General features: G+C 66.9%; 75 protein-coding genes and 1 riboswitch (2 of these 76 running past the window's edge). Of the genes, 42 read left to right on the top strand and 33 right to left on the bottom strand.

Translation table 11 applies throughout. The features are described 5' to 3' along the window. The 9 genes from ACVWY1_RS01745 to ACVWY1_RS01705 form a co-directional block, all read left to right on the top strand. Positions 1-70, top strand: partial view of a ShlB/FhaC/HecB family hemolysin secretion/activation protein gene (locus ACVWY1_RS01745; protein WP_457377717.1) — the 3' portion only. 1481 nt of this gene lie to the left of the window's left edge; 70 of the gene's 1551 nt are visible here — the last part of the coding sequence; the start codon falls outside the window, past its left edge; the stop codon is at positions 68-70. Positions 71-110: 40 nt separating this feature from the next. Further along, the gene (locus ACVWY1_RS01740) at positions 111-1913 is read left to right on the top strand and encodes a DUF2341 domain-containing protein (RefSeq protein ID WP_457377705.1); all 1803 of its coding nucleotides are present in this window, start codon (positions 111-113) and stop codon (positions 1911-1913) included. Positions 1914-1923: 10 nt separating this feature from the next. After that, positions 1924-2349, top strand: coding sequence for an ExbD/TolR family protein (locus tag ACVWY1_RS01735; RefSeq protein WP_046855393.1), 426 nt, complete (start codon positions 1924-1926; stop codon positions 2347-2349). Positions 2350-2357: 8 nt separating this feature from the next. Continuing rightward, positions 2358-3032, top strand: a complete 675-nt coding sequence (locus tag ACVWY1_RS01730) for an energy transducer TonB family protein (protein ID WP_046855394.1) — start codon at positions 2358-2360, stop codon at positions 3030-3032. Positions 3033-3070: 38 nt separating this feature from the next. Continuing rightward, positions 3071-4768: a putative porin gene (locus ACVWY1_RS01725; protein ID WP_214501748.1), complete on the top strand. Its 1698-nt coding sequence runs from the start codon at positions 3071-3073 to the stop codon at positions 4766-4768. Positions 4769-4783: 15 nt separating this feature from the next. Further along, positions 4784-5431, top strand: coding sequence for a DNA repair protein (locus ACVWY1_RS01720; protein WP_457377704.1), 648 nt, complete (start codon positions 4784-4786; stop codon positions 5429-5431). A gap of 28 nt (positions 5432-5459) precedes the next feature. After that, positions 5460-5936 carry a YbjN domain-containing protein gene (locus ACVWY1_RS01715; RefSeq protein ID WP_038706233.1) on the top strand — a complete coding sequence of 159 codons (477 nt, stop codon included), beginning with the start codon at positions 5460-5462 and terminating at the stop codon, positions 5934-5936. After that, entirely contained in the window at positions 5933-6889 is a 957-nt protein-coding gene (locus ACVWY1_RS01710) for a peptidylprolyl isomerase (protein ID WP_214501747.1), read from the top strand. The genes ACVWY1_RS01715 and ACVWY1_RS01710 overlap by 4 nt, the downstream gene beginning before the upstream one ends. 99 nt (positions 6890-6988) lie before the next feature. Beyond that, positions 6989-7909, top strand: a complete 921-nt coding sequence (locus ACVWY1_RS01705) for a LysR substrate-binding domain-containing protein (protein ID WP_457377703.1) — start codon at positions 6989-6991, stop codon at positions 7907-7909. A gap of 174 nt (positions 7910-8083) precedes the next feature. On the opposite strand, the gene alkB is transcribed toward ACVWY1_RS01705, so the two are convergent. Together alkB and ACVWY1_RS01695 are read right to left on the bottom strand one after the other, a co-directional pair. Next, positions 8084-8728, bottom strand: a complete 645-nt coding sequence (alkB, locus tag ACVWY1_RS01700; RefSeq protein WP_198755586.1) for a DNA oxidative demethylase AlkB — start codon at positions 8726-8728, stop codon at positions 8084-8086. An 81-nt stretch (positions 8729-8809) separates the two neighbouring features. Continuing rightward, positions 8810-10900, bottom strand: coding sequence for a TonB-dependent siderophore receptor (locus ACVWY1_RS01695; RefSeq protein ID WP_277504446.1), 2091 nt, complete (start codon positions 10898-10900; stop codon positions 8810-8812). A 133-nt stretch (positions 10901-11033) separates the two neighbouring features. Here ACVWY1_RS01695 and ykgO point away from each other — a divergent pair, with 133 nt between their 5' ends. After that, positions 11034-11180: a type B 50S ribosomal protein L36 gene (gene ykgO, locus ACVWY1_RS01690; RefSeq protein WP_023632134.1), complete on the top strand. Its 147-nt coding sequence runs from the start codon at positions 11034-11036 to the stop codon at positions 11178-11180. Between the two features lie 50 nt (positions 11181-11230). Here the strand turns inward: ykgO and ACVWY1_RS01685 are convergent, their stop codons facing one another. The 3 genes from ACVWY1_RS01685 to ACVWY1_RS01675 all read right to left on the bottom strand — a co-directional run bounded on the left by ACVWY1_RS01685 (position 11231) and on the right by ACVWY1_RS01675 (position 15284). Then, positions 11231-12685 carry a PepSY domain-containing protein gene (locus tag ACVWY1_RS01685; protein ID WP_457377716.1) on the bottom strand — a complete coding sequence of 485 codons (1455 nt, stop codon included), beginning with the start codon at positions 12683-12685 and terminating at the stop codon, positions 11231-11233. Positions 12686-12690: 5 nt separating this feature from the next. Next, complete coding sequence (locus tag ACVWY1_RS01680; protein ID WP_457377702.1) at positions 12691-14823, bottom strand: TonB-dependent receptor; 2133 nt, start codon at positions 14821-14823, stop codon at positions 12691-12693. A 71-nt stretch (positions 14824-14894) separates the two neighbouring features. Beyond that, complete coding sequence (locus tag ACVWY1_RS01675; protein WP_457377701.1) at positions 14895-15284, bottom strand: DUF2946 family protein; 390 nt, start codon at positions 15282-15284, stop codon at positions 14895-14897. A 142-nt stretch (positions 15285-15426) separates the two neighbouring features. Further along, positions 15427-15804, top strand: a riboswitch (cobalamin riboswitch). A gap of 90 nt (positions 15805-15894) precedes the next feature. Here ACVWY1_RS01675 and ACVWY1_RS01670 point away from each other — a divergent pair. The 3 genes from ACVWY1_RS01670 to ACVWY1_RS01660 are packed head-to-tail and all read left to right on the top strand — an operon-like array spanning position 15895 to position 19506. Continuing rightward, the gene (locus ACVWY1_RS01670) at positions 15895-17850 is read left to right on the top strand and encodes a TonB-dependent receptor plug domain-containing protein (RefSeq protein WP_457377700.1); all 1956 of its coding nucleotides are present in this window, start codon (positions 15895-15897) and stop codon (positions 17848-17850) included. 11 nt (positions 17851-17861) lie between these two features. Beyond that, the gene (locus ACVWY1_RS01665) at positions 17862-18590 is read left to right on the top strand and encodes a (2Fe-2S) ferredoxin domain-containing protein (protein ID WP_457377699.1); all 729 of its coding nucleotides are present in this window, start codon (positions 17862-17864) and stop codon (positions 18588-18590) included. Then, positions 18583-19506, top strand: coding sequence for an ABC transporter substrate-binding protein (locus ACVWY1_RS01660; RefSeq protein ID WP_457377698.1), 924 nt, complete (start codon positions 18583-18585; stop codon positions 19504-19506). The genes ACVWY1_RS01665 and ACVWY1_RS01660 overlap by 8 nt, the downstream gene beginning before the upstream one ends. Positions 19507-19588: 82 nt before the next feature. Here ACVWY1_RS01660 and ACVWY1_RS01655 read toward each other — a convergent pair whose 3' ends face one another. Next, positions 19589-20947 carry an 8-oxoguanine deaminase gene (locus ACVWY1_RS01655; protein WP_457377697.1) on the bottom strand — a complete coding sequence of 453 codons (1359 nt, stop codon included), beginning with the start codon at positions 20945-20947 and terminating at the stop codon, positions 19589-19591. A 569-nt stretch (positions 20948-21516) separates the two neighbouring features. Between ACVWY1_RS01655 and ACVWY1_RS01650 the strand changes: the two genes are divergently transcribed. Next, entirely contained in the window at positions 21517-24393 is a 2877-nt protein-coding gene (locus ACVWY1_RS01650) for an HD domain-containing phosphohydrolase (protein ID WP_457377696.1), read from the top strand. A 32-nt stretch (positions 24394-24425) separates the two neighbouring features. Beyond that, entirely contained in the window at positions 24426-24956 is a 531-nt protein-coding gene (locus ACVWY1_RS01645) for an MgtC/SapB family protein (RefSeq protein WP_102684996.1), read from the top strand. A gap of 538 nt (positions 24957-25494) precedes the next feature. Here the strand turns inward: ACVWY1_RS01645 and ACVWY1_RS01640 are convergent. From ACVWY1_RS01640 to ACVWY1_RS01630, 3 genes are all read right to left on the bottom strand, one after another. Next, positions 25495-26394, bottom strand: coding sequence for a hydroxymethylglutaryl-CoA lyase (locus tag ACVWY1_RS01640; RefSeq protein WP_457377695.1), 900 nt, complete (start codon positions 26392-26394; stop codon positions 25495-25497). 20 nt (positions 26395-26414) lie between these two features. Then, positions 26415-26816 carry a MerR family transcriptional regulator gene (locus tag ACVWY1_RS01635; RefSeq protein ID WP_023631568.1) on the bottom strand — a complete coding sequence of 134 codons (402 nt, stop codon included), beginning with the start codon at positions 26814-26816 and terminating at the stop codon, positions 26415-26417. A gap of 83 nt (positions 26817-26899) precedes the next feature. After that, a complete protein-coding gene (locus ACVWY1_RS01630; RefSeq protein WP_198755594.1) occupies positions 26900-27772 on the bottom strand; it encodes a helix-turn-helix domain-containing protein in 873 nt (290 codons plus the stop codon). A 171-nt stretch (positions 27773-27943) separates the two neighbouring features. Between ACVWY1_RS01630 and pobA the strand changes: the two genes are divergently transcribed. Further along, positions 27944-29131, top strand: coding sequence for a 4-hydroxybenzoate 3-monooxygenase (gene pobA / locus ACVWY1_RS01625; protein ID WP_457377694.1), 1188 nt, complete (start codon positions 27944-27946; stop codon positions 29129-29131). An 8-nt stretch (positions 29132-29139) separates the two neighbouring features. Here the strand turns inward: pobA and ACVWY1_RS01620 are convergent, their stop codons facing one another. Next, positions 29140-29802, bottom strand: a complete 663-nt coding sequence (locus tag ACVWY1_RS01620; protein WP_457377693.1) for an ankyrin repeat domain-containing protein — start codon at positions 29800-29802, stop codon at positions 29140-29142. Between the two features lie 157 nt (positions 29803-29959). Here ACVWY1_RS01620 and ACVWY1_RS01615 point away from each other — a divergent pair, with 157 nt between their 5' ends. Continuing rightward, complete coding sequence (locus ACVWY1_RS01615) at positions 29960-30841, top strand: LysR substrate-binding domain-containing protein (protein WP_023631572.1); 882 nt, start codon at positions 29960-29962, stop codon at positions 30839-30841. A 12-nt stretch (positions 30842-30853) separates the two neighbouring features. Here ACVWY1_RS01615 and ACVWY1_RS01610 read toward each other — a convergent pair whose 3' ends face one another. From ACVWY1_RS01610 to ACVWY1_RS01580, 7 genes are all read right to left on the bottom strand, one after another. Beyond that, on the bottom strand, positions 30854-31582 hold the full coding sequence (locus ACVWY1_RS01610; protein ID WP_457377692.1) for a DUF899 domain-containing protein: 729 nt from the start codon (positions 31580-31582) through the stop codon (positions 30854-30856). 1035 nt (positions 31583-32617) lie between these two features. Next, on the bottom strand, positions 32618-33400 hold the full coding sequence (locus ACVWY1_RS01605) for an amino acid ABC transporter ATP-binding protein (protein ID WP_457377691.1): 783 nt from the start codon (positions 33398-33400) through the stop codon (positions 32618-32620). A gap of 23 nt (positions 33401-33423) precedes the next feature. Further along, positions 33424-34668 (bottom strand): NAD(P)/FAD-dependent oxidoreductase, encoded by a 1245-nt coding sequence (locus ACVWY1_RS01600; RefSeq protein ID WP_258600738.1) that lies wholly within the window; start codon positions 34666-34668, stop codon positions 33424-33426. A gap of 16 nt (positions 34669-34684) precedes the next feature. Continuing rightward, on the bottom strand, positions 34685-35395 hold the full coding sequence (locus ACVWY1_RS01595) for an ABC transporter permease (RefSeq protein WP_102685465.1): 711 nt from the start codon (positions 35393-35395) through the stop codon (positions 34685-34687). Next, positions 35392-36111 (bottom strand): ABC transporter permease, encoded by a 720-nt coding sequence (locus ACVWY1_RS01590; RefSeq protein WP_046855416.1) that lies wholly within the window; start codon positions 36109-36111, stop codon positions 35392-35394. The genes ACVWY1_RS01595 and ACVWY1_RS01590 overlap by 4 nt, the downstream gene beginning before the upstream one ends. Before the next feature lie 104 nt (positions 36112-36215). Then, positions 36216-36968 (bottom strand): transporter substrate-binding domain-containing protein, encoded by a 753-nt coding sequence (locus ACVWY1_RS01585; protein ID WP_457377690.1) that lies wholly within the window; start codon positions 36966-36968, stop codon positions 36216-36218. A 26-nt stretch (positions 36969-36994) separates the two neighbouring features. Continuing rightward, positions 36995-37867, bottom strand: coding sequence for a MurR/RpiR family transcriptional regulator (locus ACVWY1_RS01580; protein ID WP_102685467.1), 873 nt, complete (start codon positions 37865-37867; stop codon positions 36995-36997). Between the two features lie 143 nt (positions 37868-38010). On the opposite strand from ACVWY1_RS01580, the gene ACVWY1_RS01575 reads away from it, so the two are divergent. The 5 genes from ACVWY1_RS01575 to ACVWY1_RS01555 all read left to right on the top strand — a co-directional run bounded on the left by ACVWY1_RS01575 (position 38011) and on the right by ACVWY1_RS01555 (position 82615). Then, positions 38011-39036 (top strand): Ldh family oxidoreductase, encoded by a 1026-nt coding sequence (locus ACVWY1_RS01575; protein ID WP_457377689.1) that lies wholly within the window; start codon positions 38011-38013, stop codon positions 39034-39036. Positions 39037-39362: 326 nt separating this feature from the next. Beyond that, on the top strand, positions 39363-64814 hold the full coding sequence (locus tag ACVWY1_RS01570; RefSeq protein WP_457377688.1) for a non-ribosomal peptide synthase/polyketide synthase: 25452 nt from the start codon (positions 39363-39365) through the stop codon (positions 64812-64814). Beyond that, positions 64811-79345, top strand: coding sequence for an amino acid adenylation domain-containing protein (locus ACVWY1_RS01565; RefSeq protein ID WP_457377687.1), 14535 nt, complete (start codon positions 64811-64813; stop codon positions 79343-79345). The genes ACVWY1_RS01570 and ACVWY1_RS01565 overlap by 4 nt, the downstream gene beginning before the upstream one ends. A gap of 109 nt (positions 79346-79454) precedes the next feature. Continuing rightward, complete coding sequence (gene macA / locus ACVWY1_RS01560) at positions 79455-80609, top strand: macrolide transporter subunit MacA (RefSeq protein WP_046855421.1); 1155 nt, start codon at positions 79455-79457, stop codon at positions 80607-80609. A gap of 2 nt (positions 80610-80611) precedes the next feature. Then, on the top strand, positions 80612-82615 hold the full coding sequence (locus ACVWY1_RS01555; protein ID WP_457377686.1) for a MacB family efflux pump subunit: 2004 nt from the start codon (positions 80612-80614) through the stop codon (positions 82613-82615). Between the two features lie 232 nt (positions 82616-82847). On the opposite strand, the gene ACVWY1_RS01550 is transcribed toward ACVWY1_RS01555, so the two are convergent. Then, positions 82848-83495 (bottom strand): helix-turn-helix transcriptional regulator, encoded by a 648-nt coding sequence (locus ACVWY1_RS01550; protein WP_457377685.1) that lies wholly within the window; start codon positions 83493-83495, stop codon positions 82848-82850. Between the two features lie 224 nt (positions 83496-83719). On the opposite strand from ACVWY1_RS01550, the gene hisN reads away from it, so the two are divergent. Both hisN and ACVWY1_RS01540 read left to right on the top strand, forming a co-directional pair. Continuing rightward, positions 83720-84511 carry a histidinol-phosphatase gene (gene hisN / locus ACVWY1_RS01545; RefSeq protein ID WP_457377684.1) on the top strand — a complete coding sequence of 264 codons (792 nt, stop codon included), beginning with the start codon at positions 83720-83722 and terminating at the stop codon, positions 84509-84511. A 24-nt stretch (positions 84512-84535) separates the two neighbouring features. Continuing rightward, the gene (locus tag ACVWY1_RS01540; protein ID WP_457377683.1) at positions 84536-85582 is read left to right on the top strand and encodes a metal-dependent hydrolase; all 1047 of its coding nucleotides are present in this window, start codon (positions 84536-84538) and stop codon (positions 85580-85582) included. Positions 85583-85662: 80 nt separating this feature from the next. On the opposite strand, the gene ACVWY1_RS01535 is transcribed toward ACVWY1_RS01540, so the two are convergent. Together ACVWY1_RS01535 and ACVWY1_RS01530 are read right to left on the bottom strand one after the other, a co-directional pair. Beyond that, on the bottom strand, positions 85663-85845 hold the full coding sequence (locus tag ACVWY1_RS01535) for a hypothetical protein (RefSeq protein WP_023632068.1): 183 nt from the start codon (positions 85843-85845) through the stop codon (positions 85663-85665). A 101-nt stretch (positions 85846-85946) separates the two neighbouring features. Beyond that, the gene (locus ACVWY1_RS01530) at positions 85947-86288 is read right to left on the bottom strand and encodes a hypothetical protein (protein WP_038706052.1); all 342 of its coding nucleotides are present in this window, start codon (positions 86286-86288) and stop codon (positions 85947-85949) included. Between the two features lie 161 nt (positions 86289-86449). Here ACVWY1_RS01530 and ACVWY1_RS01525 point away from each other — a divergent pair, with 161 nt between their 5' ends. Further along, positions 86450-87271, top strand: coding sequence for a shikimate 5-dehydrogenase (locus ACVWY1_RS01525; protein WP_111532764.1), 822 nt, complete (start codon positions 86450-86452; stop codon positions 87269-87271). A gap of 108 nt (positions 87272-87379) precedes the next feature. Here the strand turns inward: ACVWY1_RS01525 and ACVWY1_RS01520 are convergent, their stop codons facing one another. The 3 genes from ACVWY1_RS01520 to ACVWY1_RS01510 all read right to left on the bottom strand — a co-directional run bounded on the left by ACVWY1_RS01520 (position 87380) and on the right by ACVWY1_RS01510 (position 88812). Further along, positions 87380-87625, bottom strand: coding sequence for a hypothetical protein (locus tag ACVWY1_RS01520; protein ID WP_046855428.1), 246 nt, complete (start codon positions 87623-87625; stop codon positions 87380-87382). A 96-nt stretch (positions 87626-87721) separates the two neighbouring features. Next, positions 87722-88249 (bottom strand): lactoylglutathione lyase, encoded by a 528-nt coding sequence (gene gloA, locus ACVWY1_RS01515; RefSeq protein ID WP_023630254.1) that lies wholly within the window; start codon positions 88247-88249, stop codon positions 87722-87724. Positions 88250-88455: 206 nt separating this feature from the next. Continuing rightward, positions 88456-88812, bottom strand: coding sequence for a histone-like nucleoid-structuring protein, MvaT/MvaU family (locus ACVWY1_RS01510; protein WP_046855429.1), 357 nt, complete (start codon positions 88810-88812; stop codon positions 88456-88458). 346 nt (positions 88813-89158) lie between these two features. Between ACVWY1_RS01510 and ACVWY1_RS01505 the strand changes: the two genes are divergently transcribed. Together ACVWY1_RS01505 and cobF are read left to right on the top strand one after the other, a co-directional pair. Continuing rightward, a complete protein-coding gene (locus ACVWY1_RS01505; RefSeq protein ID WP_139671330.1) occupies positions 89159-90448 on the top strand; it encodes an OprD family porin in 1290 nt (429 codons plus the stop codon). Between the two features lie 64 nt (positions 90449-90512). Next, entirely contained in the window at positions 90513-91262 is a 750-nt protein-coding gene (gene cobF, locus ACVWY1_RS01500) for a precorrin-6A synthase (deacetylating) (protein ID WP_457377682.1), read from the top strand. A gap of 69 nt (positions 91263-91331) precedes the next feature. On the opposite strand, the gene ACVWY1_RS01495 is transcribed toward cobF, so the two are convergent. Next, positions 91332-91637 (bottom strand): hypothetical protein, encoded by a 306-nt coding sequence (locus ACVWY1_RS01495; RefSeq protein ID WP_139671325.1) that lies wholly within the window; start codon positions 91635-91637, stop codon positions 91332-91334. A gap of 317 nt (positions 91638-91954) precedes the next feature. On the opposite strand from ACVWY1_RS01495, the gene ACVWY1_RS01490 reads away from it, so the two are divergent. The 3 genes from ACVWY1_RS01490 to ACVWY1_RS01480 are packed head-to-tail and all read left to right on the top strand — an operon-like array spanning position 91955 to position 94076. Continuing rightward, positions 91955-92599: a secretin and TonB N-terminal domain-containing protein gene (locus ACVWY1_RS01490; RefSeq protein ID WP_457377681.1), complete on the top strand. Its 645-nt coding sequence runs from the start codon at positions 91955-91957 to the stop codon at positions 92597-92599. Beyond that, positions 92596-93138 (top strand): RNA polymerase sigma factor, encoded by a 543-nt coding sequence (locus ACVWY1_RS01485; protein ID WP_102683893.1) that lies wholly within the window; start codon positions 92596-92598, stop codon positions 93136-93138. The genes ACVWY1_RS01490 and ACVWY1_RS01485 overlap by 4 nt, the downstream gene beginning before the upstream one ends. Positions 93139-93167: 29 nt before the next feature. Beyond that, positions 93168-94076: a FecR family protein gene (locus ACVWY1_RS01480; protein WP_214501729.1), complete on the top strand. Its 909-nt coding sequence runs from the start codon at positions 93168-93170 to the stop codon at positions 94074-94076. Here the strand turns inward: ACVWY1_RS01480 and ACVWY1_RS01475 are convergent. Then, on the bottom strand, positions 94069-94662 hold the full coding sequence (locus ACVWY1_RS01475; protein WP_457377680.1) for a type II secretion system protein GspJ: 594 nt from the start codon (positions 94660-94662) through the stop codon (positions 94069-94071). The two genes, ACVWY1_RS01480 and ACVWY1_RS01475, sit on opposite strands and share 8 nt — an antisense overlap. After that, a complete protein-coding gene (locus ACVWY1_RS01470) occupies positions 94659-95093 on the bottom strand; it encodes a GspH/FimT family pseudopilin (protein WP_457377679.1) in 435 nt (144 codons plus the stop codon). Before ACVWY1_RS01470 ends, ACVWY1_RS01475 begins: the two co-directional genes overlap by 4 nt. Positions 95094-95209: 116 nt before the next feature. On the opposite strand from ACVWY1_RS01470, the gene ACVWY1_RS01465 reads away from it, so the two are divergent. Next, positions 95210-95650: a type II secretion system protein N gene (locus ACVWY1_RS01465; protein ID WP_457377678.1), complete on the top strand. Its 441-nt coding sequence runs from the start codon at positions 95210-95212 to the stop codon at positions 95648-95650. On the opposite strand, the gene ACVWY1_RS01460 is transcribed toward ACVWY1_RS01465, so the two are convergent. Beyond that, the gene (locus tag ACVWY1_RS01460) at positions 95632-96111 is read right to left on the bottom strand and encodes a GNAT family N-acetyltransferase (RefSeq protein ID WP_139671307.1); all 480 of its coding nucleotides are present in this window, start codon (positions 96109-96111) and stop codon (positions 95632-95634) included. The genes ACVWY1_RS01465 and ACVWY1_RS01460 overlap by 19 nt on opposite strands. Before the next feature lie 244 nt (positions 96112-96355). Between ACVWY1_RS01460 and ACVWY1_RS01455 the strand changes: the two genes are divergently transcribed. The 4 genes from ACVWY1_RS01455 (at position 96356) to ACVWY1_RS01440 (ending at position 100623) form a co-directional block, all read left to right on the top strand. After that, positions 96356-96976: a LysE family translocator gene (locus ACVWY1_RS01455; protein ID WP_277504381.1), complete on the top strand. Its 621-nt coding sequence runs from the start codon at positions 96356-96358 to the stop codon at positions 96974-96976. Between the two features lie 18 nt (positions 96977-96994). Continuing rightward, the gene (locus ACVWY1_RS01450; protein ID WP_277504379.1) at positions 96995-97867 is read left to right on the top strand and encodes an alpha/beta fold hydrolase; all 873 of its coding nucleotides are present in this window, start codon (positions 96995-96997) and stop codon (positions 97865-97867) included. A gap of 121 nt (positions 97868-97988) precedes the next feature. Beyond that, positions 97989-99125, top strand: coding sequence for an HlyD family secretion protein (locus ACVWY1_RS01445; RefSeq protein ID WP_258600774.1), 1137 nt, complete (start codon positions 97989-97991; stop codon positions 99123-99125). Further along, entirely contained in the window at positions 99115-100623 is a 1509-nt protein-coding gene (locus ACVWY1_RS01440; protein WP_139671295.1) for an MDR family MFS transporter, read from the top strand. The genes ACVWY1_RS01445 and ACVWY1_RS01440 overlap by 11 nt, the downstream gene beginning before the upstream one ends. Positions 100624-100626: 3 nt before the next feature. Here the strand turns inward: ACVWY1_RS01440 and ACVWY1_RS01435 are convergent, their stop codons facing one another. Together ACVWY1_RS01435 and ACVWY1_RS01430 are read right to left on the bottom strand one after the other, a co-directional pair. Next, positions 100627-101232, bottom strand: coding sequence for an START domain-containing protein (locus tag ACVWY1_RS01435; protein ID WP_102683900.1), 606 nt, complete (start codon positions 101230-101232; stop codon positions 100627-100629). Between the two features lie 80 nt (positions 101233-101312). After that, a complete protein-coding gene (locus ACVWY1_RS01430) occupies positions 101313-102149 on the bottom strand; it encodes a bifunctional allantoicase/(S)-ureidoglycine aminohydrolase (protein WP_457377677.1) in 837 nt (278 codons plus the stop codon). Between the two features lie 235 nt (positions 102150-102384). Here ACVWY1_RS01430 and ACVWY1_RS01425 point away from each other — a divergent pair, with 235 nt between their 5' ends. Together ACVWY1_RS01425 and ACVWY1_RS01420 are read left to right on the top strand one after the other, a co-directional pair. After that, the gene (locus tag ACVWY1_RS01425) at positions 102385-103293 is read left to right on the top strand and encodes a hypothetical protein (protein ID WP_457377676.1); all 909 of its coding nucleotides are present in this window, start codon (positions 102385-102387) and stop codon (positions 103291-103293) included. Positions 103294-103477: 184 nt separating this feature from the next. After that, positions 103478-105049 (top strand): TerC family protein, encoded by a 1572-nt coding sequence (locus ACVWY1_RS01420; RefSeq protein ID WP_139671285.1) that lies wholly within the window; start codon positions 103478-103480, stop codon positions 105047-105049. On the opposite strand, the gene rarD is transcribed toward ACVWY1_RS01420, so the two are convergent. Both rarD and ACVWY1_RS01410 read right to left on the bottom strand, forming a co-directional pair. Beyond that, the gene (rarD, locus tag ACVWY1_RS01415) at positions 105012-105899 is read right to left on the bottom strand and encodes an EamA family transporter RarD (protein WP_139671282.1); all 888 of its coding nucleotides are present in this window, start codon (positions 105897-105899) and stop codon (positions 105012-105014) included. The two genes, ACVWY1_RS01420 and rarD, sit on opposite strands and share 38 nt — an antisense overlap. A gap of 34 nt (positions 105900-105933) precedes the next feature. Then, complete coding sequence (locus ACVWY1_RS01410) at positions 105934-107520, bottom strand: EAL domain-containing protein (RefSeq protein WP_277504370.1); 1587 nt, start codon at positions 107518-107520, stop codon at positions 105934-105936. Positions 107521-107832: 312 nt separating this feature from the next. On the opposite strand from ACVWY1_RS01410, the gene hppD reads away from it, so the two are divergent. Further along, entirely contained in the window at positions 107833-108909 is a 1077-nt protein-coding gene (gene hppD, locus ACVWY1_RS01405) for a 4-hydroxyphenylpyruvate dioxygenase (protein ID WP_457377675.1), read from the top strand. A 90-nt stretch (positions 108910-108999) separates the two neighbouring features. Here hppD and ACVWY1_RS01400 read toward each other — a convergent pair whose 3' ends face one another. Continuing rightward, positions 109000-109689, bottom strand: coding sequence for a type 1 glutamine amidotransferase domain-containing protein (locus ACVWY1_RS01400; RefSeq protein WP_457377674.1), 690 nt, complete (start codon positions 109687-109689; stop codon positions 109000-109002). Positions 109690-109834: 145 nt separating this feature from the next. Here ACVWY1_RS01400 and ACVWY1_RS01395 point away from each other — a divergent pair, with 145 nt between their 5' ends. Next, on the top strand, positions 109835-110284 hold the full coding sequence (locus ACVWY1_RS01395; RefSeq protein WP_457377673.1) for a nucleoside deaminase: 450 nt from the start codon (positions 109835-109837) through the stop codon (positions 110282-110284). 73 nt (positions 110285-110357) lie between these two features. Continuing rightward, on the top strand, positions 110358-112337 hold the full coding sequence (locus tag ACVWY1_RS01390) for an ATP-binding protein (RefSeq protein WP_457377715.1): 1980 nt from the start codon (positions 110358-110360) through the stop codon (positions 112335-112337). A gap of 9 nt (positions 112338-112346) precedes the next feature. Here ACVWY1_RS01390 and ACVWY1_RS01385 read toward each other — a convergent pair whose 3' ends face one another. Beyond that, positions 112347-113402 carry a tetratricopeptide repeat protein gene (locus ACVWY1_RS01385; protein ID WP_457377672.1) on the bottom strand — a complete coding sequence of 352 codons (1056 nt, stop codon included), beginning with the start codon at positions 113400-113402 and terminating at the stop codon, positions 112347-112349. A gap of 231 nt (positions 113403-113633) precedes the next feature. On the opposite strand from ACVWY1_RS01385, the gene ACVWY1_RS01380 reads away from it, so the two are divergent. Both ACVWY1_RS01380 and ACVWY1_RS01375 read left to right on the top strand, forming a co-directional pair. Further along, positions 113634-114830 carry an amino acid aminotransferase gene (locus ACVWY1_RS01380; RefSeq protein WP_457377671.1) on the top strand — a complete coding sequence of 399 codons (1197 nt, stop codon included), beginning with the start codon at positions 113634-113636 and terminating at the stop codon, positions 114828-114830. Positions 114831-115134: 304 nt separating this feature from the next. After that, positions 115135-115343, top strand: the 5' end (the start) of a protein-coding gene (locus ACVWY1_RS01375; RefSeq protein WP_023631759.1) for a serine/threonine transporter. It continues 1072 nt past the right edge of the window; the window shows 209 of its 1281 coding nt (coding positions 1-209); the start codon lies at positions 115135-115137; the stop codon falls past the right edge of the window.

The following is a 115343-nucleotide window of genomic DNA, read 5'->3' as shown; positions in this document are numbered from 1 at the left end:
GCTCAAGGACGGCCCCAACACCGACAAGAACGCTTCCCGCGTGCACTTCAGCGTGCAGGCGACTTTCTGAACGATTGACCTACTGACCGGCATCGGCCTGGAGACCTCTCATGCAACGCCTGATATTGACCTTGCTGCTGTGCCTGGGCTTCGCCCTGCCGGGCAGCGCCAGTGCCTGGTGGCAGGACGACTGGATGTACCGCAAGCAGATCGCCGTGGACACCACGCCCCAGGGCGCCGGCCTGACCCAGGCGCTGGGCCGCACCGCGCTGCTGGTGCGCCTGCACACCGGCAACTTCAGCTTCGACGGCGTCAGCGAAACCGGCGCGGACATCCGCTTCGTCGCTGCCGACGACAAGACCGTGCTCAACCACCATGTCGAGCAGTTCGATCCACTGATGGGCATGGCGCTGATCTGGGTCGACGTGCCGCGTATCGAGCCTGGCCAGCGCCAGGACCTGTGGATGTACTACGGCAACCCCAAGGCCCAGGCACCCGCCGGCCAGCCGAGCTTCGACGCCGACTACACCGCGCTCTACCACTTCGACGGTGCCACCGCCCGTGACGCCAGTCCTTACGGTAACCAGCTGCAAGGACCAACGGTCAGTGTCGATGGTGTGATTGGCCGGGCCATCCAGCTCGGGGGACAAGCCTTGCAACTGCCCGCCAGCGCCTCGCTGCAACTGCCGGCGGGCGCGGCGTTCAGCTTCAGCACCTGGATGCGCCAGGACCAGGCGGTGGGTGAGCAACTGCTGCTGGCACGCCGCGAGGCCGGCCACAGCCTGCTGCTCGGCCTGGCCGAAGGCGTGCCCTTCATCGAGGTGGACGGCCAGCGTGCCGCCGCCAATCAGGCGCTCGGCGCCGGCCAATGGCAGCATCTGGCGCTGGTGGGCGAGGGCAACCTCACGCTGCTGCTCGAAGGCCAGCCGGTCGCGCGACTGGCCGCGAGCCTGGCGGCCTTCAGCGGCGCCATCGGCATCGGTGGCGACCTGCCAGCGGCCGAGGGCGAGGCCGCCGGCCACTACGCGACCTTTGTCGGCGCCCTGGACGAGCTGCGTGTTTCCCGCGTCGCCCGCAGCCAGGCCAGCCTGCAGGCCGACGTGCTGGCCCAGGGTGCCGAGTCGCGCCTGGTGGTCTATGGCGTCGACGAGGAACAATCCGGCTTCGGCTTCGGCGGCCTGGGCTTCCTGCTCAAGGCGGTGCCGGTGGACGCCTGGGTAATCATCGCTGTCCTGGTGCTGATGATGGTGCAGTCGTGGGTGATCATGCTGCGCAAGCAGCGCACGCTCAACCGCGTCACCGCCGCCAATACGCGCTTTCGCGAGCGCTTCGCCACGGTCGGCACGCGCCTCGAGCAGTTCGCCGACGATCAGGACCTGCATAAGCAACTGACTGACTCCTCGCTGTGGCGCCTGTACCTGGTGGCGGTGCAGGAAATCCGCACCCGCCGCGCCCAGGGCGCCGACACCCGTGAAGTGTCCGCGGCCACCATCGAGGCCATCCGCTGCTCCATGGACGGCGTGCGCACCCGCGAGAACCAGGCGCTGTCGGCGAAACTGTCGACCCTGTCCAACGCCATCGCCGGCGGCCCCTATATCGGCCTGCTGGGCACGGTGCTGGGGATCATGGTGGTGTTCCTCGGCACTGCCATGGCCGGCGACGTCAACATCAACGCCATCGCCCCGGGCATGGCCGCGGCGCTGCTGGCCACCGCCATGGGCCTGTTCGTCGCCATCCCCGCGCTGTTCGGCTACAACCGCCTGACCACGCGCAACCGCGAAGTCAGCGCTGACATGCGGGTGTTCGTCGACGAGTTCATCACCCGTCTGGCCGAGCTGCACGGCGAGGGCCAGGCCGGTGAAGCGGCGCTGCGTCCGGCCGGGCGCAGCGTCAACCCGTCGATCCCGGCGTGAGGAGGCAGCCATGGCATCCGTGAACAACGCCCAAGACGACGACGCCGACGCCGCGGTCGATAGCATCAACATCACCCCGCTGGTGGATGTGCTGATGGTGGTGCTGGTGATGTTCATCCTCACCGCCACCGCGCAGGTCTCCGGGATCCAGGTGCAACTGCCCAAGGCCAGCGCCACGGTGTCGCTGGCCCAGCCCAAGACCAAGGCGATCTCGATCAACGATGCCGGCCAGGTATTCCTCGACGCCTACCCGGTGACGCTGCAGGAGCTGGAGGACCGCCTGCGCAGCGAAAAGGCGCGCAGCCCGGATTTTCCGTTGATCGTGCGCGGTGACGCGGGTGTGCAGTACCAGAAAGTGGTCGAGGTGCTCGACCTGCTGCGCCGTCTCGAACTGGCCCAGGTCGGGCTGGTCACCGGCAAGCCGAACCAGGGGTGAGGGCAGGCATGGAACCTAAAGCCAACTTCCGCCGCCTGCTGACCTGGGCCGTGCTCGCCGTCGCTGGCGCGGGCCTGGCCTGGCTGCTGTGGCAGTGGGCCAACGACATGGCCGGGGTGCGCCGCGAGGCGCCCAAGGTGCCGGCGATCATCCCGCTGCCGCCGCCTCCACCGCCGCCCCCGCCCGAGCCGCCCAAGGAGCCTGAACCACCGGTCGAGGAAAAGATCGTCGAGCCGCAGCCGGTGCCTGAGGCCGAGGAGGTCAAGCCCGCCGAGGACGCGCCGGACCCGGCCCAGGACCTGGCCGACCCCATGCAGATGGACGGCGACGCCCAAGCGGGCGGCGACAGCTTCAACGTCGGTGCTGGCAAGGGCGGCGGCATGGCCGGTGGCGGCGGTGGCGGCCTGGGCAGCGGCACCTACAGCCAGTACCTGGCCTATGCCTTCCAGCGCCTGCTGCGCGACAACCCCGAGCTGCGCAACCTGGTGTTCAACCTGCAGGCCGAGATCTGGCTCAGCGCCGCCGGCGAGATCACCCGGGTCGAGCTGCTGCGCGGCAGCGGCGAGCCGGAGGTGGACGCCCAGGTGCTCGCCGCCCTGCGCGGCGCCCGCGCCCTCGACCAGCGCCCGCCGGCCAACCTGACTTTGCCGGTGAAGATCGCCCTGCAGGGGCGCCGGCCATGAACAACGAAGCACGACTGACCCACAGGAGCTGCAAACCCATGAAGTGCCCAGTCAACCGATTGACCCTGGCGCTCGGCCTGCTGGCCGCCGCCACCGCGGTCGGTCCGGCCGTCGCCCACGCCGCGCCGTCGGAGAACGCGACCGTCAACCTGATCCGCCTGCTGGTGGAGCAGGGCGTGCTCAAGCAGGACAAGGCCGATGCGCTGATCGCCCAGGCCGAGCGCGAGGCCCAGCAGGCGCGGGCTGTCAGCGCCGCGCCGATCGTCGCCCAGGCCCCCGCGGCCAACGGCGAAGTGCGCGTGCAGTATGTGCCGGCCATCGTCCGTCAGCAGATCCGCGACGAGATCAAGGCCGAGGTGATGAACACCGCCAAGCAGGAAAACTGGGCCGCGCCCAACACTTTCCCCGACTGGGCCTCGCGCATCAGCTTCGACGGCGACCTGCGCCTGCGCTACGAATCGCGCGGCTACGCCGATGGCAACAGCAACGAGATCGTCGACTTCGCCAAGCTCAACGACAAGGGCCCGTACGATGTCAACGCCAACAGCGGCTCGACCCTGCCGCCGCTGCTTAACACCCGCGAGGACCGCGACAGCCTCCTGCGCCTGCGCGCGCGCTTCGGCCTCAAGGCCCAGCTGGCGGACAACTGGGTGGCCGGCATCCGTGTCGCCACCGGCTCCAACAACAACCCGGTGTCGACCACCCAGAACCTCGGTGGCGGCTTCGGCAAGAAGGACATCTGGCTCGACCAGGGCTATGTCACCTGGACGCCCAGCGAGCGACTGACGTTGACCGGCGGGCGCATCGCCAATCCGTTCATGTCCACCGACATCCTCTATTCCCACGACCTCAACTTCGATGGCGTGGCGGCGATCTTCGACCAGCCGCTGAACCGCGACCTCAGCCTGTTCGGCACCGTCGGCGCGTTCCCTGTGCAGTACAGCGACGACAGCGCCAGCAGCAACGGCCTGGACAAGGAGGACAGCGACAACAAGTGGCTGTACGGCGCGCAGCTGGGCGCGAAATGGGCGCTCAACGACCATCACCGCCTCAAGGGCGCGATGGCCTACTACCGCTTCGACGACATCGCCGGCGAGCGCTCCAGCCCCTGTGCGCCCTGGGATGGCCAGCCGGCCTGCGACAGCGACGAGACCCGCCCGACCTTCATGCAGAAGGGCAACACGGTGTTCCTGCTGCGCGACATCACGCCCAATCCGGCCAACCCGGCGGCCACGCCGCAGCCGCAGTTCGTCGGCATCGCCTCGGAGTTCGAACTGCTCGACCTGAACCTGGTGTGGGATGCCGACCTGCCCCATGACTTCAAGCTGCGCAGCCAGGCCGACTACATCCACAACCTGGCCTACGACGAGGGCGACATGCGCAAGCGTTCGGCCGGCCAGCTGGCCAACAACATCGACGAGAACGGCAACATCAAGAGCGGCGGCGACGCCTGGATGTTGCAGTTCACCCTGGGCAACGCCCTGGACATGCGCAAGGCCGGCGACTGGAACCTGTTCGCCGGCTACAAGCGCATCGAGCCTGACGCACTGCCGGACGGGTTCAACGACTCGAGCTTCCACCTCGGCGGCACCAACGCCAAGGGCTATTTCCTCGGTGGCAACTACGGCCTGGCCGACAACGTCTACGCTACAGCCCGTTGGTTGAGCAGCGAGGCAGTCTACGGCGCGCCGTTTGACATCGATGTGCTACAACTTGAAGTCAACACGCGGTTCTAGGGAAGGAGCACGGGCATGAACAAGGGAGTCTATCGCCATCGTTGCGCCTGGTTGATGCTGGCGCTGGGCGCAAGCCTGGCCGCCTCGGCGTCGGCCGAAACCCTCGAAGAGCGCCTGCGCACCCAGCTGCGCAGCACCACGCAACAGCTGCAGGCCCTGCAGAGCGAGCAGGCCCAGGCCAGCGCCGCCCGCCAGGCGGCGGAACAGCAACGCGACGCGGCCCTGGGCCAGGTGCGCGAGCTGACCGCGCAACTGGCCAAGGCGCGCGGCCAGAGCGAACAGCTCGCCGGCCAGCAGCAGGCCGTGCACAGCCAGGCCCAGGCGCTGGTGGCCAGCAGCAACGAACAACTGCACAAGTACAAGCAGGCCTATGACGAACTGCTGGGCATGGCGCGCGCCAAGGAAAGCGAGCGTGCCGGCCTGCAGGCACAACTGGCCGAACGCGATGGCCAGGTGCAGAAGTGCCAGGCGCGCAACCAGCAGATGTACGGGGTGGCCAAGGAGATGCTGGCCGCCTTTGAGAAGGTCGATATCGCCGATGTGATGAAGATGCGCCAGCCCTTTGCCGGCTCGGCCCGGGTCCGCTTCGAGGAGCTGGCCCAGGCCTATGGCGACAGACTCTACGAAAGCCAGTTCGACGCCCCCACGGGCGTGACCCAGTGACGTTTTCTCAACGCAAGGAAGTAAGCACATGACCGAAGTCACCCTGATCGAAACCGTTAGCGCCGACTCCCTGACCAAGCTGCTGCAGGATGCCGGCTGCCGGGTCAATCGCACCGAGCAGAATGCCGTGGTGCAGTTGCTCAGCGCCAGCCAGGGCGTGGGTTACGCCGTACGTTTCGGCAACCGGGCGCTGAACCAGGAAGGCGAGTTCCTCGATTTCACCTTCAGTTGCGCGCTGCGTATCCAGGGCGAGCTGCCCGCGGGCCTGGCCGAGCGCTGGAACGCCACCCGGCGTTTCGCCCGCCTGTCGGTACAGGGCGAGTTCCTGGTAATGGAGAAGGACGTGGTGGTTGCCGACGGCGTCAGCGAGAAGCACCTGCTTGGCAGCCTGTTGCTGTGGGATCGCCTGCTGCAGGAGTTCATCGTCTACCTGCGTGACTACAGCCGCAATGTCGCCGAAACGGCGCCCGAGCAGGTGGCCAGCGATGCGGTGAGCGCTTCGTGACGGCGCGAACCCTGTGGGCCGGCGCTGGCGCGCTGGCCGTTGTCGCGGTGGCAGTCGCCCTGGCATTGCGCCCGGGCGACGAGCCGGTGGCAGCGGCGCGCCCGGCTTCGCCCGCTACCCTGGTGGCCACCGACAACGGCCCGGTGCTGGCGCGCCTTGGCGAGCAACAGGTGGGCAGCGGCGAGCTCAAGGCGCTGTTCGCCCAGTTGCCCGAAGAGGCCCGCGTCAGCCTGCGCGGCGACCGACCGGCACTGGAGGCCTGGATCCGCGCCCGCTTGGCGGAAAAGGCCCTGTACCAGCAGGCCGAAGCCCAAGGCTGGTTGCAGCGTCCGGAGATCCAGGTGCAGACCCGCGCGGCCACCGAGCAAATTGTCCTGCGCGACTACCTCGACTCGGTGAGCAAGGTGTCCGATGACTACCCCACCGAGGCCGAGCTCAAGCAGGCCTACGAGGCAGGCAAGGCTGGTTTGCAACTGCCGGCACGCTATCGCCTGAGCCAGATCTTCCTGCGGGTGGAAAACCCCAAGGATGACGAGGCCGTGCGCAAGCAGGCCCAGGCCCTTGCCAAGCAGGCCCAGGCCGCGGATGCGGACTTTGGCGCATTGGCCCGCGAGCATTCGCAGGATGCCGGCACCGCCGCCAACGGCGGGGATACCGGCCTGCAGGCCTTGGCGCAACTGTTGCCGGAGGTGCGCGGGGTGGTGCCGAAACTCAAGGTGGGCAGCGTCAGCGAACCGGTGCAGAGCGCGGCGGGCTATCACATCATCAAGCTGGTGGAACAGCAGCCGGCCCGGGCGGCGACCTTCGACGAGGTGGCCCCGCGCCTGCGCCAGGTGCTGCGTGCCCAGCGCCAGGAGCAGGTGGCCAAGGCCTATGTGGAGGGCATGTTCGACACTGCCACCCTCAGCATCGACGGCGCGGCGCTCAACCAGGTGCTGGAAAGCAGCCGCTAGTCGCCTACAACCATGGAAGAAGCGGGCCTGCCAAGGCGGGCCTGCGGGAGGCGAGGGATGCCTATCGATCTGTCCCGGGGGCGAGCCCCGGATACCAGCGTGCCCGTCGTTCGCCCCCAGGTGCCGCTGGCCCTGGACGAGCAGACGTTGAACTGTTTTCTGGTCACCGCGCGCTGCGGTTGTTTCATGCAGGCGGCACGGCGGCTCAACCTCAAACCGGTGGCCCTGCGCAAGCGCCTGGCGGCGCTGGAGGCACTCCTGGGCTACAGCCTGTTCGTCAACCGCAACAACAACCCGGTGCTCAGCCAGCAGGGCGAGCGCCTGCAGCAGGTGCTCCAGGCCCGCGAACCGGTGGTGCCAGCGCCGCGGGAAGCCAGCGCCAGTGTGCGCCTGGCCGTGGCCGAACCACTGCTGCAGGACCTGCTGGGCCGCAACCTGATCAACTTCGTGCGCCAGCATGCCGGCATGCGCCTGGAGGTGGCCACGCTCGATGGCCGCCAGGTACCCGAGCAGGCCGCGGATGTGGCGTTATGGCTGGGCGACCTTGACCAGAGCGCCCGCAGCGGCTGTTTTGCCGACACCACCGCCGAAGCCCTGGCCACCCTCGAATACCTGCCGCATATCGCCAAGCGTTATGCCCGCGAGGCCAACCGCCCGACCAGCCTGGCGCACCTGCAGGACTACATGCTGGTGCAATGGCAAGGCGAGGTCGGCGTGCAGGCGTTGACGCCCTGGCAGACGCTGTTGAGCACCCGCTCGGCCGGCGTGACGCAGATCCAGGACTACGAGATGTACTGCCAGCTGATCAAGTGCAGCGCCAGTGTCGGTTTGCTGCCGCACTACGCGGCGCATCTGGATCGTGGCCTGTTGGCCTTGCCGGGGTTGTTCCGCGAGCCGATGCGCCGGCGCGTGTGGCTGGCGGTCGATGAGCGCACCGAAGCCGATCCGTTGGTGCAGGTGATGGTCGGGGCGATCCGGGCCGCGTTCGAGGAACGCCGGGAATGGTTTGCCGGTCGTTAGGGGCAGCCTAGTGTGGTGTTTCACAAATAACGACCATAACTCGCGGCGCTTTTTGCGCTCATGCGGCGTTGTCGCTCCTCGCCGTAGCTGGGCTACGACTCGTCGCGACGCCTTGCCTGAGCGCAAAAATCGCTCGCGATTTATTGGTCGTATTTGCAAAACACCACACTAGGATCAGCCGGCCTTGCGCAGCGTCAGATTGATCCGCCGTTCGCCCATGCGCGGATGCACGCCAGGCTTGATCGGCAGCACGCCATGAAAGCGCAGGCGGTCCTCGCCGCCCCACACCAGCACGTCGCCGTGGTTCAGCGGTATGCGCCGGGTACGGTCCGAGCGTTGCAGCCCGCCGAACAGGAACACTGCGGGCAGGCCCAGCGAGATCGAGACGATCGGATGGGCGTAGTCCTGCTCGTCGCGGTCCTGATGCAGGCTCAGGCGGGTACCCGGCAGGTAGTGGTTGATCAGGCAGGCATCCGCCACGAAACCCTCGAACCCGGCCTGGGCGGCAGCGCGCGAGGCCAGCTCGACCAGCACCCGGGGCAGGGCAGGCCAGGGCTTGCCACTGACCGGGTCGGTGGCGGAGTAACGATAGCCGCTTGCGTCGCTGACCCAACCCAGCGCGCCGCAATTGCTCAGCGCCACGGCCATGCGCAGGCCGCCGGGGGTCTGCATGTGGCGAAACGGCGCCGCGCGCAGCACCGGGCGCAAGGCATCGAGCAGGGGCTCGAGCTCCGCCAAGGCGAAACCTGGCAGCAGCGTGGTGTGCGCGGCCAGCTGCTGGGGGTGTGCGTCGAACAGATCGAGATCGGACTGGATCATGCCAGGGGCTGCTTGGGTGGTGTCCGCACAGTGTATCGCGATGCCCCGGTGCGTGGGGCATCGCGAGCCACTGCGCCGGCCTCAGAGGCTGAGCGTCAGGCTGACACTGACATTGCGCGGCTCGCCCGGCAGCACCCATGAACTGTTGTACGAGCGCTCGTAGTACTTGCGATCGAACAGGTTGTTGAGGTTCAGACCCACAGTGACCTGCTCGCTGGCCTTGTAGTGCGCCAGCAGGTCGACCGTGCTGTACGAGGGCAGGGTGAAGGCGCTGCCGGCCTGACCGGAGCGCTCGCCGACATAGTTGAACGCCGCGCCCAGGTCCGAACCGCGCAGGGCGCCATTCTGGAACTCATACACGCCCATCACGCTGCCGCTGTTACGGGCAATGCCCAGCAGGTCGCTGCCCTTGGGCAGGCTGGCATCGCCCTTGGTGACCTCGGCATCGATGTAGGCATAGGCGCCGATCACCCGCACCGCCTCGCTGAGCTGGCCGCTGAACTGCAGGTCCAGGCCCTGGCTGCGCGCCTTGCCGGCCGCGATGCTCTCGCCCAGGGCATCGGTGGTGATGACGTTCTCCTTGTCGATATGGAACAGCGCCACCGTGGCGCCCAGGCGGCTGTCGAACAGGTCGAGCTTCAGGCCGGTCTCGTAGCCGAGGCCTTTCTCGGGCTTGTACACCTGCCCTTGGGTGCCGATGGTGTTGGGCTTGAACGACGTCGATGCGTTGGCAAACACGCCGACCTGCGGCGTCAGCTGGTACAGCAGGCCGACGCGGGGCGTGGCGACATCCTTGGCCTGGCTGTTGCTGATACCGCTGCTGCGGTTCTGCGAGGTCTGCTCGATGCGCTCCAGGCGTACCCCGACCAGCCCGCGCAGGCGCTCGCTGAAGGCGATCTGGTCCTGCAGGTTGAGGGCATGGCTTTCGGTGCGTTCGAAGAAGTCATTGGCGCGGGTGAGGGCCGGCTTGGGCTTGCCGTACACCGGGTTGCGGATGTCCAGGCCATAGCTGGCCAGGGTCGCGCTCTGCGGGTACTTCTGGCTGTTGCGGTAGTTCTCGTATTCCAGGCCGATCAGGCTCTGGTGCTGCCAGCCGAGCAGCTCGAACTGGCCGTGCAGCTCGGCTTGGGTGATGTTGTCGTTCCACTCGAAGTCGCGCTCGCGGTAGAAGCGCGTGAGCGTGTTGCCGACCAGGGCCTGGGGCTCGGAGCTGTTGCCCTTCAGTGTGCCCTGGGTGTAGTGGTTGGCCAGGCGCAGTTTCCAGTTGTCGTCGAGGAAGTGCTCCAGGGCCAGGTCGACGGTCTGGTTGTCGTTGCGGATCTTGCCGTCGTTGGGCTCGCCCATGAACGCCGAGCGCTGCACCGAGCCCATCTGGCCATTGACCGCCGGGATGCCGCGGTCGAACACCGATTCGGTGCGGGAAAACTCGGTGTCCAGCAGCAGGCGGGTGTCGGGCGACAGTTGCCAGCTCAGCGACGGGCTGACGATCCGTCGCTCGCTGTTGACGTGATCGCGGAAGCTGCCGTTGTCCTCCACCGCCAGGTTGACCCGGCCCAGCAGGTTGCCTTGGCTGTCCAGCGGCGCGTTGGCGTCCAGCGTGCCGCGGTAACGGTCCCAGCTGCCGGCGCTCAGGTTCACGGTGCTGAACGTCTCGGCCTGGGGCCGCTTGCTGACGATGTTGACCAGCCCGCCGGGGTCGCCGCGGCCATAGAGGCTCGCGGCCGGGCCCTTGAGCACCTCGATGCGCTCGATGCCGGAGGTGTCGGGCGCGCTGTAGCTGCCGCGGTTGACGGCGAAGCCGTTCTTGTACAGCTCCCCTGTGGTGAAGCCGCGCACGCTGTAGTTGAGAAAGGTCAGGCCACCGAAGTTGTTCTGCCGCGACACGCCGCCGGCAAAGTCCAGGGCGCGGTCGATGCGGGTGGTGTTGAGGTCCTTGAGTACCTGGGCCGGCACCACTTCGATGCTCTGCGGGGTGTCGCGGATATCGGTGTCGGTGCGCGTGGCGGTGGCCGAGCGGGTGGCCCGATAACCCTGGACCGGGCCGTCGGCGCGTTCTTCGAGGTAGGCGTCGGTGATCGAGGTTTCGTCCAGCACCAGGGGTTGGGCCGCAGCGAGCGGTTGACCGAACAGGCCCAGGGTCAGGCCGGCCAGAAGGGGAGCGCGAGGGTTCAAGGGGGATCTCCGTTAAATATGTAATAACATTACATTATCGTTCCAGTCATCGCCAGAAGAAGGTGTGACAGGGCGGTTGCGCGATGAGAATGATTTGCGTTAATGTTATGTTATTACGTATCCGGAGGTTCTCATGCAAGTACTGTCCTCACTCAAGCAGGCCAAGCGCCGTCATCGTGACTGCCAGGTGGTCAAGCGCCGTGGTCGGATCTATGTGATCTGCAAGTCCAATCCGCGGTTCAAGGCCAGGCAGGGCGGGGTAAAGAAAAAGCGCGGGTAGTCGGTCAATGGCAGTCAGGCGAAAGGGGCTGCTCAGCAGCTCCAATGACGCTACCGAAGCGTCCTGCGCAGGCGTCGCCAGGCCAGTACCACACCACTGAGGGCTATCACCAGGCCGCCGCTACTCAGGCCGATGATCAACCCTTCGCGTAACAGCGGCCGCGCCAGCAGCGGTTGCCAATCCCAGCTGTGCAACAGGTTGAACAACCAGCGCCCGGCACGTTGCGCCCGGTCGTGGCTGGCCACCAGCGTGCCGCTGGCAGGGTCCAGGTAGGCCCAGGTGTCCGCCGCGTCGGCGAAGCGCAGGCGCAGCACGGGCAGTGGGCGCGCCTGGGAACCGTACATGCTCTGTGGCTCGCGGGCGAAGTAGTGGAAGTCGTAGGCGCTCTGCCAGTCATCCGCCACCGTCACCCCCGGAGCCATCGCTTGCGCGGCCGCCCGCAGCCTTTCCCGGCTGAAGGTACGCGCCGGCGGGGCGTGTGCTTCAAGGATGCGGCTGTCGCCGTCGGCGCTGCGGGCCACTGCATAGGTGACGTCGGCCAGGCGTTGCCATTGCAACTCCACTGCGGTGAACCCGGTTTCGTCGCGCAAGCGGGCCAGTGCCGTGGCAATCGGCAGTTGCAGGTCGGTGGCACGCAGCGGCGCTTGTTGCAAGGCGATCTGCGAGCGGCTGTCGGTCACGCCCCAGGGGCGCATCGACATCAACCCGCTGAACACCCACAGCACCAGCACCCCACCGAACAGCAGCCCGCCGATGTGGTGCCAGCGCAACCAGCCGCCGGGGTAGGGGCTGCACGATCCGCTGCGGTAGCGTTTGCGCAGCCGCAGGCGCAGGATGCCCACCGCGATGCCCATGAGCGCCATCAGCGTGCCGAGCAGTGAAAGGCCGATCACCAGGGTGCGCCAGCCATTGTCGAAGCCCAGGCCGCCACGCAACGGATAGAGCCAGTGCAACCAGGCACCGATCCAATTCCAGGCGCGCTCGCGGCCGCTCGCATCGCGCACCACCTCGCCGGTGCGTCCGGACAGGTACAGCCAGGTGCCGGCCGCATCGTCCACTTGCACCCGGTGCAAGGGGCGATCGCTGTCCAGGGCCCGGGAGTGGGTCCACATGTCCTCGTCCAGCGTGCCCTGGTAAGCCAATGCCGCGCTGCCGGCGTACTGCCGGGCATTGGCCAGGGCCCAGGCCGCGTCGGCGTTGGCCAGGGGCTCGCCGTTGGCTGCATCGAGGGTGACGCGGCGACCGTCCGCCAGCTCCAGCAAATAGTACGGTTGCCAGCCCAGGCTGGTCAGGCGCAACGCCTTCAACGGCTGCTCAGCCCATTGCGCCGGCAACTCGGCGCAGCATCCCGCCGGCAAGGCCGGCAGGTGGGCCAGGCGCTCGGCCGTGGTCAGCTTGGGGTAGCCGATATACAGCATGACCACCCCGGAGACGAACCACAGCGCCATGAACAGGCAGGCGACGATGCCCAGCCAGCGATGCCACAGGTACAGCTGGCGCTTCAGGCCCATCAGTAGCGCCACTGCACAGCGACTTCCAGGCTGCGCGGCTCACCCAGGTAGTACTGGGTGTTGGTCTGGTGAATGAAGCGGGCGTAGACCTCGTCGGTGAGGTTGCGCAGGCGGGCGCTGAGTTGCACGTGCTGGTCCAGGTCGTGGGTCATCGACAGCCCGTAGACGGTGTACGAAGGCACCCACTGGGTGTTGGCGGTGTTGGCGTAGACCGCCGAGACGTAGCGGGCGTCGGCGCCGACCTGCCAGCCCGGCGCCAGGTCGTAGGTCAGCCAGAGGTTGGCCACCCGGTCGGGGATGTTCACCGGATTCTTGCCCTTGCGCGAGTAAACCACGCCGCCGATGGTCTCGTTGAACTCGTCGTATTCGGCGTTGACCCAGCTGAAGTTGCCCGCTGCCAGCAGCTTGGGCGTGACCTTGAACGACGCCGCCAGCTCGATGCCGGTGGAGGTCTGCTGGCCGGCCTGCTCGGTGGTGTTGGGCACGGTCGAGGAGGGCACCGAGATGTTCTTGCGCACGATGCGGTAGGCCGCCGCCGTGGCCGAGCCGCGCCCGTCGAGGAAGTCGACCTTGCTGCCCACTTCCACCTGCCTGCCGGTGCTCAGGTCGAAGTCGCCGACCTGGCTGATCGACGCGCCGGTAAGCGAGCCCCCTGGCGGCTCGGCCGAGGTACTGTACTGGGTGTAAAGGCTGACATTGGAGGTCAGGTCATAGACCAGCCCCAGGCGCCCGGTGAAGGCATCCCAGCGCCGATTCAGCTTGGCCCGGGTCACGTGGTCGACCACGTCGAAGTCGATATGGTCGTAGCGCAGCGCGGTGACCAGCGACAGCTGGTCGGTCAGGCGGGTACGGTTTTCGACAAAGCCCGCAGTGGTGTCGGTGGTGGTGCTGCGCCCCTTGGCGCGTGGAGCGTCCATGCCAGAGATGTCGAGGAAGTGGTCAGATTTGAAATTGCTTGGGTTAATGGACAACGGGTAGGCGGTCTGCTGGTTGCGGTTGTAGTCCATACCGAACGCCCAGTCGCTGGCCAGGCCGAACAGCTGGCCCTGGTGGGTCAGCTCGACGCGGTTGCCGTTGACCTCCTGGTCGTGGCGCTGGCGGTAGCCGCCGGAGCGGGCGATGGCGGTGTTGCCGGGGGTGTAGCGGTACACCTCGAGGTTGCGGTAATCGCGCTGGCCGTTGTAGTGGTAGAAGGTGTTGCGCAACTGGTTGCTGTCGTCGATGCGGTAGTCGGTGATCGAGCGCAGCCAGCGGGTGCGCTGCTCGTAGCGGCCGTCCTCGACGTTGTAGTTGTCGAAACGGTGATGCTTGTCGATGTGCAGGGTGCCGCTGGCCGGTTGCAGCACCGGCGCGCCCCAGTAGGGGCTGTCTTCCTTCTCTTCGAGGTACTCGATGGCCAGGGTGTGCGACAGCTGGTCGTTGATGTCGCTGAGCAGCGAGAAGGCCAGGTTGCCGGCACCGTTCTCCTGGCGGTCGATGTAGCCATTGGTACTGGTGCGGCTGTAGTCGAGCCGCGCGTAGTGGCGCGGGCCGTCGCCGCTGTTGAGCGCCTTGTTGAAGCCGACCGAGGTTTCCATGGTGTCGTAGCGGCCGTAGCTGACGCGGCCTTCGAAGGTGTCCTCGTCGCGGTTGGCCAGCTTGGTGATCATGTTCAGGCTGCCGCCCACGGCGCCGCTGCCGTTGAGGAACGACGACGGCCCGCCGAGCAGTTCGACACGGTCGTAGATCCATGCCCCGACCGGGCGCCCGGCGGCGCCGTACTGCAGGTTGATGCCGTTGAACAACTGGCTGACCTGGGCACCGTTGAAACCACGGTACGACACGTAGCCGCCCCAGCCGGGCGGTGCCGAGGCGTTGACCCCGGGCAGGGCGTTGGCGGCGTCCTGGAAGTTGCGCGCGCCGATGCGTTCCATGGTCTTGCGGTCGGCGACGCTGACCGAGGCCGGGTTTTCGCGGGCGCTGAGGTTGAGCCGCGAGCCGCTTTCGATAGGCCGGTCGAGGTCCAGGGTGGTGGCTTCTTTGGTGGCGGCGGTGGCCGTGACGTTGCTGGCGGGCAGGGTCAGGGTGTCATCCTGCGCCCAGGCGCAGGTTGCGCTGCCAACGAGCAGCGCCAAAGTGGTCATGCGGAACATGCAAGGCTTCCTGGCTGAAATCGGTGGGCGCACGCCCGCTGCCGATCAGGCGGCACTCGGGCGTGGCGATGTCAGAACGCGAGAAGCGAAGCGGGGGAGGCGCGGGGATTGACCAGGGGCCAGCGCTGCTTGGGCAGGGTCGGCGCGGGTTGTCTGGGTAAGGGTTTGCTCGACTCCCCGGCGAGCAGGGCCAGCAGGCCGAAGAACACCGCCAGCAGGGTGGCGCTGAACAGGCTGGCGATCACGCAGTCGCCGCCGGCGGGCAGCACCGGGTCGGTGATGTCCTGGTCGCCCTTGAACACGCCGCTGCTGTCGGCCGCGCACCAGGCGGCGTCATCCAGGCCGGCCAGGCGAAAGCCTGCCATCTGTCCATGGCCCATGGCGCACAGCAACGAGCCGAACAGGATGCTGAAATACAGCACCCAGGCGACTTGCGATCGTGTGTGGCGGGCCAGCTTCATCGGCAAAGCTCGAAGGGAATGGGAATGGGTTAGGCGTGCGGATTCTACAACTTTTGACACATCTGACTAGAGTGTTCCGGCGATAAAAAACATTCGAAACGATTCGCTCGCCTCGCTTGACGCCCATTGGCCCCAGGTGTTCAGATGCCGACCGATTTCAGGTGCCCCATGCCGTCGCGCACGGGGTGAAACGGGAAACCGGTACGCGCTTCGCGCCAGTCCGGTGCTGCCCCCGCAACGGTATGCAAGTGATGCCTTCGACAGACCACTGTGGCCCGCGCGTCATGGGAAGGTGAAGACATCTAGGCTTTGCACGGAAAGTGCCTGCGCGACGATCATGCTGCGTTGAAAACAGGCTGGTGCGCCAGCCCGGTCGGAATGCTCATTGACAACCAGTCAAGTCGGGCGCGACCCCGGCCGTTCCTCGCCTGTTTTCGCCTTGCCTGATCGCCGCTCGGCGACTTTCCGTACGAACCCTTGTCTTGCGAGCCCGGAGACCGGCCTGGAATGTTGTAGGCAAACTCCTGCGGTGGGCGGGCATGGGCCGGTATTGGCGTGTGCGCGATCCGTGCTCCTGCGTGCTTCTGCGAAAGTCACTTTCGAGAAGAGCATGATTGCTGTGATTCACTCCCGACGTCGTTTCCCCAAGGCCCGGACCTTGTTCCTGGGCTGCCTGGCCAGCCCCCTGGCACTGGCCGAAAACACCCCCCTGATCCTCGACCAGCAGATCGTCGCCGCGCCGTCGGTGGAGTCGACCACGGTCGCCGCCATGGCCCAGTACGGCAGCAAGGTTGAGATCGTCAGCCGCGAGCAGATCGAGCGCGCCGGCCCCGGCGCCGACATCACCCGGGTGATGCAGATGTTCATCCCCGGCTTCTACGTCGCGCCGAAGAACGGCCCGTTCGACTACGGCACCTACTCGCTGCTCGGCGGGCGCAACGACGACACCCTGATCCTGCTCGACGGTGTACGCCTGAACAACCGCCTGTACGGCGGCCTGTACCTGGACACCCTGCCGGCCAACGCGGTGGAGCGCATCGAGGTGCTCAAGGGCGGCCAGAGCCTGTTGTTCGGCACCCAGGCCGTGGCGGGGGTGATCAATATCGTCACCCGCAGCCCGCAACGCCGTCAGGCTTCAGGTGAGGTCAACCTGGGCCTGGACAGCTTCGCCGGCAGCAGCAAGGACGCCCGCGTCGAGCGGATCTTCAGCAATGGCTTCGGCGACCTGGGCCTGCTGGCCTATGTCAGTCACAACGTCTCCGACGGTTACCAGCCGTTTCGCAACCGCGACTACAGCGGCAACGTCAGCGACAAGAAGCGCGGCTACGAGGTGACCACCTTCGGCGGCAAGGCGATCCAGGCCTTCGGCGACGATGCGCGGCTGGAGCTGTTCTACCAGTACACCGACGCCAACCTCGATTTCGCCCGACCGGTGAACAATTACAAGACCACCAATGACCGCGTGCAGCAGATCGCCACGGCCACCTTCGAACAGCGCATCAGCGAACGCCTGAGCTACTTCGTCAAGGGCCACGTCAACGACTGGGACACTCGCTACACGCGCATCAACAACCGCGCCGACGGCTCCCGCGACGTGGTCAACCACAACGACTACTGGGGCTTCACCGATTGGGGCGTGCAGGCCGAGGGCAAGGCCGAGCTCGACGGCGGCCACGTGCTGGTGTTCGGTTCCGACAACCAGTGGTTCAAGGGCCAGGACGACGTGCTGGTGATCGACGACAACGAGGCCCAGGCCAATGCGTTGTACGCCCAACTGCGGCCCAGGATCGAGGCCTTGCCCAACTGGCACCCGAGCCTCGGCCTGCGCCACGAGGCCATGAGCGGCGGCGACAGCGCCACCGTCGGCATGCTCACCTCGCTGTACGACCTGAACGACAACTGGCAACTGCGCGGCCAGTATGGCAGCGCCTACAAGTTGCCGAACGCCGAGCAGCTGTTCGTCAACGAGCCAGGCGACGAGATCGGCAACCGCGACCTCAAGCCCGAGAAGAGCCGCAATGCCGAGCTTGGCCTGGACTACCACGGCCTGCTGCTGGAGCGTGAATTCAGCGCCAGCGTCACCGTGTTCCGCCGCAAGATCACCGACTTGATCACCCTGGACGGCAGCCAGTGGGTCAACGGCCAGGGGCAGGTACAGATGCGTGGCTTCGAGGCCGATGCGCGTATCCAGCTCGACGACCAATGGAGCCTGCAGGCCGACATGACCCGCAACTTCACCGAGACGCGCACCGGGGCAACGATCAACGACGTGCCGAGTTTCTTCGCCCGTTCGCGGCTCGGTTACGAATCGGCGGACCGCAGGTGGGGGGCCGGGGGCGCCATTCGCTATATCCGCGACGTGGTCAGCTCCAAAGGCGTCGACTACGGCCATTACTCGGTGGTCGACGCCGATGCTTATCGCTACCTGGACGGCGCCCGCCAGCACCGGCTGAGCCTGCTGGTGGAGAACCTGTTCGACCGCGACTATGTCACCAGTCGGGCGAGTAACGTTGACAATCTCGGGCGGCCGTTCACCAGCGAACTGCGCTACACCTACACCTTCTGAGGGGCGTGAGCATGGACTACCAGCGCGTGTTGTTCGTCGGCCCCGGCCTGGGTGGCGGCTCGGCGGCGGAAGCTTTTGGCGCCGAGATTCGTGACCTGCGTGGCCACGAGGCGGGCCGGGATATCGTCGACACCCTGGAGGGGTTCGACGGGCTCTGGGCGGTGGTCCGCGAGGCCCTCGACCAGGGCGTGGAACGCCTGCTGGTGGTGGACCTGGAACCCACCTCGGACAGCGCCTACCTTGACTGGCTGCGCGATGAGCTGGGGCGCCTGGCGCAAGGTCGGGCCGGCGTCTGGGTCACGGCCCAGGCCCTGGGGCGGCGCGGCCTGGATGCGCGAGTGGCCTGTGCCAGCATCGGCGAACCTGTGCGCCACCTGGCGTGCGACCAGGTCAACGCGGTGGCCAGCGACCCGGACTGGTCGCGGGTACCCGAGCATGCCCGCCAGGTGTTCCTCTGCACCGGCCCACGCTGTGTACGGCGCGGCGCCTTGCCGCTGTGGAAACGCCTGCGCCGGCGGTTGCTGGAACGTGACCTGATCGAGACCCCGGGCGGCGTGCTGCTGACCCGCACCGGTTGCCAGTTTCCCTGCAACCTGGGGCCCGTGTTGACGGTGCACCCGGACGGCTGCTGGTATCGGGTACGTGATGATCGGGAGGTGGAGGAATTGGTGGAAACGCATCTGCAGGGCGCAAGGATCGCCGAAGGACTGTTGATCAAGGGAGGGGCGTGCGATGCGTAAAGCCTGGCTGCTGTCGCTGGCCTTGTGCTGTGGCACACCTGCCCTGGCCGGCAGCTATCGCAACTGCGGGCAGGACTGGCAACGGCCCGCTGCGGCGCCTGCGCGTATCGTCGCCCTCAACCAGCACGCGGCCGACGTGCTGCTCGCCCTCGGCGCGGGTCCGTCGATGGTCGGGGTGGCCTACCTGGACGACAACGGCGCCGCCTACAAGCAGGGCCGCTACCAGGGTGTGCCAGTGATTGCCCGGGAGTATCCGGCCAGCGAAGTGTTGTACGCGCAAAGGCCGGATCTGGTGGTCGGCGGATTCGCCACGGCATTTGGCGATGGGATCACCTCGCGCAGCAGATTGGCCGGCAACGGGATTGCCACCTACCTGCTCGAGTCGGCCTGTAACGGCCACTCGCTGGACTACTACGGCCATGTCCGGCGTGACCTGACTGTGTTCGGCGAGCTGTTGGGCAGACAGGCGAGGGCCCAGGCATTGATCGAGGCGATGGAGGCGGATTTGGCGCTGGCCAGGTCGATCGCACCGACCGGCAAGCAGCTGTCAGTGTTCTACTTCGACAGCGAGGTGCGGGGGCTGGACAGCGAGGGCGGACGCGGGCTCGTCACGCCGTTGCTGGCCGCCGCCGGGGCGCGCAATGTGCTTGCCGGGATCGACCAGTACCGCGTGACGATCAACCGTGAGGCATTGCTGAGCAGCGACCCCGACGTGATCCTGCTGGCCGACGCCCTGTGGTCGCCGGCCAGCCGCAAGCGTCAGTTGCTGACCCGCGACCCGGTGCTTTCGAGCCTGCGGGCGGTGCGCGAGAACCGCATGATCGATATCCCGTTCACCCAGCTGATGCCTACGCCGGCTAGCGGGCGGGTGGCCCTGGAACTGGCACGGCGGCTCAAGGAAATGGCTGTTCCATAGCAGGTCAGCCCTGATCACGGGGGCAAGTCGCATCGGCGCACCGCCGCTCCCACGCCAAACGGTGTGATTGGAAAGGGCTGTGCTACTCGCCGAGGACCAACTGCCGCGCCAGCTGGTTGTGACGCTCCAGTACCCGCGGCAAGTCAACGGTGGCGATGCGCCCGTCCTGAACCACCACGCGCCCGTTGATCACGCTGGTGTCAACATGGGTCGGGGTGCAGAACACCAGCGCCGCCAGCGGGTCGTGGAGGGCGCCGGCATAGGCCACATGGCCAAGGTCGAAGGCGACGAAGTCGGCGACCATGCCCGGTGCCAGGGCACCGATATCGTCACGGTTGAGTACCTTGGCGCCGCCCAGGGTGGCAATTTCCAGCGCTTCGCGGGCGGTCATCGCATCCGGGCCAAAGCCGACCCGTTGCAGCAGCAAGGCCTGGCGTACCTCGCCGATCATGCTGGCGCCGTCGTTGGATGCCGAACCATCGACCCCCAGCCCCACCGGCACGCCGTGGTCGCGCATCTTGCGGATCGGCGCTATCCCTGAGGCCAGGCGCATGTTCGAGCACGGGCAGTGGGCGACCCCGGTGCCGGTGCGGGCGAACAGCTCGATGCCGTGCTGGTCGAGCTGCACGCAGTGGGCGTGCCAGACATCGTGGCCGACCCAACCCAGGTCCTCGGCGTACTCGGCCGGGGTCATGCCGAACTTCTCGCGGCTGTAGGCGATGTCGTTGACGTTCTCGGCCAGGTGGGTATGCAGCGACACGCCGTACTCCCGGGCCAGGACCGCTGCTTCGCGCATCAGGTCGCGGCTGACAGAGAACGGCGAGCAGGGCGCCACCACCACGCGCCGCATCGAGCCATGGCTGGCGTCGTGGTAATCCTCGATCAGACGCTGGGATTCCTTGAGGATGTCGCTTTCCTTTTCCACCACCGAGTCCGGCGGCAGGCCGCCCTGGCTGCGGCCGACGCTCATGCTGCCGCGAGCGGCGTGGAAGCGCATGCCGATTTCCTCGGCGGCGTGGATGCTGTCGTCGAGCTTGCAGCCGTTGGGGTAGATGTACAGGTGGTCGCTGGAGGTGGTGCAGCCCGAGAGGATCAGTTCGGCCATGGCCGTCTGGGTCGAGACCGCGATCATCTCCGGGGTCAGTCGCGCCCAGATCGGATAGAGGTTGGTCAGCCAGTTGAACAGCTCGCCGTCCTGGGCCGCCGGCACCACGCGGGTAAGGCTCTGGTACATGTGGTGGTGGGTGTTGACCAGGCCCGGGATGACCACCTTGCCGGTCATGTCGAGGATCACGTCGGCGTTTTGCGGCAGCGTTTCGCTGGGGCCGACCTGGCGGATCACGTTGTCTTCGATGTACAGGCCACCGCGTTTGATTTCACGGCGTTCGCCGTCCATGGTCACCAGCAGTTCGGCGTTCTTGACCAGTAGGGTCTTGGGCATGTGTGTCCCCTCCCGTTTGGGATGTGTTTTCTGATTGTAGAGAGGCGCCTGGTGCATGGGCCGGGCGCACCAGGGCCGTCAGGCGCCGCGGCGTGGCCGGGCGTCGATGACAGGGGCGAACGGTTCACCGCGCACGTGCGAAGGCTGCGCCATGGCGGGCGCATCGGGCAGGTGGGCAGACGGTGACAAGGCGAATGCGGCAAGCGGCATTCGGGAAGGATGCCCGGTGAAGGCGGGCGGTAGTGGATGTCGCATGGCTTGAGCCTGTCGCAATACGCAACGGCGATGACCGTTGTCGTAGGCGCGAGGCAGTGTAAACAGAATTCGCTTGTTTTGTATACGATGGATTGTTTCATCTAACCGCGCCCTGCAATCGCTCCGGAAAAGTTCATGCAGTCTTGCATGGCATCATGCCACTATCTGGCTGTCTCGCGGCCAGCGGATATCTCGGGCCAGCACGTTCGCATGGGCTGATTACACTGTGGAAATCGCCACACGGGAGTAACTGGGATGGGCTGCGCGATGATGAGGCAGATGGCTGGACGGGTGTCCGCTCGAAGTAGACGGCCATGAACAACCGTGGCCGGAGCATTTCCCTGCAGTGGCTGGTGGCATTGGCGATCATGCTGGGCATGCTGGCACTGGGCGCGGCCCTGGCCTGGCAAGGCTACCTGGGCGTGCGCCAGGCCCTGGTGGCCGCCGCCGGCGATGCCGCCCAGCAGGTCGGCCGAACTATCGACGAGCGCGCCCGGCGCCTGGTCGACCCGGTGCAGAGCAGCATTCGCCTGCTGGCCTTCAGCCCGGCGTCGGGTACGTTGGCCGAGCGCCTCGAGCAATTGCCGCAACTGGTCGAGAGCCTGCGTGCCAACCGCATGCTCAGCGCCGCCTACGTCGGTTACCCCAATGGTGAATTCCTGCTGGTCCGCCGCTTGCGCGACCCGCAGCTGTTGCAGCGTTTCGCGGCACCGGCGGACACGGCGTTCCTGGTGCAGACCGTCACCCAGGGCGCCGATGGCGCGATGCAGGGCGAGTGGCGCTTCTATGACTCGCTACTGACCCTGTTGCAGCGCCAGAGCAAGCCCGACTACCAATACGATCCACGCCAACGGCCTTGGTTCATCGAAGCCAGCGCGCAGCCCGAGACCGTACTCACTCGTCCCTACGTATTCTTTACCACCCGCGAGATCGGCCTGACCATGGCCCAGCGCAGCGCCGAGGGCACGGCGGTGATCGGCATGGATGTCTCGGTCAATGACCTGGCCAGCGAGAGCCGCGACCTGCGCATCACCGCCGGCACCGAGATCGCCGTGGTCGACGATCAGGGCAACGTAGTGGCCTACCCGGACCTGCAACGGGTTGTCGTGCGCGAGGGTGAGAGCGTGCGCCTGTCGCGCATCGGCGAGCTGGGCATCGGCAGCCTTGCGCATATCTACGCCGACATGCCCCAGGGCGCGAGCCCGCAGCCGTACCAGGTCGAGGGGCAGACCTGGTACGGCATGCGCCTGCCGCTTACCTCCATGGCCGGGCAGGACCTGCAGGTGCTGATCGCCGTGCCGGCCCACGAACTGCTGGCCGGGGCGCGCAAGGTGCTGTTCGAGCAATTGCTCTGGGCCGTAGCCGTGGCAGCTGTGTTGTTGTTGCTTGGCGGGCTACTGGGCCGACGCATCGGCCGTCCGTTGCGCCGGCTGACCGAGCAGGTGCAGGGCCTGGCCAGTTTCGATTTCAGCCGTGAGGTGGGCGTTGTCTCGCGGGTCTGCGAAGTGCGTGAGCTGAGCCGGGTGCTGAGCCGTATGTCCGGCACCATCCGCAACTTTCAGGCGATCACCCTTACGTTGAGCCGCGAGACCCAACTCGAAAGCATGCTCGACGGCGTGCTCAATCACCTGGTGGCGGCAGCAGGCGTCAGTGCCGGTGCGGTGTATCTGTACGACGACAACAGCCGGTTGCGCCTGGCCGCCGCCAGTCGCGGCCATGACTACCCCGAGGAACTGACGCTACCTGAAGGCGAGCGGCAGGACCTGGCCAGCGCGGTGACCCAAGCCCTCGCATGGCAAGGGCGCAGCCTGGCGGTGGTGCTCAATGACCGCGGCCAGGCGCTGCTCGGCATCCTGGTGCTGCAACTCGCCGATGCGAACGCGGCCGTGGGCCAACCGTTCCAGCGCTTTGTCGAGGAACTGTCCGGTGCAGCCGCCGTGGCCATCGAGACCCGTCAGCTGGTCGAGGCCCAGCAACGCCTGCTGGACGCCATGATCAAGTTGTTGGCCGACGCCATCGACGCCAAGAGCCCCTATACCGGCGGCCATTGCGAACGGGTGCCGCAACTGGCGCAGATGCTCTTGGACCAGGCCGTGCAGGCTGACAGCGGCCCCTATGCCGACTTCAGCATGAGCGAGGCCGAGCGCTACGAATTCCGCGTGGCCGCCTGGCTGCACGACTGCGGCAAGATCACCAGCCCCGAATACGTGGTGGACAAGGCGACCAAGCTCGAGACCTTGTACAACCGCATCCACGAGGTGCGCATGCGCTTCGAGGTGCTCTGGCGCGATGCCGAAATCGCCTACTGGCAAGGCGTGGCCAACGGCGATGATGAGCCGGCGCTGCGGCGCACGCTGGAGGCATGCCGGGCAACCTTGCAGGAGGACTTCGCCTTCGTCGCCAACGCCAACATCGGTGGCGAGTTCATGCAGGAGGCCGACATCGAGCGCCTGCGCACTATTGGCCAGCGCCGCTGGCGGCGGCACTTCGACAACCGCCTGGGCATCTCCCGCGACGAGGCAGCGCGGTTCACCGACACCTCGGCGGCAACCTTGCCAGTGGACGAGCCACTGCTTGCCGACCGCGATGAGCACCGGGTGCCCTGGGGCGCTCGTACGCCGCCGGTGGCCAAGGACGACCCGCGCAACCACTGGGGTTTCGACATGCGCCTGCCGGCCCATGCCAGCAACCACGGCGAGCTGTACAACCTGTCGATCCGCCGCGGCACGCTCAACGACGAAGAGCGCTTCAAGATCAACGAGCACATCGTGCAGACCATCATCATGCTCAGCGCGCTGCCGTTCCCGCGCCAGCTCAGGCGCGTGCCGTCAATCGCCGGCAACCATCACGAGAAGCTGGACGGCAGCGGCTACCCGCGCAGGCTTGGCAAGGAGGCGCTGAGCATCCCCGAGCGGGTGATGGCGATTGCCGACATCTTTGAGGCACTGACCGCGGCGGACCGGCCCTACAAGGCGCCGAAGACCCTGTCCGAGTCGGTGAAGATCCTGGTGTTCATGGCGCGGGACAAGCATGTCGACGGGCAGTTGCTGCGCTTGTTCCTGAGTAGAGGGGTGTACCGGCAATATGCCGAGCGCTTCCTGCGCCCCGAGCAGATCGACGAACTGGACGTGGCGTACTGGCTGGAGCAGTTGCAGGGTTTCACGCCTGAGCAATCCACCTACACTCCTTGAGACCTGTTCGGCGGGATCTCTGGAGACATCCGATGGAAGCATTCTGGCAAGCCTTTTTGGCGACGTTGCACACCGAATTCGCCGATGTTGCCGACGAGCGCGAGGTCTCGCGGATCCTCATCCGCCTGCTGATGGCGGCCTTGCTGGGGGCGGTGCTGGGCTTCGAGCGCGAGAGCAAGGGCAAGTCGGCCGGCGTGCGCACGCACATGCTGGTGTCCATGGGCGCGGCCTTGTTCGTCCTGGCGCCGAGCATGGCCGGGGCGGACGAGCAGGCGTTGAGCCGGGTGATCCAGGGCATCGTCGCCGGTATCGGCTTTCTCGGCGCGGGCACGATTCTCAAGGGCAACGGCCGCGACACCAGTCACGTCAAGGGCCTGACCACCGCCGCCGGGCTATGGATGACCGCCGCCATCGGCACGGCTGCAGGGATGGGGCGCGAGGCCACGGCACTGATCAGCACGGTGCTGGCGCTGTTGGTGCTGGCAAGCATGCCGTTGCTGGTGGACAAGGTCGAAGGCGAGCATGAGGACAAGCGCGAGGAGGAGGAGGGCAGGAAGCACTGAGGGGAGCCGAAGCTCCCCTCATAAGCGTTGTTGCCTGCTCTTTTCTTATTATTGGAGACTGGCCTGTTGTTGTTTTTGTCGGCTGTCGTCTCTGCACTGCGGGGCCCCCAACCGGGGCCAAGAGCAAACGTATTTTTTTGAGCGCTGACCTGCGTTCATCCAACGTGATCCAACCTTGACTGCCGCTACCTCGGAGGTAGTTTTATTGTTCTTGCCAGGTTGCGGGGCCGGAACCCCTGGAATGCACGTCGACTCCAAAAAAATCTGCTTGCTACGCCTCTGCCGTGTTGTTCTTGTTATGTCAGAGCCGTTTACTGTTGTTTTTATTGGGTATCGCGTTTTTTGTTCTTGTTATGCCAAAAGATATAGCAGGTGGCGTGCCAACTTTTACAAACCCTTTAAAATCAATGGTTTGGTGATTTTGCAGAGTGGATTGGCACGTGAAAATTTGTCGAATTGTTTCCCTGTTACCCGATTTTCTTCTGCACAGCGTGTAGGCGGTAACACTCCACCCACACCTGTGTGACAACCGTGTGACTCAGCGAACGCCGCGGGCCTTCGCCACCCGCGAACCGGTGGCGCGCCCGAGCACTTCGCTGATACGCAGGCCCGCGGCGATGAGCTGGTCCAGGTCTATACCCGTGTCGATGCCCAGCCCTTGCAGCAGGTACACCACATCCTCGCTGGCGACGTTACCGGTGGCGCCCTTGGCGTAGGGGCAGCCGCCCAGGCCGGCCACCGAGCTGTCGAACACGCTGATGCCCTCGAGCAGGCTGGCATAGACGTTGGCCAGCGCCTGGCCATAGGTGTCGTGGAAGTGCCCGGCCAGTTGCGCGCGGGGCACCTGAGCCGAGACCACCTCGAACAGGCGGCGGGTGTCACCGGCGGTGCCGGTGCCGATGGTGTCGCCCAGCGATACTTCATAGCAGCCCATGTCGTGCAGGGCCTTGGCCACTGGTGCCACCTGCTCGGCGCTGATGCGTCCCTCGTAGGGGCAGCCGAGCACGCAGGAGACATAACCGCGCACCCGCACACCCTGGCTGCGGGCGGCCTCCATGATCGGCTCGAAACGCTTGAGGCTGTCACTGATCGAGCAATTGATGTTGCGCTGGGAGAACGCTTCGGACGCCGCCGCGAACACCGCCACTTCCTTCACCCCGGCGGCCAGGGCATCCTCGAAACCGCGCAGGTTGGGCGCCAGCGCCGCATAGGTGACCCCCTCGCGCTGACGGATACCGGCGAACACTTCGCCGGAGCCGGCCATCTGCGGGACCCATTTGGGCGAGACGAAGCTGCCCACTTCTATGTAGGCGAGCCCGGCGTCGGTGAGGTCGTCCACCAGGCGCACCTTGTCGGCGACGCTGATGGGCTGGGCTTCGTTCTGCAGGCCGTCGCGCGGGCCGACTTCGACCAGGCGGACATTCTTGGGCAATGACATGGCGGGCTTCCTGTGGCGGATCAACGGTGGGTGTGCGGCGGGTTCAGGGTGGCGGCCAGGGCCTGCTCGCAACGCTCCTGGGCGGTGTCCAGCTCCAGGTGCATCTGCTGGATGTCGAGCATCTGCTGTTCGAGCTGGGCGCGGCGTTCGGCGATCTTCGCCAGCATGCTGGTGAGCTGTTTCTGGTTGCCGCCGGAGGGGTCGTAGAGTTCGATCAGTTCACGGCATTCGGCCAGCGAGAAACCGATGCGCTTGCCGCGCAGGATCAGTTTGAGCGTGACCTTGTCGCGGGCCGAGTAGATGCGTTCCAGGCCGCGTCGTTCAGGGCTGAGCAGACCCTGCTCCTCATAGAAGCGGATGGCGCGGGTGGTGATGTCCAGTTCGCGGGACAGGTCGGAAATGCTGTAGGTCTGGCTGCTCATGCTTGCGCTCGGGGGAGGGAATGCGAGTAACCTAATGCCAGGTTGACGTATACGTCAAGCAAGGGTTGCGCTCGCCGGCCCGTTCAGGCATTCACGGACTTGCGGTAGGCCTTGGGCGTCTGCCCGTCGAGCCGTTTGAAGAACCGCGCAAAGTAGGTCGGGTCGCTGAACCCCAGGCTGTCGGACAACTGGCCGATGCTCATGCGCGTGTAGGCAAGATTGCGCCGTGCTTCGAGCAGCAGGCGCTGGTGGATCACCTGCAACGCCGATTGCCCGGCCAGTGCCCGGCACAGCTGGTTCAACAGCAGGCTGGTGATGCCCAGGCGCGCGGCGAAATCGTCCACGGCAAGGTGCTCGCGGTAATGCGCCTCGACCAGGCGCAGGTAACGGCCGAGCAACTGCTGGTCCCGTTCGTCCTGGCTGCGCGCTGGCAAGGCGGCTTGCTGGCGGTTGATCCACACCATCAGCGCGGTGACCAGTGCCTGCAGCATGGGGCCGCGGGCCGGGGCGCAGCCCTGGTACTCCTGCTGCAGCGTGTCGATCAGGCCGTGCAGGCGCACGCGGTCCTTGCCCAGCGGGTAGCACCGCGCCGCCGCCAGCACGCTCAGGGGGGCGCCGAGGCGCTTTTCCAGATCGACCACCAAGGCCGTGCCGAACGTCAGCACATGCCCCTGGATATCGGCACTGAAGCGAAAGCCATGGACAGTCAGCGGCGGCACCACCTGGATCGCCGCCTCGCGAATCACCCGGCGCTCGCCCTCGATCTCCACCTGCACCTCGCCGTGTTGCACATAGAGCAGCTGGAACAGTTCTGCGTGCCGGTGCGGCTTGATCTCCCAGTGGTGCAGACGGCTGCGTGCCGGGATCGACTCGCAGTGCAGCAGGTCGGTATCCGGCCAGGCACGGTGCTCGCCATACAGCTGGAACAACGGGATGCCGGGAAGGGGGCTGTGCATGGGGTGGGACCTGTCCGTTAATCGAACGAATTTCAGGAAAGTGCAGTTTTCAAAGCGGATTTCGCACGTTCTGCACATTTTTCAGCAGTAAAAATACAGGTGCAAACCCTAACAGCAGATGTGCGGCCATTGCCAGTGCAAAGCCGGCATCGTCATCGTGAGACAACAACAATGAAAACTCAGGTTGCAATCATCGGCGCCGGCCCGTCCGGCCTGCTGCTCGGCCAGCTGCTGCACAACGCCGGCATCGACACGCTGATCGTCGAGCGTCAGACCCCGGACTATGTGTTGGGGCGCATCCGTGCCGGCGTGCTCGAACAGGGCACGGTCGAGTTGCTGCGCGAAGCCGGCGTGGCCCAGCGCATGGATCGCGAAGGGCTGGTCCATGAAGGGGTCGAGTTGCTGGTCGATGGCCATCGCCAGCGTCTTGACCTCAAGGCACTGACCGGTGGCAAGACGGTGATGGTCTACGGCCAGACCGAGGTCACCCGCGACCTGATGCAGGCTCGCGAGCAGAGTGGGGCGCCGATCATCTATGCGGCCAACAATGTCCAGCCCCATGACATCGAGGGGCCGCGGCCTTACCTGACGTTCGACAAGGACGGTCGCCAGCACCGGGTGGAGTGCGATTACATCGCCGGCTGCGATGGCTTCCATGGCGTGGCCAGGCAGAGCATCCCGGCCAGCGTGCTGAAGGTGTACGAGCGGGTCTATCCGTTCGGCTGGCTGGGACTGCTGGCCGATACCCCGCCGGTCAACCATGAGCTGATCTACGCCCATCACGAACGCGGTTTCGTGCTGTGCAGCCAGCGCTCGCAGACGCGCAGCCGCTACTACCTGCAGGTGCCACTGCAAGAGCGGGTGGAGGACTGGTCCGATGAACGCTTCTGGACCGAGCTCAAGGCGCGGCTGCCACAGGCGGTGGCCGAGCAACTGGTGACCGGGCCTGCGCTGGAGAAAAGCATCGCGCCGCTGCGCAGCCTGGTGGTCGAGCCGATGCAGCATGGCCGTCTGTTCCTGGTCGGCGACGCCGCCCACATCGTGCCGCCCACCGGCGCCAAGGGCCTGAACCTTGCGGCCTCGGACGTCAACTACCTGTACCGGATCCTGGTCAAGGTCTACCGCGAGGGGCGCACCGACCTGCTGGCGCAGTATTCGCCCATGGCGTTGCGGCGGGTATGGAAGGGCGAGCGCTTCAGTTGGTTCATGACCCAACTGCTGCATGACTTCGGCGAACACCAGGATGATTGGGACCGTAAGATGCAGGCGGCCGATCGCGAGTACTACCTGGGGTCGGCGGCGGGGCTGGCGAATATCGCCGAGAACTATGTAGGGCTGCCGTTCGAGGCTGTGGAATAACCGGCGCGTCAGCGGCGCCTGGGGCTTTCCAGCAAGGCGACCATCTCGCGATAACCGCGTTGGCGCGCATGCTCCAGCGCGGTCACGCCGTCCTTGTCGGCAATGAGCGGGTCCGCCCCGGCCGCCAGCAACTGGCGCACGATTTCCACATGCCGCGGGCCGCCATCGCCGAGGATCACCGCCTCGAGAAGCGCGGTCCAGTGCAGGCGGTTGAGGTGGTTCACATCGACACCGGCCGCGATCAGCAACTGCACGGTGCTGACATGCCCGCGTTCGGCGGCCGGGATCAGCGCGGTACCACCGTAGCGGTTGGTGCTCTTCAGGTCGGCGCCATGGGCCAGGGTCAGGCGCAGGATGTCGTCCAGCCCCCGTGCGCCCGCGTACAGGTAGGGGCTGTCGTTGATATTGTCCTTGGCGTTGACGTCCGCGCCGGCCTCGATCAGCACCTTGGCGGCTTCCACTTCATTGGCGTGGGTGGCCACCAGCAACGCGGTCTGGCCCTGGTCGTTGCGGGTATCGGCCTGCGCGCCCCGGTCGAGCAGTTGGCGCACGGCAGGGGCATCGCCGCGGCGGGCGGCATCGAGCAACGCTGTGTTCATGGCGGGGGTCTCGGCGTGGCTGGCAAGGCTGGTGGACAGGGTCAGCAGCAAGGCGGTGAGCGGCAGGCGCATGGGGGCGGCTCCTGATAGGACGAGGGTCCATGCTAGGGGGCCTGTGTTTGTAGCAGAAGTGAATAATCTGGATGGAACCCAGTGTATTTGCGCATGTTGCCGGGTATCGGTGCCCGTGGTAGAAGTCAGGCTTGTCATTCAGAAGTCGAATATCAAGATGTCTGCCAGCGTAAAACCAAATAGGGCCTTGTTCGACCTCGACCTGTTGCGCGCCATTGTCGTGGTGGCTGACTGCGGCAGTTTCACCACCGCCGCGGCGCGCCTGCATTCCACGCAGTCGACCATCAGCCAGAAGGTCCGCCGCCTCGAGGACATGGTCGGCCACCGCCTGCTGGTGCGTGGCAACCGCGATGTGCTGCCCACCGATGCCGGGCAGACCCTGCTCGGTTATGCCCGGCACATGCTGGCCCTCAACGACCAGATGCTCGAGGCGTTGGCCGGGGCCATGGTCGGGGTAACCGTGCGCCTGGGCGTGCCGGAGGATTTCGTCGGCGGGCGCACCACCAATGCGTTGTCCGCGTTCAGCCGGCAGCATCCCCAGGTCAAGCTGGAAGTCACCAGCGGGCTGTGCCGCGATCTCAGCCAGGCCTATGACAACGGCGAGCTCGACCTGGTGCTGCTCAAGCAGCGGCGCAACAGCCGCGAGGGCGTGGCCTGCTGGCCGGAGCGCCTGCAATGGATCGACAGCGCGCGCATGCCGTCCTTCGATCTCGACCCGATTCCCTTGGTGACCTTTCCGCCACGCGGGCTGTACCGCGATGACATGATCAGCGCGATCGAAGGCATGGGCCGGCGCTGGCGCATCAGCTTCACCAGCTCGAGCCTCAGCGGTATCCAGGCGGCGGTGGCCGACGGCATGGGCATCAGCCTGCTGCCGCCGCGGGCAGCGCTGCTCGAGCACCGGGTGCTGGGCATCGAGCAGGGGCTGCCGGAGGTGGACAGCTACGAAATCGTCATCGTGCACCGGCCCACGGCGGATGTGATGGTCAAGGCACTGGCCGAGGTGTTGACGGAGTTGCTGGCGGTGCAGGCGATCTGATCCCGCCGGAACTCAATCCTTGCAGCAATGCGGCTTGTCACTGGCACTTTCATAGCGATCATGATGCCGCACCCAGTCCATCGTCCCGTCCTCGTTGCGCCCGAGGGGCGCCAGGTCGAGGAAGTTGTACGCGTTGACCAGGATGTCCAGCCCGCGGGCATAGGTGGAATAGGTGTGGTACAGGCTGCCGTCGCTATCCCGGTAGAACGCGCTGAGCCCGGGCAGCTCCGTTTCGTCGCCGGTGTAGGGTTCGTAGTTGTACTGGGCGCTGCCATCGGTGGCGACAGTGACGCCGAAATCCTGGTTGAAGCGGCTGCCGTGCGAGGAAAACCATGGGAAGTGCCAGCCCATGCGCCGGCGGAACGCCTGGAACTCGGCAAAGGGCGCCCGCGAAACCGCCACCAGGGAAACATCGTGGTGGGCCAGGTGCAGGTTGGCGCCGTCGAAGTGGTCGGCCAGGAACGAGCAGCCCGGGCAGCCTTCGTGCCAGCCGTCGGCGAACATGAAGTGATAGACCAGCAACTGCCTGCGTCCGGCGAACAGCTCGCCCAGGCTTAGATCGCCGTCCGGGCCCTGGAAACGGTAGTCCGGCTCCACCGCTACCCAGGGCAGGGCGCGGCGGGCGGCGGCGAGCTCGTCGCGTTGATGGGTGAAGGCTTTCTCGTGCAGCCAGAGCTGGTGCCGGGCAGCGAGCCATTGGCTACGGGTTGCCACGGTGTGTTTGGGAGTGGGATGGCTCATGGGCGTGACTCCACGCTTTGGGGTTCATCCCGTAGTCGGGTGGCCTTTGGGTAATTCGACAGGTTTTTATCCGTTATCGACGAATGGTTCATCCACTGTTTGCTCTTGCTCTTGCTCTTGCTCTTGCTCTTGCTCTTGCTCTTGCTCTTGCTCTTGCTCTGCTTTTGCTTCTAAGCGCGCGATAGTTCAGGCGACACAAATTGCGACTTCAGGAGGCCGAACGGAGGGCTTGCGCAGGGAGGTGACGGGCATGGATGCCCGTCAAGCGCCGATCAGGCCATGGATGGCCCGTCGGCGCGTCCTCCCGGAGCGAGCCCGGAGTGAGGGGACCCCGGAGCGAAGCGTAGGGGCCGGATGAATGGAGCGAGGATTTTTTGGTCCCTTTTTGATCCTTCAAAAAGGGACCCGCCGTAAGGGCGGAAAGGTGATTATGCGTCACCATCGCAACTGAATGCGCATATAGCTTTCAAAACGCTCACTGTGTAAGTCAAATTCAAATTCAAATTCAAATTCAAATTCAAATTCAAATTCAAATTCAAATTCAAATTCAAATTCAAATGCGATTGGTGTGGGTTTTCACAGTTGTAAGCGCATTCATTTACTATACTGACGCATAGTCACCTTTTCGCCCTTACGGCGAGTCACTTTTTGTCAAACGCGACAAAAAGTAACCAAAAAACGCTGCGCTCCGTTCATCCGGCCCTACGCTTCGCTCCGGGTCCCCTCACTCCGGCCTTGCTCCCGGGAGGACCGCGCTGAACGCCCCATCCTGGGGCGCAGCGCTTGACGGGCATCCATGCCCGTCACCTCCCTCCGCAAGGCCTGCGTTCGGCCTCCTGAAGTCGCGAAGTTACGGGCGGCGCTTGCACTGGCGCAGCTGTCGCTAGTGAGTTTGAAACTAATCTTGAGATCAAGATCAAGATCAAGATCAAGATCAAGATCAAGATCAAGATCAAGATTAAAACCTCATATATTGCAACGCTGTTTTGCCGGAGGCTGACTGGGTTGCGTATATCTGCGCAGGGCCACGAACCACTAATGCAGGATCTGCTTCAAAAACGCCTGTGCCCGCGCCGTCCTGGGCTGCCCGAAGAACACTTCCGGTGAAGAGTCCTCAATGATGTGCCCACCTTCGAGAAACAACACCCGCTCTGCCACCTGTCGGGCAAAGCCCATCTCGTGGGTCACGCAGAGCATGGTCATGCCGGTGCCGGCCAGTTGCACCAGCACGTCCAGTACCTCGGCCACCATCTCCGGGTCGAGTGCCGAGGTCGGCTCGTCGAACAGCATGATCCTCGGCTTCATGCACAACGCCCGGGCGATCGCCACCCGCTGCTGCTGGCCGCCGGAGAGCTGGCTGGGGTACTTGTGCGCCTGGCTTTCGATCCCGACCTTGCTCAGGTACGAGCGCGCCCGTTCCTCGGCGTCCCGCCGTGACAGGCCGCGCACGCTCATCGGTGCCAGCAGGCAGTTGTCGAGCACGCTCATGTGCGGGAACAGGTTGAAGTGCTGGAACACCATGCCGATTTCGCTGCGCACCTGGCTGGCTTGGCGGCCAGTGCTGGCAAGGTCGGTGCCGGCCACGCGGATGCTGCCCTGCTGGGCGATCTCCAGGCGGTTGATGCAGCGGATCAGCGTCGACTTGCCCGAGCCCGACGGGCCACAGAGCACGATTCGTTCGCCCTCGCGCACCGACAGGTCGATATCGTGCAGCACATGGAACGCGCCGTAATGCTTGTTCAGGCCCTCGATACGGATCAGCTCCGGGCGCGGGTCGGGGGCAGGGTGCAGGCTGGCAAGGCTCAAGGGTGCGGTCATCTTGTTGTTCTCCCGCTCAAGGTTCAGGCGAAGCGTGCGGCGCTGTAGGGCGCAGGGTCGGTGAAGGGGCGCTCGCCGGTCATCAGCTCCGCCAGCAGGCGGCCACTGACCGGGCCCAGCGTCAGGCCATGATGGGCATGGCCGAAGTTGAACCACAGGTGCTTGTGCAGCGGCGCCGGGCCGATCACCGGGCGCATGTCTGGCAGGCAGGGGCGACGGCCCAGCCAGGGCTTGTCGTCCAGGCGCTCGCCCAGGGCCGGGAACAGCTTGCGCGCCAGGGCCTCGCAGCGGCGCAGCTGGATCTCGTTGGCCGGGGCTTCGCTGGCGGCGAACTCGATGCCGGTGGTCAGGCGCACCCCCCGGGCCATCGGCGCCAGGACATAGCCGCCCTGGGTGTCGCAGATCGAGTGACCCAGTTCGGCGCCGTCGCGGGTCGCGTAGTGCATGTGATAGCCGCGCTTGATCCCCAGCGGAAAGTGGTAGCCCAGCCGTTCATAGAGGTCGGCCGACTGCGGGCCGAGGCAGGCCACCACCTCGTCGGCCATCACCGTGCCCCGGCGGCTGTCCACCTGCCAGCCGCCCTCGACCTGGCGCAGGCTGCGCGCATCGCCGTAGAGGAACTGCCCGCCACGCTGGACGAACAGCGCGGCGTAACCACGGGTCAAGCCGCCGGGGTTGCTCACGGTCTTCGGATCGAGCCAGTGGATGCCACCGATCACCCCACCGTCCAGTTGTTGCTCGCGGGCCTGCAGTTGCTCGCGTTCGAGGATCTCGTAGCGCAGGCCGTAGCGGGCCAGGCCTTGAAGGTCGTGCTTGGCCTGGGCGAACAGCGCGGCGTCGCGGTACACCTCGATCCAACCCTTGGCTTGCACCAGCCCTTGCAGGCCGGCGGCTTCGATCAGCACATCGTGTTCCTCGACGCTGCGCTGCACCAGCGGCAGCATGTCGGCGGCGGCCTTGGCCAGGCGCCCGGGAGCGGACTGGCGCCAGTAGCTGAGCAGCCAGGGTGCGGCCTTGGGCAGGTGGGCAAGGCTGTAGCGCACGTCGGGCTGGCGGTTCAGGCCATAGCGCAGCAGGGCGCTGTACTGGCGCGGGAAGGCATAGGGGATCACGCTGGAACGCTCGATCAGCCCGGCGTTGCCATGGCTGGTGCCGCTGCCTGGCTCGTCGCGGTCGATGAGGATCACCTGGCGTCCGCGGGCCTGCAGATGCAGGGCGGTGCTGACGCCGACGATGCCGGCGCCCAGGACGATGGTCTGGCAATGCATGGAAGATTTCCTTCAGTCAGTTCAGGTGGCGGCCCAGGCGGGCTTCCAGGTGTTTCAAGGTGCGCCGGACCACCTCGACGATCAGCAAGTAGAGCACTGCCGCCCACAGGTAGATCTGGAAGTCGAAGCTGCGCGAGAAGGCCAGCTTGGTCACCCCCATCAAGTCGTAGATCGTCACCAGCGAGGCAATGGCGCTGGCCTTGATCATCATGATCAGCTCGTTGCCCAGCGGGCCTATGGCTACCAGCAGCGACTGTGGCAGGACCACCTTGAAGAAGGTGGTCGAGCGCTTGAGGTTGAGTGCCTTGGCCGCCTCGTACTGGCCCGGCGCGACCGCCATCAGGCTGGCGCGGAAGATCTCGGCCTGGTAGGCCGCCGTGTTGAGGGTGAAGGCGAGCAGGGCGCAGTACCAGGCCTCGCGGAAGAACCACCAGAGGCCCAGCTCCTGCCAGAAACCCTTGAGCGAACCCAGCCCGTAGTACAGCAGGAACAGCTGGGCCAGCAGCGGTGAACCGCGGAAGAAGTACACGTAGCCAGCCGCCAGGCGCCGCAGCACGCGGCTGGGTGACATGCGCGCCAGCGCCAGGAGCATGCCCAGCAGCGCGCCGAGGGTGAACGAGATCGCCACCAGCTTGGCGGTGACCAGCAGGCCATCGACGAAACGCGCGCCGTAGCGGTCCAGCAAGTCCGGGTCGAGCACGTAGGCCAGCAGTTGCTCCAGGCTCATGGGCGGGCTCCTTGCAGGTGGCGATTGCTGCGCCGCTCGAGCAGGGCAAAGACCCTGCCCGACAGCGCCGAGAACAACAGGTAGACCAGGCAGGCCACCCCGTAGAACAGCATCGGTTCCTTGGTCACGCTGACCGCCAGGTTGGTCTGGCGCATCAGGTCGATCAGCGAGATGGTCGAGACCAGCGAGGTGTCCTTGAGCAGGCTCAGCCAGTTGTTCGACAGGCCCGGCAGGGCGATGCGCGTCAGTTGCGGCAGCACCACCTTGAAGAACCCGGTGCGCTTGCCCAGGCCCAGGGCCGCGCAGGCCTCCAGCTGGCCCTTGGGCAGGGTCTTGAAGGCCATCAGCCAGATCTCGCTGGAGAACGCGGCGAACACCAGGCTGAAGGCGGCCATGGCGGCGAGGAAGGTGTTGATCAGCACCTCGCCTTCATAGCCCAGCGCGGCGAGGAGCTTCTGCGCGGCGATCTGGCAGCCGTAGTAGATGATCAGCAGGGTGAGCAGTTCGGGCAGGCCGCGAAACACCGTGGAGAAGAGGGTGGCCCAGGCCCGCGGCAGGCGTTTGCGCGAGCGCGCGGCGAGCGCCACCAGCAAGCCCAGTGGCAGGCCGATGGGCAGGCAGGCCAGGGCCAGCGACACGGTCACCAGCGCGCCGGCCAGCAACGCCTGGCCCCAACCGCCGCTGGCAAAGGAAAGCAGGGAGAGTTGATCGAGCATGGCTAACCCCCAGGAAACAGGTGCCCTGGTGGGAGCGGGCTTGCCCCGCGATGGCGTGGTTCACTGATCAGGCGCCATCGCGCGGCAGGCCGGCCTCCACGAGATTACTGGTAGATGTCGAAGGCGAAGTACTTGCTCGCGATCTTCTGGTAGGTGCCATTGGCCACGATCGCCGCCAGCGCCTCGTTCAGCCGCGTGCGCAGGGCCTGGTCGTCCTTGCGCACGGCAATTGCCGCGTCGGCCTCGGTGCCGTCGACATCGCCGAGGATCTTGCAGCAGTCCTTGCCATTCTTGTTCAGCCATTCGTGCAGCGGGAACTTGTCGGCGATCACCCCGTCCAGGCGCCCTGCGGCAAGGTCGGCGTTGGCTTCGTCAAGGGTCGGGTACAGCTTCACGTCCGCGCCGGCCTTGCCGTATACGTCCTCAGCGTAGATCGCCTGGGTCGAGGCGGATTGCGCGCCGACCGTGTAGCCCTTGAAGTCGGTCTGCGCGTCGCTGATCGGGCTGTCCTTGGCGACGGCCACGGTCAGTGGGGTGCGGTAGTAGTGGTCGGTGAAGGCGATCTTCCGGCGCCGTTCCTCGGTGTCGATCATCGAGGCCACCACCGCATCGTACTTGCGCGCCATCAACGCCGGAATGATGCCTTCCCAGTCCTGGGCCACCAGGGTGCACTCGACCTTCATCTGTTCGCACAGGGCATGGGTGATGTCGATGTCGAAGCCGTGCAGCTTGTTGTCGGCATCGACGTAATTGAAGGGGGGATATGCCCCTTCAGTGGCAAAGCGCAGGGTCTCGGCACTGGCGTGGCCCGCCAGCAGCAGGGCGCACGCACCCACCACAGCCATGGTTCCTTTCATCTCGCACCTCGGTCATCGCACTCTTGCTATTGTTGTTTGCCCGCCGGCCACGAGGTGTAGCCGACGAACTCGTTATGTAGAGCGGCAGTTGCTTCCAAGCGTTTTTCAACATCCGGTCCGAGCTGCTTGCAGACCTCGTTGACCATCAGGTGCACCCACGACAGCATGGTCGCGGTGGATTCCCAGAACAGGTTGAATTCGGTGGGGATGCGGAACACCTCGTCGGCTTCGGCATCAGCCCAGTCACAGAAGGTGTCGGTGACCAGGGTCACCGGAATGCCCAGCGCACGCGCCTTGTGGCACAGCTGCTGGGCGTGGCGCGAATAGCGGCGCGCCTCGAACACCACTAGCGCGCAGTCCTGCGGGCGCCCCAGCAGTACCTCGCCGAAATGCCCGGCGCTGCCATCGACCAGTTGCACGCCGTCGCGCAGGTACTGCAGCAGGTGGCTCATGCACATGGCCACGCCACGCTCGGTCTGAAAGCCGGCGACGAATACCCGGGGTTTGTCGGCCAGGCGCCGAGCGACCTGTTGCCAGGTTTCGCCGCGGCTGTACTCGTGCACGCGCACCAGCGCGGCCATCTCCAGCTCCAGGCTGCCTGAGCGCTGGTCGTCCTCGGGTTGCTGGCGAAACGCCTGCAGGCGGTCGCCGGCCAGCCACGGGCCGTCGCCCAGGTCGTTCTGCAGGTCGTGCTTGAGGGCCTTGAGGTGGGCATAGCCCAGGGCGCGGCAGAAGCGGCCGACGCTCGATTCGCTCACGCCCAGCTTGGCGGCGATGCTGGCCGAGGTCTGGAACGGCAGCTCATGGAGGTTGGCGAGCATGTAGCTGGCGATCTGGCGGCCCGAGGCGGCAGCGGTGTGCAAGCTGCTTTCCAGGCGTTGCTTGATCGATTGGCTCATGGTCGGTTCCGGCTGATTTCTGGCGTGGAAGCCAAAATGGCTGTTTTCTGTCATCAAGTCAATAATTGACAGATAGCTGTCATTGGCGGGAAAGTCTGTGCAGTTGCGCTGTAGCGATTCCAATTCCAAGAAAGGAGCTCCAGATGTCTTCACCTTCCACCGGCCCTGTCGTGCGCGTGCCTTTTACCGAACTGCGGGCGTTATTGCAGTCGATCTTCGCGCGGCATGGCTGCAGCGCGGCGGTGGCCGCCGCGCTCGCCCACAACTGCGCCAGCGCCCAGCGTGACGGTGCCCACAGCCACGGGGTGTTCCGTATTCCCGGTTATGTCTCGACCCTGGCCAGCGGTTGGGTCGATGGCCGCGCCGAGCCGCAGGTAACCGACCTGGCGCCGGCTTATGTGCAGGTCGATGCCAAGGGTGGGTTTGCCCAGCCGGCCCTGGCCGCCGCCCGCGCGCTGTTGGTGGAGAAGGCGCGCACGGCCGGCATCGCGGTGCTGGCGATCCATAATTCGCACCATTTCGCCGCGCTGTGGCCGGATGTCGAGCCATTCGCCGATGAAGGCCTGGTGGCCCTGAGCGTGGTCAACAGCATGACCTGCGTGGTGCCCCATGGCGCGCGCAAGCCGTTGTTCGGCACCAACCCCATCGCCTTCGCCGCGCCTTGCGCGGGGCACGACCCGATCGTCTTCGACATGGCCACCAGTGCCATGGCCCATGGCGACGTGCAGATTGCCGCCCGGGCCGGCGAACAGCTGCCGCCGGGCATGGGCGTGGATGCCGCCGGCCAGCCGACCAACGACCCCAGGGCGATTCTCGAAGGGGGGGCCTTGCTGCCGTTCGGCGGCCACAAAGGCTCGGCGCTGTCGATGATGGTCGAACTGCTGGCGGCAGCGCTGACGGGGGGCCATTTTTCCTGGGAGTTCGACTGGTCCGGGCATCCGGGGGCAAAGACCCCATGGACCGGGCAGTTGCTTATCGTGATCGACCCCACCAAGGCGCAAGGTGAGCGTTTTGCCCAGCGCAGCCGCGAACTGGTGGAGCAGATGCAGGAAGCGGGGCTGACGCGCATGCCGGGGGAACGGCGCTACCGTGAGCGTGAAGTGGCACTGCGCGAGGGCGTGGGTTTGACCGAAGGGGAGTTGGCCGAGTTGCAAGCGCTGGCTGGCTGAACCCGCTCTTTTGTCAATCGGGGAGTCAGGCGCCTGAGCGGCCTGGCTCCCTAGTGTGGTGTTTTGCAAATACGACCAATAAATCGCGAGTGTTTTTTGCGCTCAGGCAAGGCGTCGCGACGAGTCGTAGCCCAGCTACGGCGAGGAGCGACAACGCCGCATGAGCGCAAAAAGCGCCGCGAGTTATGGTCGTTATTTGTGAAACACCACACTAGCGTTGAACCCTTCTGCTCCTGCCGTTGTCCCCCCTTCCCATGTCAGCCCGCCCCCCCGCGATCCATTAGCGTTCCGAGCATTTCCGACTGGCAAAAGCAGGATGCTTACCAATGCTCTTCAGCGAACTCATGGCAGCGCTTTCCACCCGTGCGATCCGACTCCAGCGCGAGGAGGCCGACCTGATCGTCGAGGGCGATGACGACACCCTCGATGACGCGCTGTGGGACGCATTGGCGGCGCACAAGCCAGCGCTGCTGGAGATGCTTGCGGGCCTGGAGGATGGCTGGCTGAGCCCGGCGCTGCGCATCACCCCCGACATGCTGCCCCTGGCCGGGCTCGACCAGGCCGCCATCGACCGCATCGTCGCCACGCTGCCCGGGGGCGCGGCGAATCTGCAGGACATCTACCCGTTGGCGCCGCTGCAGGAAGGCATGCTCTACCACCACCTCACGGCCGCCGAGGGTGATCCCTATGTGCTGCAGGCGCAGCTGCGTTTTGCCAGCCCGGCGCACCTGCAGGCGTTCGCCGAGGCGCTCGACTGGGTGATCCAGCGCCATGACATCCTGCGCACGGCACTGGCCTGGGAATACCTGGACCAGCCGCTGCAGGTGGTGTGGCGCAAGGCGCCCCTGGCTTGCGAGGCAGTCGGAAGCCTGGACGGTGACGAGCCGCTGGAGCAATTGCGCGCCCGTTTCGACACGCGTCATTACCGCATGGACCTGGCCCAGGCCCCCTTGCTGCGGCTGGTGCATGGCCAGGATCGCGACGGCCGGGTACTGGGCTTGCTGCTGTTCCACCACACGGTCATGGACCACACCGGCCTGGACATCGTGCGCCGCGAGATCCAAGCCTATCTCGCAGGTGATGGCGAGCGGTTGCCAGCGCCGGTGCCGTTCCGTGACCTGTTGGCCAGAAGCCGCCAGGCCCAGGACGAACAGGCCCATGAAGCATTCTTTGGCGCCATGCTGGCCGATATCGATGCGCCGACCCTGGCCTTCGGCGTCCAGGAGGTGGCCGGCCAGCCCATGGAGGAAGCACGGATCACCCTGGCGCCCGGCCTCAGCCAACGTCTGCGTGCCCAGGCCCGGTTGCTCGGGGTCAGCCCGGCCAGCATCATGCACCTGGGGCTGGCGCGCCTGTTGGGGGCGTGGTCCGGGCGCGAGTCGGTGGTGTTCGGCAGCGTGCTGCTGGGGCGCATGGCGGCGGGCGAGGGCGGTGAACACGCCCTCGGGATGTTCATCAATACCTTGCCGCTGCGGGTCGGCCTGCAGGGGCAGGGTGTGCGGGATGCACTGTTGCTGACCCACCGCCAGTTGACCGCGCTGCTCGGCCACGAACAGGCGCCGCTGGCCCTGGCCCAGCGTTGCAGCGGTGTGGTGGCGCCGATGCCGTTGTTCAACAGCATGCTCAACTATCGCCATAGCGCGGCGGGCGACGCCGCCGCGGTGATCGCAGTGGCGCCGGGCATCGATGTGGTTGGCACCGAGGAGCGTACCAACTACCCCCTGAACCTGGCGGTCGACGATCTGGGTGACGATCTGCGCCTGACGGTCCAGGCCCTCGCTGAATGGGGCGCCGAGCGACTGTGCGGACAACTGCGACAGGTGTTCGAGGGGCTGGTGGAGGCGCTCGAGCGCACCCCCGACCTGCCCGTGCTGGCGCTGCCGGTGCTGACGCCTGAGGAGCGCCATCAACTGCTGACCGGCTGCAACACCACGGCCGCCGAACACGACCTCGACCAGCCGCTGCACGCGTTGTTCGAGCGCCAGGCGCTGCTGCATCCACAGGCGGTGGCCATCGAGGCGGAAGGTGAACAGCTGACCTATCGGCAGCTCAACGAACAGGCCAACCGCCTGGCCCACCACCTGATCGCCCTGGGCGTGCGCCCGGACGACCGGGTGGCGATCTGCGTCGAGCGTGGCCCGTCGATGGTGGTTGGGCTGCTGGCCATCCTCAAGGCCGGTGGCGCCTATGTGCCAGTGGACCCGAGCTACCCGGCCGAGCGCATCCGCCACATGCTCGTCGACAGCGCGCCGCTGGCCGTGATGGTGCACGCGGCCACCCGCGAGGTACCGGGCGCGCTGGCCGTGCCGCAGATAGACCTCGACCAGGCGGACTGGGAAAGCCTGCCGGCGACCGACCCACGGGTGGCCGGGCTGACTTCGCGCCACCTTGCCTATGTGATCTACACCTCCGGCTCCACCGGCCTGCCCAAGGGTGTGATGGTCGAGCACCGCAGCGTGGTCAACCTGGTGCACTGGAGCGCCGGGCTGTGCCCCGCGACTGCGGACGGCGCGGTGCTGCACAAGACTCCGATCAGTTTCGACGCCTCGGTGTGGGAGCTGTTCTGGCCGCTGGGCAGCGGCCTGCGCCTGGTGCTGGGGCGGCCGGACGGCCAGCGTGACGCGGACTATGTGGCGCGGCGAATCATCGAGTCCAGGGTCAGCGTGGTGCAGTTCGTGCCGGCGCTGTTGCAGCAGTTCCTCGAACAGGCGCGCAGCGCGCAGTGCAGCAGCCTCACCGACATCGTCTGCGGCGGGGGCGAGCTGACCGAAGCCCTGGTGCGCCAGGTGCGCGAGCGCCTGCCGCAAGTGCGCCTGCACAACGTCTACGGCCCCACCGAAACCACGGTCGATTGCAGCGTCTGCACCCTGGAGCCTGATCAGCCCGTGCCGGAAGGCGCGCTGCCGATCGGCCGGCCGATCGACAACACCCGCCTGTACGTACTGGACGGCACGGACCAGCCGCTGCCCTGGGGCGTGGCCGGGCACCTGCACATCGGTGGCGTGGGCGTGGCGCGTGGCTACCTGGGCTTGGCCGGGCAACAGGCCGAACGCTTCATCGACAGCCCGTTCGTGCGCGGCGAGCGCCTGTACCGCAGCGGTGACCTGGTGCGCCAGCGCGCCGACGGTTCGTTGCAGTTCCTCGGCCGCAATGATCATCAGGTCAAGCTGCGCGGCCTGCGTATCGAACCGGGCGAGATCGAAGCCTGCCTGAACCGCGTGGACGGCGTGCGCGAGGCGCTGGTGCTGGTCCACGAGCACCCGCACAGCGGCCAGCGCCTGGTGGCCTACCACACTGGCCAGGATCACGCCGCGCAGTACCTGCGCGAGCGTCTGCTGGAGCAGTTGCCGGAGTACATGGTGCCGGCACTGTTCATCCACCTCGATGGCATGCCGCTGACGCCCAACGGCAAGGTCGACCGCAAGGCCCTGCCGACCCCCGAAGCGCCGGTGCGCCAGTACCAGGCGCCCCAGGGCCCGATCGAGACCGCCCTGGCGGCGATCTGGGCGGACCTGCTGGGTGTGGGGCCCGTGGGGCGTGACGACAATTTCTTCGAACTGGGCGGCCATTCGCTGCTGGCGGTACGCCTGGTGGAGCGCATGCGTCAGCAGGCGCTGGAGGCCGATGTGCGGGTACTGTTCAGCCAGCCCACGCTGGCCGCGCTGGCGGCCTCGGTGGGGGGGCGGGCCGCTGTCGACGTGCCGGCCAACCGTATCCCGGCAGGCTGCACGCGGATCACCGCGGACATGCTGCCCCTGGCCGATCTCGACCAGGACGCCATCGACACACTGGTGCGGCAGATCCCCGGTGGCGCGGCCAATATCCAGGACATCTACGGTCTGGCGCCGTTGCAGCAGGGCATTCTCTATCATCACCTGGCCAGCGAAGGCGCCGACCCCTATGTGGTGCAGGCGCGTTTCGCCTTTGCTGGGCAGGCCGAACTGGACGCCTTCGTCGCCGCGCTGAACCAGGTCATTGCCCGTCACGACATCCTGCGCACCAGCCTGCATTGGCAGGGTCTGGACGCGGCGGTGCAGGTGGTCTGGCGCGAGGCGCCGCTGCTGCTGAGCCCGGCGCTCGAAACACCGCGCCTCGACCTGGGCCAGGCGCCGTTGCTGCGCCTGAGCAGCCAGCGCCAGGCAGGGCGGCTGGAGGCGACCCTGCTGCTGCATCATATTCTTGTCGACCACACCGCCGTGGAGCAGCTGATGCTCGAGGTGGGGGCGTTGCTGCAAGGCTCCGCAGAGCTGCCGGCCAGCATCCCGTATCGCAACTACGTGGCCCAGGCACGTCTTGGCGCGGACCCGCAGGCCGACGAGGCACTGTTCCGCGAGCTGCTGGGCGATATCGACGAACCGACCGAGGCGTTCGGCCTGCGCGAGGCCATGGCCGACACCCATTCGGTGGGTGAAAGCCGTTGGCCCTTGGAGCCGGCGCTGGTCGCACGTCTGCGCGGGCAGGCCAGGGCGCTGGGGGTCAGTGTCGCCAGCCTGGTGCACCAGGCCTGGGGCCAGGTGCTGGCGCAGATGTCCGGGCGCGAAGAGGTGGTGTTCGGCACCGTGCTGCTCGGTCGCCTGCTGGGCGGCGAGGGTGCCGATCGGGCGTTGGGCATGTTCATCAACACCCTGCCGCTGCGGGTCAGCGTGGGCAGCGGCGGTGTGGCCGAAGGCGTGCGCCTGACCCATCAGCGCCTGGCGCGCCTGCTGGTCCATGAACAGGCCTCCCTGGCCCTGGCCCAGCGCTGCAGCGGCGTGCCGGCCTCGCAGGCGCTGTTCAGCAGCCTGCTGAACTATCGCCACAGTGCTGGCCAGCCTGCGCAGGGGCCGGTCTGGCCGGGGATCGAACTGTTGACCGCGCAGGAGCGCAGCAACTACCCGCTGGTGGTCAGCGTCGACGACTATGGGGATGATTTCCGGTTGACGGTGCAGGCCGTGGCGTCGGTCGATGGCGAGCGCGTCTGCCGCTTGCTGCAGTGGGCCTTGACGCAGTTGGTCACGGCGCTGGAGCAGACCCCGCAGGTCGCGCTGCACAGTCTGCATGGATTGCCCAGGGTCGAACGCGATTGCGTGCTGGGTCGTTTCAATGCCACGGCATGCGACTACCCGCGCAACCTGGCCGCCCACCGCCTGTTCGAAGCCCACGCCGCGAGCACGCCAGAGGCACTCGCGGTGATCCACGGTGAACGCCAGTGGAGCTATGCCCAGCTCGATGACCAGGCCAATCGCCTGGCCGTCTACCTGCTCGAGCAGGGCCTACGTGCCGGTGATCGCGTGGCCTTGTTGCTGCCACGCTCCTTCGACCTGTTGGCGGCCCAACTGGCGGTGAGCAAGTGCGCGGCGGTGTTCGTACCGCTGGACGGCAATGCCCCGGCTGAGCGCCAGGCGTTCATGGTCGGCGACAGCGGGGCGGCGCTGCTGCTGACCCACAGCGATCAGCCCGAAGTGGCGGGAGCGCGCCGGGTCGAACTCGACCGGCTCGACCTGAGCACCTATGCGGCTGCGCCGCTGGGCCTGGCGGTGGACGCCGGCAGCGCGGCGTACATCATGTACACCTCCGGCTCCACCGGCACGCCGAAGGGCGTACAGGTGCCGCACCGGGCCATCGTGCGCCTGGTGATCAACAACGGTTTTGCCGACTTCAATAGCCAGGACCGCGTGGCGTTCGCCTCCAACCCGGCGTTCGACGCCAGCACGCTGGAAGTCTGGGCGCCGCTGCTCAACGGCGGCGCGGTGGTGGTGATCGACCAGGACCAGGTGCTGTCGCGCCAGGGCCTGCGTGAGGTGCTGCTGGAGCAGGGCGTCACGGTGCTGTGGCTGACTGCCGGGCTGTTCCACCAGTTCGCCGACGACCTGCTGCCGGCGTTCCGTGGTCTGCGCTACCTGATGGTCGGTGGCGACGTGCTGGACCCGGCGGTGATCGCCCGGGTACTGCGTGACGGCGCGCCGCAACACCTGCTCAATGGCTACGGCCCGACCGAGGCCACCACCTTCAGCACCACCCACGAAATCACTGGGGTGGGTGAGGGCAGCATTCCCATCGGCAAACCGATCGGCAACAGCCGCTGCTACGTGCTCGATGCCCGCCAGCAACTGCTGCCGGTGGGGGCGGTGGGCGAGCTGTATATCGCCGGCGACGGCGTGGCCCTGGGTTACCTGGGCCAGCCGGAGCTGACGGCCGAGCGCTTCCTGCCGGATCCGTTCAATAGCGGCACGATGTACCGCAGTGGCGACCTGGTCAGCTGGCAGGCTGACGGCACCCTGCGTTACCTGGGCCGAGCCGACCAGCAAATCAAGCTGCGTGGCTTCCGTATCGAGCTGGGCGAGATCGAGGCGCGTCTGGGCGAATCCCCAGGTGTGCGTGACGCGGCGGTGATCGTGCGCGAGGACGCGCCGGGAGACAAACGCCTGGTGGCGTACTTCACCGGCGAGACCCCGGCCATCGGCGAACTGCACGAGCGCCTGCAAGGTGTGCTGCCGGACTACATGCTGCCGTCGGCTTATGTACGTCTGGACGCGTTGCCCCTGACCGCCAACGGCAAGCTCGACCGCCGTGCGCTGCCGCAGCCAGGCAGCGAGGCCGTGGTCAGCCGCGCCTTCGAGGCGCCGCAGGGCGAGGTGGAGACGGCATTGGCCGCGATCTGGGCCGAGGTGCTCAAGGTCGAGCAGGTCGGCCGCCACGACCACTTCTTCGAACTGGGCGGCCACTCGCTGCTGGCGGTGAGCCTGGTCGAGCGCATGCGCAAGGCCGGCCTGGCTGCCGACGTGCGTGTGCTGTTCGCCCAGCCGACCCTGGCCGCGCTGGCGGCGGCGGTGGGCGCTGGACGAGAGGTGGCCGTACCCGAAAACCGTGTCCCCCACGATGCGACCCGGATCACCCCAGAGATGCTCAGCCTGATCGAACTGGACCAGGCCAGCATCGACCGCATCGTCGCCGGCGTGCCGGGCGGCGCCGCCAACGTGCAGGAGATCTACCCGCTGGCACCGTTGCAGGCGGGCATCCTTTATCACCACCTGAGCGCCGAGCAGGGCGATCCGTACCTGCTGCAGTCGCGCCTGGCCTTTGACAGCCTCGAGCGCCTGCGTAGCTGGGCAGCGGCCTTGCAACAGGTCATCGACCGCCACGACATCCTGCGCACTTCGGTGGTCTGGGAAGGCCTGGCGGAGCCGGTGCAGGTGGTCTGGCGCCAGGCCAACCTGGCGCTCAGCGAAGTCACCGGCCTGGGTGAGGAGTCAGTGATCGAGCAGTTGCTGGCGCGTTTCGATGCCCGCCAGCAGCGTCTGGACCTGACCCGGGCACCCTTGCTGCGACTGGTCTATGCCGAGGATCCGCGCCAGGGCGAGTGGGTGGCGCTGTTGCAGTTCCACCACCTGACCCTCGACCACGCCGCGATGGCCGTGGTCGGCGAGGAGATGCAGGTGCTGCTGGACGGGCGTGGCGCCACGCTGCCTGCCGCGGTGCCGTATCGCAATTATGTCGCCCAGGTCTGCCTGGGCGACGATCAGGCCAGCCATGAGGCGTTCTTCCGCGCCCAGTTGGGGGATGTCGAAGAACCGACCCTGCCCTTTGGCCTGGCCGATGTGCAGGGCGATGGCGGACGGGTCGAGCATGCCGCCCTGATGCTGCCTGACGCCCTGGCCCAAGGCCTGCGCGAGCAGGCCCGGCAGCGTGGCGTCGGCGCCGCGAGCCTGGTACACCTGGCCTGGGCGCGGGTAGTGGGCGTGCTGGCAGGGCGTCGCGATGTGGTGTTCGGCACCGTATTGATGGGCCGCCTGCAAGCCGGCGAGGGCGCCGACCGCGCCCTGGGCATGTTCATCAACACCCTGCCACTGCGGGTGGACACCGCGCTGCCGGTGGAGCAGGCCGTGCGCGTCACTCATCAGCGCTTGTCGGCCCTGCTCGGTCACGAGCATGCGCCCTTGGCGCTGGCCCAGCGTTGCAGCGGCGTGGCGGCTTCGGCGCCGTTGTTCAGTGCCTTGCTCAACTACCGGCACAGCGCCGAGGCGGCCCGGGACGGTGAAGGTATTTGGCAGGGTGTGCGCCTGCTGGGCGGCGAGGAGCGCAGCAACTACCCGTTGACCCTGAGCGTCGATGACCTGGGCGAGGGTTTCTCGCTGAGCGTGCTGGCCGCCGAGGGATTGCCTGCGGCGCAGGTCGGCACGTGGATGGTCAATACGCTAGGCCAACTGTTGCAGGCGCTGGAGCGGGCGCCGGGCCAGGGACTCGATCATCTGCCGATGCTGGATGACGAGGCTATGCGCCAGGTGGTGGAGGGCTTCAACGCCACGGCCGTCAATTATCCGCAAGGGCACACCGTGCATGCGCTGGTCGAGGCCCAGGCGCCCGAGGCGCTGGCCGTGGTGCAGGGCGAGGTGAGCCTGAGCCATGGCGAGCTGAACCAGCGCGCCAATCGTCTGGCCCATTACCTGATCAAGCGTGGCGTGGTCCTGGGGGATCGCGTGGCGCTGTGCCTGCCGCGCGGTCCGCAGCGGCTGGTGGCGATGCTGGCCGTGCTCAAGGCCGGCGCGGCCTATGTGCCGGTCGATCCGGGTTATCCGGCGGAGCGTATTGCCTATCTGCTCAGTGACAGTGCGCCGACGCTGGTGCTGGTCGAATCGAGCACTGAGTCGCTGGTGGACGCGGTGGCCAAGGTCGCACTGGACAGCGATGACTGGCTGGACCAGGCCGATGACAATCCGGTTGTCCAGGGCCTGGACGAGCATCAGCTGGCCTATGTGATCTACACCTCCGGTTCCACCGGCCAGCCCAAGGGCGTGATGGTCGAGCACCGCACCCTGGCTAACCTGGTCCACTGGCATTGCCAGGCCTTCGACCTGGGCGCCGGCAGCCACACCTCCAGCGTCGCCGGCTTCGGCTTCGACGCCATGGCCTGGGAGGCCTGGCCGGCGCTGTGCGCCGGGGCGGTGCTGCACCTGCCGCCGGCGCACATTGGCGGCGAGCACGTGGACGAACTGCTCGACTGGTGGCTGCAGCAGCCGCTGCAGGTCAGCTTCCTGCCGACCCCGGTGGCCGAGCAGGCACTGCGCCGCGAACGCCAGCACCCGACCCTGCGCACCTTGCTGGTGGGCGGCGACCGCCTGCGCCAGTTCGACCGCGATCCGGGCTTCGTGCTGGTCAACAACTACGGCCCGACCGAGACCACGGTGGTCGCGACGTCTGGTCAACTTCAGCCGGGTGGCGCGCTGCATATCGGCAAGCCGACCGCCAACACCCGCGTCTATGTGCTGGATGCGCAGCGCCAGCCGGTGCCGGTCGGCGTGACCGGCGAGCTGTACATCGGTGGCGCGCAGGTCGCCCGTGGCTACTTCAACCGCCCCGACCTTACCGCCGAGCGTTTCCTCGACGACCCGTTCGCCGCTGGCCGGATGTACCGCAGCGGCGACCTGGTGCGCTGGAACGCCGACGGCACCCTGGACTACCAGGGGCGCAACGATGACCAGGTGAAGATTCGCGGTGTGCGGGTCGAACTGGGCGAGATCGAGGCCGCGCTCAAGGCCCAGCCGGGCATCGCCGATGCCGTGGTGCTGGTGCGCGACGAGCGCCTGCTGGCGTGGTTCACCGAAGCGGCAACGGTCGATATCGAGCGCTTGCGCGAGGGCTTGCAGGCCAGCCTGCCGGCGCATCTGCTGCCGCAGGCCTTGGTCCGCCTGGACGCACTGCCACTGACCAGCCACGGCAAGCTGGATCGCAAGGCGCTGCCGGATCCCGATCCCTCGGCCCTGGTTCGCCACGCCTATGTCGCGCCGACCGGTGCTTGCGAGGTGGCAATAGCCGCGATCTGGGCCGAAGTGCTGGGTATCGAGCAGGTCGGTCGCCACGACAACTTCTTCGAACTCGGCGGCCACTCGCTGCTGGCGGTGACGCTCACCGCGCGCCTGCGCCAGGCCGGCCTGCAGGCCGACGTACGCACCTTGTTCGGCCAGCCGACAGTGGCGGCGCTGGCGGCGACCCTGGGCCAGGGCCGTCAGCTCGAGGTCCCGGCCAACCGGATCCCGAGCGGCTGCACCCGGATCACCCCGGACATGCTGCCACTGGTGGAACTGGAACCGGCCGCCATCGAACGCATCGTCGCCACGGTGCCGGGCGGTGCGGCCAACGTGCAGGATATCTACCCGCTGGCGCCGTTGCAGGAAGGCATCCTCTACCACCACCTCAGCTCGCCGCAGCACGACCCCTATGTGCTGCAGTCGCCCATGGCCTTCGACAGCCTGGCGCGGCTCGAAGCCTTCGCCACTGCATTGCGCCAGGCCATCGCACGCCACGATGTGCTGCGTACCGCCGTGCTCTGGGAGGGCCTGGCGCAACCGCTGCAGGTGGTCTGGCGCGAGGCGCCGCTGCTGGTCGCACCGCTCGAAGGGCAGGACCTGCAACGCCTGGACCTGAGCCAGGCACCGCTGATTCGCCTGCTGTACAGCGCCGATGCCGGCAGCCAGCGGGTCGAGGCACTGCTGCAGTTCCACCATATCGTCCTCGACCACACCGCCCTGGAGATCATCGGCGCGGAACTGCTGGGCTACCTGCAAGGCACCACGGCACCGTTGCAGGCCCCGGTGCCTTACCGCAACTACGTGGCCCAGGCGCGCCTGGGCGTCAGCCAGGCCGAGCACGAGGCGTTCTTCCGCGAGCTGCTGGGCGATATCGACGAGCCGACGCTGCCCTACGGCCTGAGCGACGTGCAGGGCGATGGCCAGGCTATCGAGGAAGCCCAGCTGTGGCTGGACGAGACCTTGGCTGCGCGCCTGCGCCAGCAGGCCCGGCAACTGGGCAGCAGCCCCGCGAGCCTGTTCCACCTGGCCTTCGCCCGCCTGCTGGCCGCCACCAGCGGCCGCGACAGCGTGGTGTTCGGCACCGTGCTGCTGGGCCGGCTGGAGGCTGGCGAGGGCGCCGAGCGGGCGCTGGGCATGTTCATCAACACCCTGCCGCTGCGCCTGGACCTGCAGGGCGCGGCCCTGCCCGAGGCGGTGCGCCATACCCAGCAGCGCCTAAGCGCCTTGCTCGCCCACGAACATGCGTCGCTGGCCCTGGCCCAGCGTTGCAGCGGCGTACCGGCGCCGGCGCCGCTGTTCAGCGCCATGCTCAACTACCGCCACGGCCAGGAGGCCAGCGAGGCCCGGCGCCTTGACTGGCAGGGCATCGAGTTCCTCGACGGCCAGGAGCGCAGCAACTACCCGCTGAGCCTCAGCGTGGACGACATGGGCCAAGGGTTCCGCCTGGTGGCCATGACCCCGGCGACGGTTGGCGCCCAGCGGGTCTGCGGGCAGCTGCGGCAGGTACTGCTGGCGTTGGTCGAAGGCCTGGAGGCGCAAGCCGGGCAGACGGTGCTGCAACTGCCGGTGCTGCAGGACGAGGAACGCGCCTACCTGTTGCAGGGCTGCAACGCCACGGCGCGGGCCAATGATTCCGAGCAGCCGATCCAGGCGCTGTTCGAGCGGCAGGCCGCACGCGCCCCCGAAGCGATTGCCGTGCACGCTGAAGCGGGGCAACTGAGCTACCGTGAGCTCAACGCCCAGGCCAACCGCCTGGCCCATCACCTGATCGCGCTGGGCGTGCAGCCCGACGACCGGGTGGCGATCTGCGTCGAGCGCGGCCTGCCGCTGCTGGTCGGCCTGCTGGCGATCCTCAAGGCCGGTGGCGCCTACGTGCCGCTCGACCCGGACTATCCGGCCGAGCGCCTCGGCCACATGCTCGCCGACAGCCAACCGCGGGCGTTGCTGGTGCAACAGGCCACCCGCGCCCTGGTGAGTTCGTCGGCGACATTGGTCGACCTCGATCAGCCGACGTGGGGCGACCTGCCGGACAGCAACCCGCAGGTGCCTGGCCTGACCTCGCAGCACCTGGCCTATGTGATCTATACCTCCGGCTCTACTGGCGTGCCCAAGGGCGTGATGGTCGAGCACCGCAACGTGGTCAACCTGGTGCACTGGAGCGCCGGGCTGTTCCCGAGCGAAGGCGTGGTGCTGCACAAGACCCCGGTGAGCTTCGACGCCTCGGTGTGGGAGCTGTTCTGGCCGCTGTGCACGGGCCTGCGCCTGGTGCTGGCGCGCCCGGATGGCCAGCGCGACCCGCAGTACCTGGCGGGGCTGATCGAGCGGCAGCAGGTCAAGGTGGTGCAGTTCGTGCCGGCCTTGCTGCAGCAGTTCCTCGACGAGGACGCCAGCGCCGCCTGCGCCAGCCTCACCGACATCGTCTGCGGTGGTGGCGAGCTCACCGAAGCCCTGGCCCGCCAGGTACGCGAGCGCTTGCCGCAGGTGCGCCTGCACAACGTCTATGGCCCCACCGAGACCACGGTGGATTGCAGCGTCTGGACCCTGGAAGCGCGGGATCCGTTGCCGACGGGCGCATTGCCGATTGGCCGGCCGATCGACAACACCCGCCTGTACGTCCTCGACGCCCACGACCAGCCCGTGCCGTACGGCGTTGCCGGTCAGTTGCACATCGGCGGGGCCGGGGTGACGCGGGGCTACCTGGGCTTGCCGGAGCAACAGGCCGAGCGTTTCATCGCCAGCCCGTTCGTCGACGGTGAGCGCCTGTACCGCAGTGGCGACCTGGTACGCCAGCGCCACGACGGCGTGCTGGAGTTCCTCGGCCGCACTGACCACCAGATCAAACTGCGCGGCCTGCGCATCGAACCGGGCGAGATCGAGGCCTGCCTGAACCGGATCGCGGGTGTGCGTGAAGCGCTGGTGCTGGTGCACGCGCATCCGCACAGCGGTGCGCGCCTGGTCGCCTATCACCGGGGTGAACCACAACAGGCCGACGCGCTGCGCCGGGCCTTGCTGGCACAGCTGCCGGAGTACATGGTGCCGGCGCTGTTCATCCATCTCGACAGCTGGCCACTGACCCCGAACGGCAAGCTGCAGCGCAAGGCACTGCCGCTGCCGGATCTGCAGGCGGGCGGCTACGAAGTGCCACAGGGCGACACTGAAACCCTGCTGGCCGAAATCTGGGCGCAGTTGCTGGGTGTCGAGCGGGTAGGGCGTCACGACAACTTCTTCGAACTGGGCGGCCATTCGTTGCTGGCCGTAAGCCTGACCGCGCGGCTGCGCCAGGCCGGCCTGCAAGCCGACGTGCGCACGCTGTTCGGCCAGCCGACGGTGGCGGCGCTGGCAACCACCCTGGGGCACAGCCGCCAGGTGCCGGTTGCGGCCAACCTGATCCCGGCCGATTGCACCCGTATCACCCCGGACATGCTGCCGTTGGTTGCGCTGGAGCAGGCCGCCATCGACCGTATCATCGCCACGGTGCCGGGCGGCGCGGCCAACGTGCAGGACATCTACCCGCTGGCACCGTTGCAGGAAGGCATCCTCTACCTGCACCTGAGCAGCGCGGACGCCGATCCATATGCCTTGCGCGCGCAATTGCGCTTCGACAGCCCGGCGCGCTTGCAGGCGTTCGCGCAGGCCCTGGAGCAGGTCATCGCCCGGCATGACATCCTGCGCACCGCGGTGCTCTGGGACGGCCTGGCGCAACCGGTGCAAGTGGTCTGGCGCCAGGCGCCGCTGCAACTGGCGCCGCTCGACGCGCAGCACCTGGCACGCCTGGACCTGGGCCAGGCGCCGCTGATCAGGCTGCTGCACCGCACCGTGCCGGGCAGCCAGCGGATCGAGGCGGTGCTGCAGTTCCACCATATCGTGCTCGACCACATCGCCATGCAGGCGGTGCAGGCCGAGCTGCGCGGCTATCTGTCGGGCCACGACGAGCCGCTGCCGCCGTCGGTGCCGTACCGCAACTATGTGGTGCAGGCGCGCCAGGGCGTCAGCGAGGCCGAGCATGAAGCGTTCTTCCGCGCCCGCCTGGGCGATATCGACGAGCCGAGCCTGCCGTTCGGCCTGCGCGAGGTACAAGGCGAAGGGCTGGCGCTCGATGAGGCCGAGGTCGAGTTCGAGGGGGCCCGCTATGGCCGCCTGCGTGACCAGGCTCGCCAGCTGGGGGTGAGCACCGCGAGCCTGGTGCACCTGGCCTGGGCGCGCCTGCTGGGCAGTGCCTGCGGCAAGGACCAGGTGGTATTCGGTACCGTGCTGTTGGGCCGTCTGCAGGGCGGCGAGGGCAGCGAACGGGCGTTGGGCATGTTCATCAATACCTTGCCGCTGCGGGTCGACCTGGGTGAGCTCGGCGTGCGCGAAGGCGTGCTGGCCACGCACCGCGAGCTTTCGGCGCTGTTGCTCCACGAGCACGCCTCGCTGGCCCTGGCCCAGCGCTGCAGCCAGGTGGCGGCGCCGCTGCCGCTGTTCAGCGCCTTGCTCAACTACCGCCAGAGCAGCCGGGCCGCGCCGCAGGCGCAAGCCTGGGAAGGTATCGAGGCGCTGGGCAGCGAGGGGCGCACCAACTATCCGCTGAGCCTGAACGTGGATGATTTCGGCGACGGCCTGCGCCTGGGCGTGCAGGTGTCTGCCCAGGTTGGCGCGCAAAGAGTCTGCACGCAGATGCTGCAGGTGCTCGACGGTCTGCTGCTGGCGCTTGAACAGCACCCCGAGGAGCAACTGCAGCGCCTGCCCGTGCTGAGCGCCGATGAACGGCGCCAGGTGCTGGGCGCTTTCAATGACACGACCCAGGCCTACGACCTCGACCAGACCCTGCACGGAATGATCGAGGCCCAGGTGCGGCGCACCCCTGATGCGGTGGCGGTAAAGGCAGAGGAGGGCGAGCTGAGCTATCGCCAGCTGGATGACCAGGCCAACCGCCTGGCCCATCACCTGATCGCCCTGGGCGTGAAGCCCGACGACCGGGTGGCGATCTGCGTCGAGCGGGGCCTGGCGATGGTGGTCGGCCTGCTGGCCATCCTCAAGGCCGGCGGCGCCTATGTGCCGGTGGACCCGGAGTACCCGGCCGAGCGCATCCGGCACATGCTTGGCGACAGTGCCCCGCTGGCGGTGCTGGTGCACGCCGCCACACGCCATGTGCCGCAGGCCGGCGCGGTGCCGGTGATCGACCTCGACCTGCCAACCTGGCTGGAGCAACCGGCACAGGCGCCACAGGTGGCCGGGTTGACCCCGCGCCACCTGGCCTACGTGATCTACACCTCCGGTTCCACCGGCCTGCCCAAGGGGGTGATGAACGAGCACGCCGCAGTGGTCAACCGCCTGCTGTGGATGCAGGACGCCTATCGCCTGGGCGCTGACGACGTGGTACTGCAGAAGACCCCGTTCAGTTTCGACGTGTCGGTGTGGGAGTTCCTCTGGCCGCTGCAGACCGGGGCACGGCTGGTGATGGCGCGCCCTGGCGGGCACCGCGACCCCGAGTACCTGCGCGAGGTGATCCGCGCCGAGCGGGTCAGCACCTTGCACTTCGTGCCGTCGATGCTCGATGTGTTCCTCGCCCATGGCGATGTCCTGCCGCACCGCCTCAAGCGCGTGTTGTGCAGCGGCGAAGCCTTGCCCGGCAGCCTGGTGCGGCGCTTCCAGGCACAGCTGCCGACGGTCGAGCTGCACAACCTGTACGGCCCGACCGAAGCGGCGGTGGACGTCAGCGCCTGGCACTGTGTGACGGCGCCGGACAACACGCCGATCGGCAAGCCGATCGCCAATACCACGCTGTACGTGCTCGATGCCCACGGCCAGCCCGTGCCGCGGGGCGTGGCCGGCGAGCTGTATATCGGCGGCGTGCAGGTGGCGCGTGGCTACCTCAACCGCGAGCAACTGACTGCCGAGCGCTTCCTCGACGATCCGTTCGCCAGCCAGGCCGGTGGTCGCCTGTACCGCACGGGCGACCTGGCCCGGCATCTGCCCGACGGCAACCTGGAGTACCTCGGGCGCAACGACGACCAGGTGAAGCTGCGCGGCCTGCGCATCGAGCTGGGCGAGATCCAGGCCTGCCTGACCCGCGTCGACGGGGTCAAGGAAGCCGTGGTGCTGGCCCGCGACCAGCGCCTGCTGGCCTACTACACCGGCGCCCGGCAGGCGCCGGAGGCCTTGCGCGCGGCACTGCTCGGCCAATTGCCGGAGTTCATGGTGCCAGCCTCGTTCACCTACCTCGAGGCGCTGCCGCTGAGCCCCAACGGCAAGCTGGACCGCAAGGCGCTGCCGCAGCCAGAGGCGACGCAGCAGGTCTACGAGGCGCCGCAAGGCGAGGTCGAGACCCTGTTGGCGCAACTCTGGCGTGAGTTGCTGGGTGTCGAACCGGTTGGTCGCCACGACAACTTCTTCGAGCTCGGCGGCCACTCGCTGCTGGCCGTTACCCTGACCGCGCGCATGCGCCAGGCGGGCCTCGCGGCGGATGTGCGGGTGCTGTTCGGCCAGCCGACCCTGGCGGCGCTGGCGGCGGCGGTGGGTGGCGAAGTGGTGGTGGAGGTGCCGGCCAACCGCATTCCGGCCGATTGTCAGCGCATCACTGTCGATATGCTGCCACTGGCGAAACTGGACCAGGCGGCGCTCGACCAGGTCGTGCGGCAGATCCCCGGCGGCGCGGCGAATGTCCAGGACCTCTATGCCCTGGCGCCGTTGCAGCAGGGCATTCTCTACCACCACCTGGCCAGCGCCGAGGTCGACCCCTATGTGCTGCAACTGGGCTTCGCCTTCGCCGGCCAGGCCGAGCTGGACGCCTTCGTTTCCGCGCTGAACCAGGTCATCGCCCGTCACGACATCCTGCGCACCAGCGTGCACTGGCAGGGGCTCGATGAGGCCGTGCAGGTGGTCTGGCGCCAAGCGCGCCTGGACATCCAGCCAGCACTGGACAGCGTGCGCCTGGACCTGGGGCGCGCACCCTTGATGCACCTGAGCAGCAGTGTGGAGCATGGTCGATTGCAGGCAACCCTGCTGCTGCACCATATCCTCCTCGACCATGCCGCCATGGAGCTGCTGGTGGCGGAGGTCGGCGATGTGCTGCTGGGCCGCGAGCCTCAGGGCGACAGCGTGCCGTACCGCAACTATGTGGCCCATGCGCGACTGCGCGATGACAATCAGGCGCAGGAGGCAATGTTCCGCGAGCTGCTGGGCGATATCGACGAGCCGACCGAGGTGTTCGGCCTGCGTGACGCGCTGGGCGATGGCAGCCATGTGCTCGACCATCGCCAGTACCTGGACGACAGCCTGGCGCAACGCTTGCGCGGTCAGGCGCGGGCGCTGGGGATCAGTGTCGCCAGCCTGGTACACCAGGCCTGGGGGCAGGTGCTGGCGCAGTTGTCCGGCCGTGAAGAGGTGGTGTTCGGCACCGTGCTGCTTGGCCGCCTGCAAGGCGGCGAAGGGTCCGAACGGGCGCTGGGCATGTTCATCAACACCCTGCCGTTGCGGGTCAGCGTGGGTGACATGGACGTGGTCGCAGGCGTGCGCCTGACCCACCAGCGCCTGGCGCGCCTGCTGGCCCATGAACAGGTCTCCCTGGCCCTGGCCCAGCGCTGCAGCGGTGTTCCGGCCTCACAGGCACTGTTCACCAGCCTGCTGAACTACCGCCACAGCGCGGCTGGCGGCACGGAGCAGGCCCAGGCCTGGCAGGGGATCGAACTGCTGGCCGCCCATGAGCGCAGCAACTACCCGCTGGTGGTCAGCGTCGACGACCTGGGGGATGGGTTCGCCCTGACCGTGCAGGCGGTGTCGGCCGTGGACGGCGGCTTGGTCTGCCAGTTGTTGCAGGAGGCCCTGGCTCGCTTGGTCGAGGCATTGGCGGATACCCCGGCAATGCCACTGAGCCGGCTGCATGGCTTGCCGGAAGCCGAGCGCGAGCGGGTGCTGCGCCAATTCAACGCCGGCGGGCGCGACTACCCACGTGATCTGCCCGTGCATGTGTTGTTCGAGGCGCAGGCCAAGGCCAGCCCGGATGCGCTGGCGGTGGCCCATGGCACAAGGCGCTGGAGTTACCAGGCCCTCGACCAGCAGGCCAATCGGCTGGCCGGGTATCTGCTGGAACTGGGCGTGCGTGCCGGTGATCGCGTGGCCTTGTTGCTGCCACGCTCCTTCGACCTGCTGGCGGCCCAGCTGGCGGTGAGCAAGTGCGCGGCGGTGTTCGTGCCGCTGGACGGCAATGCCCCGGTCGAACGCCAGGCGTTCATGGTCGGCGACAGCGGGGCGGCGCTGCTGCTGACCCACAGCGACCAGCCCGAAGTGGCGGGGGCGCGCCGGGTCGAACTCGACCGGCTCGACCTGAGCACCTATGCGGCCGCGCCGCTGGGGCTGGCGGTGGACGCCGGCAGCGCGGCGTACATCATGTACACCTCCGGCTCCACCGGCATGCCGAAAGGCGTGCAGGTGCCGCACCGGGCCATCGTGCGGCTGGTGATCAACAACGGTTTTGCCGACTTCAATAGCCAGGACCGCGTGGCGTTCGCCTCCAACCCGGCGTTCGACGCCAGCACGCTGGAAGTCTGGGCGCCGCTGCTCAACGGCGGCGCGGTGGTGGTGATCGACCAGGACCAGGTGCTGTCGCGCCAGGGCCTGCGTGAGGTGCTGCTGGAGCAGGGCGTCACGGTGCTGTGGCTGACTGCCGGGCTGTTCCACCAGTTCGCCGACGACCTGCTGCCGGCGTTCCGTGGCCTGCGCTACCTGATGGTCGGTGGCGACGTGCTGGACCCGGCGGTGATCGCCCGGGTACTGCGTGACGGCGCGCCGCAGCACCTGCTCAATGGCTACGGCCCGACCGAGGCCACCACCTTCAGCACCACCCACGAAATCACTGCGGTGGGTGAGGGCAGCATTCCCATCGGCAAACCGATCGGCAACAGCCGTTGCTACGTGCTCGATGCCCGCCAGCAACTGCTGCCGGTGGGGGCGGTGGGCGAGCTGTATATCGCCGGCGACGGCGTGGCCCTGGGTTACCTGGGCCAGCCGGAGCTGACGGCCGAGCGCTTCCTGCCGGATCCGTTCAATAGCGGCACGATGTACCGCAGCGGTGACCTGGTCAGCTGGCAGGCCGACGGCACCCTGCGTTACCTGGGCCGCGCCGACCAGCAAATCAAGCTGCGTGGCTTCCGTATCGAGCTGGGCGAGATCGAGGCGCGTCTGGGCGAATGCCCGGGCGTGCGTGACGCGGCGGTAATCGTGCGCGAGGACGCGCCGGGGGACAAACGCCTGGTGGCGTACTTCACCGGCGAGGCCCCGGCCATCGGCGAACTGCACGAGCGCCTGCAAGGCGTGCTGCCGGACTACATGCTGCCGTCGGCTTATGTACGTCTGGACGCGTTGCCCCTGACCGCCAACGGCAAGCTCGACCGCCGTACGCTGCCGCAGCCAGGCAGCGAGGCCGTGGTCAGCCGCGCCTTCGAGGCGCCGCAGGGCGAGGTGGAGACGGCACTGGCCGCGATCTGGGCCGAGGTGCTCAAGGTCGAGCAGGTCGGTCGCCACGACCACTTCTTCGAACTGGGCGGCCACTCGCTGCTGGCGGTGAGCCTGGTCGAGCGCATGCGCAAGGCCGGCCTGGCTGCCGACGTGCGCGTGCTGTTCGCCCAGCCGACCCTGGCCGCGCTGGCGGCGGCGGTGGGCGCTGGACGAGAGGTGGCCGTACCCGAGAACCGTGTCCCCCACGATGCGACCCGGATCACCCCAGAGATGCTCAGCCTGATCGAACTGGACCAGGCCAGCATCGACCGCATCGTCGCCAGCGTGCCGGGCGGCGCCGCCAATGTGCAGGAGATCTATCCGCTGGCGCCGTTGCAGGAAGGCATCCTCTATCACCACCTGAGTGCGGAGCAGGGTGATCCCTATCTGCTGCAGACCCGCCTGGCCTTCGACAGCCTGGAGCGGCTGCAAGCCTGTGCCGGTGCCTTGCAACAGGTCATCGACCGCCACGATATCTTGCGCACTTCGGTGGTCTGGGAAGGTTTGGCGGAGCCGGTGCAGGTGGTCTGGCGCCAAGCCCGCCTGGACGTGCACGAAGTCACTGGGCTGGGCGAGGAGGCGGTGATCGAGCGCCTGCACGATCATTTCGACGCACGTTCGCAGCGCCTGGACCTGACCCAGGCGCCACTGCTGCGCCTGACCTACGCCATGGACCCGGCCGGGCAGCGCGTGGTCGCGGTGCTGCACTTCCATCATCTGGCCCTGGACCACACGGCGATGGAGGTCATTGTCCATGAAATGCAGGCGTTGCTGTCCGGGCGCCAGCACCTGCTGAGTCCTCCTGTGCCGTACCGCACCTACGTGGCCCAGGTGCGCCTGGGCGCCGCGCAGGCGGGGCACGAAACGTTCTTCCGCGACATGCTCGGCGATGTCGAGGAGCCGACCCTGCCCATGGGCCTGGCCGATGTGCAGGGCGACGGGCGTGATATCGAGGAAGCCCGCCTGCCACTGGACCCCGCCTTGTCGCGCCGGGTGCGCGAACAGGCGCGGGCGCAGGGTGTCAGTGCCGCGAGCCTGATGCACCTGGCCTGGGCCCGCGTGGTGGGCGTGCTGGCGGGGCGTCACGACGTGGTGTTCGGCACCGTGCTGATGGGCCGCCTGCAGGGCGGCGAGGGCGCCGACCGTGCGTTGGGCGTGTTCATCAATACCTTGCCGTTGCGCATCGACACGGCCAAGGGGGCCAGTGACGCGGTGCGGCTTACCCACCAGCGGCTGTCGGCGCTGCTTGGCCATGAGCACGCGTCGCTGGCCTTGGCCCAGCGTTGCAGTGGCGTGGCGGCCTCGTCGCCGTTGTTCAGTGCGTTGCTCAACTACCGTCACAGCCCGGTTGATGTGACCGCGGCTGATAGCGACAGCTTCCAGGGCATGCATCAGCTGGGCGGCGAGGAGCGCAGCAACTATCCGTTGACCCTGAGCGTGGATGACCACGGCGAAGGCTTCACCCTCAGTGTGCTGGCCCTGTTGGGTATCGGCGCCGAGCGGGTCGCGGGCTGGATGAACTCGGCGGTGGCCGGGCTGGTCCTGGCGTTGGAGCAAGATGGCGCGGTGCAGGTCGACACATTGCCCATCCTCGATCACACAGCGCAGGTCCAAGTGCTCGAAGGCTTCAATGCCACGGCTGCGAGCTACCCGAAAGGCCACACCGTGCATGCGCTGGTCGAGGCCCAGGCGCCCGAGGCGCTGGCCGTGGTACAGGGCGAGGTGAGCCTGAGCCATGGCGAGCTGAACCAGCGCGCCAATCGTCTGGCCCATTACCTGATCAAGCGTGGCGTGGTCCTGGGGGATCGCGTGGCGCTGTGCCTGCCGCGCGGTCCGCAGCGGCTGGTGGCGATGCTGGCCGTGCTCAAGGCCGGCGCGGCCTATGTGCCGGTCGATCCGGGTTATCCGGCGGAGCGTATTGCCTATCTGCTCAGTGACAGTGCGCCGACGCTGGTGCTGGTCGAATCGAGCACTGAGTCGCTGGTGGACGCGGTGGCCAAGGTCGCACTGGATGGCGATGACTGGCTGGACCAGGCCGATGACAATCCGGTTGTCCAGGGCCTGGACGAGCATCAGCTGGCCTATGTGATCTACACCTCCGGTTCCACCGGCCAGCCCAAGGGCGTGATGGTCGAGCACCGCACCCTGGCCAACCTGGTCCACTGGCATTGCCAGGCCTTTGGCCTGGGCGCCGGCAGCCACACCTCCAGCGTCGCCGGCTTCGGCTTCGACGCCATGGCCTGGGAGGCCTGGCCGGCGCTGTGCGCCGGGGCGGTGCTGCACCTGCCGCCGGCGCACATTGGCGGCGAACATGTCGACGAACTGCTCGACTGGTGGCTGCAGCAACCGCTGCAGGTCAGTTTCCTGCCGACGCCGGTGGCCGAGCAGGCGCTGCGCCGCGAACGCCAGCACCCGACCCTGCGCACCTTGCTGGTGGGCGGCGACCGCCTGCGCCAGTTCGACCGCGATCCGGGCTTCGTGCTGGTCAACAACTACGGCCCGACCGAGACCACGGTGGTCGCGACGTCCGGTCAACTTCAGCCGGGTGGCGCGCTGCATATCGGCAAGCCGACCGCCAATACCCGCGTCTATGTGCTGGATGCGCAGCGCCAACCGGTGCCGGTCGGCGTGACCGGCGAGCTGTACATCGGTGGCGCGCAGGTGGCCCGCGGCTACTTCAACCGCCCCGACCTTACCGCCGAGCGTTTCCTCGACGACCCGTTCGCCGCTGGCCGTATGTACCGCAGCGGCGACCTGGTGCGCTGGAACGTCGACGGCACCCTGGACTACCAGGGGCGCAACGATGACCAGGTGAAGATTCGCGGTGTGCGGGTCGAACTGGGCGAGATCGAGGCCGCGCTCAAGGCCCAGCCGGGCATCGCCGATGCCGTGGTGCTGGTGCGCGACGAGCGCCTGCTGGCGTGGTTTACCGAAGCGGCAACGGTCGATATCGAGCGCCTGCGCGAGGGCTTGCAGGCCAGCCTGCCGGCGCATCTGCTGCCGCAAGCCTTGGTGCGCCTGGACGCACTGCCACTGACCAACCACGGCAAGCTGGATCGCAAGGCGCTGCCGGATCCCGACCCCTCGGCCCTGGTTCGCCAAGCCTATGTCGCGCCGAGCGGTGCTTGCGAGGTGGCAATAGCCGCGATCTGGGCCGAAGTGCTGGGTATCGAGCAGGTCGGTCGCCACGACAACTTCTTCGAGCTCGGCGGCCACTCGCTGCTGGCGGTCAACCTCACCGCGCGCCTGCGCCAAGCGGGTCTGCAGGCCGACGTGCGCACCCTGTTCGGCCAGCCGACAGTGGCGGCGCTGGCGGCGACCCTGGGCCAGGGCCGCCGGGTCGAGGTCCCGGCCAACCGGATCCCGGCCGGCTGCACCCGGATCACCCCGGACATGCTGTCACTGGTGGATCTTGAACCGGCCGCCATCGAGCGCATCGTCGCCACGGTGCCGGGCGGCGCGGCCAACGTGCAGGACATCTACCCGCTGGCGCCGTTGCAGGAGGGCATCCTCTACCACCACCTCAGCTCGCCGGAGCACGACCCCTACGTGCTGGCCTCGCGCATGGCGTTCGCCAGCCAAGAACGCCTGCACGCCTTCGTCGATGCCCTGGGCAAGGTGATCGCCCGCCACGACGTGCTACGCACCTCGGTGCTGTGGGACGGCCTGCCGCAGGCGGTGCAGGTGGTGTGGCGCCAGGCCGCTCTGGCGGTGTTCGAGGTGGCGGATGAAGCCGCGGTGCCGCACGCCCTGGCCCTGGAACAGGCCCCGCTGGTGCGCCTGTACCACTGGCCGGACCCGCAAGGTCCAGGGTTGCTGGCCGCGTTGCAATTCCACCATATCGTCCTCGACCATACCGCTCTGGATGTACTGGGCCGCGAGCTGGTCGGTTACCTGCAGGGCGCAGCGGTGCCCGCCGGGCAGGGCGCGCCGTACCGCAACTACGTGGCCCAGGCGCGCCTGGGCGTCAGCCAGGCCGAGCACGAGGCATTCTTCCGCGAGCAACTGGGTGATATCGACGAGCCGACCTTGCCCTACGGCCTGGGCGACGTGCAGGTCGATGGCCAGGGCATCGAGGAGGCCCAGCTGTGGCTGGACGAGACCCTGTGCGCAGACCTGCGGCAACAGGCCCGGCGGTTGGGTGTCAGCGTCGCCAGCCTGTTCCACCTGGCCTACGGCCGTCTGCTGGCCGCCACCAGCGGCCGCGACAGCGTGGTGTTCGGCACCGTGCTGCTGGGCCGGCTGGAGGCTGGCGAGGGCGCCGAACAGGCCTTGGGCATGTTCATCAACACCCTGCCGCTGCGCCTGGACCTGCGCGCCACGACCTTGCTGGACGGCGTGCATCAGACCCAGCAGCGCCTCAGCGCCTTGCTCGCCCACGAACATGCGTCGCTGGCCCTGGCCCAGCGCTGCAGCGGCGTACCGGCGCCGGCGCCACTGTTCAGCGCGATGCTCAACTACCGTCACGGCACCCAGGCGGACGAGGCCCAGCGCCTGGCGCTGCAGGGTATCGAGACCCTGCAGAGCAATGAGCGCAGCAACTATCCGCTGAGCCTGAGCGTGGACGACATTGGTGCAGGCTTCCGTCTGGTGGCCCTGACCCCGGCGGCGGTCGGCGCCGCGCGGGTCTGTGAGCAACTGCGACAGGTGCTGCAGGCAATGGTCGAAGCGCTGGCATGCGAGCCACGCCAGGCGTTGCTGAAACTGCCGGTGCTGTCGCTCGATGAGCGCCGTCAGCTGGTGCACGACTGCAACCGCACGGCGCGGCCTCACGACCTGACCCAGACCCTCCAGGCGCTGTTCGAGGCCCAGGCCCTGCGTACGCCCGAGGCCGTGGCCATCTGCGCGGAGCAGGGTGAGCTGAGTTTTATCCAGCTCAATGCCGAGGCCAACCGCCTGGCTCACCACCTGATCGCGCTGGGCGTGCAGCCCGACGACCGGGTGGCGATCTGCGTCGAGCGCGGCCTGCCGCTGCTGGTCGGCCTGCTGGCGATCCTCAAGGCCGGTGGCGCCTACGTGCCGCTCGACCCGGACTATCCGGCCGAGCGCCTCGGCCACATGCTCGCCGACAGCCAGCCGCGAGCGTTGCTGGTGCAACAGGCCACCCGCGCCCTGGTGAGTTCGTCGGCGACGTTGGTCGACCTCGATCAGCCGACGTGGGGCGACCTGCCGGACAGCAACCCGCAGGTGCCTGGCCTGACCTCGCAGCACCTGGCCTATGTGATCTACACCTCCGGCTCTACTGGCGTGCCCAAGGGGGTGATGGTCGAGCACCGCAACGTGGTCAACCTGGTGCACTGGAGCGCCGGGCTGTTCCCGAGCGAAGGCGCGGTGCTGCACAAGACCCCGGTGAGCTTCGACGCCTCGGTGTGGGAGCTGTTCTGGCCGCTGTGCACGGGCCTGCGCCTGGTGCTGGCGCGCCCGGATGGCCAGCGCGACCCGCAGTACCTGGCGGGGCTGATCGAGCGGCAACAGGTCAAGGTGGTGCAGTTCGTGCCGGCCTTGCTGCAGCAGTTCCTCGACGAGGACGCCAGCGCCGCCTGCGCCAGCCTCACCGACATCGTCTGCGGTGGTGGCGAGCTCACCGAAGCCCTGGCCCGCCAGGTACGCGAGCGCTTGCCGCAGGTGCGCCTGCACAACGTCTATGGCCCCACCGAGACCACGGTGGATTGCAGCGTCTGGACCCTGGAGGCACGGGACCCGCTGCCGTCGGGCGCATTGCCGATTGGCCGGCCGATCGACAACACCCGCCTGTACGTCCTCGACGCCCACGACCAACCGGTGCCGTTCGGCGTTGCCGGTCAGTTGCACATCGGCGGGGCCGGGGTGACGCGGGGCTACCTGGGCTTGCCGGAGCAACAGGCCGAGCGTTTCATCGCCAGCCCGTTCGTGGCAGGTGACCGCTTGTACCGCAGCGGCGACCTGGTGCGCCAGCGTCCCGACGGCGTACTGGAGTTCCTCGGCCGCACCGACCACCAGATCAAACTGCGCGGCCTGCGCATCGAACCGGGCGAGATCGAGGCCTGCCTCACTCGTGTGGCCGGGGTGCGCGAAGCCGTGGTGCTGGTGCACGACACCCAGCCGGCCGGCCCGCGCCTGGTGGCCTATGTCACCGGCGACGTGCCGCCGGCCGAGGCCTTGCGCGAAGCGTTGCTCGGGCAACTGCCGGAATACATGGTGCCCGCACTGTTCATTCCGCTGCCGGCCCTGCCGCTGACCGCCAACGGCAAGCTCGACCGCAAGGCGCTGCCGGCAGCTGACCTGCCGAGCCGCGACTACGAGGCGCCGGCCGGCGATACCGAACAGCTGCTGGCGCGGATCTGGAGCGAGCTGCTGGGCGTGGAGCGGGTAGGGCGCCATGACAACTTCTTCGAACTGGGTGGCCACTCGCTACTGGCGGTGACCCTCACCTCGCGCCTGCGCGAAGCGGGCCTGGAGGCCGACGTGCGCAGCCTGTTCGAACACCCGACGCTGGCAGGCTATGCCGCCATCACAGACAGAATGGAGATCGTCCTGTGAGCATCAACGAACTACTGGCGACACTGACCGCCAACAATGTCCAGCTGGCCCTCAAGGATGGCCAGCTGGTGGTCCAGGGCAATCGCCAGGCCCTGACCGACACGGCCCTGGTGGCACGCTTGCGCGAGCACAAGCCGGCGCTGGTCGCCCTGCTGGAGCGCGGTGAATACGTGGCGGCGCGCCAGGGCAGCGTCGAAGTGCCGGAGAACCGCATCCCCGCCGATTGCGAGCGCATCACGTCCGCCATGCTCAGCCTGGCCGACCTCGACCAGGACAGCCTCGACCAGCTGGTCGCGGCCATCCCCGGCGGGGCGGCCAACGTGCAGGACATCTACCCGCTGGTGCCGCTGCAACAGGGCATGCTGTTCCACCACGCCAGTGCCGGCGAGCATGATCCCTATGTGATGCAGGCGCGCTTCGTGTTTGCCGACAGCAGCCGGGTCGAGGCCTTCGCCCAGGCGCTGCAAGGGGTGATCGAGCGGCACGACATCCTGCGCACCTCGGTGCACTGGAAAACCCTGGAAACGCCGCTGCAGGTGGTCTGGCGCAAGGCCCGGCTGCGTGTCGTGCAACTGGCTCCCGGCGCGTTGCCCGACACTGGCTTCGACCTGACCCAGGCCCCGCTGATCCGCCTGCAGTGCCAGGCGCCGGAGCCCGGCGGGCAGGTCCACGCCACCCTGCAGTTCCACCACGTGGCCATGGACCACAGCGCCCTGGAAGTGGTGCGCCACGAAATGCTCGCCTTCCTGCTCGGCGAGAGTGCCCATCTGGGCCGGCCGGTGCCGTTTCGCAACCACGTGGCCCAGGCCCTGCTGGGCGTGAGCGAGGCCGAGCACGAGGCGTTTTTCCGCGACATGCTCGGGGGCGTCGATGGGCCGACCCTGGCCTATGGCCTGGGCGATGTGCAGGGTGACGGCGCGGCGCTGGACGAGCACGCCCTGGATCTCGACCTGGCGTTGTGCCGCGACCTGCGCAGCCAGGCGCGGAGCCAAGGGGTGAGCGTCGCCAGCCTGTTCCACCTGGCCTGGGCGCGGGTGCTGGGTGGCCTGACCGGGCGCGAGCAGGTGGTGTTCGGCACCGTGCTGATGGGGCGCCTGCAAGGTGCCGAAGCCACCGACCGGGCGCTGGGCATTTTCATCAATACCTTGCCGCTGCGGGTCGACCTGGATGCCGTCGACCTGCCCACGGCGATCAAGGCTACCCACCAGCGCCTGAGCACGCTGATGCGCCACGAGCATGCGCCCCTGGCCCTGGCCCAGCGCTGCAGCGGCGTGGCGGCACCGACGCCATTGTTCAACGCCTTGCTCAACTACCGCCACAGCGCGCCCTCGGGTTCCGAGGCGGTGCGCCGGGCAGGCTGGGCAGGTATCGAGATCGTGCATGCCGCCGAGGCCACCAACTACCCGTTGACCTTGAGCGTCGACGACTTCGGCGAAGCCTTCCGCCTGACCTTGCTGGCCAGCCCCGAAGTGCCGGCGCAACGCGTCTGCGCCTATCTGGAGCAGACCCTGCGCAGCCTGCTCGCGGCCTTGGTGCAAGCACCCGCTGTTGCCGTCCGCGCGTTGCCGATACTGCCGGACGAAGAGCGCGAGCACATACTGGCAGCCTTCAACCAGACCCCCGGCGCCACAGACACGCATGGGCCGTTGCACCGGCGCATCGAGGCCGTGGCCCAGGCCCATCCGCAGGCCCTGGCCGCCACCTGTGACGACCAGTCGCTGAGTTACCAGCAGTTGAATCAGCTCGCCAATGCCCTGGCCCATCAGCTGATCGGCCTGGGCGTGCGCCCCGACGACCGGGTGGCGGTGTTCGCCCGGCGCGGCCTGGACACCCTGGTCGGCCTGCTCGCGGTGCTCAAGGCCGGCGCCGCCTACGTGCCGGTGGACCCGGCACACCCCGACGAGCGCGTGCGTTACCTGCTGGATGACAGCGCGCCAGTGGCCGTACTGACCCAGCAGGCGCTGCGCGGCCGCCTGGGCACAGGCGCGGTGCCGGTGCTGGCACTCGACCAGCCGGACTGGCCGGCGCGCTGTGACGATCCCCAGGTGAGCGGCCTGAGCCCGGCGCACCTGGCCTATGTGATCTATACCTCAGGCTCCACCGGCCAGCCCAAGGGGGTGATGGTCGAACACCGCAACCTGAACAACCTGGTGGACTGGCACTGCCGCGCGTTCGACCTGTGCCAGGGGCGTCACACCTCGAGCCTGGCCGGCTTCGGCTTCGACGCCATGGCCTGGGAAGTCTGGCCGGCGCTGTGCGCGGGGGCGACCCTGCACCTGGCCCCGTCCAGCGAAGGCCACGAAGACCTTGACGCGCTGCTGGCCTGGTGGCGCGCCCAGCCGTTGGATGTCAGTTTCCTGCCCACGCCGGTGGCCGAGTATGCCTTCAGCCACCAGCTCGAACACCCGACCCTGCGCACCTTGCTGATCGGCGGCGACCGCCTGCGCCAGTTCAACCGCACCCAGACCTTCGCCGTGGTCAACAACTACGGCCCCACCGAGACCACCGTGGTGGCCAGCTCCGGCGTGGTGGAGGCGGGCGGCGCCCTGCACATCGGCGGCGCCGTGGACAACGCCCGCCTGTACGTGCTCGATGCGTACCTGCAGCCCGTGCCCCTGGGTGTGCCCGGCGAGCTCTACATCGGCGGCGCCGGGGTCGCCCGCGGCTACCTGGACCGTGCGCAACTGACCCGCGAACGCTTCCTCGACGACCCGTTCAGCACGACACCCGGTGCACGCATGTACCGCACCGGCGACCTGGTGCGGTGGCTGGCCGACGGCACCCTCGATTACCTGGGCCGCAACGACGACCAGGTGAAGATTCGCGGCGTGCGCATCGAACTGGGTGAGATCGAAAGCCGCCTGAACGGCTTGCCGGGCATCGGCGAGGCGGTGGTGGTGGCCCGCGAGGACCAGCCCGGCCAACCGCGGCTGGTGGCCTACTTCACCGCCCAGGCGGGCCTGGAACCGGCCCAGCCTGAGCAACTGCGCGGGCAGTTGCTGGCCCATCTGCCGGAATACATGGTGCCGGTTGCGTATGTGTCGCTGGACGCACTGCCCCTGACCGCCAACGGCAAGCTCGACCGCCGTGCGCTGCCGGCGCCTGAACGATCGGCCCTGTTCGAGCGCACCTACGTGGCTCCCGAAGGCGAACTGGAAGAGGCCCTGGCCCAGGTGTGGGGCGAGCTGCTGCACGTGGAGCGGGTTGGCCGGCATGACCACTTCTTCGCGCTGGGCGGGCATTCGCTGCTGGCCATGCGCATGGTTTCCCAGGTGCGGCTGCGCCTTGGCGTGGAACTGGCCCTGGCCGACCTGTTCGCCAATCCCGAGCTGGCGGCGGTGGCCCAGGTGCTGGCCGGCGCCGGGCGCAGCGAGCTGCCAGCGCTGGTCGCGGTGCCTCGGGAGCAACCCTTGCCGCTGTCGTTTGCCCAGCAACGCCTGTGGTTCCTCGCTCAACTGGAAGGCGGCAGCCAGGCCTACAACGTGCCGCTGGCGTTGGGCCTGCGCGGAACACTGGATGCCGACGCGCTGGAGGCCGCCTTGCTGCGCATCGTCGCGCGCCACGAGAGCCTGCGCAGTCGCTTCGTGCCCTGTGGCGACAGTGCCGAGGTGATCATCGCCGCGCCCCCGCAACCCGGCTGGCTGCAGCGCCGGACGCTGGCGCCGCAGGCATTGGCCGGGCACCTGCGCGACGAGGCCGCCGCCCCCTTCGACCTGACGACGGGGCCGTTGCTGCGGGCCAGCCTGCTGCGCCTGGGTGAGGCGCACCATGTGCTGCTCCTCACCGTGCACCATATCGTCGCCGATGGCTGGTCCCTCGGCGTGCTGACCCGCGAATTGAACGCGCTGTACCCGGCGCTGCGTGAGGGCAAGGACGACCCGCTGCCGGCGCTGGCCATCCAATATGGCGACTACGCCGTGTGGCAGCGGCGCTGGCTGGCCGGTGAGCAACTGCAACGCCAGGCCAACTATTGGCGCCAGGCCCTGGACGGCGCGCCGACGCTGCTGAGCCTGCCCAGCGACCGGCCACGACCGGCGCGCCAGGATTTCAGCGGCGCCAGCCTGGCGCTGCAGCTGGATGCGCGCCTGGGGGCCGGCCTGCGGGCCTTGGCCCAGCGACACCAGGTGACGCTGTACATGGTTATGCTCAGCGCCTGGGCCGCCACCCTGGCCCGGCTTTGCGGGCAGGCCGAGGTGGTGGTGGGCTGCCCGGTGGCCGGGCGCGGGCGCGCCGAACTGGAGCCGTTGGTAGGTCTGTTCGTCAATACCCTGGCCCTGCGTATCGATACCGCGGGCGCGCCGAGCACCGAGCGCCTGCTGGCGCAGGTCAAGGCCCGCCTGCTCGACGCCCAGGCGCACCAGGACCTGCCCTTCGAGCAGGTGGTGGAGATCGTCCGGCCGGCGCGCAGCCTCGGCCATACCCCGTTGTTCCAGACCACCCTCAACTGGCTGGCCACCGAGGGCGCCGCGCGGACCCTGGCGGGGCTGCAGCTGGAAGGCGTGGAACAGGTCGGCCAGGTAGCCAAGTTCGACCTGTCGCTGAGCATGGGCGAGCAGGGCGAGGCACTGGTCGGCAGCCTCGAGTACGCCACAGCGCTGTTCGATGAAAGCACCGTGCGCCGCTTCGCCGGTTATTTCGACAGTATGCTGCGCGCCATGCTGGCCAATGACCAGGCGCCGCTGGCCGAGGTCGAACTGGTGGGCGGGGCCGAGCGCAAGCGCCTGCTGGACACCTTCAATCGCAGTGCCCTGGCGTTCCCGAACGGGCAGACGGTGCATGGCCTGGTCGAGGCCCAGGCGGCCCGCGCACCGCAGGCACTGGCCGCCAGCCAAGGCGACATGCCCCTCTCCTATGGCGAGCTGAACCTGCGCGCCAACGCCCTGGCCCATTACCTGATCGGGCAAGGTGTCGGCCCCGACGAGCGGGTGGCCGTGGTGGCCCGCCGAGGCCTCGACACCCTGGTGGCGTTGCTGGCGGTGCTCAAGGCCGGTGGCGCCTACGTGCCGGTGGACCCGGCGCACCCGGACGAGCGGCTGCGCTATCTGCTCGAGGACAGCGCCCCGGTGGTGGTGCTGGCGCAGCAGGCGTTGCTGGTGCGCCTTGAAGGGCTGGGCGTGGCGGCGCAGGCACTGGACAGGCCGCACTGGCCGGAGCGTGCGGACAACCCCGAGATCCCCCGCCTGCTGGCCAGCCACCTGGCCTATGTGATCTACACTTCCGGCTCCACCGGCCAGCCCAAGGGCGTGATGGTCGAGCACCGCACCCTGGCCAACCTGGTGCACTGGCACTGCAAGGCCTTCGAGCTGGGCGCGGGGGATCACACCGCCAGCGTCGCCGGCTTCGGTTTCGACGCCATGGCCTGGGAAGTATGGCCGGCGCTGTGCGCCGGGGCGGTGCTGCACTTGCCACCAGCGCAGTTGGGCAACGAGCAGCTCGACGGTCTGCTGGCCTGGTGGCTGGAGCAACCCCTGAAGGTGGCGTTCCTGCCGACCCCGGTGGCCGAGTACGCCTTCACCCAGGGGCTGCGTCATCCGACCCTGCGCACCTTGCTGATCGGCGGCGACCGCCTGCGCCAGTTCACTAGCGACCCCGGCTTTGTCGTGGTCAACAACTACGGCCCCACTGAGGCGACCGTGGTCGCGACCTCTGGCCTGGTGCTGCCGGGCGGCGTGCTGGACATCGGCCGGCCGATCGCCAATGCCCGCGTGTACCTGCTGGATGATGCGCGGCAGTTGGTGCCGTGCGGTGTGGCCGGCGAACTCTACGTGGGCGGGGCCGGTGTGGCCCGCGGCTACCTGAACCGCGCAGACCTGAGCGCCGAGCGTTTCCTCGAAGATCCGTTCAGCGAGGTGCCCGGCGCACGCATGTACCGCACTGGCGACCTGGCGCGCTGGAATGCCGACGGCACCCTGGACTACCTGGGCCGTAACGACGACCAGGTGAAGGTGCGCGGCCTGCGCATCGAACTGGGGGAAATCGAGGCGCAGCTGCTCGCCCTGGAGGGGGTCGCCGAAGCGCTGGTGGTGGCCCGCGAGGACCAGCCCGGGCAGCCGCGGCTGGTGGCCTACTACATTGCCGGCGCCGAGGCGCAGCCGGTCGGTACCCTGCGTGCCGCGCTGCAACAACGCCTGCCGGCCTACATGGTGCCGGCGGCGTGGGTACAACTGGATGCCTGGCCACTGACCGCCAACGGCAAGGTCGACCGCCGGGCCCTGCCGTTGCCCGAGCGCGAAGCGGACAGCCAGGCCTACGAGGCCCCGGCAGGGGCCTTGGAGGTTGCCCTGGCCGAGCTGTGGTGCGAGCTGTTGCAGCTCAAGCGGGTGGGGCGTCAGGACCGCTTCTTCGAGTTGGGCGGTCATTCGCTGCTGGCCATGCGCATGGTGGGCCAGGTGCGCACGCGGCTGGGCCTGGAGCTGTCGCTGGGCGAGCTGTTCGCCGACGACCGCCTGCTGACGGTGGCGGCGACCCTGGCCGAGGATCGCCACGACGTGCTGCCGGCCATCGAGCCGGCGCCGCGCGGGCAGTCCCTGCCGCTGTCGTTCGCCCAGCAACGGCTGTGGTTCCTGGCGCAGATGGACGATGCCAGCGCCGCCTACCATATTCCCCTGGGCCTGGCCTTGCGCGGCCCGCTGGACCGCGAGGCCCTGGAGCGGGCGCTGGAGCGCATCGTCGAGCGCCACGAGAGCCTGCGCAGCCACTTCACCCAGACAGGCGCCGAGGCGCGGGTGCGGGTGGCGCCCGGACGGGGCGGCTTCGCCCTGGCCTGGCATGACCTGCGCGGCGCGGCGCAGCAGTTGCCCGAGCTGATGCAGGCCGAGGCGATGCTGCCATTCGACCTGGCGCACCAGCTGCCGGTGCGCGGCCGCCTGCTGTGCCTGGCGGCGGACCACCATGTGCTGTTGCTGACTTTGCACCATATCGTTGCCGACGGCTGGTCGATGGGGGTGTTCACCCAGGAGCTGGCGACGTTGTACCAGGCCTTCAGCGAAGGCCGCGACGACCCGCTGCCGGCGCTGGCGATCCAGTACGGCGACTACGCCCTGTGGCAGCGTCGCTGGCTGAGCGGTGAGGCCTTGCAGCGCCAGGGCGACTACTGGAGCCAGGCCCTGGCCGGTGCGCCGGTGCTGCTGACCCTGCCCACCGACCGGCCACGACCGGCCCGTCAGGACTACCTTGGCGACCGCGTAGAAGTGCGCCTGGATCGGCGCTTGAGCGAAGACCTGCGGGCGCTGTGCCTGCGTCATGGGGTCACCCCGTTCATGCTCTTCGCCGGCGCCTGGGCGGTGTTGCTGGCGCGCCTGTCCGGCCAGGCCGAGGTAGTGATCGGCACCCCGGTGGCCAACCGCCGGCAGGCCGAGGTCGAGGGGCTGATCGGCTTGTTCGTCAACTCCCTGGCGCTGCGCATCGATACCGCCGGCAGCCCCGATGTCGGCGCGCTGCTGGCCCGGGTCAAGGCCTGCGTGAGCCAGGCCCAGGACCATCAGGACCTGCCGTTCGAACAGGTGGTGGAACGCTTGCACCCGCCGCGCAGCCTGGCCCACACACCGCTTTACCAGGTATCGCTGGCGTGGAACGGTGTGCCGGGCGAGGCCCTGCGCCTGGGTGGGCTGCAGCTGGAGGCGCTGGGTGGCACGCAGACCTTCGCCAAGTTCGACCTGACCCTGAGCCTGGGCGAGACCGCCGACGGCTACGGCGGCGCCCTGGAGTTCGCCACCGCGCTGTTCGACCGGGCGACCATCGAGCGGCACCTGGGTTACCTGGAGCAACTACTCTGGGCGATGGCGGGCAGCGACCAGTCCGTGCCGGCGAAGGTCGAGCTGCTCGGCGCCGCCGAACGTCGCCAGGAACTGGTGGCCTGCAACGCCAGCGAGCGGATCGGCGGCCTGCAGCAACCGCTGCACGCGCTGTTCGAGGCGCAGGTGGCGCGTACGCCGCAGGCCATCGCGGTGCAGGCCGAGGACGGGCAACTGACCTACGCCGAATTGAATGCGGCGGCCAACCGCTTGGCCCACCGCCTGATCGAACAGGGCGTGGTCGCCGACAGCCGGGTCGCCGTGTGTCTGGCGCGGGGGCCACGGTTGCTGGTCGGGCTGCTGGCGGTGCTCAAGGCCGGTGGCGCCTACGTGCCGCTGGATCCGGGCTACCCGGATGAGCGCCTGGCGTACATGCTCGAAGACAGCGCGCCGCTGGCGTTGCTGGTGGATGCCGCCAGCAACCGGCGCTTCAGCGACAGCCCGGTGGCGCGGCTGGACCTCGACCAGCCGGACTGGACCGAGCAGTCGCCGGACAATCCACAGGTGCCGGGCCTTGGCGCCCGCCACCTGGCCTACGTGATCTACACCTCCGGCTCCACCGGCACGCCGAAAGGGGTGATGGTCGAGCACCGCAGCCTGTGCAACCTGGTGCACTGGAGTTCGCGGCTGATCGCCCCGAGCGCATCAGGTGCGCTGCTGCACAAGACCCCGGTGAGCTTCGATGCGTCGGTATGGGAGCTGTTCTGGCCGCTGTGTGCCGGCCTGCGCCTGGTGCTGGCGCGCCCGGATGGCCAGCGCGACCCGGACTACCTGGCGGCGCTGATCCAGCGCCAGCGGGTCAGCGTGGTGCAGTTCGTGCCCGCACTGCTGCAGCAGTTCCTCGCCCTGGAGGCCAGCGCGGCCTGCGACAGCCTCACCGATGTGGTTTGTGGCGGTGGCGAGCTGACTTCGGCGTTGCTGCGCCAGTTGCGCGAGCGCCTGCCGCAGGTGCGGCTGCACAACGTCTACGGCCCCACCGAGGCCACCGTCGACTGCTGCGTCTGGACCCTCGAGCCCCGGCAGCCCGTGCCCGAAGAGGCGCCACCGATCGGTCGGCCGATCGCCAACACCCGCCTGTATGTGCTCGACAGCAACGGCATGCCGGTACCGCGGGGCGTGGTGGGCGAGTTGTACATCGGTGGTGTCGGCGTGGCGCGTGGCTATCTGGGCCTGCCGGCGCTGGAGGCCGAACGTTTCGGCGCCAGCCCGTTCGTGGTCGATGAGCGCCTGTACCGCAGCGGCGACCTGGTGCGCCGCCGCGCCGATGGCGAGCTGGAATTCCTTGGTCGCAACGATTTCCAGGTGAAACTGCACGGTCTGCGCATAGAGTTGGGCGAGATCGAGGCCTGCCTGGCCAGCCATCCGGGTGTGCGCGAAGTGGCGGTGCTGCTGCGCGGCGAGCGCCTGGTCGCCTGGTTCACGGCCGACGATGCGGTGCCGGGCGTGGCGGTATTGCGCAAGCATGCCCAGGCGCGCTTGCCGGACTACATGGTGCCGTCGGCCTATGTGGCATTGCCGGCCATGCCATTGACGGCCAATGGCAAGCTCGACCGCCAGCGTCTGCCCGACCCTGGTGCCGACGCGGTGCTCAGCCGTGCCTACGAGGCGCCGCAAGGCGAGGCCGAGCGCCATCTGGCGGCGCTATGGGCCGAGTTGCTCAATGTGCCGAGGGTAGGGCGCCAGGACCATTTCTTCGAGCTCGGTGGCCACTCGCTGCTGGCCGTGACCCTGATCGCCCGCTTGCGTGCCGAGGGCCTGGACGCGGACATCCGCGTGCTGTTCGCCGAACCGACCCTGGCCGCCGTGGCCGCGACCCTGAGCCAGCATGGCGGAAGCCGGGTGCCGGCCAACCGCATCGGCAGTGATTGCCGGCGCATCACGCCGGACTTGCTGCCGTTGGTGGCGCTGGAGCAGTCGCACATCGAGCGGATCGTCGATCAGGTGCCTGGCGGTGCCGCCAATGTACAGGACATCTATCCGCTGGGGCCGTTGCAGGCGGGGATCCTCTATCACCACCTGGCCAGCGAGGGTGACGATCCCTACCTGCTGCAGGCGCGTTTCGCGGTGGCCGACCAGGCTCGGTTGGAGGCGTTGCGCCAGGCGCTGGACCAGGTGATCGCCCGGCACGACATCCTGCGTTCTTCGTTGTACTGGGAAGGTCTGGCGCAGCCGGTGCAGGTGGTATGGCGCCAGGCGGCGTTGCCCGTGCAGGAACTGGCCGCGGATGAGCCGATCAGCCTGCGCCTGGACCTGACCCGCGCGCCGCTCCTGCGCCTGGTGCACCGCCAGGACCCGAGCAGCGGGCGGATCACCGCCACCTTGCTGTTCCACCACCTGGTCATGGATCACGTGGCCCAGGACGTGTTGCGCGCCGAACTGGAGGCCTGCCTGCTCGGCGAGCAGCTGCGCTTGCCGCCGCCGGTGCCGTACCGCAACTACATCGCCCAGGTGCTGCAGGGTGCCGGCGAGGCCGAGCATGAGGCATACTTCCGCGAGCAGTTGGGTGATATCGACGAGCCGACCCTGGCCTACGGTCCGCATCCGCTGGCCCACGCCGACGCCGTGGCCGAAGCCCAGCACTGGCTGGACGACGAGCTGGCGCGGCGGGCCCGCGAACAGGCGCGGCTGCTGGGTGTGGGCGCGGCCAGCCTGATGCACCTGGCCTGGGGCCTGGTGCTGGGGCAATTGTCGGGGCGCGACAGCGTGGTGTTCGGCACCGTGCTGCTTGGTCGCCTGCAGGGCGGTGAAGGCATGGAGCGGGCCTTGGGCGTGTTCATCAACACCTTGCCGCTGCGCCTGGACGTGGGCCGCCTGCCGGTACGTGAGGCGCTGCTCGACACCCACCGCCGGCTGACCGGGCTGTTGGTGCACGAGCATGCGCAACTGGCCCTGGCGCAGCGCTGCAGTGCCTTGCCGCCCGGTGCGCCGCTGTTCAGCGCCTTGCTCAACTACCGCCACAGTGCCGCCGCGCTGGCCCATGACACTGCCAATGGGCGTGCCTGGCAGGGCATCGAGCTGCTGCATGCGCAGGAACGCAGCAACTACCCGCTGGCCCTGAGCATCGACGACCTCGGGGAGCGCTTCAGCCTGACCGCGCAGTGCGCGGCGGGCCTGGACGCCCGGCGGCTGTGCGGTTACCTCGAGCAGGCTCTCGCACACCTGGTCGAGGCCCTGGCACATGATCCCGAGCAAGGCCTGGAGCGGCTGGACATCGTGCCGGCCGAGGAGCGTCGTCGATTACTGGATTACAACGCCACGCAACGCGCCTACCCCAGGTCGGTGCCCGTGCACCGCCTGTTCGAGCAGCAGGTGGCGCGCCATCCGTTGGCGCTGGCGGCGCTGCATGACGAGCGCCAGCTCACCTACGCCGAGCTCAATGAGCAGGCCAACCGCCTGGCGCACTGGTTGATTGGCGAGGGGGTGGCGGCCGGCGATCATGTGGCGATCCTGCTGCCTCGCTCGCTGCCGTTGCTGGTCGCGCAGTTGGCCGTGCTCAAGTGTTCGGCGATCTACGTGCCGCTGGATATCAACGCCCCGGCCGAGCGCCAGGCGTTCATGGTCCAGGACTGCCAGGCCGCGGTGTTGCTGACCCTTGGCAGCCTGGCCGCGGATTGCGAGGCGCGGCGCATCGACCTGGACTGCCTGGCGCTGGACGAGCAGCCCACGCACAACCCGGGCCTGGCCCAGGAGGCCGACGCGGTGGCGTACGTGATGTACACCTCCGGCTCCACCGGCACGCCGAAAGGGGTGCGGGTGACCCATCGCGGCATCGCCCGGCTGGTGCTGAACAACGGCTATGCCGACTTCAACGCCACGGACCGTTTCGCCTTCGTCGCCAACCCGGCGTTCGACGCCGCGACCATGGATGTCTGGGGCGGCCTGCTCAACGGAGGCCAGGTGCTGGTGATCGATCACCAGACCCTGGTCGAGCCGACGCAGTTCGCCGCCGCCCTGCGCCAGGGCGGCGCCAGCGTGATGTTCGTCACCACGGCGCTGTTCAACCAGTATGTGCAACTGATCCCCGAGGCGTTGGCCGGGCTGCGCATCCTGTTGTGCGGCGGCGAGCGCGGCGAGCCCGCCAGCTTCCGCGCCTTGTTGGCCCAGGCGCCGCAGTTGCGCCTGGTGCACTGCTATGGGCCCACCGAGACCACCACCTTCGCCACCGCCAGTGCGGTGCGGGCGGTGGTCGACGGCGCCGAGCATGTGCCGATCGGCGGCCCGATCGGCAACACCACGGCCTATGTCCTCGATTGCCACGGGCGCTTGCTGCCCGAGGGCGTCACCGGCGAACTGTACATCGGCGGCGACGGCGTCGCCCTCGGCTACCTGAATCGTCCGCAGCTGACCGCCGAACGCTTCCTCGACGATCCATTCGCCGCAGGTGCCGGGGCGAGGTTGTACCGCACCGGTGACCTGGCCCGCTGGCGCGAGGATGGCCAGTTGGAATGCCTGGGCCGCACCGACGACCAGGTGAAGATCCGCGGCTTTCGCATCGAGCTGGGCGAGGTCGAGCAACACCTCACCCAGTGCCCGGGCCTGGAAGAGGCCGTGGTCATGGCCCTGCGCCTGGAGCAGGGGCCGTTGCGCCTGGTGGCGTGGTACACCCGTACCGACATGGCCCTGGACGGTGCGGCGTTGCGTGCTTTCCTGCGCGATCGGTTGCCGGAGTACATGCTGCCGGCGGCGTTCGTCGCACTTGAGGCGCTGCCGCTGACCAACAACGGCAAGGTCGATCGTCGGGCCCTGCCACTGCCGGGCGCGCAGGACCTGGCCGTGGCGGTGTTCGAGGCGGCGGTGACGCCGGTGGAGCAGGCCTTGGCGGCGCTGTGGGCGCAGGTGCTCGAGGTCGAGCGAGTCGGGCGGCATGACAGCTTCTTCGAGCTGGGCGGGCATTCGCTGTCGGCGATCCGCCTGGTGGGCGAGATGCGCCAGGCTGGCCTGCACACGACCCTGGCCCAGTTGTTCCAGCACCCGACCATTGCCGCCCTGGCGCCGCTGCTCGACGAGGTGGCGGCCGAGGACGAGGCGCAAGGCCTGGTCACGGTGCGTGCCGCAGGCAGCCAGCCTGCGCTGTTCCTGATCCATGAGTTCAGTGGCCTGGACCTGTATTTTCCGGTCCTGGGGCGGCATATCGAAGGTGATTTCCCTATCTATGGGCTGGCCGGCGTCGCCGTCGGGCAGGTGCAATTGAACACCATGGAGTGCCTGGCTGCGCGCCTGGTGCGGCAGATTCGCGCCGTGCAGCCACACGGGCCGTATCGCCTGGCCGGCTGGTCGTTCGGCGGTGTGCTGGCCTACGAGGTAGCGGCGCAATTGCTGGGTGCGGACGAGCCGGTGGCCTTCGTCGGCCTGATCGACACCTACGTGCCGCGCCTGAGCGACCAAGGCAAGGCGCGCTGGCAAGGGCCGTATCTGGTGCAAGCGCAGTTGCTGCTGCATTGCCGCGTGCACTGGCAGGCGCAGGGCGAGGCGGGGGCTATGCAACTGGCCGAGATCGAGGCGTTGCAGCCGGGCGCATTGCCCTTCGAGGCACTGCTTGCCTACTGCCGTGAGCGGCAGTTGCTGGTGCCCGGCCTGGCCCAGGCCAGCGATGGACAGTTGCGCCACTTCTTCGAGCGTCACCTGGCCCATGGCCATGCCCTGGCTCACTATCGCCTGGCGCCGTTGCCGGTGCCGCTGCACTTGTTCATCGCCGAACAGCGCAGCGCCGGTATCGTCACCGACAGCCCGAGCCTGGGCTGGGCCGAGGCCTTGCCTGGGCAGGAGCTGAAGTGCCTGAGCGTGCCGGGCGATCACCAGAGCATGGTCCAGGACCCGCAAGCCGCCGTGCTCGGCCAGGCCATCGCCCAGGCGATGCAGGCCGCGTCGGCGCTCGCGCCGGCGGCGCACCAGCCGCTACTGGCAATCCAGAGTGGCGTGCCGGGCCATGTGCCGGTGTTCTGCGTGCCGGGCGCCGGCGACAGCGTGACCAGCTTCATCGGCCTGGCCGAGGCGCTGGGGCCGGACTGGCCGGTGCATGGCCTGCAGGCGCGTGGCCTGGCTGCGGGTGAAGTGCCCCATTGCTCGGTCGAGGTGGCTGCGGCGTGCCATGCCCAGGCCATCGAGGCGCTGTACCCCGAAGGACCGTTGAACCTGGTCGGGCACTCGTTCGGTGGCTGGGTGGCCCATGCCATGGCGATACGCCTGCAGGCCAAGGGGCGCGAGGTGCGCTCCCTGACCCTGATCGACAGCGAGGCGCCGGGCGCGGGGGGCAGTTGCGGCAAGCCGTACACCTATACCCAGGCCCTGCAGCGGCTTATCGAGTCGTTGCAACTGTCCACCGGCAAGTCATTGGGCATCGAGCCTTTAGCCTTCGCCGAAACCGACGATCAGGGGCAGCTGCGCCAGTTGCACGCGGCGATGGTACGGGTTGGCCTGATGCCGTCGCGCTCCTCGCCGCAGGCGCTCGAAGGCGTGGTGCGCACCTTCGCCACGGCGCTGCGCACGGTGTATCGCCCCGAGGGTGGCTTCAATGGCTTGGCGCGGCTGGTGCTGGTGGCCGATCCGAGCCTGGACGCCGCCGGCAACCAGGGCGAGCAACAGGCCATGGAAGACGGTTGGCGTGAATGGCTGCCGCAGCTGGAGGTGTGGCAGGGGCCAGGCAACCATTTCAGCATCCTCAAGGTGCCGGATGTGTTCAGCCTGGCCGCCTGGTGGCATGACGGGCAGGCCCTGTATCACAGCAGGGTGAAGCAGTAACACCGTCGTGAGAGCGGGCTTGCAAAGCGATGGCGTCACCTTGGAGTGGCGTTATCGCGGGGCAAGCCCGCTCCCACGGGACCTCATCAGCTTCAGGAAGAACGGTTTTATGGAAAAGACGAAGTTTCGCAAGATCACCCTCGGTGTCGCCGTGGCCCTGGTCGCCGGCATCGTGCTCTACGCGGTACAGGCCCCAGCCAAGCCGCCGCAGTACATCACCGCCACGGTCGAGCGTGGCGATATCGAAAACGCGGTGCTGGCCACCGGCACCCTGGAAGGTATCCGCCAGGTCGACGTCGGCGCCCAGGTTTCGGGGCAGCTCAAGTCGCTCAAGGTCAAGCTTGGCGACAAGGTCGCCGAAGGCCAGTGGCTGGCCGAAATCGACCCGCTGGTGCCGCGCAACTCGCTGCGCCAGGCCGAGGTCGACGCCGAGAAGCTGCAGGCCGAGCGGCGCTCGGTGCAGGCCAAGCTCAAGCAGGCCAAGCGGGTCTACGAACGCTACGACGTGCTCCAGGCCGACGAGTCGATCTCGCGCCAGGACTTCGAGAACGCCGAGTCCGAATTCGAGGTGCAGCAGGCCAACCTGCGCTCGCTGGACGCGCAGATCAAGAGCGCCCAGGTGCAGATCGATACGGCGCGGGTCAACCTCGGCTACACCCGCATCGTCGCGCCGATCGATGGCCATGTGGTGGGTATCGTCACCCAGGAAGGGCAGACGGTGATCTCCAACCAGCTGGCGCCGGTAATCCTCAAGCTCGCCGACCTCGACACCATGACCATCAAGGCCCAGGTGTCCGAGGCCGATGTGATTCATATCAGCCCCGGCCAGCAGGTGTACTTCACCATCCTCGGTGACGACAAACGTTACTACGCCAAGCTGCGCGGCACCGAGCCCGCGCCGCAGAACTACCTGGAAAGCAGCGACAAGAGCGGCGGCGCCGCCAAGCAGGCCAGCGCGGTGTTCTACAACGCGCTGTTCGAGGTGCCCAACCCCGAGCACCGCCTGCGCATCTCGATGACCGCCCAGGTGCGTATCGTCCTCGACACCGCCCTGGGCGTGCTCACCGTGCCGGTGGCGGCGCTGGGGCCGCGCGACGCCGACGGCAGCTTCCCGGTGCGGGTGCTCGACGGCAAGGGCTTCGCCCAGGTGCGCAAGGTCCAGGCGGGGATCAACAACAACGTCAAGGTGCAGGTCAAGGACGGCCTGGCCGAAGGTGACCGCGTGGTGATCGGCGAGCCGGTGTCGGGCGAGGCGGGGGCGTGAGCATGAACATGAACGTGGAACTGTCGCCGGCACGGGCGGTGTCGGCACTCGAGGAGCAGCCGTTGCTGCGCCTGGACGGGGTCAGCCGCAGCTTCATGGCGGGCGACCGCGAGTTCCTGGCGCTCAAGGGTATCGACCTGGAGATCCATGCCGGCGAGCTGGTGGCGATCATCGGCGCCTCGGGTTCGGGCAAGTCGACGCTGATGAACATCCTTGGTTGCCTGGACCATGCCAGCGCCGGCAGCTACCAGGTCAGCGGCCAGGAAACCCGTGATCTCGACGACGACGCCCTGGCCGCGCTGCGGCGTGACCATTTCGGTTTCATCTTCCAGCGCTACCACCTGTTGCCGCACCTGGATGCCCTGCGCAATGTCGAGATCCCGGCGGTGTACGCCGGCGTGGCGCAGGCCGGACGCCATGCCCGGGCGCGGGAGCTGCTGGGCCGCCTGGGCCTGGGCGGACACCTGGCGCACCGGCCCAGCCAGCTGTCGGGGGGCCAGCAGCAGCGGGTCAGTATCTGCCGGGCGCTGATGAACGGCGGCGAGGTGATCCTCGCCGACGAGCCGACCGGAGCGCTCGATACCGCCAGCGGCAAGGAAGTGATGAACATCCTGCTGGAACTGCACGGCGCCGGGCACACGGTGATCCTGGTGACCCACGACCCCAAGGTCGCCGCCCACGCCGAGCGGATCATCGAGGTCAGCGACGGGCAGATCGTCAGTGACCGGCGCACCCGCGCCGAGCCCACTGCACCGGCCGCCGAGGCGGCGCCCGCTCGCGAGCAGGCGCCACGGCGGCTGGTGGCCAGCCTCGGGTTGTTCCGCGAGGCCTTCAAGATGGCCTGGATCGCCCTGGTCTCGCACCGCATGCGCACCCTGCTGACCATGCTCGGGATCATCATCGGCATCACTTCGGTGGTGTCGATCTCGGCCATCGGCGAGGGCGCCAAGGGCTACGTGCTCAAGGACATCCAGGCGATCGGCAGCAACACCATCGACATCTACTCCGGCACCAGTTTCGGCGACAGCCGGGCCAAGGCCATCGAGACCCTGGTGCCGGCTGACGTGACCGCGCTCAACGAACTCTACTACGTCGACAGCGCCACCCCGGTGATCGGTCAGAGTTCGCTGGTGCGCTACCGCAACATCGACGCCGATGTGCAGCTAAACGGTGTCAGCGAGCAGTACTTCCAGGTGCGCAACATCCCCTTGGCCGCAGGGATCGTGTTCAGCGCCGATGATGCCCGGCGCCAGGCCCAGGTGGTGGTGATCGACCACAACACGCGCAAGCGCCTGTTTGGCGATGGGATCAACCCGCTTGGGCAGGTGATCCTGGTCGGCAACTTGCCGTGCACGGTGATCGGCGTGACCGCCGAGAACAAGAACCTGTTCGTCGCCGGCAACACCCTGAACGTGTGGATGCCCTACGAGACCGCCGCCGGGCGCGTGCTTGGCCAGCGCCACCTGGACAGCATCAGTGTGCGGATCAAGGACGGCATGCCGAGCAAGCGGGTGGAGGAGGAGGTCAACAAACTGATGCTGCAGCGCCACGGCACCAAGGATTTCTTCACCAACAACCTCGACAGCATCATGCAGACCGTGCAGAAGACCAGCCGCTCGCTGACCCTGCTGCTGTCGCTGATCGCAGTGATTTCGTTGGTGGTGGGGGGGATCGGGGTGATGAACATCATGCTGGTGTCGGTTACCGAGCGCACCCGCGAGATCGGCATCCGCATGGCAGTGGGGGCGCGGCAGTCGGATATCCGCCAGCAGTTCCTGGTGGAGGCGGTGATGGTCTGCCTGATCGGCGGGGTGATCGGGATCGGGTTGTCCTATGGGATCGGGTATCTGTTCGCGCTTTTCGTCAAGCAGTGGGAGATGGTGTTCTCACTGGGATCGGTGGTCACGGCGTTCGTCTGCTCGACCTTGATCGGCATCGTGTTCGGCTTCGTGCCGGCGCGCAATGCGGCGCGGCTGGACCCTATCGAGGCGTTGGCACGGGACTAGGCCTGAGCGCTCGGGATCGAGCGCCGCTTCCGCGGTGCTCGATCTTGCGTGCCTGTGGGCATTCGGTCTGGCTAGTGTGGTGTTTTGCAAATACGACCAATAAATCGCGAGCGATTTTTGTGCTCAAGCAAGGCGTCGCGACGAGTCGTAGCCCAGCTACGGCGAGGAGCGACAACGCCGCATGAGCGCAAAAAGCGCCGCGAGTTATGGTCGTTATTTGTGAAACACCACACTAGATCTCTGCATACATCCAGCGCATCAGCGAGTGGCGGCCGCTGATGCCCAGCTTGATCGCCGCCCGGCGCAGGTAACTTTCCACCGTATTGACCTTGAGCCGCAGATACTCGGCCTGCTGCGGCGCCGTGCGCCCGGCCAGCAAGCCCTCGCACACTTGCATCTCACGTTCCGACAGGCGGATGCCGGTCTGACGCAGGCGTTCGAGAAAACGCTGTTCGAGGCTGTCAGGGTCTGCGGGTACCGGCGAGGCAGGCTGCAGGGCATTGATGTGTTTTTCCAGCATGGGCAGCAGCAAGGGCGAAATGTCCTCCAGCCGGCTGCGATCGGTAGCTGAGAAACCAACGCGGGTGTCGGCCCGCAAGACCGTGATTTCGTAGCGGAAACCATCCTTGCGCCGGGCCAGGTGCAGGCGCGCCGGGTCGTCGAAGCCGTCACCCGTATCGCCGGCGCTGAACACCGTCTCGCTGATCAGGGTCGCGTCTGGCTGGCTGGCGCAGGCCGGGTTGATGCGCAGTTGGCGGATATGCGTGGCGTCGATGGTCAGGTGGGTCTGGATCAGGTCGTGCAGGTGCCGGGGGAAATGGCGGCTACCGGTACTGGCTATGACTTTACCGATCTGCGGAAAAAGCAGGTGCGAATTCATCGTGTCATCCATGATAGGCGGTGGAACGGAGGCCCTTGCGCCAGCAACCAGCATCCTTGACTGTCGGCCGGGCCATCGGGGCTGCTAGCTATCCTAGTACAACGAATCAGTGACGGTTAAATGAAGCAGCGATAATGGCATAACAATATCATGGGTGACGCCGCAGGTGTGTCCGCGCACGACTCGGGTATGATGCGCATCCCATCCCACAACGAGACCGCCCCATGTCCCTGAGCGCTGAACAGATCGGCGAATTCCGCTCTTTCTCCGAGCAACTGGCCGATGCCGCCGCGGCGGCGATCCAGCCTTACTTTCGTGCCAGCCTGGATGTCGAGGACAAGGGGGGGCGCCTGTACGACCCTGTGACCATCGCCGACAAGGCCGCCGAAGAGGCCATGCGCGCGCTGATCCAGGCTCACTATCCCACCCACGGCATACTGGGTGAAGAGCAGGGCGCGGCACTGGGCAGCAGCCCGCTGACCTGGGTACTCGACCCGATCGATGGCACCCGCGCCTTCATCACCGGCCTGCCGCTGTGGGGCACGCTGATCGCTCTCAACGACGGTACCCGCCCGGTGCTCGGGGTGATGAACCAGCCGTTCACCGGCGAACGCTTCATCGGCACCCCGCACGGCGCCTGGCGCAATGGCACGGCGCTTAAGACCCGCGCCTGCGCCGACCTGGCGTCGGCCACGCTGATGTGCACCACCCCCGACATGTTCGACACCCCGGCGCGCAAGGCGGCGTTCGAGGCGGTCGCCGGCAAGGCCCGGCTGATGCGTTATGGCGGTGATTGCTATGCCTACTGCATGCTGGCGTCCGGATTCGTCGATGTGATCGTCGAGGCCAGCCTGCAGCCGTACGACGTGCAGGCGTTGATGCCGATCATCGAAGGCGCGGGTGGGGTCATCACGTCCTGGGATGGCGGTTCGGCCCAGAACGGGGGCTGCGTGGTGGCGTGTGGCGATCCGGCGTTGCATGCGCAGGTACTGGCAATGTTGCGTCACGCCATCTGATAGACCCTGCACGAGACGTTTGCCGTGGACTCAATCACCCAAGCCGTGCTCGGCGCGGCCCTGCAAGGCGCCGTACTGGGCCGTATCCAGGGCCGCCGCTCGCTGATCTACGGCGCCGCCCTGGGGACATTGCCCGACCTGGATGTGGTGATCCGCTACGCCGACCCGGTGTCGCAGATGACCTTCCACCGTGGCTTTTCCCATTCGATCTTCGTCCTGACCGGCCTGGCCCTGTTGCTTGCCTGGCTGGTCGCCTGGCGTTGGCCAGGCCGAGGCTATACCCCAGGCAGGCTGTTCCTGGCCTTCTGGCTGGCGCTGGTCACCCACCCGGTGCTCGACGCCTTCACCGTTTATGGCACCCAGCTGTTCTGGCCCCTGCACCTGACGCCGGAAAGCTGGGCGGCGGTGTTCATCATCGATCCGGTGTATACCGTGCCGTTGCTGCTGGCGGTGGGCTATGCGGCGATCAGGGGCCTGGAAGGCAGGGCGACCGCGATGCTGTGCCTGGCACTGGGATGCAGCACGCTCTACCTGGGCTTCGGCCTGGCCGGGCGCATGGCCGCCGAGCAACGTTTCCACCTGGCCTTGCAGGCGCAGGGCGTCGAGGCCAGTGAGGTCCGCGCGGTGCCCATCGCCTTCAACAGCCTGATCTGGCGGGTGCTGGCGAAAACCCCGGATGGCGGTTACTACGAGGGCGTGAGCAGCGGGTTCGATCGCGAACCTCCGGAGATGCTGCACCAGTCGCGCAATCTGGAGGCTGCCAAGGTACTGGCGGGCTCGCCACTGTACGAGCGCCTGCGCTGGTTCACCGATGACTGGCTGCGCTACGACATCATGGGTGACTCGCTGGTGGTCACCGACCTGCGCATGGGCATGCCAGGCAACTACAGTTTCCGCTTCGAAATGGCCCGGCGTGATGCCGCAGGGCAATGGACGGTGATCCAGCCCAGGGGCTGGATTGGTGGCGGTGCCGCCTCCCTGTTCGATGGCGAGCGGTTGAGCTTGATCTGGCGCCGTATCCTCGACCAGCAACCGCCACTGCCACTTGCCGTGTGGGCGGGGCATTTGTAGGTGGCTGGCTGGCGAGCAAAAAAAGCCCGCCGGGTGGCGGGCTACAAGGGCTTAGGGAGCAACACACAACAAATTCGGGGTCAGGCGACCAAGGTCTGGTCGAGCAAGCGGCCGGCCAGGGTCTCGGCGCAGCGGCGGCTGGTCAACGGGCCGCTGATGGCTTCACCGTCGCGCAGCAGGTACCAGCAGGCCAAAAGGCCCTGTTGGCGCAGGCTGCTGGGGACTGCGCTGCCGACAACGGACATGATCTGGATCGGGGCCATGGCGGATCTCCTCTCGAACATGGCCCTACCTTACCCAGGCGTCTTCAGGGTTTGAAATCAATGTCCTCGATAGTGGTCATTGCTTTTATCAACTATGCCGCTTACCAGCGCGGCGGGCCGTAGTACACCGGCGGCGGGCCATAATAGCGGCGGTAGACCGGCGGCGGGGCGGGCACATAGCGCTCGACCACATAGGGCTGGTAATACACCGGCGGTGGCGGCGCCTGCACATAGACCGGTGGCGGTGGATAGTAGGCCGGCTGGCGTTCGACGTAGACAGTGCGGTCGTGGCCGCCCGATACGGCCGCCCCGACCACCGCGCCCACCACGGCCGCGCCGATCACCGGCCCCGGGCCGTACCAGCCGCCACCATGGGCCGAGGCTTGCCCGCTGATTGCCAGCGCGCCGACCAGCAGGGCGATTCCGGGGATGAAACGCTTCATGGCGACACCTCGCAAGACAACCCCACGTTCGGGGTCTGTCTACTATGACCGCACTCTCGGTCAACCGCGCCATGGCAAAGGGTAAAGGTTGTGTAAGGGGCGACCGGCGGCGGGGTCTGGTACGCTGGCGCAATCGATTCAGCCATGACAGAGGAACCGCGATGAGCCATTCACCGAGCAGGGACACCGTGTTGTGCATTTCCCTGGCCGGGCGCCCCGGTACGTTCGGCGTGCGCTTTCACAACCATCTGTATCAGCAGTTGGGCCTGGACTATTACTACAAGGCCATGACCACCCAGGACCTGCCGGCCGCCGTGGCCGGCATCCGCGCCCTGGGTATTCGCGGTTGCGGCGTATCGATGCCCTACAAGGAAGCCTGCCTGGCGTTGGTGGACGAGGTCGACCCCTCGGCGGCGGCCATCGACTCGGTGAACACCCTGGTCAATACCGCAGGCCATCTGAAGGCCTACAACACTGACTACCTGGCGGTACGGCAGCTACTGGCCGAGCGGCGGGTCGACCCGGCGACCGGCTTCGCCCTGCGCGGCAGCGGTGGCATGGCCAAGGCGGTGGCCAGCGCGCTGCGCGACGCTGGTTTTCGCGACGGCATCATCGTCGCCCGCAACGAGCAGGCCGGGCGGCAACTGGCGGATGTTTGCGGCTACCGCTGGCTGCCTGAACTGCAGGACCGCTGCCCGCCGATGTTGATCAACGTCACGCCGATCGGCATGGCCGGGGGCCCGGAGGCCGACCAGCTGGCCTTCAGCGAAACCGCCATCGCGGCGGCCGAGCGGGTATTCGATGTGGTTGCCCTGCCGGCACGCACACCGCTGATCCGCGCCGCCGAGGCGTTGGGCAAGCCGGTGATTACCGGCCTCGATGTCATCGCGCTTCAGGCGCTGGAGCAGTTCGTGTTGTACACCGGGGTCCGGCCGACAGCCGAACAGGTGGCGGCTGCCGTGGCGTATGCCCGTGAAGGATGATTGGGTATAGAAGGGCGCCGTATCGCCGGCAAGCCGGCTCCCACACTGCTCGCTTTGCCTGTGAGCGAAGCGCAATCTCTGTGGGTGCTGGCTGCTGGCGTGGGGTTATCAGAACACCCGCTGATCCTTCTCATCCAGCTGCTGGTCAACCAGCGCCCGGCCATGGGCCAGGGACACGTGCTGGGCGTTCTCCAGGTCGGCGAAGAATTTCATCGGCATCGATAGTCGCCTGCTGCTGTGGCCGGCAGGGTCGGTGATCACGCAGCCTGCAGCATAGGGCAGGGGAGAGTCGGGGTGGGGCATCACGCTGGCGGTGATGGTGTGGTCGCGGTATTCACAGTGAAGGGTTTGCATCGTCCTTACCTCGCTGTGGCTTGGAACAGGCGTTACTTCCATATACCACAGCGAGGGGCCGGGAGTTCCCGGCCCGACGAGCGCGACCGGTGGGTATCAGCCCTTGAGTTCGGTCGGCTGGATGACCTCGACCCAGTAGCCGTCCGGGTCCTTGACGAAGGCCAGGTGGTTCATGCGGCCATCCTGCAGGCGCTTCTGGAACGGGACGTCCAGCGCCTCGAAGCGGGCGCAGGCAACACGTACGTCCGGTACCGAAATGCAGATGTGGCCGAAGCCGCGCGGGTCGGTGTTGCCATTGTGGTAGGCGAACTCGGGGTCGTTCTCGGTGCCGTGGTTGTGGGTCAGCTCGAGTACGCCGGGGATCGATTTCATCCACTGATGGCGCTCGGCGTCATCGGCAGGAATCTGCGCCGGGTCGACCAGGGCCAGGAAATACAGGCTGAAAGCCGCTTCCGGGAAGTCGCGCTTGTCCACCAGGCGAAAGCCCAGCACGCGGGTGTAGAAGTCCAGGGACTTCTCGATGTCCTTGACCCGCAGCATGGTGTGGTTGAACACGAATTGGGCGGTGGCGGTGTCTGGTTGGGCGGTCACGCCGGGGAGGGTTTGCAGATCGTGCAGGCTCATGGGTACTCCGGAATCAGGGCCTTGAATAGGTTTGCCATGATACGGAAGTCAACCAGCAGCGCAAATGAAAGCGCCCCGCACGAGTGCGGGGCGCCGGAATTAGAGGCCCGCATGTGCGGGCGCGTGATGGGGTCGCTAGTCCTTTAGCTGGTTCGATACTGAGCCTGCGGGTGTGAAAAAAGTGTGAAGCAGGTGTCGAGGTTTCATCAGCGCACCCAACTTTCCACCGTCTGCGCCCCGTACTGTTCCTTCCAGGCTTTCAGCCCGCGGTGGTTGCCGCCTTTGGTCTCGATCCGCTCGCCGGTATGGGGGTTCGCGTAGACCTTCACCACCCGCGGGCGGCGTTGCTGCTTGACCGCGGCCGGGGCGCGGGTCACGGCTTTCGGGTCGAGAATGGCGATGATATCGCGCAGGCTCTTGTCATAGCTTTTCATCAGGCCGACTAGTTTCTGCTCGAATTCGATTTCGCGTTTAAGGCCGGCATCCTTTTTCAGCGCTTCCAGTTGTGCCATCTGTTCCTTGAGCGCTTTTTCGGCAGCACGAAACTCTGCAAGTCTGGACACTGTCTTCACTCCTGTAAGTCTGCCGTGGCGGGACGTGACGAACATGAAACCAGACTGAACGCCGGCCACGTGGATGGGTAAAGCTGTTCGCTAAGCGAGAGTGTAGTAGTCGCTTGCGAGTGGGTAAACAGCAAACTTTCTATCAATTACTCGGGAACTTTGCCGATTTTTTACGCGTTATTCGAAAAGACCCGGCCAACCACCTTAGACCATGGTCCCATGGCTTAGGCTAGAGCCTTTGGCGGAAAATTATGGATGATGGTCGAAGTGTATTCGTTCATCGCGTAGTGCCGGTGCAGATGACTGCCCGGATGGTTTTTCGTCTTTCTTCTGGATGTTCCTTCGCATGTTTGCCCCTTTCCCCCTCGCCCCCGGGCGCCGAGTTGCCGGCTTGTTCTTCCTGTGTGCCGGTGTCAACGCCCAGGCCGCCGGTTTTCTTGAAGACAGCAGTGCCAAGGTCGAAGCACGCAATGTCTATTTCAACCGGGACTTCCGTGACGGCCACACCAGTTCCAAGCAAGGCGCGTCGAAGCGCGAAGAGTGGGCGCAGGGCTTTATTCTCAATGTTCAGTCCGGTTATACCCAGGGACCGGTCGGGTTCGGCGTGGATGCGCTGGGGATGATTGGTTTCAAGCTCGACTCCAGTCCCGCCGACAGCAATAGCGGCCTGTTGCCGTCGTCCGGGCACGACCCGCGCCATTCCGCCGACCAGTACGCCAAGATGGGCATCGCCGGCAAGGTGAAGGTGTCCAACACGGTATTCAAGTACGGTTCGATGATGCCGGACGTGCCGCTGCTCAAGTACAACGACGGGCGCCTGCTGCCGACCATGTTCCATGGCGCCTGGTTGACCTCCGAGGAAGTGCGCGACCTCAAGTTCACCCTGGCACGCCTGAACCAGTACACCGCGCGGGACTCCACCGACCGCCAGGACATCCGCGTGCACTGCAAGAACAAGCGCTATGCCTGCGATATCGAGGCCGATCATTTCGACCTGGCCGGCGTCGACTACCGCTTCAACGACCGCGTCAGCGCGCAGTACCAGGTGTCCAAGCTGGAAAACATCTACCGCCAGCACTTCCTCGGGCTGGTCGCCAGCCAGCCGCTGGAAGTCGGCACGCTGTCGGCGGACCTGCGGGTGATCAAGAGCGACGACATCGGCAATGCCCGTGCCGGGCGCATCGACCACCGCGCCTTCAGCGGCATGCTTGGCTACAGCCTGGGTGGGCACAAGCTCAGCGCCGGCTGGCAGCGCATGTACGGCGACAGCGCCATGCCGTACCTCGACGGCACCAACCCCTACCTGGTCAACTATGCCCAGGTCAACGACTTCGCCGCCGCCCAGGAGCGCTCCTGGCAGGTGCGCTACGACTACGATTTCAAGGCTCTGGGCGTACCCGGCCTGACCTTCTTCACCCGCTACATCAATGGCGACAATGTGAAGGTCCCTGGCAGCAACGCCGAAGGCAAGGAATGGGAACGCGACAGCGAGCTGAAGTACCAGGTGCAGAGCGGCACCTTCAAGGACGTCAGCGTGCGCCTGCGCAACTCCACCTACCGCAGCAACTACGAGAAGTGGGCGCGTGACATGGACGAAACCCGGGTCATTGTCAGCTACAACTTCTCGATCCTCTGACCCGTTTTGCCAAACGACCGGTGGTCGGTCGACAATGACCACCGGCAACCAGGCAGGGCAGGCGATGAAACAGCTTCTACTGATCGGCATCGGACCGGGCGATCCTCGCCAGGTCACCTACGAGGCGGTGGAGGCGCTGCGGCGCGCCACGGTGTTCTTCGTGCTCGACAAGGGCAGCGACAAGGACGACCTGGTGCGCCTGCGCCGGGCCATCCTCGAGCGCTACCTGCCCGAGGGCAGTTACCGCCTGGTGCAGGTCGAGGACCCGCGCCGGGACGGCCAGGCGCCGGATTATGTCGGCGCCGTGCAGGACTGGCACGCCCAGCGCGCCGCATTGTACGCCCGGCTGATCGAGGATGAGCTGGGCAGCGATGATGTCGGCGCGTTCCTGCTTTGGGGCGAGCCGGCGTTGTACGACAGCACCCTGCGTATTCTCGACCTGGTCCGCGAACGCGGCCTGACGCTGGCCTTGCAGGTGATTCCCGGCATCAGCAGCATCCAGGCGCTGGCCGCCCGTCACCAGATCCCGCTCAACCGTATCGGCGAGCCGCTGACCGTGCTGCCGGGGCGACGCCTGGGCGAACAGACGCGGATCGACAATGTGCTGGTGATGCTCGATGGCCAGTGCGCGTTCGCCGCCCTGGATGATCCGCAACTGGTGATCTACTGGGGCGCCTACCTGGGCACGCCGGACGAGCTGCTGGTGAGCGGGCCGTTGCAGGCGGTGAAGGGGCGCATCCTCCAGTTGCGCGATGAGGCGCGGCGGCGCAAGGGGTGGATCATGGATACCTATCTGTTGCGCAGGGAGGGGTAGTGGTTGGTGACTGGCGGGAGAGTTGCAGCGCCTGTGAGATCAAGCGCTGTAGATCCATCGTCAGACCCATCAAGGCCGCTGTGGCAACACCGAACTGCCAAAGCTGTTGCCCATGCGCGTCGAGGTCGCTGCCGGTGTCGCCAAGCCCATCTGGTTTGGTGCCCTGCGTTGCATCTGCCTGACCGGGTCGAGCTGATCGCGCAGGCCCTTGGCGGCGCGCGGATCGGCCCCTTGCAGCTGTCGGGTCAGACAATCGTAGGCCAGTGCCCGCGATTGCCCGACCTGCACGTCGATGCAGCCCTTGGACGGTTCGGCCAGCGCCGGCAGGGCGCAGGCCAGCAGCAGCGGCAAAGTGATCAGCGACAGTCGAATCATGATGCTTCTCCGTGCAGTCATTCCTAGGGTCTGTATGAAAAGCCTTGATACTCGGTGATGCTGCGTTGAAAACAGCCTCGGAATGCTCATTTACAACCCGTAAAGTCGAGCGCGACTCCGACCGTTCCTCGGCTGTTTTCGCCTTGCCTGACCTTCGTCTCAAGACTTTTCATACAGACCCTGCGCCAGTCTATTCGCTGCCGGCAGGGGACGGGGTGAAGCTTTGATTGCCGAGGCCTGTCACCACAGCGTCATACACAGGCCCCAGGATGACGTTTCCCCCGGCGACGGCGGCCAGCAAGGAGGCCAGATCTCCCGTGCGTGCATTGCTTGTGGCCGGCGCGCTGATACTGGCCTGGCTGGTGGCGGCGCCAGGGGCGCGTGGCCAGTCGTTACTGACCTTCGACCTACCGGCGCAGGCGCTGGACCGGGCGCTGGACAGCTTCGGCCGGCAGAGTGGCCTGGCGGTGCTGGTCGACCAGGCGTTGCTCGCCGGCCAGCGCTCCAGCTCGCTGCGCGGCCGCTACACGCCGCGCGAGGGTTTGCAGCGCTTGTTGCAAGGTACCGGTCTGCAGGCGCGCCACGGCAGCGGTGGATTCACCCTGCAACCGTTGCGCCTGCGCACAACGCCCGGGCGTGGTCGGAGTGAAGGCCCGGCGTCGGGCAGTTATGCGGTGGCATTGCAACTCGCGGTCGAGCGCGCCCTGTGCGCTTGGCCGTCGACCCGCCCGGGCAGCTACCGGGCGGCCGTGCAGGTCTGGATCGATGCCAGCGGGCAGCTGGTGCAGAGCCGGCTGCTGGCCTCCACGGGCGACTTTGCCCGCGATGCCGCGCTGGTCGAGCGGCTACGGGCGGTGCGCCTGGAGCAGGCGCCGCCGACTTCACTGGCACAGCCGCTGACCCTGTTGCTGCGCCCGGAACCTATGGATTGCCCTCTTTCGCAAGGAGCTGCGGCGGCATGAACAAACCTCGGGACAGTGCGCTGGTCAAGCTGTTTCTGACCTCCTACGACACCTTCAGGGTCCGCCTGAGGCGCCGGCTCGGCTCGGATGACCTGGCCAACGATGTGCTGCAGGAAACCTACCTGCGGGTGGATCGCATGGACGCCGCGCACGACCTGCACAAGCCTGGTGCCTACCTGTACCGCATGGCCTTGAACGTTGCCGCCGACCGCCGCGAGGCCGATGCCCGGCTGCTCACCGGCGCCGAGATCGAAACGCTGCTGCAGGTGGCCGAGGACCAGGACCCGGCCCGCATCGTCGGCGGCCAGCGCGAGATCCAGAGCCTGCTGGGCGCGCTCTACGAACTGCCAGCCCGACGTCGGCGGATCTTCATCGCCGCGCGGCTGGAAGAGGCCTCGCACCAGGAAATCTCCCAGCGTTTCGGCATTTCCACACGCACCGTGGAAAAGGAACTCAAGGCGGCGCTGGGGCATTGCGCGATGCGTCTGGACAGAAAAGTGTTTCAGCGCTTCGGTCCCGGCGCGGGAAAACCGTCTTGAACGATAGTCGACCTCTTCATGTGAGCACCATGCCCCAGATTCCGCCCGATCCCGACTTGCAGCGCCAGGCCCAGGGCTGGCTGTTGCGGCTGACCTCCGGCCAGGCCACCCAGGCCGATGCCCGGGCCCTGCACCAGTGGTGCGCGCGCAGCCCGGCGCACGCCGAGGCGTTCGCCCAGGCGCGTCAGCTCTGGTGTTTGCTCGGGCCAGCGGCGCAGCAAGCCAGCCAGGCGCCATCGGCGCCGCTGCTCGGGCGCCGGGCGTTGTTGGGCGGGGCGCTGGCCGCGTCACTGGCGGTGGTTGCCTGGCGTGGCGGCTGGCTGGACGAGGCCATGGCGCCGCCTGCGGCGTTCGCCACCCAGGTGGATGAGCAGCAGCGGGTCGAACTGGCGCCTGGCATCGAACTGGAGCTGAATGTACGCACACGCGTCAGCCGCGAGGCACAGGGTATCGCCCTGCTGGCAGGCGAAATCGAAGTGCAGGCCCGCCAGCCCATGCAGGTGCGGGCGCAGGAAGGGGTGATCAGTACCGAGCAGGCCCGATTCAATGTGCGCGAGGACGACGACAGCGTATGCGTCACCTGCCTGAGTGGCGAGCTGCGCATCTTTGCCCAGGGCCGGCTCGAGGCGCTGCCGGCCGGCCGCCAGTTGCGTTATGGCGCGCAAGGCGTCGGCGTGCCCGAGGCCTTCGACATTGGCCAGGTGACGGCCTGGCGCGAGCGCATGCTGGTGTTCCGTGATGCACCATTGACCCAGGTAATCGACGAGATCAACCGCTACCGCCCCGGGCGCCTGGTACTGCTCAACCCATCACTGGGGCGCCGCAGGGTGCAGGCGCGGTTCAGTTTCGATCAGTTGCGCCAGGCCGCCGAACTGATCCGTGTCGCCTATGGCGCGCGCTGCCTGGAACTGCCCGGCGGGGTGGTGCTGGTCAGTTGAATGGCCCCAGCACCTGGCGGTAGTGTTCCTCGCCCTGGGGACCGCGCCGGTTCAGGCGCACCTCGAGCCCGATGGGATTGTCGTCGGCCTCGCTGGCCGGGGAGCGCCAGCCGCCCTTGGCCTGCCAGGTGCGCAGGCTGAATGCGCTGACGTTGTCCAGCACCGCCACCGCGGCTTTCGGCGCGGGCAATGGGAAGCCTTCGCGCAGTGGCGCGGCGGCGCGGTACAAGGTGCTGCCGCGCACATACCAACGCACCCGCTGCAGGCCGCTGCCAGACACGGCACCGGCGCGCACCAGCTCCAGGCGCTCGGCGCGGACACGCATGGCGGGCAGCAAGGGCTTGCCCGACGGCTCGTGGCCGGGCAAGACCGGCTCGACCAGTTCCACCGTGGCACGCAAGGCCAGGTCGCGCTCCAACTGCTGCAGCACACGCATCACCGCCTGATGGTCATCGCTGGCCTGGCGCAGGTGCTGGTCGGCGCGGCTGACGCTGTCCAGGCCACGCCAGGCGATCAGGCTGACCACCGCCATCAGCAGGATGGCGATCATCACTTCGATCAGGGTAAAACCGCGTTGGCCGGTCATGGAGGGCTCACCCGCACCTGCCCGGCGGCGTTGCGCGCCAGTTCCAGCCGCAGCGTGCCGCTGTGCAGGCGCAGGGTCAGGGGGGCGCCGATCCACTCGCCATCGAGCCATACCGCGCCACGGGGCTCGGCCTGCACCTTCACCGTCTCGGCCTGCCAGCGGCGCGGCTTGAGTGGTCCCTCCGCCAGCACCTGGCCATCGGCGCGCACGAAGCGGTAGCCGTCGCGGTCGCTCTGCCAGCGCAGCGGCTGACCGTCGGCCTGGGCTTCGCTTTGCGCCAGCTCCAGCAAGCGCGCCAGGCGCTCGCCATCTGCGCGCAACTGCTTGCCCGGATCGGGGCGGATGTTCAGGCTGATGGCGGCGCTGGCGATGCCGACAATCACCAACACCACCATCAGTTCTATCAGGGTGAAACCACGTTGTCCGTTCACGGGGCGCTCCTTGTCCTGGCAAGGCAGCTTGCCCGAGCAAGATGATCGGCGTGTGAAACAAAACCGTGAGAATCACCCGGTATGCTTGGGCGCAGGCACACAAGGAGCGCGTGACCATGCGTATCGTTCGTCCCAACTTGTCACTCGGGCTGTTGTTGCAGGCGCTGGGGCTACTGGTCGCGATGGCCGGGCTGGCGACCTGGGGGCAACTGTTGTGGCCGCCAGCGGCGAGTCAGGCCACGGCCCGGGCTGCCGACACCCCGGTAGTAGCCGAAACAGCGGCCGGGCGATGGTTTGCCGATATTCCCCAGCAGGTGCAGATCCAGGTCAGCGGGGTGATGGCCGGCAGCCAAGGCGCCGTGGCCATCGTCAGCCTCGACGGCGGCCCGGCACGCGCCGTGCGCAGTGGCGAGGAGCTGGCTCGCGGGGTGCGCCTGATGGCTATCGAGGGTCGCGGCCTGGTGATCGAGCGCGGCGGCCAGCGCAGCCGCGTCGAGGTGCCGGTATTGGCCCAGACGGCGTTTCCGGGCGAGGCGCCTCAGCCCTCGGCGAACTGACGCAGGCGCTCGCCGTCGAGACGATAGCGGATCCACTCGTCCTGTGGCTCGGCGCCCAGAGACTGGTAGAAACCGATGGCCGGCTCGTTCCAGTCCAGCACGCTCCACTCCAGGCGCCCACAGCCGTTTTCCACCGCCTCCCGGGCGATATGCCGCAGCAGCTTGCGCCCCGCGCCGTCACCGCGTTGCTGCGGGGTGACGTAGAGATCCTCGAGGTAGATACCGTTGCGCCCCAGCCAGGTGGAGTAGCTGTAGAAATACACGGCGAACCCGATGGCCTGGCCGTCGCGCTCGCAAATCAGGCTACGCACCGTGCTGCCTGCGTCGAACAGGCTGTGCTCGATGTCGGCGAGGGACGCCACCACTTCGTGGCGGGCGCGCTCGTAGTCGGCCAGCTCGGTGATGAAGGCCAGGATCTGGGCGGCGTCGGCCAGCACTGCGGGGCGGATGGTCACGGACATGATGGCGCTTCCTTGTACGGGATAGGGTGCGAAGGCTTCAGTAGTGTCAGGTAGGATGAGGGAAGACCGCCAGGTGTCTGGCGGAAGATTTGCCGCAGCTTTGCTGCGACGATGGCATGGAGGCACGCAATTGAGTGAAACAGAAATGTGTATTTATTCAATTTTGCGTAACTGTACCGGTCATTTCCTACAAGCCTCCGCTACCGTGGCATTTCGATAATCAGAAAAGCCGGAAACTGCCGCCATGCTTGCCTCGCTTGATCTGCTCAGCGCGTTCGTCCTGTTCGCCTTCGTCTCTTCCATTACCCCCGGTCCGAACAACACCATGCTGCTGGCCTCGGGGGTCAATTTTGGCGTGCGCCGCACGATTCCCCACGCGCTGGGTATCAGCGTCGGCTTCATGGTGATGGTGCTGGCGGTTGGTCTTGGGCTTGGCGAGGTGTTCAAGGCCTGGCCCCCGTTGTACAGCATCCTGCGCTACGCGGGCGCGGCCTACCTGTTGTACCTGGCCTGGAAGATTGCCACCTCAGGGCCGATGTCCGGCGACACCAATGGCAGCCGCAAACCGCTCGGATTCTGGGGAGCCGCGGCGTTCCAGTGGGTCAACCCGAAGGCCTGGGTGATGGCGATCGGGGCGATCACCACCTACACCCCGGCCCAGGGCTACGTGTTCAACGTGATCGTCATCGCCACGGTGTTCGCCCTGGTGAACCTGCCCAGCGTCGGCATCTGGGTGATGTTCGGCAGTGCCTTGCGCAACCTGCTGCGCAATCCGCGCGCGGTGGTGCTGTTCAATGTCCTGATGGCCGTGCTGCTGGTGATTTCACTGTATCCGTTGCTGTTTGTAGAATCGGTGTTTTCCTAGAGCCGATGAGTGCAGTCGATGGAGTTGATTCCCTGGTCCCATGAATGCGCCGAAGGTTTCACCCTGCGCGGATGGCGCACCCCCGCCAGTGGCAGGCCGCTGCTGCATTTCCTGCATGGCAATGGCTTCTGCAGCCTGGCCTACCAGCCCATGCTGATGCGTCTGGGCGAACATTTCGACCTGTGGCTGAGCGATGTCCAGGGCCATGGCGACAGCGACCATGGTGGCGTGTTCCTTGGCTGGAACCGCACCGCAGCGCTGGTGGTGGAGGCCTTCGAGGCCGGCCGCGGCGACTATGGCGACGTGCCGCGCTTTGCCTTGGGCCACAGTTTCGGTGGCGTGCTCACTGGCTTGATCCTGGCTGCCGAGCCGCAGTTGTTCCAGCGTGCGGTGCTGCTGGATCCGGTCCTGTTCAGCCGGCGCATGATCGGGGTGATGGGCGCCGCCGCCATGGTTGGCCTGCATCGGCGTCATGCCCTGGCGCGCAAGGCGGCCACCCGCCGCAGTCATTGGCCCGACCGTGAGGCGGCCCAGGCCTCGCTGCAAGGGCGCGGTATCTTCAAGGGCTGGACCGATGCGGCCTTGCAGGCCTATGTGGAGCATGCCATCGGCGATTGCGGGGAGGGAGTGGTGCTCAAGTGCCGGCCCAGCCGTGAGGTGGAGATCTTCAGCTCGTTCCCTGAGCGCATGTGGCAGCAACTGAGCCGTATCCACACGCCGACGCGGATCCTGTACGGCGAGCACACCTATCCGTTCGTGCCGCACTCGGTGCAGCGCCTGGTGGCGCTCAATGGCCAGGTGAGCGCGCAGCAGGTAGCGGGTGGGCACTGCTTCATGCAGGAAGATCCGATAACGGCCACAGAGCAGGTGGTGGCATTCTTGCAACATTGAAAGTGGTCCGCTCGGAGGGTTGATCTGCTGTCTATTTTGCGACGATCAAAAGCCTGTTCGCGAGCGAACGACAATCTCAGATTCCGTACTCTGGCGCTCCCCCCATCGGATGGAGCCCAGCATGAACCAGGCGGTCAGCCCAGATCCCCAGCACACCCTCGAGCAAATCCGCGCCAGGCGCCGCCAGCGCCTGCTGCGCTTCGGCCTGGCCGGGGGCCTGGGGTTGCTGGTGGCGGCTTATGGCGCCTACTGGTGGCTCGACGGGCGTTTCCTGGAACAGACCGACGACGCCTACGTGCGCGCCGACTGGGCGCCAATCAGTGCCCGGGTCAGTGGCTACGTGGCCGAGGTGGCGGTGGCGGACAACGCCACGGTCAAGGCCGGCGACCTGTTGGTACGCCTGGACGAGCGCGATTTTCGCGACCGCCTGCGCAAGGCTGAGGCGCATCTGGCGGTCAGCGAGGCTGCGTTGCAGGTGCAGCGCATGCGTCTGCGCGCATTTGCCGCCGAGCAGGATGAACAGGTCCACGCCATCGCCCGTGCCGACGCCGAACGCGGTGGTAGCCGTGGTGAGGCGCAGCGGGCCGAGGCCGACTGGCAGCGTTACCAGCACCTGGCCCAGTGGCAGGCGGCAAGCGTGCAACGCATGGAGCAGGCCCGCGCCACTCGTATCCAGGCCCAGGCCATGCAGCGCGCTGCCGATGCCGAGCTGGCGCGCCAGCACGCGCGCAAGGCCATGCTCGAGCAACAGGGCAGGCAACTGGAGGCGCAACTGCTGCAGCGTCAGGCCGACCTCGATCAGGCCCGTGCCGAGGCCGACCTGGCACGCAGCGCCTTGGCCGATACCGAGATCCGCGCGCCCTTCGATGGCGTGGTCGGCCAGCGCAAGGTGCGCCAGCAGCAATACGTTACCCCCGGCCTGCCGCTGCTGGCGGTGGTGCCGGTGGCGCAGGCGTACGTGGTGGCCAACTTCAAGGAAACCCAGCTGGCGCAGATGCGCCCCGGCCAGCCGGTGACGCTTGAGGTTGACACCTTCGGCCAGCACTGGCGCGGCACGGTGGACAGCGTATCTCCAGGCTCCGGCGCGGTGTTCGCGCTGCTGCCACCGGACAACGCCACCGGCAATTTCACCAAGATCGTCCAGCGCTTTCCGGTGCGCATCCACCTCGATCCGCAGGGCGAGGACAGCCCACGGCTGCTGCCCGGCATGTCGGTGATCGCCACCGTCGACACCCGGCAGGCCCGCCATGAGCGCTGAGGACAAGGTCTCCCTGCGCGCCTGGGTGGCGGTGATCGGCGGCCTGTTCGGCTGTTTCATGGCTGGCATGAACGTCCATGTCACCAGCGCCGCTCTGCCTGAGATCGAGGGGGCGCTGGGGGCGAGCTTCGAGGAAGGGTCGTGGATCTCGACCGCGTACCTGGTCGCCGAGATCAGCATGATTCCGCTGACTGCCTGGCTGGTGCAGGTGTTCTCCTTGCGCCGGGTAATGCTGGTGGGCTCAGCGGTGTTCCTGGTCAGCTCGGTGAGCTGCGCCCTGGCCGGCAGCCTGGAGGCGATGATCAGCCTGAGGGTGATCCAGGGCGCCTCGGGCGCGGTGCTGATCCCGCTGTCGATGCAACTGATCATCACCGAGCTGCCGGCCAGCCGCCTGGCGCTGGGCATGGCGCTGTTCAGCCTGTCCAACAGCGTGGCCCAGGCCGCCGGGCCGTCGATCGGCGGCTGGCTCACCGACATGTACTCCTGGCGCTGGATCTTCCTGCTGCAGTTGCCGCCGGGGGTGGCGCTGCTGGCGGCGGTGGCCTGGTCGATCAAGGGCCAGGCCGGAGACCGCGGCGCTTTGCGCCAGGCCGACTGGCTGGGCATCGTGGCCATGGCGCTGGGGTTGGGGGCATTGCAGGTGGTGCTGGAGGAGGGGGGGCGCAAGGACTGGTTCGAGTCCCGCTTCATCGTCGGCTTCAGCCTCGTCGCAGTGATCGCCCTGGCGCTGTTCATCCAGCGTCAGTTGTGGGGCGCGCGGCCGTTCATCAACCTGCGGCTGCTGGGCAGCTACAACTTCGGCGTGTCGAGCCTGGCCATGGCGGTGTTCGGCGCGGCCACCTTCGGCCTGGTGTTCCTGGTGCCCAACTACCTGTCGCTGGTACAGGGCTACAGTGCCAGCGAGATCGGCAAGAGCCTGATCGCCTACGGCATGGTCCAGCTACTGCTGGCGCCGCTGCTGCCCCGGCTGATGCGCTGGCTCAACGCCAAGCTGCTGGTGGCCAGCGGCTTCGCCATCATGGCCCTGGGCTGTTGGCTGGGGTCGACGCTGACAGTGGACTCGGGCAGTAATGTGATCATCCCATCGACCGTGGTGCGCGGCATCGGCCAGCCGCTGATCATGGTGGCGCTGTCGGTCCTGGCGGTGAAAGGCTTGGACAAGGCCCAGGCCGGCTCGGCCTCGGCGCTGATCTCGATGCTGCGCAACCTCGGCGGCGCGCTGGGCACGGCGTTGCTGACGCAACTGGTGTCGCAGCGCGAGCGCTTTCATTCGGTGCGGGTCGGCGAAGGGCTGACGCTGTTCGACGGCGCGCTGCAACAGCGCCTGCCGGGCGGAATGGTCGACCCGCAGTCGCCACAGGTCATGCAGACGCTGGCGTTGATCGACCAGAGCGTGCGCGAGCAGGCGTACCTGATGGCCTATTCGGATGCGTTCTACCTGTCGTGCGTGGCGCTGCTGGCCTGCGCCGCGGCGTCACTGCTGCTGCGCAGCCGCTGAGCTTTACGGCTGGCGTTCGGCCACGGCGCGCAGGGTGCGCAGGGTGACCATCGGCGCATCCACCACGAAACGGTTGGCCAGCCAACCCGGCACATCACCGGCCGGGTCGGCACGCAGCTGGTAGGTGACTTCGGTCTCGCGCTCGCCCAAGGGACGCATGGTCCATTCGCCGCTGAGGCGGCGCACGCGGATCAGCCCGGGCTCGGTCGGTACCCGCCCAGGCTCGGCGCTCAGATGGCGGATCAAGGTGTCGTCGTCCAGGCGCTCGGTGCGCACCTTGAGCACCATGTCTCTGGGCTTGGCTGGCCAGGGCAGGGCGGTGGTCAGGTAGACCCAGGTGGTATCGCCGTCTACTTCCAGCAGGCGCATGTCGGCGCAGGCGTACAGCCATTTGCAGGCCACGCGCAGGTTTTCCTGCAGGTCGCTCAGGGTACGGACACTGGCCTTGATCCGGGTGACGCCGCGAAACTGCTGGTAGGCCGAACCGCTGACGCTGGCCAGGTAGACGTCGATGCCATCTTCCTGGTGCGCGAGTTGCCAATCGTCTGCCCACGGCAACGCGCCCGGCAGCAGGAGCAGCAGGACAAGAAGAAGGCGATGGAAGGTCATGGCGGGAAGCCGGAAGAGGATTGTCCGCTCAGTATGGCTCAAGACTGCAGGAGCGGCGGGCTGCCGCTCCTGCAAGGTCATCAACGCTGCGGGTTGAGCGTCAGGTGCACGTGACGGTTGACGTCCTTGTACAGCAGGTAGCTGAACGGGCCTGGGCCGCCGGAGTAGCAAGCTTGCGGGCAGAAGGCGCGCAGCCACATGAAGTCACCGGCCTCGACCTCGACCCAGTCCTGGTTCAGGCGGTACACCGCCTTGCCTTCCAGGACGTACAGGCCGTGTTCCATGACGTGGGTCTCGGCGAACGGGATCACGCCGCCGGGCTGGAAGGTCACGATGTTCACGTGCATGTCGTGGCGCATGTCGGTCATGTCGACGAAACGGGTGGTCTTCCAGGCGCCATCGGTGCCCGGCATCTCGATGACGGTGGCGTTGTCGCGGTGGGTGACGAACGACTCGGGAACCGGCAGACCCTCGACCTTCTGGTAGTGCTTGCGCAGCCAGTGGAAGGTGACGTTGGCCTTGCTGTTGTTGCGCAGGCTCCAGTCGGCGCCGGGGGCGAGGAAGGCATAGCCGCCCGGCACGAGGGTATGTTGCTTGCCTTCGACGGTGACGTCGATCTCGCCTTCGACCACGAACAGCACCGCTTCGGCGTTCGGGTCCAGTTCAGGGCGCTCGCTGCCGCCTTCGGGGGCGACTTCGACGATGTACTGCGAGAAGGTCTCGGCGAAACCGGTCAGCGGGCGGGCGATGACCCACATGCGCATCTTGTCCCAGAACGGCAGGTGGCTGGTGACGATGTCACGCATCACGCCCTTGGGGATGACGGCATAGGCTTCGGTGAACATGGCACGGTCAGTCAGCAGCTCGGTCTGAGCCGGATGCCCACCGTGGGGGGCGAAGTAGGAGGATTTCGACATGAACGGTCTCGACTTTGTTGTTCTCTCCCCATGCCTTGGACCACACCGGCCGGTGCGTGCAGGGGATGCCGGGACAGCATAGGGGGCGGGTGCTGTCATCCACAAATTAAATGTTGAAATACTCGGTATCCATTTGCTGAATGATGTGTGTAGGAAAATGCCTGGAAATCGTGGCATCGACATTTTTTTCACATCACCTTGCTAGCATCGCCCGCACTTTCCAGGAGCCGATTTGATGATCCATGTGCTACGCAAACGCGGTGTTCGCCTCGCCCTGGCGGTCACCACGGGCCTGGTGGCCTGTAGCGTGGGCTTTTTCGCCTGGCAGAGCTTCTACCCGGTGCAGGCCGCCGAGGGCTGGAACGTGCAGGTGCTGCACAACTCGGTGACCCGGGCCGCTTCGCTGCTGCCTCAGGACGACGGCAGCCTGCTGGTCAGTCGCGAGCTGAACGGCGGCAAGGGCAGCATCCTGCGCATTACTGCCGAGGGGGACCGGATGGTAGTGCTCGAAGGCCTGTCCAAGCCGGACGGCATGGTCGCTGTCGACGGTGGCTGGGCGTTCAGCCAGGAGGTCGGCGGGGCACCGGTCAGCGTGTCGCGCGATGGCCAGGTCAGTCAGCTGTTCGACGGCAACAACGTGCAGGGGTTGTACAACGATGGCCAGCACCTTTACGCCATCGAGGACCGCAAGGGGGATGGCCGGTTGATGCGATATGACTGGCAGAGCGGCGAGCTCGACGTGTTGCGCTCAGGGCTTACCGAAACCGAGGGCCTGACCCGTTGCGCCGACGGGCGTCTGCTGTATACCGAAAAGGCCGCCGGCAAGATTCGTGCGCTGAGCGAAGGCGGGAATGACCCGGTGGTGATCGAAGGTCTGCGCAACCCGACCTTCCTGCTCTGCGACCAGCGCGGGCTGTGGATTAGCGAGGATTCGACCCATCGTGCGCGGCTGTTGCGTATCGATGGTGATGGTACGCGCCACACGGTTCTCAGCTACCTGAAGGCGCCGCAGGCCATCGTCCCGGATGGCAAGGGTGGATACCTGCTCGCCGAGGGCGGCCGCGACCGGGTGCTGCGCCTGACGCCACCGGCCAAGGCCAAGACTGCGCAGGCCGAAGCCTTGCCACGTGGGCCTGAAGCCTGAGTCATACCCTTTACAGCTTTTGTAATAGTTTTGCGCTATCAGAGAATTCTGCTTCGATTGTAGGATCGTCGTCCCTAATTGTTATCAAGGTCCCTATGAGCACCTTCGCGGAGCCCCCCAGTCCCTGGCCATCCCGGCCTTCCTTCCCCCGTCCTCGTGACGCATCCCCTGTGAGTACCCGCTAATGGAATGGCTAGCCGACCCTACGGCCTGGCTAGGCCTGTTGACGCTTATCGTCCTCGAACTGGTGCTGGGTATCGACAACCTGGTGTTCATCGCCATCCTTGCCGACAAGCTGCCGCCGCACCAGCGCGACCGCGCCCGGGTGATCGGCTTGTCGCTGGCGCTGATCATGCGCCTTGGCCTGCTGGCCAGCATCTCGTGGATGGTGACCCTTACCGCGCCGCTGATCGAGGTGTTCGGTAAGACCTTCTCCGGCCGTGACCTGATCATGCTGTTCGGTGGTGTGTTCCTGTTGTTCAAGGCCACCATGGAACTGCACGAACGCCTCGAGGGCCATGTTGCCCAAAGCGGCGGCGTGACCCGCCATGCCGCGTTCTGGCCGATCGTGGCGCAGATCGTCGTGCTGGATGCGGTGTTCTCGCTGGATGCGGTGATCACCGCCGTGGGCATGGTCGAGCACTTGTCGGTGATGATGATCGCGGTGATCTTCTCCATCGGCATCATGATCGTCGCCAGCAAGCCGTTGACCCGTTTCGTCAACGCCCATCCGACAGTGATCATGCTGTGCCTGGGCTTCCTGATGATGATCGGCTTCAGCCTCACCGCCGAAGGCCTGGGCTTCCATATCCCCAAAGGCTATCTGTATGCGGCCATCGGCTTCTCGTTGCTGATCGAGCTGTTCAACCAGCTGGCCCGTGCCCGCCGCAAACGCAGTGTGCAGCAGCACCGGCCGCTGCGTGAACGCACCGCCCATGCCGTGCTGCGCCTGATGGGCGGGCGCCGGGTGGAGGCTGACGAGGTGGGCGAGGAAATCGCCGACCTGGTCGAGGGTGGCGAAGAACAGGTGGTGTTCGACCGCCGTGAGCGGGTGATGATCAGCGGTGTGCTGAATCTGGCCGAGCGGCCGATCCGCACGGTGATGACGGCCCGCGCCAAGGTCGATGCCATCGACCTGTCGCAGCCGGGCGAAGCCATCACCCAGGCGCTGGTCAACTCGCCGTACTCGCGCCTGCCGTTGATCCGTGACGGCCACATCGAGGAGCCGCTGGGCTTCGTGCACAAAAAGGAGCTGCTCAAGGAGCTGCTGTCCGGCAGCCAGCCCGACCTGGAAGCCCTGGCCCGTGCGCCGCTGAACCTGCTGGAGAGCTTCAGCATCCTTAACGCCCTGGAGCAGATGCGCGGGCAGTCGACGCACATCGCCTTCGTGGTCAACGAGTTCGGTGATTTCATCGGTGTGTTGACCATGACCGATATTCTCGAGTCGATTGCCGGCGAACTGCCGGACGCAAGCGAGGTGGAGGGGCCAGGTGTGATCGAGGAGGCGGACGGTTTTGTGGTCAGCGGTGCCTTGAACCTGGCCCAGGTCCAGGCGCGCACCGGCTTTGCCGCCCGTGCCACCGAGGACTACCAGACCCTGGCGGGCCTGGTGATGAGCTTGCTGGACCGCTTGCCGGTGGTGGGTGATCACCTGGCCTGGAATGGCTGGAGCATGACCGTGGTGGCGGTGGAGGAGCGCCGGGTCCGCCAGGTACGCCTTACACCGAACGCCGACGCTGGCGCAGCAGGTGCTTGAAGCCCTCAAGCACCAGTACCAGCACGGCGGCCCAGATTGGCAGGTAGGTGAGCCACTGGTCGGGGCCGATGGTCTCACCCAGTAGCAGGGCCACGCCTACCAGCAACACCGGCTCGACGTAGCTGAGCAGGCCGAACAGGCTGAACGGTAGCAGGCGGCTGGCCAGCACGTAGGCGATCAGGGCGCAGGCGCTGATCGCCCCGAGCAGCGGGATCAGGCCGTACAAGCCTGGATGCTCGGCCAGATCGGTTGCCGACAGCGGGCCCTGGATGACGAAGTACAGGGCCCAGGGCAGTAACAGGCACATGTCGCACCACAGGCCGCCCAGGTGGTCGGTGCGGCAACGCCGCCGCAGGACGAAGTAGATCGGGTAGCCGATCATCACCAGCAGGGTTTCCCAGGCAAAACTGCCGTGCTGGTACAGCTCGTGGCCAACCCCCAGCGCGGCAAAGCTCACCGCGACCTTCTGCAGGCGCGACAGGCGCTCGCCATAGACCACGCGCCCGGTCAGCACCATGGCCAACGGCAACAGGAAGTAGCCCATCGATACCTCCAGGCTGCGTCCGTGCAGCGGCGCCCAGAGGAACAGCCACAACTGCACGCCCATCAACCACGAGGTGCCGACCATGCCGAGCAACAGCAACGGCGTGCGGCGCACCCGGACGAGCAGCTCGCCGACCCGCTTCCAGTCCCTGGATGCCAGCATGAACAGCGTCAGGCAGGGCAGGGTCAGCAGGGTCCGCCAGCCGAAGATCTCCTCGCCGTCCAGGGGCTTGAGGAAGGAAGTATAGAAATACATCACGGCGAACAGACAGGACGCCATGACCGACGAAATAATGCCTTTTGACACGAGTGCCTCGGAAAACGGGAAGTGAGCGGGTGGATCAGCCGCGCATGATCTCAGGGGCACTGTCTTGCGGCAACTGCGGGCTACCCGGGCGGGCGGCCAGGGCCAGCAGCAGCTCGCTGGCGGGCATGGGGCGGGCGAACAGGTAACCCTGCTGGAAGTCCACGCCATGGCGAGCCAGGTAGTCGCGCTGCACTTCGGTTTCCACGCCTTCGGCGACGATGCCCAGGGCCAGCTTGGCCGACAGTTCGATGATGGTGTCGAGAATGTGCTGCGACAGGGCGTCACCGCCGATCATCGCGACGAAACTCTGGTCGATCTTCAGGTAGTCGACGTTGAACTGGCGCAGGTAATTGAGGCTGGATTGGCCTGTGCCGAAGTCGTCCAGGGCGATCATAACGCCCATGGCGTGCAATTTCTCGAACAGGTCAAGGGTTACCGGAGTGGGTTCGATCAGCTTGCGCTCGGTCAGTTCCAGGGTCAGTACCACCCGCCCGGGGGGGAAGTGCTGGAGGAAGGTCTGGCAGTCGTCGAGCAGGCCCAGGTCGCGGCAGTGGTCGGCGGTGATGTTGATGCCGATGTGAAAACCGTCTTCGAGCAACGCCGCATGCGGTGCCAGGGCCTGGGCCGTGTGCAGCATCAAGCCGCGGGTCATGGCGACGATCTGGCCGCTGTGCTCGGCGTAGGGGATGAACAGGTCGGGGCGCACCAGCCCTTCGCGGGGGTGCTGCCAGCGCATCAGCACTTCGACCCCGGCCCAGCGGTAATCGCCCTTGCGCACCACTGGCTGGAAGTAGGGCAGGAACTCGTCGGCCTCCAATGCCCTGGCCAGTTCGGCGCGGGGCGAGCTGGCGCGGCGGATCTGCCAGCGACAGGCGCCTCCGGCCACCGCCCCAAGCACCAGCAGCAGGCTCAACAGCGCAGGATAGCGTGAACGCATCAGCTCGCCGGGCTTGTCGGGGCCAAAGCCGCCGTGCACGCTGAACGGGTAGTGTGTGGAAGAGAACGTCACCGGCGCGCTGGCTGCAACCGGCGGCGTGCCGGCCCGCACCCGGCCGTCGGCGCCCATCCAGTGGTTGCCGACCTGTACTTGCAACTGGCCGTCCTTACCGATCAGGCGCAGGGCCGTGAGCAGGTGGCGGCCATCGACCGTGGCGATCGCCCCCTTGTCACCCTGGCTGGCGCGGTAGGCCAGCAGCGGTTGGCCTGGTGTGACGGAGTTGCCGTCCATCAGCCACAACTGACCGTCGGTATAGTTGCTGGCGTCGACCGGCTCGTCGAAATCACCAAACAACGAGGTGCAGTACAGGGTGTCACGATCGAACAGGTTGGTGGAACGCACGAAAGCATTGCGCGTGACTTCTATGCGCAACGCCAATTGCGCCTGTTCGCAGGGCTGGCCGGCCTTGGGCAGCAGGTGCCGTGCCGTGCTGGACAAGCTGTCGAGTACCGCCTCTATATGGACCACCACTTCGCGAGCCGTGACGCGACTGTCGGCGTTCAGCTCCTGTTCGATCTGCCAGCGCGTCAACGCCAGCCCGCACAGTAGCGGCAAGACACTGATCAGCCAGGGCAGCAGCGCGCGCCAGCTCCAGCGGGCAGGGCGTTTGGTGTTCAAGGGCATGCGCGGGTGGACCTTCTGCAAGGCGGTAGGTGATGCAGAGAATAGCCGTTTGTCGGAACAACCTGCGAACTAAAGCGCGACAAACAAATTTACGCACTGTAGAATCGGGTTACGAATACAACAATAAGGTTCTCCGCCTCCCGGGGAATCAAGCCCGCCGAGAATGGGTCCATATGACATACCATGGGTTCAAGCTGATCATTGGTGACTTCCTGGCCCGCAGCGTGCGCGGGATCCCGTGCTCACCACCACGCCATCTCCACATCGAAAGCCTGTAATCAACCGTTTTTCGCTGCAGATGAGGAAAAGAACATGGCAGATATCTTCGAAAACCCGATGGGCCTGGAAGGCTTTGAATTCATTGAGCTCGCCTCGCCGACCCCCGGCGTGCTGGAGCCGGTATTCCAGATTCTCGGTTTCACCAAGGTGGCTACCCACCGCTCCAAGGATGTGCACCTGTATCGCCAGGGCGGCATCAACCTGATCCTCAACAACGAACCCAAGAGCGCCGCCTCGTACTTCGCGGCCGAGCATGGTCCTTCGGTGTGCGGCATGGCATTCCGCGTGCGCAACGCCCATGAAGCCTATGCCCGCGCCCTGGAACTGGGTGCCCAGCCGGTAGAGATCGAGACCGGCCCGATGGAGCTGCGCCTGCCGGCGATCAAGGGTATCGGCGGCGCGCCACTGTACCTGATCGACCGTTACGAAGAAGGCAGCTCGATCTACGACATCGACTTCAAGTTCATCGAAGGCGTGGACCGCAACCCGGTCGGCGCGGGCCTGAAGATCATCGACCACCTCACCCACAACGTCTATCGTGGGCGCATGGCCTACTGGGCCGGCTTCTACGAGAAGCTGTTCAACTTCCGCGAGATCCGTTACTTCGACATCAAGGGCGAGTACACCGGCCTGACCTCCAAGGCCATGACCGCGCCAGACGGCATGATCCGCATCCCGCTCAACGAGGAGTCGTCCAAAGGGGCGGGGCAGATCGAAGAGTTCCTGATGCAGTTCAACGGCGAGGGCATCCAGCACGTGGCCTTCCTCACCGACGACCTGCTCAAGACCTGGGACGCGCTCAAGGGCTTCGGCATGCGTTTCATGACCGCGCCGCCGCAGACCTACTACGAGATGCTCGAGGAGCGCCTGCCAGGGCATGGCGAGCCGGTCGACCAGCTGCAGGCCCGCGGCATCCTGCTGGACGGTGCCTCCGAGGCCGGCGACAAGCGCCTGCTGCTGCAGATCTTTTCGGAGACCCTGCTGGGCCCGGTGTTCTTCGAGTTCATTCAGCGCAAGGGTGACGACGGCTTCGGTGAAGGTAACTTCAAGGCGCTGTTCGAGTCGATCGAGCGTGACCAGGTGCGTCGTGGCGTGTTGAGCACCGAGTAATCCGTCGAGCACACACTCGCGGGGCAAGCCCGCTCCCGCGCCGGAAGGTGGCGGGAGCGGGCTTGCCCCGCGCTGCGTTATCGCAAACGTTTACTGCTGCCTGTTCAGGTAGCCGATCACCGCTTGGGCTACCTCGGCGCTGGAGGCCGGATTCTGTCCGGTGATCAAGCTGCCGTCCTCCACTACATGAGCTGCCCACGGGTCGTCTGCCTTGCTGTACTCGCCACCGCGAGCGCCCAGTTCGTTCTCGGTGAGGAACGGCACCACCTTGTCCAGCTCAGCCAGTTTTTCCTCGGTATTGGAAAAGCCGGTAACCTTGCGCCCCTTGAGCAGCAAGCTGTTGTCGCTGAGCTTGATATTGAGCAGGCCCACCACCCCATGGCACACCGCGGCGACCGCGCCGCCGTGCTCATGGATGCGCCGTGCCAGCTCCTGCAATGGCTGATTGTCGGGAAAGTCCCACATCACCCCGTGGCCACCGGTGTAGTAGATCGCGCTGTACTGGTCGGCCTTGACCTGGCCAGGGCTCAAGGTGGCGCCAAGGCGGTTCATGAACGCTTTGTCGTTGTACCATTGCCAGTCCAGGTCAGGCGCCATCTGCAGGCTGTGTGGGTCGATCGGTACATAGCCGCCCGCCGGGCTGACATAGTCGACGGTAAAACCCGCTTTTTGCACTGCGTCGACAAAGTGCACGGCCTCGCCCAGCCACAATCCTGTGGCGCGGTTGATATCGGGGTACTTGGCGGTATTGGTCAGCACGACCAGGAGCTTCTTGTTCATGTGCGCATGCCCGTCGAATCCATGGGAAAACGTTTGGCCAGCAAGATCAAAAGCCATTTGAGCATAGCCCCCACCACGCAATGCGCCATGGGCACGGGCGCTGTGCTAGGCTGCTGCAAAAGTGGACGCACTACCGGGAGACGCCATGGAACAGGACACTTCCAGATTTATGCAAGCCGCCATCGACGAGGCCCGCAAGGGGCTCGAGGAAGGCGGCATTCCGATCGGCTCGGTACTGGTGCACGAGGGCAGGATCATCGGCCGTGGCCACAATCGCCGCGTGCAGCAGGGCAGCGCCATCCTGCATGGTGAAATGGATGCACTGGAGAATGCCGGCCGACAGCCGGCCCGGGTTTACCAGCAGGCCACCCTCTATACCACCTTGTCGCCCTGTGCCATGTGCAGTGGCGCAATCCTGCTGTATGGCATCAAGCATGTGATTATCGGCGAGAACTTCACCTTCATGGGCGAAGAGCAGTTGCTCGGCGACCGGGGCGTGCGTCTGGAGGTGCATGACGATGAAACCTGCAAGGCGCTGATGCGCCAGTTCATCGACGCCAACCCAGAACTGTGGAACGAAGATATTGGCCACTGACCTGACCACCCGGGGCGCGGAGGTCCAGGTCATTCATCTGGCACCGCCATCATCCTCTCTGGTCGAGGAGGGCATGCCCATCGCCGGCTTTGACTGGAGCGCGACGCCTTTGGGGGCGTTGACCTCCTGGCCGCCCACCCTGCGGATCGCCGTCGACATGGTACTGATGTCACCGTTTCCCTGTGCGTTGGTCTGGGGGGCGGCCCTGACAGTCATACACAACGATGCCTACCAGGCCCTGCTGGGCGGTGCTGTCGACCACCAGGGGCGTGCCTTCGACGCGCTCTGGGAGCAATCCTGGGAGAGCATGGGGGCAACCGTCTTCAAGGTGTTGCAGGGGCAGGGTAGTCTAATCGAGGATGCCCCATTGCTGGTGAATCGAGAGGGTATCGCGGCGACCGCGTGGGTCACTGGCTGCTTCTCGCCCATCCGCGACGATCAGGGCGTGGTTGCCGGGTTCCTCCACGCGCTGATAGAGACCACTGCCAGTGTCGGGGCCAGCCACGAATGGCGCGAGCTGGCGCAGTCCTTCGAAGCGCGCCTGGTGCAGTACCTGGCCGATCCAGAACATACCTGGCAGTTGTCGCCCGATGTGATGCTGATGCTCGAGGCCGATCTGCGCGTGCGCACAGCCAACCCTGCCTGGGATCGGCTTCTGGGCTGGGGTGAGGCTGCGCAGTTGCAAGTCACCCTGCTCGAGTTGTTCCATCCCGCGGACCGTACCGAAGCGCAGCTGGCGCTGATGGCGCTTGTCCAGGGGCGCGGCGCGCCGCCCTTCGAGGGGCGGGTTCGCCATAGCGACGGCCATTACTGCTGGTTCCGTTGGGTCGGCAACGCTAATCAGGCATTGCCGACGCTGGTGGGGAGGGACATCACCGAGGACCGCAATGCGGTCCAGCGCCTGGCCGAGGCGGCAGTGCGCGACAGCCAGCGCATGGAGGGCGTTGTAAAGGTGGCGGGCGGGTTGGCGCACGAAATGAACAACGTACTGTCCGGCGTCGGTAGCAGCCTGGAGTTGCTCGAGCGACGCCTCGCACAAGGGCGGATGGACCGCGTGGAAGAGTATGTGCGGATGGCCCGGGAATGCGCCCAGCGAGCCATCGGCCTTACCCAGAACCTGCTGGCCTTTGCGCGTAGCCAGCCCTTGTCGCCCAATCCACTGAACATCAACCACCTGCTGCAGGACGCGGAGCCGATACTGCGTCAGACCCTGGGCTGTGAGATAGACCTGAACATGCAGCTGGATGTGGCGCCCTGGCCTTTACAGGTCGACCCGGATACGTTGCGCAACGCCCTCCTGCATCTGTGCGGCAACGCACGCGATGCCTGCCTGGGCAAGGGCAGGCTGACGATCCGCACCGCCAACGAACGGATGGCACTGCCCTGCGAGGGGGCGGCAACCTTGCTGCCGGGGGACTATGTCATGCTGCAGGTCGAGGACGATGGCCATGGCATGAGTCGCGAGGACCTGGCAAGGGTATTTGAACCGTTCTTCACCACCAAGCCCCTGGGGCAGGGGGCAGGCCTGGGGCTGCCCATGGTGCATGGCTTCGTGCAGCAGTCGGGCGGCCAGATGTGGATTGAGTCGACGATCGACCAGGGTACCCGGGTCGTGATGATGTTCCCACGCTACCAGGGAATACTGCCGGAGAGTCCCGCTCGGGATGCACTGCCGCGACAGGTCCAGGGTGAACGATTGTTGCTGGTCGATGATGAAGAAAACCTGCGCGGCCTGATAGAGGAGGCGCTGGTCGATTGCGGCTTCGAGGTGTGTGCCGTGCCCGATGCCAACAGCGCGCTGGGGCAGTTCAGGCATGCAGGGCCGTTTGATCTGGTGATCACCGATATCGGTCTGCCGGGGGGCTTCAGCGGCCGCCAGGTGGCCAAGGCGCTGCGCATGATCGAGCCCGAACAGAAGATCCTGTTCATCACTGGCTTCACCGCCGATCCGGTGGAGCAGGCCCTGCTCGACCAGCCGGGCATGGCATTGATGTTCAAGCCGTTCTCGCTGCAGAAGCTGGTGGTGCAGATTCAGCACATGCTGCAGGCCTGAGGCCGGTGATCACAGCCCCTGCTGCAGGAAAGGGTCGTCCGGGTTCTGCCGCTCCAGCTCGGCCAGCAGGACCTGGACATTCTGCAATTGGCCGGTTTCCTTCCAGTACTCGATCAGCAGTACCCGCACCCGGCGATTGGCCGGTTGACGGTTGAGCACGGTTTCCAGCTGCTTTTGCGCGGCATCGAGCTGTTCCAGCTGGTGCAGGGTGATGGCCAGGGTGTAGCGATAATCGTTGTTTTCCGGTTCCAGCTCGACAGCCCGCGAGAGGGCGAGCAGGGCGTATTCCTGCTGCTCATGGCGGGTCAGCCACAGGCCCAGTTCGTATTGCAGGAACGCCGAGTCCGGGCGCAGTGCCAGGGCCTTGGCGAGCACCTCGCGGGAGGCGTCGTGCTGGCCCTGTTGCTCCAGCAGGCGGACCTGGGTGGCCAGGGTGTCCAGGCCTTCAGGGGCCAAGGCCAGGCTGCGCTGCAGGGCCCGGGAGGCTGCCTCGTAGGCTTGTTCATGCATGTATAGTCGGGCCAGGTGCAGCTGGGCGGCGGCGTCGTCGGGCTGTTGTTCCAGGGTCTGCTCGTACTGCTCCAGGGTATCCTGCAAGGGGCCGAAGTACAGGCCGATGGCGTCGGGGTCGAGACCTAGCAGGGCGTCCACCGCGGCGAAGCGCACGCTTTGCTCGTCATCTTCCAGCAATGGACCCAGCACCAGGCTGCGCTGGGCCGCCGGCAGCAGCCGGCGGATGCTGGTGATGGCGGCGCGGCGTACCAATGGGTCGGCGTGCTCAAGGTCCTGGCTGGCCAGTTTCAACGCCTGTGGCGAGGGGTAGTTGGGCAGTTCGGCATGCAGCGCGGCGCGACGGATGGGGGGCAGGTCGTCGCGTTGCAACTGCTGGTACAACACCCGCGCAGCGCCCGGCAGGCCATCGTGTGCCTGGCGCAGGGCCTTGGCGTAGCTGTGGGGCGGCAGGCTGGGCGGTGCGGGCTGGCGGTCACGCCACAGGTAACCGATCGCCGCGGGCAGCACGAGTAACAGCAACAGGGCGATCAGGAGAGGGCGACGTCTGGGCATCTCGCGGTCCGGGGTGGCATTACGGCAGAGCTTGGGGCAGGCAGGTGGCAAATGCAACGACCAGGGTGCGATCCTGGGGCCGCGCCGCGTGGCAAAATCCGTGTGCTGCGGGTTCGGCCTTGCAAACCTGCAGGGTCTCCTTGCACATCGGTGATGTTCCTCGTGGCGCTCTGCGGTTATCCTCGCCTGAGCCTTTCCTGAACTGTCCTGATCTCCAAGGAGCTGCACGCTGTGTTCAAACATGTCGATGCCTATGCCGGCGACCCGATCCTCTCGCTGATGGAAACCTTCAAGGCCGACCCGCGCGCCGCCAAGGTCAACCTGAGTATCGGTCTGTACTACGACGAAGCCGGCGTGGTGCCGCAGCTGGCGGCGGTGGCTGAGGTGGAGAAACGCCTGGCCGGCCAGCCCCATGAAGCCTCGCTGTACCTGCCGATGGAAGGCCTGGCCGCTTACCGCCAGGCGATCCAGGCCTTGCTGTTCGGCGCCGAGCACCCGGCCGTCGCCGCTGGTCGCGTGGCCACCGTGCAGACCGTCGGCGGCTCGGGCGCGCTGAAAGTCGGTGCCGACTTCCTCAAGCGTTACTTCCCAGGCTCCGAGGTCTGGGTGAGCAACCCGACCTGGGACAATCACCGGGCAATCTTCGAAGGTGCAGGCTTCAAGGTGCACACCTACCCGTACTTCGACCCGGACACCCGTGGCGTCGACTTCACCGGCATGCTGGCCAGCCTGCAGGCCTTGCCGCAGAACAGCGTGGTCCTGCTGCATCCGTGCTGCCACAACCCCACCGGCGTTGACCTGGACCAGCAGCAGTGGCAACAGGTGGTCGAAGTGGTCAAGGCGCGCCAGTTGATCCCCTTCCTCGATATCGCCTACCAGGGCTTCGGCGAAGGCTTGGTCGAAGACGCTTATGCGATCCGCGAAATGGCCCGTGCCGGCGTGCCTTGCCTGGTCAGCAACTCGTTCTCGAAGATCTTCTCGCTGTACGGCGAACGGGTAGGGGGCTTGTCGGTGGTCTGCGACGATGCCGCCACCGCTTCCAGCGTGCTTGGCCAGCTCAAGGCCACCGTGCGCCGCAACTACTCCAGCCCACCCGCTTTCGGCGCCCAGCTGGTGGCCGGCGTGCTGGGTGACGCCGCGCTCAACGCCCAATGGGCCGCGGAAGTTGAAGCAATGCGCAAGCGCATCCTCGACATGCGCCAGGGGCTGGTCGACCTGCTCGGCGAGCTGCTGCCAGGCCAGGACTTCCAGTTCTTCCTGCGCCAGCGCGGCATGTTCAGCTATACCGGCTTCAGCGTGGAACAGGTGCGTCGCCTGCGTGACGAGTTCGGCGTGTACCTGATCGACAGTGGTCGGGTGTGCATGTCCGGCCTGCGCCCGGCCAACCTGCGCCAGGTGGCCGAGGCGTTTGCCGCCGTTCAGCGGTAACCTGCCTGGGGCCGCTTTGCGGCCCTTTCGCCGGCGCTGGCTCCCACCCCTATCGCCTGCATTGCCTCTTTGAGTCCCTGTGAGGTCCGGCTTGCGGTGGCGACAAACCGCGGCGAAAGGGCTGCGTAGCCCCATCCAGCACAACCTGCTTGTAAAGACAAGTGCAACCGTCCCTCGGGCGGGGCTTCCCCAAGTGCAACCTTTGCATGCACAATCGCGCCCCTCTTCCCCGGTTGAGTTGGGCGAATCGTCTATTTCGCCATTCTCAGCCTGTTGCAGTCTTGCGAGTGGAGCTTCACCCGGAATGAATGAGCAGGCCCCAAGCGTTGAACAACGCTTTGTAGAATCGACCCCCGCCACCCTCGGTAGCTGGTCGCGTCAAGACACCACCTGGATGCTGGGCCTGTTCGGCACGGCCATCGGCGCCGGAACCCTGTTCCTGCCCATCAACGCCGGCCTTGGCGGTTTCTGGCCGCTGCTGGTCCTGGCCTTGCTGGCCTTCCCCATGACCTA

It is taken from the genome of Pseudomonas sp. TE6288, assembly GCF_054062095.1.
The sequence above is the reverse complement of the archived record's forward strand: the minus strand, read 5'-3'. Positions and strand labels throughout refer to the sequence as shown.

Coding starts and splice junctions, on each gene's coding strand:
- ACVWY1_RS01730 (WP_046855394.1), top strand. CDS start 2,358: ATGGAACCTAAAGCCAACTTCCGCCGCCTGCTGACCTGGGCCGTGCTC.
- ACVWY1_RS01630 (WP_198755594.1), bottom strand. CDS start 27,772: ATGCACAGCCCCCTTCCCGGCATCCCGTTGTTCCAGCTGTATGGCGAG.
- ACVWY1_RS01550 (WP_457377685.1), bottom strand. CDS start 83,495: ATGAATTCGCACCTGCTTTTTCCGCAGATCGGTAAAGTCATAGCCAGT.
- ACVWY1_RS01610 (WP_457377692.1), bottom strand. CDS start 31,582: ATGAGCCATCCCACTCCCAAACACACCGTGGCAACCCGTAGCCAATGG.
- ACVWY1_RS01385 (WP_457377672.1), bottom strand. CDS start 113,402: ATGCCCAGACGTCGCCCTCTCCTGATCGCCCTGTTGCTGTTACTCGTG.
- ACVWY1_RS01600 (WP_258600738.1), bottom strand. CDS start 34,668: ATGCATTGCCAGACCATCGTCCTGGGCGCCGGCATCGTCGGCGTCAGC.
- ACVWY1_RS01410 (WP_277504370.1), bottom strand. CDS start 107,520: ATGCCCTTGAACACCAAACGCCCTGCCCGCTGGAGCTGGCGCGCGCTG.
- ACVWY1_RS01525 (WP_111532764.1), top strand. CDS start 86,450: ATGAGCCATTCACCGAGCAGGGACACCGTGTTGTGCATTTCCCTGGCC.
- ACVWY1_RS01505 (WP_139671330.1), top strand. CDS start 89,159: ATGTTTGCCCCTTTCCCCCTCGCCCCCGGGCGCCGAGTTGCCGGCTTG.
- ACVWY1_RS01555 (WP_457377686.1), top strand. CDS start 80,612: ATGAACATGAACGTGGAACTGTCGCCGGCACGGGCGGTGTCGGCACTC.
- ACVWY1_RS01395 (WP_457377673.1), top strand. CDS start 109,835: ATGGAACAGGACACTTCCAGATTTATGCAAGCCGCCATCGACGAGGCC.
- ACVWY1_RS01445 (WP_258600774.1), top strand. CDS start 97,989: ATGAACCAGGCGGTCAGCCCAGATCCCCAGCACACCCTCGAGCAAATC.
- ACVWY1_RS01440 (WP_139671295.1), top strand. CDS start 99,115: ATGAGCGCTGAGGACAAGGTCTCCCTGCGCGCCTGGGTGGCGGTGATC.
- ACVWY1_RS01390 (WP_457377715.1), top strand. CDS start 110,358: ATGCCCATCGCCGGCTTTGACTGGAGCGCGACGCCTTTGGGGGCGTTG.
- ACVWY1_RS01675 (WP_457377701.1), bottom strand. CDS start 15,284: ATGAAGCTGGCCCGCCACACACGATCGCAAGTCGCCTGGGTGCTGTAT.
- ACVWY1_RS01475 (WP_457377680.1), bottom strand. CDS start 94,662: ATGACCGGCCAACGCGGTTTTACCCTGATCGAAGTGATGATCGCCATC.
- ACVWY1_RS01480 (WP_214501729.1), top strand. CDS start 93,168: ATGCCCCAGATTCCGCCCGATCCCGACTTGCAGCGCCAGGCCCAGGGC.
- ACVWY1_RS01640 (WP_457377695.1), bottom strand. CDS start 26,394: ATGTCATTGCCCAAGAATGTCCGCCTGGTCGAAGTCGGCCCGCGCGAC.
- ACVWY1_RS01725 (WP_214501748.1), top strand. CDS start 3,071: ATGAAGTGCCCAGTCAACCGATTGACCCTGGCGCTCGGCCTGCTGGCC.
- ACVWY1_RS01400 (WP_457377674.1), bottom strand. CDS start 109,689: ATGAACAAGAAGCTCCTGGTCGTGCTGACCAATACCGCCAAGTACCCC.
- ACVWY1_RS01645 (WP_102684996.1), top strand. CDS start 24,426: ATGGAAGCATTCTGGCAAGCCTTTTTGGCGACGTTGCACACCGAATTC.
- ACVWY1_RS01530 (WP_038706052.1), bottom strand. CDS start 86,288: ATGAAGCGTTTCATCCCCGGAATCGCCCTGCTGGTCGGCGCGCTGGCA.
- ACVWY1_RS01650 (WP_457377696.1), top strand. CDS start 21,517: ATGAACAACCGTGGCCGGAGCATTTCCCTGCAGTGGCTGGTGGCATTG.
- ACVWY1_RS01575 (WP_457377689.1), top strand. CDS start 38,011: ATGTCTTCACCTTCCACCGGCCCTGTCGTGCGCGTGCCTTTTACCGAA.
- ACVWY1_RS01715 (WP_038706233.1), top strand. CDS start 5,460: ATGACCGAAGTCACCCTGATCGAAACCGTTAGCGCCGACTCCCTGACC.
- ACVWY1_RS01615 (WP_023631572.1), top strand. CDS start 29,960: ATGTCTGCCAGCGTAAAACCAAATAGGGCCTTGTTCGACCTCGACCTG.
- ykgO (WP_023632134.1), top strand. CDS start 11,034: ATGCAAGTACTGTCCTCACTCAAGCAGGCCAAGCGCCGTCATCGTGAC.
- ACVWY1_RS01740 (WP_457377705.1), top strand. CDS start 111: ATGCAACGCCTGATATTGACCTTGCTGCTGTGCCTGGGCTTCGCCCTG.
- ACVWY1_RS01585 (WP_457377690.1), bottom strand. CDS start 36,968: ATGAAAGGAACCATGGCTGTGGTGGGTGCGTGCGCCCTGCTGCTGGCG.
- ACVWY1_RS01620 (WP_457377693.1), bottom strand. CDS start 29,802: ATGCGCCTGCCGCTCACCGCCTTGCTGCTGACCCTGTCCACCAGCCTT.
- ACVWY1_RS01720 (WP_457377704.1), top strand. CDS start 4,784: ATGAACAAGGGAGTCTATCGCCATCGTTGCGCCTGGTTGATGCTGGCG.
- ACVWY1_RS01425 (WP_457377676.1), top strand. CDS start 102,385: ATGATCCATGTGCTACGCAAACGCGGTGTTCGCCTCGCCCTGGCGGTC.
- ACVWY1_RS01580 (WP_102685467.1), bottom strand. CDS start 37,867: ATGAGCCAATCGATCAAGCAACGCCTGGAAAGCAGCTTGCACACCGCT.
- macA (WP_046855421.1), top strand. CDS start 79,455: ATGGAAAAGACGAAGTTTCGCAAGATCACCCTCGGTGTCGCCGTGGCC.
- ACVWY1_RS01670 (WP_457377700.1), top strand. CDS start 15,895: ATGATTGCTGTGATTCACTCCCGACGTCGTTTCCCCAAGGCCCGGACC.
- gloA (WP_023630254.1), bottom strand. CDS start 88,249: ATGAGCCTGCACGATCTGCAAACCCTCCCCGGCGTGACCGCCCAACCA.
- ACVWY1_RS01435 (WP_102683900.1), bottom strand. CDS start 101,232: ATGACCTTCCATCGCCTTCTTCTTGTCCTGCTGCTCCTGCTGCCGGGC.
- cobF (WP_457377682.1), top strand. CDS start 90,513: ATGAAACAGCTTCTACTGATCGGCATCGGACCGGGCGATCCTCGCCAG.
- ACVWY1_RS01455 (WP_277504381.1), top strand. CDS start 96,356: ATGCTTGCCTCGCTTGATCTGCTCAGCGCGTTCGTCCTGTTCGCCTTC.
- ACVWY1_RS01735 (WP_046855393.1), top strand. CDS start 1,924: ATGGCATCCGTGAACAACGCCCAAGACGACGACGCCGACGCCGCGGTC.
- ACVWY1_RS01655 (WP_457377697.1), bottom strand. CDS start 20,947: ATGCCCAAGACCCTACTGGTCAAGAACGCCGAACTGCTGGTGACCATG.
- ACVWY1_RS01420 (WP_139671285.1), top strand. CDS start 103,478: ATGGAATGGCTAGCCGACCCTACGGCCTGGCTAGGCCTGTTGACGCTT.
- ACVWY1_RS01570 (WP_457377688.1), top strand. CDS start 39,363: ATGCTCTTCAGCGAACTCATGGCAGCGCTTTCCACCCGTGCGATCCGA.
- ACVWY1_RS01495 (WP_139671325.1), bottom strand. CDS start 91,637: ATGATTCGACTGTCGCTGATCACTTTGCCGCTGCTGCTGGCCTGCGCC.
- ACVWY1_RS01660 (WP_457377698.1), top strand. CDS start 18,583: ATGCGTAAAGCCTGGCTGCTGTCGCTGGCCTTGTGCTGTGGCACACCT.
- ACVWY1_RS01595 (WP_102685465.1), bottom strand. CDS start 35,395: ATGAGCCTGGAGCAACTGCTGGCCTACGTGCTCGACCCGGACTTGCTG.
- ACVWY1_RS01450 (WP_277504379.1), top strand. CDS start 96,995: ATGGAGTTGATTCCCTGGTCCCATGAATGCGCCGAAGGTTTCACCCTG.
- ACVWY1_RS01430 (WP_457377677.1), bottom strand. CDS start 102,149: ATGTCGAAATCCTCCTACTTCGCCCCCCACGGTGGGCATCCGGCTCAG.
- ACVWY1_RS01680 (WP_457377702.1), bottom strand. CDS start 14,823: ATGTTCCGCATGACCACTTTGGCGCTGCTCGTTGGCAGCGCAACCTGC.
- ACVWY1_RS01460 (WP_139671307.1), bottom strand. CDS start 96,111: ATGTCCGTGACCATCCGCCCCGCAGTGCTGGCCGACGCCGCCCAGATC.
- ACVWY1_RS01465 (WP_457377678.1), top strand. CDS start 95,210: ATGCGTATCGTTCGTCCCAACTTGTCACTCGGGCTGTTGTTGCAGGCG.
- ACVWY1_RS01485 (WP_102683893.1), top strand. CDS start 92,596: ATGAACAAACCTCGGGACAGTGCGCTGGTCAAGCTGTTTCTGACCTCC.
- ACVWY1_RS01535 (WP_023632068.1), bottom strand. CDS start 85,845: ATGGCCCCGATCCAGATCATGTCCGTTGTCGGCAGCGCAGTCCCCAGC.
- pobA (WP_457377694.1), top strand. CDS start 27,944: ATGAAAACTCAGGTTGCAATCATCGGCGCCGGCCCGTCCGGCCTGCTG.
- ACVWY1_RS01665 (WP_457377699.1), top strand. CDS start 17,862: ATGGACTACCAGCGCGTGTTGTTCGTCGGCCCCGGCCTGGGTGGCGGC.
- ACVWY1_RS01520 (WP_046855428.1), bottom strand. CDS start 87,625: ATGCAAACCCTTCACTGTGAATACCGCGACCACACCATCACCGCCAGC.
- ACVWY1_RS01635 (WP_023631568.1), bottom strand. CDS start 26,816: ATGAGCAGCCAGACCTACAGCATTTCCGACCTGTCCCGCGAACTGGAC.
- hppD (WP_457377675.1), top strand. CDS start 107,833: ATGGCAGATATCTTCGAAAACCCGATGGGCCTGGAAGGCTTTGAATTC.
- ACVWY1_RS01605 (WP_457377691.1), bottom strand. CDS start 33,400: ATGACCGCACCCTTGAGCCTTGCCAGCCTGCACCCTGCCCCCGACCCG.
- hisN (WP_457377684.1), top strand. CDS start 83,720: ATGTCCCTGAGCGCTGAACAGATCGGCGAATTCCGCTCTTTCTCCGAG.
- alkB (WP_198755586.1), bottom strand. CDS start 8,728: ATGATCCAGTCCGATCTCGATCTGTTCGACGCACACCCCCAGCAGCTG.
- ACVWY1_RS01590 (WP_046855416.1), bottom strand. CDS start 36,111: ATGCTCGATCAACTCTCCCTGCTTTCCTTTGCCAGCGGCGGTTGGGGC.